This window comes from Sorangium sp. So ce726 (genome assembly GCF_051521405.1).
Taxonomy (GTDB): Bacteria; Myxococcota_A; Polyangia; order Polyangiales; family Polyangiaceae; genus Sorangium.
This window is the reverse complement of record NZ_CP150349.1, coordinates 12175000-12290342: the sequence shown is the minus strand read 5'-3', so window position 1 is coordinate 12290342 and position 115343 is coordinate 12175000. Positions and strand designations below refer to the sequence as shown.

Sequence of the window (115343 nt, the reverse complement as noted above, 5' to 3'; positions counted from 1 at the left end):
CGGGGGTGTGGAAGTTCGTCGAGTCCGTGAAGGCGACGGACGACACGACCGTCGAGTTCGCGTTGAAGCGGCCGTACGTCCCGGGGCTCAGCTACATCGGCCACCAGCCGATCGTGCCGGAGCACAAATGGAAGGACGTCGCCGATCCGGTCACGTACGCGAACGAGACCCCTGTGGCGACAGGGCCGTTCACCGAGATCAAGACCTTCCAGAACCAGGTGTACGAGCTCGGCAAGAACCCGAACTACTGGCAGAAGGGGAAGCCGGCCGTCGATGGCATCCGCTTCCCGGCGTACCCGGGCAACGACCAGGTCAACCTGGCGATCATCAACGGCGAGGTCGACTGGGCAGGCGCGTTCGTCCCCGAGATCGAGAAGGTCTATGTCGCCAAGGACCCGGCGAACCACCATTACTGGTTCCCGCTCGTCGGCGGCATGGCCACGCTCTACCCGAACAGCACGAAGAAGCCGTTCGACGACGTGCGCGTGCGCAAGGCGATCAGCATGGGCATCGATCGGGCGCAGATCGTGAAGATCGCGTCCAACGACTACACCCAGCCGGCGGACGCGACAGGGCTCGACGACTCCTACGAGCGCTGGCGCAACCCGAAGGCCGTGGCGGCGGGCGACTGGGTGAAGCTCGACGTGGCGAGGGCGAAGCAGCTCCTCGACGAGGCCGGGTACGCGCCGGGCCCGGACGGTATCCGGGTGAAGGATGGCAAGCCGATGCGCTTCGAGATCAACGTCGTCACCGGCTGGTCCGACTGGGTCCGCGCGGTCCAGATCATGACGCAGAACCTCAAGCAGCTCGGCATCGACGCCTCGCTCAAGGCGTACGATTTCAGCGCGTTCTTCGAGGCGCTCCAGAAGGGCACATTCGACATGTCGATGGGGTGGACCACCGTCGAGCCGACGCCCTACAACTACTACCGAGATCTCATGTCCGCGGAGCTCGTGAAGCCCGTCGGCGAGGCGAGCGCGCGCAACTGGCACCGCTACGGCGACAAGGAGGCCGACAAGCTGTTCCAGCAGTTCGAGGCAGCGACGGAGTCAGCCGAGCAGAAGCGCATCCTCGACGAGGTGCAGATGCTCTATGCGCAGAACGCGCCGGTGATCCCGCTCTTCAAGAACCCGTCGTGGGGCGAGTACAGCACGAAGCGCTTCACCGGCTTCCCCACCAGGGAGAACCCGTACGCCAAGCTGTCGCCGAACAACCCGCCGGAGTACCTGCTCGTCCTCACGGAGCTCAGGCCGAAGTGACGCGCCGCGGGCCTTCGCGGGGGACACCGCGCCGGCCGCGTCGACCGTGATCCCCTGCAGATGCCCCTCCTGACAAATCACCTTATTTGTTGGCAGTTTTAGCGAGAAAAAGAAATTGAACAGGGAGGCGGGGAGACGGGGAGATTCATGAGATTTTAATCCCCGTCTCCCCGCCTCCCTGTGAATTCCACCTCACGTGCGAGCGCCTCCACCCACTTCTCTTCTGCGCGGGCCGTGCCTCAGGCGGCGGCCCCTAGCCCGAGGGCGAAGTCCTTACGCCGGACCGCCCGGATCACCTCCGGAACAACCGAGGTGGCAATCCCGATCGCGAGCGGCAGCCACTTCTCTTCTCCCTCGGCGCCCCCGACGGGCAGCCGGCTCGCCGCCGGCGGGGCCAGCTCGAAGGAGGCGTCTTTGCCTCGGATCGCGCTGATCATGCCAGGCACCGCGCTGATCGCAGCCGGGACAGCCGCCCGCGCGAGCGCCGCCACCCACTTCTCCTCGGCGTCTGCGGTATCGCCGTTACCGGCGTACACACCGCTGGCGGCCCCGGCTTCGGGCGCGAAGTCCTTGCGCCGGACCGCCCGGATCACCTCCGGGACGACCGAGGTGGCGATCCCGATGGCGAGCGGCAGCCACTTCTCTTCGCCTTCGGCGCCGCCAGCGGGCAGCCGGCTCGCCGCCGGAGCGGCCTGCTCGAAGGAGGCGTCTTTGCCCCGGATCGCGCTGATCATGCCCGGCATCGCGCTGATCGCGGCTGGCACAACCGCCCGCGCGAACGCCGCCACCCACTTCTCCTCCGCGCCTGCGGGATCGCCGTCACCGGTGTTGTACCCGCCGTCCGTGGCGGGCGCTTCGGGCGCGAAGTCCTTGCGCCGGACCGCCCGGATCACCTCGGGGACGAGCGACGCGGTGACGCTGGCAGCGAGGCCTATCCACTTCTCTTCGCTCACTTGCAGGGTATCCGTCGGCGCTCCCGCCTGCGCTCTCATGCCCGTGTTCGCCTGTGGGGCCCCGGCGCCTGTCGCCTGGGACGTCACGCCTTGCTGCCGCTGCTGTCCGCCCGCCGCGGCGGCCGGAGGCATCGCGGGCCGCGGCGCGGCCACGCCAGCGGGCGCAGCCCCGGCCGGGCGCTGCTGCGGCTGCCAGCCTCCGCCCTCGGCGCTGCCATAAGGCAGCCTGCTCGCCGCCGGCGAGGCCTGCTCGAAGGAGGCGTCCTTGCCTCGGATCGCGTTGATCATCCCAGGCACCGCGCTGATCGCGGCTGGCACAGCCACCCGCGCGAGCGCCGCCACCCACTTCTCTTCCGCTGCGATATCGCCGTTGCCGGCGTACACCCCGTTCGCGGCTCCGGCTTCAGGCGCGAAGTCCTTGCGCCGGACCGCCCGGATCACCTCCGGGACGAGCGATGCGGTGACGCTGGCGGCGAGGCCTATCCACTTCTCTTCGCTCATTTGCATGGTATCCATCGAAGCGCCCTCCTGTTCTCTCCTGTCCGTGTTCACCGGTGCTGCGGCCGCGGCGCCTGTCGCCTGGGACGTCGCGCCTTGCTGCCGCTGCGGTCCGCCCGCCGCGGCGGCCGGCGGCGTCGCGGGCCGCGCTGTGGTGCCCGCGGGGGCTGCCTCGGCCGGGCGCTGCTGCTGCGTCGCGGGCCGCGCTGCTGTTGCGCCCGCGGGGGCCGCCTCGGCCTGGGGCTGCCGTGGCTGCCCCTCCGCCGGCGTGGTCGGCGACGTCGCGGCGCCGCCGGCCGCCGGCCTGGCGTTCGGCGGTGAGCTGGGCGCTGCGCTGCCGGCCGTGGCCCTCGTGGGCTGGGCGCTCTTCGCGGCGCCCTTCGCGGGCTGGCCTTGTGCAGCGGCCGGCGTCGCGGGCTGGCCTTGTGCCTCGGCCGGCGTCGCTGGCTGGCCTTGTGCCTCGGCCGGCGCGGCGGCGGCTGGCGCCAGCGTCAGGAAGCTCGACTCAGCGAGGCCGGCCGGCTCCGCCGGCACCTTCAAGAGCGGAGTCTGCCGGAACCCCATCTCCTGGAGCTTGGCGCGGACGCCCTCGTGCACCTCGGCGATCGACGGCTCGTCGCCCGCAGCGCCGAGCACTTGCTGCAGCGAGAACGAGAAGGCCGACAGGCCCTCGGTCGCCGAGGTCGAGGCCGCCGCCGTCTCGTTCTCGGAGCAGGCGGAGAGCAGCAGCCCATTGAAGGTGAGCTGATCGGTCTCGTCCCCACCGCCGTCGCCCGGCGCGGCCGCCTTGCCGGCGGCCGTCGCCTCCCGGCCCAGCACCAGCCGCTTGACGCCCGCGTCGCTCGCGATCTGCACGCTGCCGAAGGGCCGCGGGACGAGCGGCCTGCCGATGAGGCTCTTTTGCTCGTGCTGCGCGTCCGGCGGCGGTGACCACGCCTTGCTGCGCGCGAGCTCGACGCGCCCGCCGATCGCGACCTGCTTCTGCATCCCGCCGGAGAAACAGGAGTCGAGCACCACCGTGAGCACGCCAGGCGGGGCTGTCTGGCTGAGCTCGCTCAGGCGGTTGTCGAACAGGAACTGCATATCGCCGAGGACCAGGCACTCTTCGAGGTTCTCTCCGCGCGGCTGCTGAAAGCCATGGCCAGAGTAGAAGAAGACCAGCCGGTCATCAGGGCCGACATTCTCGAATAGCCAGGCGAGCCCCGCCTCCACGTTGGCGACGGTGGCATCACCATCGTAGAGCTCCTTGAAATCACTGAAGCCGTAGCGCTCGCTCAGCAGCGAGCGGAACTTGGCCGCATCCTCGAGACAGCTCGGGAGGTTGTTCTCCTCATTGCCGTAGTTGTTGATCGCCGTCAATAACGCTCTCTTCGATGCCATGTGCATACCTCCTGTCAATCCAGCGCGAAACCGAGCCCGTCGCCGCGTGGACGTCAGGCGTTCTCGATAGGGTCGCGGGGAACGCTGGTGGACCTCGCTTCGCTCAACCCGTGAGGGCCCCGCCCCTGCCGCCGTACCGAGACCGGGGAGACAAGGGAGCGAGCGAGCGCCCAGACGGCCTGCTTTCGGGCCGCCTGGACACGATGTCATCAGGCATTTCCAGGGTCGCGAACGAGCACGTCGCCACCCTCAAACGGATGTGCTCGAGACGGCCGACACATCAGGACGCGTCTGCCTGGGCGCACCTGAAATGACCGCACACCTCGAGGCGCGCCTCGTTATGTCCAATCGAGATCCGGGTTCACGATTCGCCGATTTTCGCGAGCCCTGCTCATCGTCCGCCGTAGGGATCGACACAGGGAGCGGGACGATCGATGAGCACCCGACATGCCAAGCTTCGACGCTGCACGTGCTCGAGAGAGCCCCTCCGGACGATGACAGAAGCGCTACGCCTCGTTGCATTGCTCGAATGTTTCACGAGCGCTGCCCTCGCCTCCGTTCGTCGTGCGCCTTACGGTGCACGGGGCAAAGAGCCCCAGTGTGGCGTTCCTGAGTGCTGTCTGGTGCGACGCCCTCGCGAGCGGGGGCGTCTCCTGTTCGTCTCAGCAGGGGCGAGCGCACCGAGATAAGAAGAGCTCGTCAAGCGCGAGGGAGCTCATCTGCAGGAAGCGAGCTAGAGTGGCGGCTGGCGAGGGGGGTGCATCACAGGTGGCGGATTCACCACGCCCCGAGCGCCACCACGCCGATCTGGTGCGCCGTCGTCACCGGCAAGACACGGAGGGCGGCCGGCGCCGTTTTCGCTCGCGGGGACGAGGGGCCCGCGAAGAAGGACACCACGGTCGCAACGCCAACGACAACTCCCGTCGCGACAAGGGCGGCCCCGAGGACGCGGGACGTGTCGCGCTGGACGCGCAAGCGGTGGAGCTCGGGGCATGCGGAGGGCTGCGGCACCTGGCGACACGCGTCCGAGGTCCATGCTGGATCGCGGTCGAGGCCGCCGCCGCGCTCGTCGATGTCTCCATCGAGGACGTTCGCCCGGAGCATGAAGACAGTCCCCGAGGAGATGGCGGCCGTCGTGACGGCGATCCCCGCGATCCGCAGTGTTCCCGGCCACGACGCCCAGGGCCCAGGCGCCGGGGCCGCGGCCGGTCCGATCGGTCCGCGCTTCGCCGCGCTTGGCTCGGGGGTGCGCGGGGGCGGCGGGGCCACGGGCGACAGCGTCAGCGTCGCGCCGACCGTCGCCCCGCCGGCGATCTCGACCTGATGCGAGAGCTCCTCGTATCCCGACAGGCGGGCCCGGAGCGTGTGTTTCCCCGGATCGACGAACAGCTCGAGGACCGTGGCTCCCGTGCCGATCGGCTCGTCGTCGAGGAGAACCTCGGCGTCGGGCGGGGCGGCAGCCACGTAGATCCTTCCGACGTGCTCCAGCGCCTTGTTGAACCCGGCCGTGAACCGGCGGACGAGCGGCTCCTTCAGGACGGCGTCGTGTTCGAGGCTCTCCCCCAGGTGCTCGGCGGCCTCCCGGTGCTTGCCCTGCTCCAGCTCGGAGAGCCCGAGATACCCGAGGACCTCGGCCTGCTGCACCTCGGTCATCCCGGCCGCGTCGGGCGCCGCCAGGGCAGCCTCGAAGCTCGCCTCGGCGTCCGCCCACCGCCGCCCGAAGTAGGCGTTCCGGGCCTTCTGGCGCAGCGTCGCGGCCGCCGGCGGCGAGCCCCCGGGCGGCGGCGCCGCGCGCGAGGGCGCCGTGGCGCTGAGCAACGCGCCGAGAAGGCAGCACCGCAACAGGACCGACCGCAAGCGCAAGCGCGTCATAGATAGCCCACCTTATCAACGACGTCGCCAGCCCGGCAACGGTGCACGCCCGCGTGGGATCGCGCTTTTACGCAACAATTTTGACGTCGTCTCTGGAATGCAACCGACCGAGGCCTCGGCGTGTCGTCGTCGCCTGGGAACGCACCCCGGCGCGCCGTTCTTCGTCGCGCCGGTCGATTCGGTCACCTGCGTTCGCGCCTGGATCATCTGGGCGGGCGCCTCGTCGTGCTCGGGATGCAGGCGGAGCGCTCCTTCTTCACGGAGAACCCGAATCTCTGTTTGGTGAGGGTGCGCTTGCATGTCATCTGACAAAAGGTACCGGGAATCGAACCCGGAGCTGAATCGAAGGGTCAACTGAACGAGAGATACAGCGGGCGCCGTGTCCGATGCCTCGGAACGGTGTCGGCGCCCTCGAGGACCTGAGTCCGCTCGTGCACCCGAGAGCCCCACGCGCAGCCCTGCACCCTCACCGTCGGGGCACATGCGGTTCACATGGCGTGATGACCCCGAGGAGCTGCCCGGAATTTCTCAGTGGGAGGCGGCTGCTCGGCCCATGCGGGCCCCACCGCATGAGCCTGGTGCGCCACGCAAATCCAGCATGACTGCAACCACTCGAGAGACTTGCCGATGCCCTCAGTGACCCATGAAGCCCTGGTGGAGCTGTTCAAGAACCGGCCGACGCTCGCCGCCGAGATGCTGCACGACGCGCTCGGTCATCCGGTCCCGACCTTCACGGAGGCGCGCGTCGAGTCCTCCGACCTCACCGAGATCGTGCCCTCCGATCGCCGGGCGGATGTCGTCGTCGTGCTGCTGGTCGGCGAGCAGCAGCAGCAGCCCGCGATGGCCATCGTGGTCGAGGTCCAGCTGGGCGTGGACCCGGACAAGCCCTACGTCTGGCCCGTGTACGTCACCCAGACGCGGGCCCGGCACCGCTGCCCAACCGGGCTGCTGGTCGTGACGATCGACGCGGCGATGGCTCGGTGGAGCGCGCGGCCGATCGATACGGGTCATCCCGGATGGACGCTGACGCCGCTGGTGCTCGGGCCCCAGGGCGTCCCGGTCGTCACCGACGCCGAGCAGGCGAAGGCGGCGCCCGAGGTGGCCGTGCTCTCCGCGATGGCGCACGGACAGAGCGAGGCGGCGGAGGCGATCGGCTTGGCTTTCTTGGCGGCGGCGGACGAGCTCGATGAGGAGCGCCGGGCCGTCTACGGGGATCTGGTGCTATCCTCGCTGAACGCAGCGGCGAGGCGGAAGTTGGAGGCGATGATGAAGGGCGGTTACGAATTTCAGAGCGAGTTCGCACGCAGCTACGTGGCAAAAGGCGTGGAGAAGGGTCGAGAGCAGGGGCGGCTAGAGGGAATCCTCGAAGCCAAGGCGCGCGACGTGCTCGCCATCCTCGAGGCCCGCGGGCTCGAGGTCCCCGCCGAGGTGCGGGAACGCGTCCTCGCGAGCACCGACATCGACGAGCTGGATCGCTGGATCCGTTGCGCCGCCGTGATCAGCGACGCCCGAGAGCTCCTCGCCACGACCGGCTCCTGAACCGACGCCCCGGGCCCCAGGAGCAGCCGATCGCGCTGCCCCTATCACCGGGCGGCGACGCAGGGTGTCCCCTGCACCCCCCTACTTCTCCGCGCTCGCTTCCTTGAGCACCGGCGGCAGCGCCGGCAGCCCCGGACGCGGCCGATACCCCGGCTTGCGGTACGACAGGATCGGGATCGCCTCGTTCTTGTACGGCGCGGTCTCCCCCGGCTTCGGGCACTGATCTCTCACCCAGTACACGTCGCACGCCACGATCTCGTCGTCCGGCCGCCCGGTCCGCTCATGGTACCTGAGCAGGTAGTCCTGGAGGCCCGGCTTGCGAAACGCCTTGTTCCGATCGAGCCGGATCCGGTTGAAATAGTCCTGCTGGATCTGCCCGAGCCCCAGCCCCCGCGCGTCGGAGAGGTTCAGATCCGGCGGGAGCCCCGTGAACGGATCCACATGCCGGCCGTCGACCGTGATCGCGTCGACGCTGATCGACCCGTCCTCCGTGATCGGGTTCGGCGCGAACATCCCCCACCCCTGGAGGATCCGCGGATACACGATCGTCGCCTGCACGAACTTCGGCTGAGTGTGCTTGAGGAACGCCGGCACGCTCTTGTTCTCGTTGATGGCCTGGCTCACCGCGCAGAGCCCGAGGTACGCGACCAGCGCCTCCCGCGCGATCGTCCTTCCGCGGGCGAAGCGCTCCGCGAGCGGCGACGGGCTCTCCGCCACGCACGCTGCCCTCCCGCGCGGTTCCCGGCTCAGCCCGAAATACAGCGCGATCCCGTCGCGCCGCCTCGAGACAACCCCGAGCAGCGCGCCCGGCGCGCCGAGGGCCAGCGCCCAGACGAACGGCCAGGCAAAGCGACCTCCAGGGAGCGCCTGCACGATCTCGCGCAGGGCCGCTGCACCGCGGAACACCTGCCCATCCGCCGGGTCGCTCGCGTCGCGCACCTCGAAGAGCTCCGGCCGGGGCTCCCCTCCCCCGGCCGCCTCCGCGCCGCCCGCCGGGACAGCGCGCGCCTCCTCGAACCGGAGCAACTCCAGCGCATCGAGCCGGACAAGGAAGCGCATGAGCGCGAACGCGAGCGGTGAATCGCCGTCATAGACGACGACCCGGGGCGCCGCGCGGCGGCGATACCAGCGCTCGAGCGCGTCCCAGTGCTGCGCCGTCGGCAGCAGGAACGACCAGGCGATCATGAACCACGAGAACGGGCCGAGGCGCATCATCACCCCGAAACTCCCGTGCAGGGCCCACATCCCCCCCATCGCGAGCGCCCGCGTGAAGCGGCGGCCATAGGGCGAGAGGATCCATGTGATGAGCAGCGCCTCGAGCATCAGCACGCCCCAGGTGAGCCCCTTCATCGCCCAGAAAGGGATGAGCTCCCGCGCGAGGACGGCGATCCCGGTCACCATGCGATCGAGGTGCAAGACGTAGTGCACCGTCTCGCCACGACGCCAGATCAGGCCCGACTTGTTGACGACGTTGAAATAATAGATGGTCGCCAGGTTCAGGATCGCGAGGAGCACGATCCCCGAGACGTACGGCCGCTCGGCCCACTCGAAGCGCCTGCGATCCGCGAGATCGGCGACCGTCCGCTCTCGCCGCTCACGGTACGAGCGAATCAGCGCGTCGACGGAGAAGCGCCTGCCGGTCGGCATGAACATGGCCCAGCAGGTGATGATGTTCACGACGACATAGCCGCCGTTCTCGATCATGACGATCCGGTTGTCCCTGCTCACCACGAGCACGAACGCCAGGATCGAGAACAGCCGCGTGTGCCATCCGACGAAGAAGCAGAGAAAGCAGAAGAGCGAGAGCGCGAACGCGACGTGGACCTCGCCCGTCGACGAGAACGCGTGATACAGGCTGAAGTTGTATCCGCTGCTCGGGTGGAAGAGGTGATAGTGGTTGGTGAGCACCCCGTCGTTGCTGTAGATCCAGCTCGCCTCGGCCCAGTGGCGCACGCAGTCGGCCGAGAGGAGGAAGCCGAGCACCAGCCTGAACAGGCCGAGCGTGCGGACGTCGATGGTGCAGTAATGCTCCTTGATCCATCGCCCCACGCGCCGGAGGCGCCCCTCGGCCGGCCGCTTCGGAGCCCCGACCGCGGGCGCCGGCTGCGCGCCCGCACCGCCCGCCGCGCTCTCCCGCGGTTCGCCTTCGCCGGGCGGAACATCCCCTGTCGACGCGCCTTCGCCGGGCGGCTGCACATCCCCTGTCGATGCGCCTTCGCCGGGCGGCTGCACATCCGCTGTCGACGCGCCCTCGCCGGCCGGCACATCTTCTGTCGACGCGCCCTCACCAGGCGGCGCGCCCACGCCACTTCCGAGCGCCGCGTCGGGTTCCGCGGCGCTCGGGTCCTCGTCAGGCCGACCCATCCGAGCGCCTCAGTTCGGCTTGCCGTGCCGGAGGAGGCTCGGCGCGAGGGGTAGGCTCCGCTCGCCCAGCTTTCCCGTGCCGCCTCGCGAGTGCGAGAACAGCTTGTCCCGCTCGAAGCTGCTCGGCGCGGGCTCGCCCGGCGCGGGGATCGGCGCCGAGACCCAGTACGCGTCGAAGCCCGACAGCGACGCCTCGCGCCCCGTTCCGGGCGTCTGGGGCCCGCCCTTCGCGAGGTAGTCGCGGAAGGCGCGCTGGTAATCGGACCACTCCGGCCGCCGGATGCGATCGAGGTAATCGGACCAGAGCTGGCCGAGCCGCGCCCCGGGGTGCCCCGCAGGCTGGAGCCGCGGCTCCTCCCCGGTCAGCGGATCGATCGGCTGCGACGCGCGCGTCTGGCCGTCGATCACCATCAGCGCGTTGTCCCGCGGCGGCTCGGGCGCCATCACGTTCCACCTCGCCAGCATGCGCGGCCACGACGCCACGCCCGCGAGCACCGCCCCCTGCGGGACGGCCGCCGCGCCGGGCAGCGGGTTCTCCTTCGCCGTCTGCGCCAGCACCGCGGCGAGCACCACGAGCACCGCCACCTCCCGCAGCGACCCCAGCGCGAACCGCGCCGTCCGCACCGCCGGCGCAGGGCCGTCCGGAGCGGGGCCCGCGTCGCCGCCGTCCGCTTCGCCCTCGTCGGGCAGCGGGATCCCGCACGCCTGCTGCCCGAGGAGCTCGCTGATGCGGTGCCTGCGGGCCGCGACCACGTCGTAGAGCGCGTTCAGGAGGTGCGAGATGCCCGGCACTTTGAGCGGCCAGGCGAGCCAGCCGAGCGGCAGCGCCAGGAGCCCCTCGGCCAGCGCGGCGCCCCGCGTGTGCACGCGCCCCTTCCGGTCGATCGCGAGCGCCGTCCGATCGACGAGCTCCGGCGTGACCTCCTTCGGCATCGGCACGCGCTCCGTGGCGCCCGTCTGGTTGCGGACGTAGAGCTCGTCGAGCGTGACATTGCCCTGGAACGTCAGGTGCTCGCGCAGATCGAGCCGCTTGACCAGGCGCGCCAGGAGGAGGCAAACGCCGCAATCGGCGTCGTACACGAGCGTGCGCGCGCGCCCCTCGCTCCAGGACCGCTCGTACACGTCCCAGAGCTCGCCGGGCAGCACGATCGGCGCCGCGGCGGCGAGCGCCCAGCCGAACAGCCCGAGATCGAAGAAGACCCCGAGGATCAGCCCGTGCAGGACCATCAGCGCGGCCGCGGCCCCGCGCGTCCAGCGGAAGAGCGCGGGGACGAAGAGCAGCGCCGGGATCGCGAGCTGCATGGCCCACGTCCCGAAGGTGAGCCCGCGCAGCGTGCCGAGCGGCAGGACGTCACGGAGCCAGATGCCCGCGTCGCTCGCCAGGCGCTCGGCGTGGAGCGCGTAGTAGAACGCCGTCCCGTCGCGCCACGCCGGGCCGCGCTGCTGGAGCGCCGTACAGAGGTAGATCAGGGCGAGCTGCAGCAGCACGGCCAGCGCGGCGAGCGACGTCGGCGACCACCCCGGCAGGCGCTCGGCCGCGATCTCGGCCTCCGAGACCCTCGACCTGTCGTTCAGCTCCGTGTCGCGCTTCTCGTCCTGCAGGGAGAGCGAGGCGCGGAGGCTGTCGAGCGAGAAGCGGCTCCCGCACGGCAGGAACGCCGTGAGCGCGAGGATCGCGATCGCCGCGTAGTTGCCGGCGTTCTCGAGCAGGATGTTCCTCGACGTCAGGCTCACCAGCACGAGCAGGGAGAGCACATGAAAGACGCGCGTCCGATGGCCGATGAGGAACAGCGCGTAGACGATGAGCGCCAGCGAGAAGGCGAAGTGGGCCTCTCCCTCCGTCGAGATGGCGTGGAACAGGCTGAAGACCTGCTGTTTGCCCCGGAGGTTGAAGAGGTGGTTGTGGTTCGGGAGGACGCCCTCGTTCGAGTAGAAGTCCCGCACCCATCGCCACCGCCCGAAGAGGTCGGCGATAAGGACCAGCCCGAAGGTGATACGAAACAACCCGAGCGAACGGGCGTCAAGACGCAAGAAGTGATCGCGAAGTGATTTCACGGAGAGTCCTCGACACGGAATCCGTAATCCGAAGCGTGCTCGAGCTCAGGGACGCTCGGCTTACGCAAGAGCAGGGAGCGCACCGTCCAGAGATCGCCGAAGACGCGGTAGCGCAGCGCGGTCTGGTCGAGGTAATCGACGCCCGCGGAGCCGCCCGTGCCGGTGCGCCGGCCGATCACCCGCTCGACCATCCGCGCGTGGCGCTGCCGCCAGATGAGCATGGCCTGCTCCATCTCCAGGATGCGGTCGAGCACCTCGCGCGGCCACGCGAGCCGGGGCAGCTCGCGGTAGCTCTCGATGAAGACGATCGCCGCGCGGACCGCCCGGCGCTTCTCGCGCGTGGCCTCGTCGGCCGCCGGATCGTCCTCGGCGAGCAGGAACGCCTCGGCGGTCGCGCTCTCCGCCTCGTAGCGCGCGCGGAGCCGCTCGACGTCCGCCGGGGTGAGCGCCTTGTCGATCGCCATCTGGACGCGGCGCTCGTTCTCCTCGCGCATCGAGCGCGTGTAGCTGCGCAGGAAGCTCACGACGCCTTCCGGCTCGCTCGATCCGTCGATCGGCGTCCGCGAGAGCCACTCGTACAGGAAGTGCTTGAGGCTCGGCCCGCTCGCGAGCCTCGCCTCCACGCGACGCGTGGCCGCCGAGGGCGCGCCGTCAGCGGTCTTGAGCGCCTCCTTGTAGCTCCCCTCCCGGCCGAGCGGGATCCGGAGCGCGTCGTCGAGGCCCAGCACCAGCTCGATCTCGCGCAGCTGCGCCGACTGGAAGCCGCTCGCGGGGATGAGGCGATCGCGGAAATCGAGGTAATCGCGGGTCGTGAGCGTCTCCATGACCCGGAAGTGCTCGATCGCCTGCTCGAAGATGGTGACGACCCGCCGGAACGAGCGCGCCGCGGAGGCGAGCTTCTGATCGGGCACGGGGTTCTGGCGGAAGAGCTCGCGCGCCGAGGTGAGCTCCCGGAGGATGAGCTTGAACCAGAGCTCGTAGATCTGATGGACGACGATGAACAGGGCCTCGTCGTTGCCGACCTTCTGCTCGTCGTCGTCGAATCCACCCTGGAGGGCGAGCAGCTCCTCGACGTGGATGTAATCCCAGTAATTCATGTCGTTGGTGATTCGAGAGGCGCCGCCAGCAGCGCTCGCGCGGCGTGTTCGCAGCAAGCGGTGCGCCCGCGCAACGAGCGGCGCCGGGAGTCTACTTCCCGCCCCCCAGGAAACGGAAGGGCCTGGCACGGGTCGCACGGATTGCGCGTCCGCGCAAAAAGCAACGTGATGCGCCGACAGGCGAGCGCGCGCAGCGTGGCGTGGCGCACGCGGGCGGCCTCCACCGCGGAGCGTGCGCGGCGCGCTCAGGGCGCGCTCGCTGCGCCGGGCGGCGGATCGGCCGGGGCGCGCCGCACGCCGTCGGGGCCCATGTCGATGGGCGGCGCGTAGCTCTTGAGCTCGGCCCGCTCGTAGCTCGCGCCGCCCGCGGCCTCGATCACCACCACGCCGACGTCCGGGCAGAACGTCGACACGTAGCGCGCCGGCCTGTCGCCGAGGCGCTCCTCCACGGTCTGCACGCACCCCGTGAACCGCCCTGCGGGCACCTCGATCGCCACGTCGACCGCGGCGATCCGCGCGCGACCGCCGTGCTCGCCGGTCCACGTGGTGCCGGGCGCGATCGGCTCCTTGAGCACGAAGACGCCCGTGTCGCTGCGGATGACGCCCTCGCCGGTGAACTCGAAGCGCTTCACCCCCGAGGGGAACCGGAGCTCGCCGCGGCGCGCGTCCGCGCGGTGCACGCGCGCGACGAGGAGGCCCTGCTCGCCGCCCTCGCTCATGGTCGCGTAGTGGTAGATGTGCCCGTCGACGAGCGGGAAGTAGCGCTCGGCCCGCGTGCCCGAGGTGGCGCCCTGCTGCCCGTCGGGCGCCGCGTTCCACGTCGCGGGCCGACCCGGGCTGGGGGCGCCCCCGCAGGCGATCAGCGCGAGCGCAAGCGCGGCGAGCCACCGCGCAGGGGCGCGGCCTGAGGCACGTCCGGGCTCGGCGTTCACCTCGCTGCCTCCTCGGTCGTCACGGGCGGGGTCGTCACGGAGACGCGTGGCCGTGGGACCAGTACCAGAGCGCGAGGAACGCGAGCAGCGCCATGGCCGCGACGAGCAGGACGACGGCGAGCGGGTCGGGGTCAATCCGGCGCAGCAGCGCCCGCGCTGCGCGGCGGACGTCGTCGTGCTCGGCCTCCTTCGCGAGCCGCCCCGCCTCCGCGCGGACCAGCGCGTAGTCGCCGCGCTCGAACGCCTGCTCGAGGCGCTCGATCTCGGGATGGCGAGGGCGCGCCGGCTCGGCGTTGTCGGGGGGCGACGCCGCCTTCTCGTCGCGCCGCTTCCCGCGCTTCTTCGGCGGGCGCCGCGGCTCGGCGTCGGCCTGCGCGTCCGGCGGCGAGCTCGGATCCGGCTCGGGCCGGGCGTCGGTGTCGGCCTGCTCGGTCTCCGTCACGTACAGCTCTCGGTGGTGATGTAGGCCATGGCCGAACCCCCGAGGCAGATCCCCGGGACGGCGCAGGCTACCCCAAGGCCGGCCGCGCGTGCCCGAAAAAGGCCCGAAAACCCGCTGTCCGCCGGCGCTTGCCACCGGCGGGCCGCCCGGGCGCACCGGAGGAGCGCGCCGGCCGCGCAGCGCGCCGAGGCCCCGGCCTACTCGAACGGCAGCCGGTCCCGCTGCCGGTCGACCTCGCCCGGATCCGGGCGGTCTCTCCACGGGACCATCGCCTCGCCCTCGCCGCTCACCACGCAGCGGAGCGCCTCGCAGGCGGCCCGGTAGTACGCCTTGCGACCGCAGCCGACGGCCTTGAAATGACCGCCGAGCTGCTGCTCGATGCGGACGTCCTTGTCGGCGCAATCGAGGTCGGAGGTGGCGCGCGCCCGGACCATCGGCATCGCGTTCGACGGCACGTTGGCCACGCTGCACGCCAGCGAGAGCGCGCCGGCAAGGAGGACGGCGAGAGGGGCGACGGCGGCGAGACGGGGCGGGCGCACGGCGAGAGCGTAATGCACCGTTCGGCTCGAAATCCCGAGAAATGAACCGCGGCGAGCCGGCGAGCACACCGCGCTCGCCCTCGATCTTGCGCATCCTCCCGCGTCCTGCGTCGCCTGGTCCGCTCGCTCGCCTCGGCTCCCGATCAGGGCTGCCATCAAAATTGGAAGTACACGAACGGCACTGCGGCCGCGCTCGCCGCCTCGTGGAGCCCGATCGCGACAAGGAACAGCAGCGCGCCCTGCACCGGCGCCGGCGCCGCGATGAAGGCGCCGCGGGCGCGCTCGTAGAGGCGCTCCGGCACGTAATGGGACAGGAGCGCGACCCCGAGGAGCGCGACCAGCACGGGCGGGAGGTTCGGGTGGAAGGTCGTCAGCGTGCCGATCTGCCGCAGGATGAGCACGGCCTGCGAGAAGGTGGGCACGCGGAAGAAGATCCACGCGAAGCAGACGTAGTGGAACGTCAGCAGCACGCACAGCGCGCGGACGGGGAAGCGGACGAGGAAGGGAGCGGGGGGCGACCTCGCGGTCGCCCCCCCGCGCTCGCCGTCGCCGGCCGATCGCCGGCGCTGGACGGCGCGCTGGAAGGCGCGCGTCACGGCGAGGCCGAGGCCGTGGAGGAAGCCCCAGAAGACGAAGTTCCACGATGCCCCGTGCCAGAGGCCGCCGAGCAGCATCGTGATCATCAGGTTGCGGTACGTCGCCAGCTCGGAGCCGCGGTTGCCGCCGAGCGGGATGTACAGGTAGTCGCGGAGCCAGGTGGAGAGCGAGATGTGCCAGCGGCGCCAGAAATCGGCGAGGTTGTGCGCCTTGTACGGCGCGTCGAAGTTCTTCGGGAACCGCACGCCGAGCAGGAGCGCCGAGCCGATCGCGATGTCGGTGTAGCCGGAGAAATCGCAGTAGATCTGCGCGGCGTAACCGTAGACGCCCGCGAGGACCTCCAGGGCCGAGTAGTTCTCCGGGCGCTCGAACACGCGGTCGACGAGGTTGAGCGCGAGCTGGTCGGAGAGGACGACCTTCTTCACGAGGCCGATCGCGACGAGGAACAGGCCCTCCCCGCCCTCCTCGAGGGTGAGGCTCGGGGCGCGCTCGAACTGCGGGAGCAGGTCCCGCGGGCGAACGATCGGCCCGGCGACGAGGTGCGGGAAGAAGGCGACGAAGAGCAGGTAGCGGAGGTAGCTCTTGTGGGGCGGGAGCTCGCCCCGGTACACGTCGACGACGTAGCTCATCGACTCGAACGTGAAGAACGAGATGCCGACCGGCGGCAGGAGCACCCGGAACGCGTGGCCCACGCTCGCCGGCTCGCCCGTGAGCAGGGCGCGGAGCGCCGCGGCGTTCTCGAGCGCGAAGTTCCAGTACTTGAAGAACCCCAGGAACCCGAGGTTCAGCGCCACGGTGGCGACGAGCATCGCGCGCCGCGCCCGGGGCCGCTCCTCGCGGGCGATCGCGCGGGCGAGCAGGAAGTCGACCGTGGACGAGGCGAAGATGAGCGGCAGGTAGCGCCAGTCCCAGGCCGCGTAGAACCCGTAGCTCACGAGCAGCAGGAACACGAGGCGCGGCCAGGCGCCGGCGTACCGCACGAGCGCCCACGATCCGACGAAGACGGCGGCGAAGAACTCGGCGTAACGGAGGGTATTGAAGAGCACGGCCGGTCGGAGCCCGGGGTCAGGCTGCGGCGAGGGGCGCGGCGCGCGGCAGGGCCGAGCGCGTTGTCGAGGAGGAGCGGGCTACCCGGGCGGTGGGGGCCGTCTACCACAGGGAGCGCGGCGCGGTCGCGCTCCCCGCGCCGCGCCATGCTGAACGACGCAGCCGTACGGGGAGTGCGGGGAGCGCGGCCACACGCGACCACGCCGCGCCATGTTCAATGGCGCCGCGCCAGTTTCAACGGCGCCATGGCGCCGCGCGATGTTGAACGGCGCCCCGCGTCGTGCCAAGGATGGAGCTGATGCTGGGTCGCCTGATCCTCGGGGTTGTGAAGGGGCTCATCGTGGGGGGCCTGCTGGGCTTCGCTCTGGCGAAGCTCGGCTTCGCCGCGCCCGTGGCGATCGTCGCCTACCTGGCCGCGGCGCTCGCCGGGGTCCTCGTGGGGCTGGTCGCGGGCAAGCCCATCTGGGCGAAGGACGCGAAGATCGAGGCGGGGATGAAGGCCTTCGCCGGGGCGCTGCTCGGCGCTGGCCTGATGTACGCCGCGCGCAGGTGGCTCACGGCGCCGGTGCCGCTGCCGCTCGGCGAGCTCGGAGGCGCGAACCTGTCGCTCGGCGAGGCCGCGGGGGGCACCGGGACGTTCGGCGGCCTGGCGGTCACGTCGCTCGCCGCGATCGCCGCGCTGCTCGGCGGCTTCTACGAGGCCGACAACGACCCCTCGGACGAGGAGAAGCCGGGCGCGAAGCCGGCGGTGAAGGCGGCGGCCGGGGGCAACAACAAGCGCATCGCCGCCTCCGCCGCGGCGGACGAGCTCGACGACGAGTTCGAGGTCGAGCCCGAGAAGAAGCGCGCGAAGAAGTAGCCGGTGCCGTTCGCGCGGGCCCTCCTCTACGCAACGTCGCTCGGCGCGCTCGCGCTGGTCGCGCGCTCGCTGCTCGTCGCGCCGGTGCCCATCGCGGTCGCAGGCGCGGCCATCACCGGCTACGTCGCGCTCGTCCTGTGCGGGGTCTTCTTCCTCGGGCTCGGCATGTTCGTCGACGTCGTGAAGCGCGGCCCGCCCGGCGCGCGGGGCGTGGCGCTGACGTTCGACGACGGGCCGAGCCCCGAGCACACGCCGGCGGTCCTCGCGCTCCTCGACGAGGCGGGCGTGAAGGCGACGTTCTTCGTCATCGGCCGCAAGGCCGAGGCCCACCCGGAGCTCGTCCGCGAGATCGCGGCGCGGGGCCACGCCATCGGCCTGCACAGCCACGCGCACGACCGACTCTTCTCGCTGCGCTCGGCCCGCCGGGTCGAGCGCGACCTCCGTCAGGGGCTCGACGTCATCGAGCGGATCACCGGCGCCCGCCCCACTTTCTTCAGGCCGCCGGTCGGCCACACGAGCCCGCGCATCGCCCGCGTGGTGGACGCGCTCGACCTCGACGTAATTGGCTGGTCGGCGCGGGGGTTCGACGGCCTTGCCGGGGCGGACCCCGGGCGGGTGGCGGCGCGGATCATCCCGGGGCTCCGCGACGGGGCCATCGTGCTGCTCCACGACGCGGCCGAGCGCGACGACCACGCGCCCGCGGGGCCCCTGGCGCTCCCGCGCATCCTGGCGGCGATGGAGAAGCGCAACCTGGTCGGGGTCCGCATCGACGCGTGGCTCGACGACGGCGCCCGGGACAACGGCGCGGCTTAAGGCACCGACCTCGTCAACGCCGCCCCAGCAGCTTCGGGTCCGGGCGCGGCGCCCGAACTTGCGGAGAGAGTTCGCTCGGATCCTGAGGTCCGTCCTCTCGCCATCACGGACGGCGCCGGAGCTTGAGGAAGGAGGCGGGCGTGGTGGTGGATGTGGTGTCGGTCGGCGCGGACCGCGGCGCGTTCACGTGAGGGCGGCGCGACGCGTTCGCGTGAGGAGAGAGCGCGGCTGAGGGCGCCGTCGGTCGGGAGGGCGCCCCATCGCTGGGGAGGGAGCGCCCGCCCGACGACCGCTCACGGCGTTGGCGGACGTCCCCGGTTCTCGGCCTGATGACGGCGGCGCCTCTCGAGGTAAGCGCCGACGATCGAGAGCGGCATCGCGGACATGCACAGCATTGCGGCAATGCGCCGCGCGAAGTCCCCTTGCATCGACGCAGCGCCGATTGCAACGCCCGCGCCAACCGCCGCCAGGAGCCCAAGACCCACCTTCTTCCCTGAGCCGCTCGCTCCGAAAGCAAGCCAGCCCAGAGATGCCACGGCAACGTAGACGCCGAGGGCGCCGATCAGCAGCGCCAGATCGGACGATGGTCCTGACAACGAACGTCCCTCCTCATAGACGGCAATACCCAGGACCAATATCGCCACAACCCTGACGTTGGACCAGATTTGATAGCGGGTCTTCATACCGTAACAGGGGTCCAAATCCTAATCGCAGCACTCAATCTCCGGATTACAAGGCTCTGGACCAGAATCCGGACCAGGATCCGGACCAGGATCCGGATTGGGATCCGGATCAGGACCCGGACCTGGCGGCGGCGGCGGCGGCGGAGCCGGCGGTGGCGGCGGCGGCGGCGGTTCGCACCAATTCTCGAATCCAAAGCCCGCCAGGATCGCCAGGCCGCCACAGATGAGCATCAATCTCGGTTCCTTCAACTGCGCGCAGTAATACCCGAGCCCCAAAACATAAATGTCTTTCATGAGCGAACACGGCGATGCTTTACCCTGCGGATCGACGCGGTTGATCGGGTCGTTCCCTGCGTACGCATAGAGCAGCGCGTCCCCGCCATTGAACCCAATGGGGTCCTTGGTCGTCCACCTTCCCGTCTCGGCGTCATAGTCTCGGGCCCCGAACCTCACCAGCCCGGTATCGCGGTCGTAGAGCCCACCGGCGAACCCGAAGGGCTGGAAGCCGGGGTTCGTGTCGGAGAGCACGCGGCCGAACTCGTCAAAGTCCATCCGCTGGGCCACCGCACCGGTCGCGGTGTTCACCACGAGCCGCGGGCTGCCGAGGTGGTCCGTCAGAATGCGGTACGTGACGCCGCCCTTGATCATCAGATCCGGCACGTTCCGTTCCTGCCCATAGACGAAGCGCGCCACCACGTTCCCCGCCCCGTCGAGCTCCGCCGCGGGCTGGAGCTCGCTCCGGTAGAGGAATCCCTGCACGTTCGCCCCGTTCACCCGCTTCCACACGCGATGCCCCTCGCCGTCGACCAGGTAGTCGATATCCGTGCCGTCGGGAAGCTCCACCTGTCGCAGGTTGCCACGCGCGTCGTAAGCGAGCGTCATCGTATCTCCCGTGGCCGTATCGGTCACGCTCGTCACGTCCCCCGCCGGGCTCACGTCGTACGTCTTGGTCCCGTACGTCAGGATCCGGTCCTGATCATCATAGGTCCCGCTCTCCGTACCTGCCGGCGACGTTCTCGCCAGGCGATTTCCGTTCGGATCATAGTCGTAGTGGGCCGCGAGCACTCCATCGCGGTACACGTCCGTGAGCCGGCCGGCGAGGTCGTACTCATACTCGTAGGTGTGCGTCTGTCCGAGCAGCGTCTCTGTCCGTGTGTCGATACGCCCGCGGGCGTCTGGCGTGTACGTGACGTCGAACAGCGCCGAGCTGCCCGCCTGCGCGACGTACGTCTGCACGCTTCCATAGGAATCGTGCGCGATCGTATCGCTCACGACCCCGATGCTGCTCCCGGTGTACAGGCCGCTCTGAGGATGATTGGACAGGGTGAGCCCACCCACCTGAGTGAGGCGCCCGTCGTCGTCATAATCAAAGCTGAGCGCCGCGCCGCCGTTGACCGTCTCGCTCTGGATGCGGAAGTCGTTGTTGTAGATCCACTGCACGGTGCGCGAGCCGCCGCCGAACCCGGTGCCTGTCCACGTTCGGCTCCTCAGCAGCGCGCCGTCGTAGCCGTAGGCGAGCGAGATCCCCGCAGGGCCGGTGACGCTCGCTACTTTGCCTGTCGTCGGATTGTAGCTGTAGCTCAGCGTGCCCATCCCCAGCGGCAAGGCCACCTGAGTGAGACGGCCCGTCGACGGGTCCCGGGTGAACGTCGTGGCAGGCTCTCCAGGGCGCGCCGAGCTCGTGAGCAGGCCGTCCAGATCATGGGACCAGGAGCTCGCCGTGGGATCGCCTCCGGCGGCCGGAGCCAGATAGCCGTCGAGCCGATCGGTCGAGGTATAGCTGAACGTGTGCGCTGTCCGCCCCGGCGGCGTCACCGTATGAATTTTCCCGCCGGGATGGTAGCTGGTGGCGAGGATCTCGCTGTCAGCCCTTGTCACCTGCGTGACCCGCCCCACCGGGTCGTGAAGGAACGAGGTCGTCTGGAGCAGCGGATCCGTCGCTGTCGTGAGCCAGCCGTTGTCCTCGTACGTATAGGTCCAGGTCCTGGAGCCCTGAGTTCTGGTGTGCAGTCGGCCGTCCGAATAATACGCCATATCGATCGGCAGGACTCCAGGCGTCTCGAGGCGTTGGACCTGCCCATCCGCCGTGAGCGTGATGGTGGACTGGCGGCCTTCCGGGGATGTGCCGACGATCGTCCGCGTGGCCTTGTCGAACACCTCGGAGAACGTGTCTCCGTTGACGCTCAGGAGATTGGTCGCCGAGGTGATGTTCAGGGGGTTCTCCGGCGCTGCGAGGACCACCGAGCGCGATCGGGTGACCTGCTTCGTCCGCCCGAGGGGCGTGACCGTGGTCTCCTTGCCGACGATCGGCGACTGCATCCCGAAGCGCGCGTCGCCGCTCGCCTCCGTAGAAACGACGGTGCCGTCTGGCCTCGTCATGCTCACGGTGCTGTTCGGACCGATCTCCACGACGGTCGACAGGCCGTCGAATCCGGTATGGACGCGCCGCTTCCCCCCGTCCGAGCGCGACTCGAGCAGATGGGATCGAACCCGCCCCATCGCCGTCGTGATCGTGACATTGTGGCCTGACGACGTGGGCGTCGGGCTGAGCTCCTTGAAGCCGCCCGCCGGGTTGGTATCTCTCGTGAGGCGGCCATCTGCGTCGTAGTCGAACTCATGACGGCGCGCGAGCGGGTCGATCAAGGCGCTGAGCAGGCCCGTGCCCGGATGGTACTCCAGCGTCGTTGTCTCACTCGCGGGGTTGGTCACCCTCCAGAGATACCCCTCGGCGTCCAGCTCGAGCGTCGTTGTCTGCCCGGTGGGCGCCACGATGCTGGTCGGCGCGCCGGCCGCGTCGCGATGGATGGTCGTCACCTGGTTGTTGACACCGGTGATCGTCGTCAGTCTCCCGGCGGCGTCATAGCCGAACTGGTAGCGATCAACCCCGAGGAGAGCGTCCTTCGTGGCGAGGTGGCGCCCCCTGTCGTTGAACACGTAAGCCTCCTTGCCATCGTCGCTCGCCACGACGAAGTCTCCGGTGGCCAGGCCCGGGAGCGGCGCCTTCATACGGAGGAGCATACCGTTCGTCGACGTATAGCCGTCGGCGATGATGATGTCCCCGCTCGGCGTCAGGGCCAGGCCGTTCGTCCTGAGGAGCCAGACCTTGGTCGCTGGCCCGTTGAGCCCGCAGTGCGCGGTGAAGCACGCCGATGGACGGAGCGCGGTAGCGCCCGCGAGCGTCGTGATGATGCCGTCCGGCGCGACGCGGCGCAGGCGCGGGTAGTCGCCGTCGCCCAGCTGCTGCGTTGTGAAGTAGATGCTGCCGTCGGGCCCGAGCGCGAACGCTTTCACGGATCCGGGGTCCGCCGACGTCGCCGGCTGCCCATCGCCCGTCGGAGCGCTGTAACCACGGACCCCGCCCGCGACCGTGGTCAGGATTCCGTTGGGACCGACGCGCCGAATACGGTTTCCGTTCGCGCCGACCGCACCGACGGATTCGGCGAGATAGAAGCTCCCGTCAGGCCCCGCGGCGACGGCGGTGATCCAGACGAACTGGGCGTCGGTTGCCGGAGTGCCATCAACGGAGTTTCCGCTCGCTCCCGTTCCTGCCACGGTGGTGATGATCCCATCCGGGGTCACCTTCCGGACACGGTTGTTCAGCGCGAAGTACAGGCTACCGTCCGGACCAACGGCGATGGAGTTCACACCGCCACCGAGGCTGCCGGACGTCGCGGGCGTGCCGTCCAGAGGAGCAGGACTGTTACTGGAATCAATACCATTTCCAGCAATGGTGGAGATGATGCCGTCGGGGGAGATGCGCCGGATCCGACGACCGTTCAGCTCATAGAAGGAGATGCTTCCATCTGGCCCGATCACGAGATTGCGTGGAGTACGCACGGTTGCTCCCGCAGCAGGCCGACTGTCTCCGTTGTACCCCGCCTGGTTGTAGACGCCGGCGACGGTGCTGACGAGCCCATTGGGGGCGATCTTCCGGACGCGCTCTGTCCACGGTTCGGAATAGTAGATGCTCCCATCGGCCCCGACCGCGACGCCCTCCGGGACGCCGATGTACGCCGAAGCGGCGTTGACGCCGTCGGCGGAAGCGGCGCTGCTCGCAGGGATCTCGCCCGCCACCCGGTGCAGGCTGCTCGGCAAGGTCTTACCGGTGCGCCGCCCGCCGTCGCCTCGGTAGAGGATGGCTGTATTGGGATCGTAGGAGTGGTGCTCGCTGAGGCTCAGGTTTCCGAGCGCGTCGGAGCCGTTGATCCCGGCTCTCCCGAGGGTGCTCTCCCAGCGGCGATTCAGCGTGACTTCTTGCCGCGAAAAGCTCCCCGTGATGAACACGTCCGAAGCAACGGCAAACGAGCGCCCGTTCGCCGTCGACGCCGGCACCGCGTAAGCCCCGTCGTACACATACCCGATGTCCACGGTGACAGGCAGTTTTCCGACGACCACGCGCCCGAACGCGTCCTTGCCATCCCACTCGAAGATGTGCTCCTGGTTGGGCGCGCAGGGGCACTCGAAGCTCGTTGGGAATGTTCGCCCCGCGACGGCCACGGAGACCTCGATCCTCTTGAGCGGCGAAGGCACCGTCGCCTCCGTAAGCGGGATCGGGAGACGATAGCCCTCTCTGCGCCCCACGGTTCGATCGCTCTGGTAGCGCAGCTCGAACGGCGTGCCGCTCACGGGGAATCGTTCGCCGAGCACCTGGTTCTCGCACTCGATGATCGAGCCAGACTCCTGGCATGGGCCGTCCGGATTCCCGCCCGGGGCCCCGCCCCCGCCCGGGCCGCCTGGAGGGCCGCCTGCGCCGCCGGGCGGACCAAATGGCCAGTTGGCATCCCACGCGGAGAAGTGCGCGACCTGAACCCGCCAGAGGCTCGTCCCCGCCGTGTACAAGAGGGCCAGCTCTTCCAGCTCGTCTTCGCTGATCCCCAGCTCGCCCAGGGCGCTCGCGCCGTCGGCCACGCCGTCGCCGTCGACATCGACCGAGGCGACCCCGCCGCTCACATCGAGGATCTCGATGATGCGGCCGTCGTCCTCTGGAATCCAGACGCCCTTCTGCGCATTGTAATAGCCGAGGGGCACGGCCATCCCGACAGGGAAGTCGAGGAAGTTCTCGACGTAGAACGGAACAGGCTGGTTGAACTCGACAGTCGTCGCCCCGGCGACCACCGCCTCATCCAGCCCGAGCTCCACCGCATACGTGTACCCGCTGGTCGGCGGCAAGGTCCCCGGCATCGCCTTGGGGCCGTTCGGACCGACCGTGTACTCGGTCGCGCGCACGTGCACCTCGGCTGGGAGCGCCACCGTCGTCGTCGCGCCCGGCGGGCCGTTCGGGTCCGGCACGGTCATCGTCCCCGTGGTGCCCGGAGGGAACAGCAGCGTCGCCTGCCGCACGCCGCTCTCGTCCGACTGCACGCTCCCGCGAGCCGCCTGCACCTCCGTCGTGCTTCCGAGCGCGACGGGCGTCACCACCGGGTCGCTCTCGACCATCACCACGTCGGGCGCATCCGACCAGTGCTGCCACTGCGTCCCCACCTGCCGCTGCACCGGCAGATAGCCGGCCTTCTCGTACTTCACCGTGAGCGGCTTGCCGCCCCGCACGACGAGCTCGAACGCCCCGTCCGCGCGCGTGAGCACCTGCCCATAGCTATCCGCGTCTCCCGCGCCGTGGTGCAGCACGCTCACCTCGACGCCCGAGATGGGCGCGCCCGCGCGCGTCGCCACCTTGCCCTTCACCACCGCCACCGAGGCCGGATCGATCGTCGCTGTCACGCCCGTCTGCGGCGCGTTCGGCCCCTGGTAGATGCAGCCCACGGCGTCGATGAGCCGCGTGGCCACGGTCGGGTCCTGCGCTGGACAGGCCACGTGCGTCACCGCGCCGGTCGCAGGGTTACACGTGTCGATCGTGCTCGGATCGCCGTCGTCGGTCGCGATGTGCGTGTGCATGATGCCGAGCACCGGGTCACATGTATCGGTCGTGCACGCGTCGCCGTCATCGAGCGTGCCGGTGCAGCTCGGCGAGTCCGTATAACAGACCTCCAGGCTCGGACGCTGGGCGATCTGCGGCTCCTCGCTGCTGCGGAACTCGGTCGTGAGGACCGGCGCCTCCTCCAGCAGGATACCGTGGTTCGGGACAGAGCCCGCGAGCCATGCCGCCGTGAGCGCCGTCAAGTCCGCCGACCGCATCCCCGAGCCGGGGAGCGACTGGAACGACGACGCGATGGCCGCGTCGAAGACGCTGCCATTTCCCATGCTCGACCAGGTCGCCGTCGCCTCGGACCACGCCGACGTGATCCGGTGGATATTGATGGTGCTGGAGTTGACATCATCCCGGTAGATCTGGCGCAAGCGCAGGGTCGAGGAGACCACCGTTGCTCCAGCGGGCACCGGCGAGAGATCGAACTTGAAGACGCCGTGGCGAACGCCGAATGTGCCCAGCGTGCCCGTTCGGACGGACACCGTGTTGTCATTCCAGGTCGGGAAGTTCTCCCAGATCGTCAAGTCCTCGACCGCGCCGGCTGTCCCGCGCTGGATCGTGACGCAGGTCGGCTCATCACCCTCCGCGGCGAGCTTCGCCTCGCCGTACGGCGCCTCGTCCGGAGCGTTCGAGCTGCAGGAGACGCCCGTGGCCGTTGCGCTGAGAAGGATGCCGCTCATCAACAGGAAAGATCTTCGCCGGTGCAGGCGTATATAACGCGAGAGCCACCGGGCTTCGCTCGGTGGATGGTCATACGTTCTCATAAGTAACTCCCTTGAACGAAGCTCTTCAGGCGCGCCTGCCACCCGACTCCGACACCGATCGTCGCCTCACGATCGGCGCCAGCGACTGCCCAGGGCTCCCCGTCGTGCGCGGTGCAGGAGCTCCGGCGCCGTCCGTGATGGCGGCAGGTTTGACCTCAGGTTCAGAGCCTTGTCGGGATCCGTCTGCGGCAAATTGCATACCAGAGGAGAGGATTGACCCGCTTGCCTCTCCCACCGCTCGGCTCAGGTCTCTGGGGCGCAGACAGGCGGCAGATCCGGCCGATCTGGGCTCGTTGCTGGATGCGCCAGGACCAGCGCTCCACCCCTGCGTCCGATCGGCGAGCGTGACATGTCACGCTCGGGCCGTGACATGTCACGCTCGGTCCGTGACATGTCACGCTCGGTCCGTGACGTCACAGCCATGCAGCGACTGAAGAGACGTTGGGGCCGCCGTGGGACGGGTCGCCTGCTCCCGGACGGTGGTCGCAGAGGCGGCGCATGGGCGTGTCTACCCGCGGCGGGCTCGACGTTCGGCCCAAGCTTGCTCACCCCTCCGGCGCCACCGACAGCCCGAGCAGGCGACCGACCGCCTCGTGAACGACCCGGGCCCACCTCATCCCCGAGAGTGACGGCGCGGCCCAGGGTGCAGGCGAGCGCCGCGAGACAGTCCCTGGCGGAATTTCTGACACACGGGAACCAGGCGAAGCGGACGCCGAGGTGCGGAGCGGGGCGGAGCCCCGAGGAAACAAAGTCAGGGCCGCCCGCGCGAGGCCGCCGCGAAGCGGCGCAGAAGTCCGGCCTGCCATGGCTGGGACTTCCGGCGGGCGGCGCTAGACCATCTCCGTCGGGTGGCGCTACGCTCGGTCCGATGGCCGCGCCGGTGAGTCTGACGCTCTTTGCGCATATCGCCGGGAGACCGGAGGACGAGCTCGACCTCGCCGAGGCGGCGCTCCTCATCGACGACGCCGCGTACCCGGGCCTAGACATCCCGCACTACCTCGGCGTGCTCGACCGGCTCGGCGGCGAGGCGCGGCGCGCGGTCGATCGCCCCCTGCGCGCCGCGGAGGCGACGCCGGGCAGCGGCCCCATCGAGCAGCTGCTCCGCTGGTTCTACGGCGACCTCGGGTTCCACGGGAACTCCGGCGACTACTACGACCCGAAGAACAGCTACCTGCACGAGGTCCTGGATCGCCGGACGGGCATCCCCATCACGCTGGCCGTCGTGCTCCTCGAGGTGTGCTGGCGCGCGGGCCTCGAGGCCCAGGGCGTCTCGTTCCCGGGCCATTTCCTCGTGAGGACGCCGGTCCGCGGCGGCGTGCTGCTCATCGACCCGTTCGAGGGCCGCCTGCTCGGCCGGGACGACCTGCGCGCGCTGCACACCCGCGCCACGGGCGCCACGCGCGATCCGGAGCCGCGGCTGCTCGTGCCCGCGCAGAAGCGGCAGATCCTCGTGCGCATGCTGAACAACCTGCGGTCGATCTACTCGAGCCGCTCGGACGCGTCGCGGCTGCGCAGCGTGCTCGAGCGGATGCAGGTGCTCGCGCCGACCGACGAGCTTCGGAAGGAGCTCGATCAGCTCGGCGGCGAGCGCCCCTGGCCGTCTACGGGGCGGGACGTGAACTGACGCAGGCCGACGCGAGCCGGCGCGACCGAGCGCGGTCTCACGGCGGCTCGCTCGCCTCGCGCTGCGCTGCGCCCGGCAGCAGCACCACGAACCGCGCCCCGCCGTCCGCGCCTCGCTCGACCCCGATCGTCCCGCCAGCCGCCTCCACGAGCCCCCGGCACACCGCGAGCCCGAGCCCCGTCCCCTCGCCGACCTCCTTGGTCGTGATGAACGGCTCGAACAGCGTCTCTCGGACCGCCTCCGCGATCCCCGGCCCGTTGTCCTCGACCTCGATCCGCGCTCCCCCGCACGCGCCCCGCGACGCGCGCACCGCCACGCGCCCCCCGACGCGCGGCACCGCGTCGGCCGCGTTCAGGAGCAGGTTCAGGAGCACCTGCACCAGCTGCCCGTGCGCGAGCGGCACGGCCGGCACGTCGGGCGCGACGTCCCGCGTGAGCTCGATCGCGCGGAACGCCTTCTGCGGCGCGACGAGCGAGACGACGTCGCCGATCGCCTCCGCGACCGACCCGGAGGGGAGGTGCTCTGCCTCTCCATCGCCGCCGGCCTCCGCCGCGCCCCGCGCCGCGGGCCGGGCGAAGTCGAGCAAATCGCGCAGGATCTTGTGGATCCGCTCCGTCTCCCGCTTCATCCGCTCGACGAAATCGCGCTCCTCGGCAGGCGTGAGGCCCCCGGCGAGCAGCAGATCCTGCAGGCCGAGGATCGCCGCGAGCGGGTTGCCGATCTCGTGCGCGAGCCCCGCCGCCAGGCGCCCCACGGACGCGAGCCGCTCCGAGCGGACCAGCCGCTCCTGGGCGCTCTTCAGGTCCGCCGCGTAGCGCTCGACCTCGGCGATCTTCGCCCGCAGCGACTCCTCGTCGGCGCGGAGGCGGCCCGTCATGAGCGCGAGGCTCGCGCCGAGCTCCGCGAGCTCCCGCGCGCCGGCCCGCGGCACTTCCAGGTCGCGCGCCCCGCCGGCCACGCGGCGCGCGGCCTGCGACACAGCGTCGATCGGCCGCACCACGAGGTGCGTCATGGAGATGTACGCGAACACGAGCAGCGCCAGCGCCACGATGCCCGTGTAGAGCGCCACGGTCCGCACGAGCGGCGCGGCGGGCATCGTCGACGGGTCGATCGGCACCAGCACGGCCACGGAGCCCGTCGACGTCGCGGGCGCGGGGTCCGCGCCGGACGCCGCCTCGCGCGCGGGCTCCGGGACGACCACCAGGAGCGCGCCCCCGCGCGCCGTCCGCACCGTCTTCAGCACCTCCGTGCCGGCTTCCACCGAGGCCGGCAGCGCCGCCGCGACCTCTGGCTCCCCGGCGCGGTCCGAGAGCGCCCCCGCCGCGTCGTAGACGCCGATCGCCGACGCCCCGTCCGGGCCGAGCTGCGCCTCGAGCAGGAGCGAGAGCTCCGGGGCGGAGCGGGTCGTCCGCGCCGCGGCCACGTGCCCGGCAATGGCGCGGCCGATCGCGCGGGCGCTCGACGCGCGCGCGCCGCTCATCGTGGCCCGCGTGAGGCTCGCCACGGCGAAGAAGAGCGGCACGAACGCCAGGAGGAGCAGCGCGCCAAGCGCGAACAAGAGCTGAAGCCGGATCCCGAGCCGCACGGTGTGGTCTGCCCCCTGTCGTACCGTCCTCGCCCAGCTCGGCGCCCGCTCATCCGTGGCAGCGCGCTGGGCTCGGAGGAACGACCTCTCTGATAGCGGCATGCGCGCCCATGGCAAAGCTCGCGAAGCTCGCAGAGCTGCAACCAATGGCTGGGCCTGGTGCCCGCCGCGCTGGCCCGGTGCCCGCCGCGCCGAGCTGGTGCCCGCCGCTGGAGCCAGACGTAACCAACGCGAACGACGCGAACGACGCCAGCGATGTAAACAACGTGAACGAACCCAAACGCGAACGACGTGAACGACGTGAACGACGTGAACGACGTGAACGACGTGAACCGCGCTGGCTGTTACAACGGCGAACCTCCAGGCGCTTGATCGCTCGCCCCGAGGCGTGACATCATGGCTGGTTCAATGGGGATACTCTTATGAGCTTGCTCGAATCGTCCTCCGACGTGATCGACCCACACCATGTTCCTTTCCTCGCCGGCTCCGCCGCCCGCGACGCGCGCCCGTCGACCGGTCGGCGCGATCGCTCGGCCGAGCGCGCTGGGCTGGCTGTGGCGAGCGACGCCGATCACGACCTGCTCCGCCTCGAGATCGAGCTCCTCCGCCGCGGCGGTCGGGACGCCCTGGAGCTGCGCCGGGAGCTCGCGGCGTTCTTCTTCGTCGTCATCGCCCTCTTCGGCGTCGCGCAGCTCGTCCGGGAGCTCATCCGCGCCGATCTGCCGCCGCTGCTCCAGATGGGTTATTCGTGGGGCTTCTTGCTGGTGCTCCTCGTGCCGATCGGGTGGTTCGTCCGGCGGCAGCCGCTGCCGCTCGCGCGGCTCGGCGTGACGCTCTCGGGCGCGCGGCATAGCCTCCGCGAAGCGCTCGTCATCGCCGCCATGGCCTTCGCCGCGTGCCTCGCGCTCCGCGCGGGGCCGGCCCTGCGCGGAGCGCCGTGGCTCGACTGGGGCTCAGTCGCGGGGTACTCGCGCCTCGAGTTCGCGATCTTCCTCGCGAGTTATGGGCCGCACTGCCTGCTCCAGGAGTTCATCGCGCGGGGCGTGATCCAGACGTCGCTCGAGCGGCTCCTGCCCGACGCCGGACGCCTCTCTCCCATCGTGGTCACCTCGGTGCTCTTCGGCGTGTTCCACCTGTATGTCTCGCTGACCTTCGCGGTCATCTCCTTCGCCGCGAGCGTCCTCTTCGGCCTCTTCTACGCGCGCCACCGCACCCTCGTCGGCGTCACCGCCGTCCATCTCACGGTCGGCCTCGCCAGCGTCGCCGCCGGCCTCAACTGACGCTCTCCGCGACAGGCATCCTTCCGCGAGACGGCCCGTCCCTGGTCCCGGGCAGGAGCCAGGAGGCCGCCCGGATGTCGTCGCGCCGAGGCTGACTGTCCTACGATCCGCCCGCGCCGCCCTGGCCGCCAGGGCTGCTTTGATCGCCGGGATCGATGAACCAACCTTGGCCGCCACCGGCACCGCCTTCGCCACCCGCGCCACCGGCACCGCCCGCGCCACCCGTGCCACCGGTACCGCCCGTACCCCCAGCGCCGCCCGCGCCACCACCGCCCTCTCCGGGATCCCAGATCGGGCCCGGGCTGACCACCCCTCCGCCGATCGCGGCGAAGTCAAAGGCGCGGTAGGTATCGAAATAGATACCGGTCGGTCTGAGCGCGCTTCCGGTGGCGATGATGACGCTGATAGGGCCGCCTCCCCAGGCCGAGCCTACGACGCCGACGATATCCCAGGTGAATTTATGAAAGACCGGGTAGGCGGAAACCCGCGCATAGGCGCCCGTGGGGACCAAAAAGGTCGTGGACGCCTCCAGATCGACGCTCTCGCCCACGTCGAATCCGACCGCCTCGGAGATCTCCTTGATCGACGGCGTGCAGCCGCCGAGCACGCCCGATGGATCGGTGTCCCAGGGCGCGTCATCGTCGCCCGCCGTGCCCGAGGACGGCTCGGAGCCCGAGGAACCGTTGCCGTTGCCGCCACCGAACATGGGGTTGGGCCGGTTGCTCCAGGGCGTGCCGCTACCCGGCATGCCCGGGAAGGGTTGCGAGCCCCAAATCGCGTTGCCGCCCGGCGTGCCCGACGAGGGCTGCGGACCCCACGGAATGCCGCCGCCCGGTATCCCCAATGGAGGCAGGAAACCCGTGGGGGCGCGGCTGCCCAGCGTCCTCGATGAGGGCTCGAGATTCGTGCTCGACGGGACCTCGGGAATGTTGGGCGTCACGCTGGTCTCGATGCTCACCGAGGCCTCGACGCTTGTCGCCACGGCGACTTGGAGCGCGCGCGGACCGAATCCCTCCGCGCTCGTGAGCAGGTGGGCATCATCCGCCCAGTAGTACGTCCCCGGTAGAGCCACCACATTCACGATCGCCTGCCCCTGACACAGGGCCGCACGGGCCTCGCCGACCTCGGCCTGCACGCCGCTCCCGTCCGCGCTCTCCCGCATGTCGCGCGCCTCCCGCTGGCCCGCGCAGGAGAGAGGCGAAGCAAGTGACATCGCCATGACGAATGCTACACCTACGTGACGAATCGACATATCCAATCTCCTTGATTGCAGTCAGACTGGCGGCGAGCCCCGGAACCGAGCCGCTCATCCGGTGAGCAGGTCGAGGAACGGATTGTCTCCCTCGACGTCACGGTGTCCCGAAAGCCCTTTTCTTCCGAAGGCGGCGACCAGTGGCCGGAAGCGAGATCAACCGACGTGGTGCGCGCCCTGCGCTCTGGAGGGTGCCCTGCTCGATGAGCAGAGAAGACCTATGACGTAGTCGATGCAAGAAGCGGGGAATGGCCTGGTGAGGTACCATGTGGTGACTGCGCCGAGATCGGGCGCACACCACGGTCTCGATGGCCTTGCGCTTGCTCTCGGCCGGCGCACGTGCTCGGCGTGCTCAGGGTCGCGGACCGGATCGGATCTCCCGTGCCCGCGTCTGCGCCCGCGCCCGAGGCGCAAGCGAGGCGAGTGTGAGGAGGTCTGCGGCTACAGGGGCTGCGCTGTGCGCGATCGGTGCGATCCACCCCATGGCGGCCTGCGCGCCGGGCATCGAGCTGGACCACGACCGCTGGTCCGCTGAGCCGGCGGCGTCGTCCCTGGGACGCGCGACACAGCGGGCGAGCAGGTATGGGTGGAAGGCCGTTCGTATGAATGACTTCAGCCGCGACGAGATGGTGGATGTGCTCTGGGAGCATCCCGAGAAGAGCCTGGCGGCGATCTGGCTGATGGAGGGGACCCAGCTGGTCGCGCCGGGGCCGGTGATCCTGGGGCCGATCGGCCAGGGCTGGGAGGCCGTCAATGCCGGTGACTTCAATTCCGACGGCATGGCGGATGTGCTCTGGCGCAACATCGACCAGAACCTGGTGGCCATATGGCTGATGGAAGGGAGCCAGCTGCTCTCGCCGGGGCCGATCATCCCGGGGCCGCTCGGCCAGGGCTGGAAGGTGATCGCGGTTTCCGATCTGAACCGCGACGGCATGGCGGATGTGATCTGGAACAACAAAGACCAGAACGTGATGACAACATGGACGATGGATGGGCCGCAGCTGCTCGCGCCGGGGCCGATCATCCCGGGGCCGCTCGGCCAGGGCTGGGTGGCGCGCAGCGCGCGCGACTTCAACCGCGACGGCATGGCGGACGTGATCTGGGACAACGAAGAGCAGAGCCTGATAGCCGTCTGGCTGATGGACGGCGCTCAGCTGCTCGCACCAGGGCCGATCCTCCCGGGGCTCGGCCCCGGCTTTCACGTCGTCACCGCGCAGGACTACGACGCCGACGGCATGGCGGACGTGCTCTGGAACGACACAGAGCACAACCTGATGGCCGTCTGGCTGATGGAGGGCGGCACCCTGGTGCTCGCGGCGGGACCGGTGATCCCGGGGCCCCTCGGCCGCGGCTGGGAAGCGCGCCCGGCCGCCGACAGCAATTTCGACGGCATGGCGGACGTGCTCTGGTACGCCAAAGGAACGAACCAGGCGGCGGTCTGGTTGATGGACGGCACTCAGCTGCTCGCGCCGGGGCCGGTGTTTCTGGGGCCCTACGACGGCGGGTGACAGGGCGCCGTCCCACGTCCGCTGCTCTGCCTCCGCGTCGAGGGCGCCGGCGGAGACGCTGGCGCCCTCGACGCGGAGGCAGACAGGAGGCGAAGGAGCGCCGAACACAGCCAAGTTTTCGTAACAATTTCGACCACTTGCGCCCGCGTCCCGGCCGCCCTCCGCGACGATCCCTCCGGGGCGCGCAGAACTGATGAATACAGCGTGGCTGTCCAGGAGAGCACGGGCGTGCAGGAGATTTTTGTCACCTCGGGTCAGCGCCGTGATTTGTCATTGACAGCCGCGGATCGCTTTGCTCTTCATTGTAATGCCGCCTTCCTAAGCCGACCGGGACGTACATGACCGCCGCATGCTCCGCGACCGCCCTTTCGTGCGAATCCATCCGCGTTTCGGGCCAGCGTGGCGTTCGTCGGGACGGAGGCGGCCTTGGCGCGCGGGATTGAGCTGGATCGCTCGCGCTATCCGCTGGTCGTGATGCGGGCCGGCGAGCAGTACACCCAGGACGATTGGGACGTGCTGATGAGGGGCATGATCCAGCTCATCGTCTCGGGGCCGTTCGGCCTGATCAACGACACGCGCGGCAGCAGCATGCCGAACGCCGTGCAGCGGCGAGCCGTCGCGCAGATGTACGTCGACTACGAGCGGCAGTCGCGCGCGCACCTGCTCGCGTCCGGCATCGTGGGCGATTCCAGCCTGGTGAACGGCATCCTGACCGCGCTCAACTGGCTGAAGCCGCCGCCGCATCCCGTCAGGGTCTTCTCGTCCATGACCGACGCGGAGCGCTGGGTGCTCCAGCATTTCAACTTCGAGCTCCGCCAGCAGGCGCTGGCGCCGATCGTCGAGCACAGGGTCGGCTGACCCGCGCACGAGCGCACGCGAGCTACCGGCGCGGCGCGAGCGTGGCGCCCTGGGCGGTGGCGATCGCACGCCGCCTGTTCATCGAGCACCTGCGCTCCGCCCGGCGCGAGCGGCTCGGCGCACCCGACACGCCGGACGACGCCGCGCCCGTCCGCGCCGCGGTCCGCCCGACGAGGAGCTCGCCGCGCGCTGGATGGCGGGCGCGGTCGTGCAGGTGCTCGGGGGGCTCCTGGCCCGCCAGGTCGAGGCGTGCCGGCTGATGCGCGAGGAGGGGTGCAGCCGCGACGAGGTCGCGGCTCGGCTTGGGTGTACCGAGATGGCGGCCCGCCTCTGCGCCCGCCGGGCGCGGGCGAGCATCCGCCGCCACCTCGGCGGGGCGTGGGGGTCGCGGGGTGAATGGAGGGAGACGGGGAGCCGTGAGGACCTGGTGGGGTGGGAGATCAGGAGAGCTGGACCGGCTCGGAGGACGCCGGCGAAAGCCGCAAGTGACCACGGCCATGGCGATGCGTGGGCGGTGCCCCTTCTGACGCTCAGACCGCACGCTCGACGCTACGTGTCCCGACCAAGCGAACGAGGGAAGCGTATACTGTTGCTCCTCCCCTGTGGCAAAGAATCAGCGCGGCCGGCGCTACGGCGGCCATGGGACCTCGGCAGGGCGTGACAAGTTTTCGCCACGTTCCCGCAGGCTTGACGGCTAGCCATTTCTCAATTCATCAGTGTCCACAAGGATCCAGGCACTGGATGACAGAACACCGAGAATCCCGTCAGGGTTGGATCTGGTCGGCATCGAGCGACGAAGCGACGCACAGATCGGTCCGAGCGGCTCAGGACACCGTCGCCCACCACAAATCGTTCAGCGATAGCGACGCATAGTCGACGTTCCGCGAGATCTGCCGCTTGAACACGCCCTCAAGGAGCTCTGGCGCAATCTGATAGCGCGATTCGTACATCGACTTGAATTGAAGCCATTCCACGAAACTCGGCAACTCCGAACTCGGCAGGTCATCCCGAGCGGCGCCTATTGGGATACGCGCGCAAACAAGACCTACAACATTGCCATCGACATCGATGACCCGGCCCCACTCCTCGTCGCCAGGCTCCCAATCCACGCGGGAACCTGGACATCGCACTGCCAGCGCTTGAAGCGCTTGGCTGACTTTCTCGTGCGTCCAAGTCGCAGACGCCGCAAGCCCGCACTGAAAGAAATGACTGAGATCCTGCCTCATAGTGGACTCCCCGGCGCACCGTGAACGAAACCCGACTCGGTGCGGTAGAGGTTCAGAACGTTGGTTCGCTGACCTGTCCCAGCATGCACACCGATGAAGTCATCGAAAACAATCTTTGCCTTGCTGCCGACCCATAGGTTTGCATCATCTGCGTAAGCTGCGGCATCAAGGACAAGCTCTCGTTCGTTCACTCGATGAAGGAACTGGCTCTTGCCTTGGGCAAGGCTACCTGTCGTATGGGGGGCCATGCCCGCGCTGTCGAGAGTGTAGCGGCCATTCGTTAGCTGACCGTGTCTATTCGTGAATACCTTCTGGCCGACGAGGCGCCCACCTTCCCCCCTTGCGGCCCCCGCCATCCTGCCAGCCTTCCCAAGCTGTCCCGCACGCTTCACGCTGGAATAAAGCTTGCTGGCATCGCCGACTCCAGGCGCGGCGGCCCAGAGGCTCATCGTCACGTTCACCGCGTCCCCTTCCCCGGCGTAGAGACAGGCATTGGCGACGTCGCACGCCGGGCCGACCGGCGGCGGCGCGAAGCCACAACCATCGAGGCAGGCGTGCGTGAGCTGGCGAATGTCCCCCGCCGTCATCGGACCGACGCTGAACCCAAATTCTGTTCCTCTGTCCCCGTCCGACGAGGGGCCGCCCTCCCCGCCTTCTCCGCCAGGACCCGCTCCACCGTCGCCGCCGGTGCCCTCGATGGCGCCATCGTCTTCGGGGAGGGGCTCCTCACCGTCCTCGAAGACGTTCACCTCCTTCGTACCCGTGCCGTCGCCATCGATGATGACGCCCGGCGGCGGCGCGATCGTCTCGGGCGTGTTCGGCGTGCAGTTCGTCCCGTCGCACGGCTGGAAGCCCGTCGGATCCCTCAGGTTGAGGGGATCATTCAAGACGTAAGCGTAGGGATTGTACCCTTGCACCATCAGCGGCGACGGGATGACGGGATCGGACGTGAGGAACCGACGAAGGCTCGGATCGTAGACACGCCCCTGCATATCGACCCAGCCGAGCGCGTCATCATGCTCGTGCCCCGTGAAACCGGTCCGCACGTCGCTGATCCCGAGGGGCAGACCGGCGAGCGGCCCCCCGTTCTCGTCGATGCGCCCACCGAACGGCTCGTAGAAGCTCCTCGAGAGCACGCTGCCATCCGGGCGCAGCACCACGCCCACGCTTCCGAGCGCGTCCTTTTGCACGTAGCGGCGCTCTGAACTTCCGTCCGGGTGAACGAATTGCTGCGCCACCTCGTCGCCGTCCGCGAATACATGAAAGACGTGGGTTGTCTGCGCTCCCGCCGTCCGCCGCTCGTACAGCCGACCGAGCGTCAATACCGTCTCCGAAGGGCCCACCTTCATCACACGCTTGCCGCCGGCGTCGTACCGGAACGAGGTCGTCCCGCCCTCGCGTACGACCAGCCTGGGCAAGTCAAACTCCGTGAACGTCACGCCCATCGGGGCGCGTGGCCCACCTCGGCTGAACAGGCGACCGCGAACGTCGTAGGAGAGGGTGTCCGCCACCGCGCCGCCGATCCGAACCTCGCTCGGTCTGTAAGGCGGGCCGAAGACGTATTCCTCCCGAAGCGCGCCGTCGACGGACACCTCCTTGACGTTTCCCAGGGCGTCGTACGAGTAATCCGTCCTCGTCGACGTCGTGTTGGTCTGCAGCTCCCACCACCTGAGCTGCTCGCGCGCGTCATACCCGAACGACTCGTCCCGATTCGACTGTCTGTCGTAGCGTCGCTTGACGCGGCCATCCAGATAATAATCGTAGTCGAGATCGTACGCCCCAGGAGTCTGAACCCGATCCAGCCGCCCTGTCAGCGGCTCGTAGCCGTACGTCGTCTCGACCGTCGAGCCGAGCTGGACGGAGAGCGGCAGATCGTCGCTGTTGCGGCTGTTCATGCGCCAGATCGGAGTAAAGATCGTGAACTCCCGGAGCCCGTGCTGGCGGACGACCTCATGAAGGTAGCCATGAACGTTGTAGCGGTGCTTCACGTAAAACCCGGTCGCTCCCGACACCACGGGGTACTTTAGCAGGTCCACCCGCCCCAGGGAATCGTACGTCTGCTCAACGGCGTACGAGCTGCCGTCGATGGTCCACGTCGTTCGCGTGGGCCGCCCGTGCCCGTCGTATGCAAAGGCTTTCTGAACCCCGTCCGGGCTGGTAGAGCTGGCCAGCCGGCCGACGCCGTGCGCCGCCGTATCCCAGACGAACTCGGTCTCGCCATCTGCGTCCACGATCGTCTCGACACGTCCCAGCGCGTCGCGCTCGAACGTGCGCGTGGACAGTGAATCGGCGAGCGTGACCACCTCACCGAACGCGTTGTATGTGACGGTCGTCGCCGCCGACACAGGCTCCTTGTACCACCTCCGCCGGCCGCGCTGATCATAACGTTGCTCCAGGAGCACCAGATTCCCGCTGGACTCGTTGATCACCTTGCCGAGCAGGCCGAACGGCTCGTAGAAATAGCGCAGCGTCTGGGTCCCCTCCGTCGCGACCCGGGTGCTGGACACCAGGCGCCCGTCCCAATCGATCTTGGTGCGGTGCTCGCGCCCCTCGGCGTCGAAGGAGGTGGTCTCGAGGAGCGAATGCTCGTAGTGCTCGCGGCTCCCATCCGGGCGCCGCTCCTCGAGGAGCCTGTCGAGCGAGTCGTAGCTATAACGAGTGACCTGCACCGTCTCTCCGGACGTGGCCGGCCGCGTCGTCCGAACGACGCGCCCCAGCACGTCATAGCTCTGGCGGCTGCTGGCGAGCGCTCCGTCGAAGCGCTCGTGGGCCATTCTCCAAAGTTCACGCGTCAGGCGGTCCCGAAGAAGGGAACAACATGATCGGGCCCGCGAGGAGGTCAAGCAGGCTGTGTTCTGCAGGCGAACCGTCCTTGCCAGTCGGCCCCATGGGCATGACGGAAGGCAATTTCGGATCGACGAAAGTATGCCCCGGGAATCGATCGCGCGGCCCCCCGTGCTGTGCATGGGCATGCGGCGACTGCTTGGGACCATGCGGGCTCTCGCAGACCGCCTTCCCGTTGCCACCCAGCTCTCTGCTAATGTCGTTTTCTAATTTTCGCGCCGCGCGACTTGATTTCATGACAACGTCATTGCCTATCTTTCGGAGAAACAATGCCTCCCTGCGCGCTATCCGCCGACTGTATTGCAGGATCGACTGGCCGATGCGCCGGGCAACGCGCCACTTGGCTATTCTGGTCGAGTCGATGTAGTTGATCCGATCGCTGCTGGCGTACCGCAATCCGGCTCGACCGGCAAGCGCTCATCGTCCTCGCGAGTTTGTCACCAGACGGCCCAATCAGGTGTGGTGCTGGGACATCACCTATCTGAAGAGCGCGGTGCGCGGAGTGGAGTCTGAAGAGATATCGAGATGGGTGGCGGGCGGGCGAGAGAGCTGGCCTGGCAGCGCGCCTAGTGCCGCCCCGCAGTTTTGACGATCCGTTTCGCTCGGCTCGTGCGTCTGGGTGGGCGTGAGGGAAGAACGAAAGCAGCCGAGGTCCCGGTTCAGGGGGCTCCAGCTCAGCCAGGAGGACCAGCAGGCGCTGCGCCGACGCGAGCGGGAGGGCCCGCTGGGCATGCTCGTCGCACGGCGGATCCAGGCGCTGCGTCTGCTCGACAAGGGCTGGACGATCACGCAGGCAGCGGAGGCGACGGGAACCTACCGCCGCGAAGTGCGGCGTGTCGCCAACCGCTTCCTGGAGGGCGGCGTCGAGCACGCGCTGAGCGAGGAGTCCCGGCGACGCCGCTCCAAGCTCCTCGACAGTGTGCAGACGGCTGCGCTCATCGCGATGGTCTGCGGTCCGCCGCCCGAAGGGCGGGCGCGATGGACCATTGCCCTGGTCACCGACGAAGCCGAGCGCAGAAAGATCGTTCGCTCGGTCAGCCGAGAGACCATACGCAGGACCCTCGCCGACCAGGACATCAAGCCCTGGCGGGAAAAAAATGTGGTGCGTTCCCAAGATCGACGAACCGTTCGTCGAGCGGATGAAGGACGTGCTGGAGCTGTACGCCCGGCCCCACGACCCGAGCGAACCGGTCGTAGCGCTCGATGAGCGCCCCGTCGTCCTGCACGACAACGCAAGGCCCGACAGGCCGATGCGCCCAGGAAAGCCGCGGCGCATCGACTACGAGTACGTGCGCCGGGGAACGGCCAACATCTTCTGCATCGTGGAGCCGAAGACAGGGCGCCATCTCACCCACGCGACGGAGGACCGGACGCGTCCATCCTTCGCGCTCGCCGCCGAGCGTATTGCCCGCGCCTACCCGCGGGCGTGTCGGATTCATCTGGTCCTGGACAACCTCAACACTCACACCCCTGCATCGCTCATCAAGGCCTTCGGGGCCGAGCGGGGCCACGCGCTTGCCTCGCGTTTCGAGTTCCACCACACGCCGAAGCACGCGAGCTGGCTGAACGCCGCGGAGATCGAAGCCAGCCTCGTGTCCAGGGAGTGCCTCGGCCGCAACCGCATCCCAAGGCTCGCGGCGCTCCGGGCTCGGGTACGACAGTGGAACGCAGCTGCGGACCGAGCTCGACGCAAGATCAACTGGAAGTTCACCGTCCGCGACGCCGAGCGAATTTTCGGGTCCGACTGGTTCAACAGAATCGTGTCAGAGCACTAGCGCAGCTCGCCGCACAGAGGGGTCAGCGAGGCGGGCGGTGCGAGCTGGGCGGCGGGCTGTCCGAGATCCCCGCAGCCCCTACGACAACGTTCGCGGCGCCGCGAGATCGCCTGGTCCGGCGTTTGGCGGAGAGCGGCCCATGGATAGGAGCCCTCAAGCCGTCTCGCGCCAGATCCAGCTCTCCAGGTCGACGTCGTCGCGCTCGGCAAATACTGGCAGTATTCGAGAGATGTACCACGAAACGTCGGTCGTGCGCGGCCCCAACTTGACCCGGTCCATCGTCGGGCTGAATACCACCTCGCAGCTGGGGAACACCAGAAACTCACCGCCGACGTCGTCGCCCTCCCAGAAGAGACGGATGCCGAACACCTCGCCGGAGCGCATCTTCGCCTTAACCAGCGCATCGAGCTCTGTCCGCTCAGCCCCTTGCACCAGACGCCACTCAGAGGCGTCTTCGCCTGCCGGGACGCACCACCAGCCATGGTCGCGCGCGCGCCACTTGGAAGCCAGCAGCGCATCGATGATCGATCGCAGTCCCTTTTGTGCAACCAAATTCAGCGTCAAACCGGCATCAACCGACATCGCCTCGCTCCTCTCAGTGTTCGAAGAATTGCACACCCTTGCTCGTCAGCCAATCCTGCACATGCTGTGGAATCGGTGTATTCGAGTGGACCTCCAGGGTCGCATTTTTCTTGGTAGCGATACTCAGCCTCTCGCCAATGTCGGACTTGAATTTCTCGAAGCCAGGCCCTGGCTGGGTCTGGTCGAGCCAGTACCGGCCAGATTTGGCTTCGATCCACCGTGTGCCAACCGCTCCGTCGAATTCCCGTTTACCCACCTTGAAGTTCTTCTTGGTGACGTTCAGCGCGGTGTGAAGCCACTCCTCGAACTTCGTTCCCACAAGCCCGTTCGCCCCGCTCCCCGCAGCCGCGCCTTGAGCCATCCTGCCAGCCTTGCCAAGCTGTCCCGCACGCTTCACGCTGGAATAAAGCTTGCTGGCATCGCCGGCTCCAGGCACGGCGGCCCAGAGGCTCATCGTCGCGTTCACCGCGTCCCCTTCCCCGGCGTAGAGGCAGGCATTGGCGACGTCGCACGCCGGGCCGACCGGCGGCGGCGCGAAGCCACAACCATCGAGGCAGACGTGCGTGAGCTCGCGCATGTCCGCCGCCGTCATCGGACCGACGCTGAACCCGAATTCTGTTCCTCTGTCCCCGTCCGACGAGGGGCCGCCCTTCGCGCCGTCTCCGCCAGGACCCGCTCCACCGCCGCCGCCGGAGCTCTCGATGGCGCCATCGTCTTCGGGAAGGGGCTCCTCACCGTCCTCGAAGACATTCACCTCCTTCGTGCCAGTGCCGTCGCCATCGATGGTGACGCCCGGCGGCGGCGCGATCGTCGCGGGCGTGTTCGGCGTGCAGTTCGTCCCGTCGCACGGCTGGAAGCCCGTCGGATCCCTCAGGTTGAGGGGATCATTCAAGACGTAAGCGTAGGGATTGTACCCTTGCACCATCAGCGGCGACGGGATGACGGGATCGGACGTGAGGAACCGACGAAGGCTCGGATCGTAGACACGCCCCTGCATATCGACCCAGCCGAGCGCGTCATCATGCTCGTGCCCCGTGAAACCGGTCCGCACGTCGCTGATCCCGAGGGGCAGACCGGCGAGCGGCCCCCCGTTCTCGTCGATGCGCCCACCGAACGGCTCGTAGAAGCTCCTCGAGAGCACGCTGCCATCCGGGCGCAGCACCACGCCCACGCTTCCGAGCGCGTCCTTTTGCACGTAGCGGCGCTCTGAAACTCCGTCCGGGTGAACGAATTGCTGCGCCACCTCCTCGCCGTCCGCGAATACATGAAAGACGTGGGTTGTCTGCGCTCCCGCCGTCCGCCGCTCGTACAGCCGACCGAGCGTCAATACCGTCTCCGAAGGGCCCACCTTCATCACACGCTTGCCGTCGGCGTCGTACCGGAACGAGGTCGTTCCGCCCTCGCGTACGACCAGCCTGGGCAAGTCAAACTCCGTGAACGTCACGCCCATCGGGGCGCGTGGCCCACCTCGGCTGAACAGGCGACCGCGAACGTCGTAGGAGAGCGTGTCCGCCACCGCGCCGCCGATCCGAACCTCGCTCGGTCTGTAAGGCGGCCCGAAGACGTATTCCTCCCGAAGCGCGCCGTCGACGGACACCTCCTTGACGTTTCCCAGGGCGTCGTACGAGTAATCCGTCCTCGTCGACGTCGTGTTGGTCTGCAGCTCCCACCACCTGAGCTGCTCGCGCGCGTCATACCCGAACGACTCGTCCCGATTCGACTGTCTGTCGTAGCGTCGCTTGACGCGGCCATCCAGATAATAATCGTAGTCGAGATCGTACGCCCCAGGAGTCTGGACCCGATCCAGCCGCCCTGTAAGCGGCTCGTAGCCGTACGTCGTCTCGACCGTCGAGCCGAGCTGAACGGAGAGCGGCAGATCGTCGCTGTTGCGGCTGTTCATGCGCCAGATCGGAGTAAAGATCGTGAACTCCCGGAGCCCGTGCTGGCGGACGACCTCATGAAGGTAGCCATGAACGTTGTAGCGGTGCTTCACGTAAAACCCGGTCGCTCCCGACACCACGGGGTACTTTAGCAGGTCCACCCGCCCCAGGGAATCGTACGTCTGCTCAACGGCGTACGAGCTGCCGTCGATGGTCCACGTCGTTCGCGTGGGCCGCCCGTGCCCGTCGTATGCAAAGGCTTTCTGAACCCCGTCCGGGCTGGTAGAGCTGGCCAGCCGGCCGACGCCGTGCGCCGCCGTATCCCAGACGAACTCGGTCTCGCCATCTGCGTCCACGATCGTCTCGACACGTCCCAGCGCGTCGCGCTCGAACGTGCGCGTGGACAGTGAATCGGCGAGCGTGACCACCTCACCGAACGCGTTGTATGTGACGGTCGTCGCCGCCGACACGGGCTCCTTGTACCACCTCCGCCGGCCGCGCTGATCATAACGTTGCTCCAGGAGCACCAGATTCCCGCTGGACTCGTTGATCACCTTGCCGAGCAGGCCGAACGGCTCGTAGAAATAGCGCAGCGTCTGGGTCCCCTCCGTCGCGACCCGGGTGCTGGACACCAGGCGCCCGTCCCAATCGATCTTGGTGCGGTGCTCGCGCCCCTCGGCGTCGAAGGAGGTGGTCTCGAGGAGCGAATGCTCGTAGTGCTCGCGGCTCCCATCCGGGCGCCGCTCCTCGAGGAGCCTGTCGAGCGAGTCGTAGCTATAACGAGTGACCTGCACCGTCTCTCCGGACGTGGCCGGCCGCGTCGTCCGAACGACGCGCCCCAGCACGTCATAGCTCTGGCGGCTGCTGGCGAGCGCTCCGTCGAAGCGCTCGTGAGCCATCTCAATCGGGCGCGAGAGCTCATCCAGGGACAGGATGTCCCGACCCGCCGCCACGGCGCCGCCGCGCACGACCGTCGCCCTCGTCCCCGTCACCAGCGAGCCCTCGCGAAGCGCCTCATAGGTCACGTCGGTGGGAGTGCCGCCCTCCGGAGTCTCCGTTCGCAAGCGGTGGAACTCGTCGTATTTCCGCGTCACGGTGACGCCATTGCTGTCCATCTCAGCGACCAGATCTCCCGTCGCCGGATGGTAAACGGTCCACCGCGAATGATCGATACCATTCACGTCCGTCCAGCTCTGCTTGGGGAAGACGCGCTCGTCGCCCCAGTCGATGTACTGCCGCCGGTCCTCACCGCCGACCGACGAGCGCACGATCATCCACGGGAGGCCGTCCGGGTTACGGCTGTACGTGATCGAGATCGGAATCGACGCATCTGCGTTCCCTTTTTCGATATCCACCACGCGCACCAGGCCGCGATCGTCGTACGTCCACTCCACCTTGCGGGGCGCGGGGGGCGTGCTCCCGGTCTTGTACTCCCTCTCGAGCCGCTGCCGCGGGAGTCCGATGAGCCAGTCCGCCGTCAGGTTGTCGTACGTCGTCGAAACGATATGACGCTGCCCACCCGTCGTGATGGTGGCCACCTCGGTGACGTTCGCGAACTCATCAAGGGCCTGCGACCCTACCTGCTGGCGCCGCGTGCTCGGCATGCTCGATCCTGCGTAGCTCACGTGGGTCCACGCGAAGTCGTCGCGGTCGATGGTCGCCGCCTGCTCCCACTCGTTCTCGGTCCATGCGTACGGGTAGGCGAAATACGTGAGGCCGGAATGCAGCAGCCTGACCGCATATTGCTTCACAGTCTCGACGATGCGCGTGGTGGGCGCGCTCGTCTCCGGAGGTACACCTACCACCGATGGCCCGAGGACGGGGGTGATCACCACCGTCTTGGACGGCAGCCCGGCGAGAGCATAGCGGGAGTCGACCCGGGTCGTGTGGTCGTAGGTGATCCGCGTCTCTCGAGGGCGCTCGGGCTCCCACATGCGAATCTCACCGAACCCCAGCGACTTCCGAGACGACCAGTCGTACCGCAGATCACGGTAGCCGTAGATCGTCCGGTGGAACGCGGCGACTTGACTGCCCTGGTTTTCCCAGAGCTGCTGCACGACCGGCACCCCGCGCTTCTGGCATACTTGCGGGTAGGTGCATGTGTCGGGGGAGTCGGGCCGCACACGCGCGTAGAAGAAGCGGACCTCCGGCTGCTCCGCGGACTCGTCTCTCACGGCGACCACGCGATCGGTGTCAACACCGCGGTTCAGCAGCACCTCCCAGTCAGACGTCGTGGAATTGACGTGGACCAGGTCCGTCTGCCCATCCCCGTTGAAGTCGCCGGTGCGCGACGCGCCCCAGGGCATATCTCCGTTGTTGAAGAGCATCCCCGAGTCGAACGGCAACTTGATGATCGGTCGGTAGCCGCCCCTGCTCGTCGACAGCGACACCTCGATCTCTCTGGTCGGGTAGTTGCGGAACACGACGAAATCAGTGCGACCGTCACCGTTAAAGTCGGCCGTCCGCAAGCCCTCGTCGGTGTTCTGTAACGTATCGGGAACCGGTCCATTCGGAACCGTTTCGATGGGCCCAAACCCTCTACCGGTATTCCAGCGCACACCGGTCGCGTCGTCTTCGAATATCGGATAAACCAGATCGTCCAACCCATCCGCGTTCATGTCGACGACCAGGTCGTCCCCGTCGCCGTAGAGGTCGCCGGCGTCCTCGACGACGATGGCGCCAGCGTCGGCGGACGTCAGGAGCTGCTTTGATCCGCAGCCGAACAGAACGTCCCCACGCCCGTCGCCGGTCTTGTCCAGAACCCGCGCCGAGGTGGGGCATGCCTCAACGGGTCCTTGGATGATCTGAGGTGGTAATAAGAATGATGGCGGTCGGTTCCAGTGGACATTAAACTCCCCTGACTCATCCATGGGGTGATAAACGATATCTGCGCGACCATCGCCGTCGATGTCTGCCGCGACTGCGGGCAACGGTTTGTAACCGCTTTCGCTATTCATGAGTCCTGGGAACGTCAGCCCCGCGGAGTCCAGTCGCTTGGTAGACGGGTTGAATCGGAGAAGCGGATAGCTCTTATGGTCTCCCCACCTCTTCGCTGTGAATGCCATCTTCCCGCTAGCATTCACATCGACTTTGATGGAGGCTTCCACGGACAACGTGAGCGTCTCGTCAAACCCAACGCCGGCTAGCAGTCGAATGGGCGCGCCGAGGCCATCGGCGGTACCCAGGCGCAGCCAGAGCGAGTCTTCCGTGGGATCGTCGTAGCTGGGGGTGCCGAAGTCTCTGCTGTAGCCGACGATACGGTAGATGAGGTCATCGCGCCCGTCCCCATCCGCGTCGATCACGAGCGGCTTCGGCTCGGCGTCCAGCCAGTGCGGCTTCGGCGCGTCGTGCGCGGCGACGGGCTTCGCCTCGAACGCGAGGGGCGTATCGTCGTACTCCATCACCTTGGCGCGCAGGCACGACCCCTTGGCTCCGCACCGCTCAACCCGGTGGAGCCGCGAGCGCCCCGTCGTCGGGCTCTCCTCGTACGATAGCCGGTACTCCCACGCCAGGGTTGTGTCAGGCGATCGCCAGCCGAGCGCGTACATCTCCAGCCGCTGCAGCCGCCAGGGCTGGCTCAGGCGCACGCCGCTGACGTATCGAAACTGATCGTCCGGGTTCGACTCGTACACGAAGCGGACCTTCCTGCGCGGAGACTCTCCCTGTCGGGACGTGTACTCGATATTTCGTGGCGCATAGGCAAAATCGAACGGCGCGGAGCTGTTCTGCCGCGTGTCGTACGAGATCGTGATCGCGTTGCCGGCGCGGTCCTCCACCCGCGCCAGGACCCACGCGACGCCGATCTCGTTCTCCTCCACGTAACCGGACGTCACCGTGGTCGGACGGATACGCTTGGCTGCGAGGCGCTCGTAGGTAGAAATTCGCCCATCCTTGCCCCACACCTTGAAGCGCGTTGGATCTCTCCAACCGCCATACAGGAGGACACGCGCCATGGAATCTCGCTCTGTCCGCATCTCGATCGCGTCTGGCAGGGCGGGGTTCGGAACAGAAAGCAACCTCTGTCCGTCCAGACAATACGCGTCCTTGTCATCAAAATTGACGCCGCGCGGCCTTCCGTCGGTCGCTATTGTCCTCGCGCACCGCTTGATGGAGGACAACCCCGTCACGCTCCACCCCACGCCTTCCGGCCCGTTCCCATCGCCGCTTTCGTAGGAGAGCGCGAGGTCTGGCTGCATCCCTGCACGACCTTTCGGAACTTCAATGGGGATCCGATAGGTTGCGCGTCCTTGCTCTACGGCCCAGGCCGCCGGAATCGCACCGACCCGGTCGCTCGTCGGCACGATCGGGTCGTCGGGCATTAGGAGCTTTCCCGGCGGCGCCGGCGGATCCGGGGGCGGAGGGTTGAGGGGATCGAGCGGGTCATCGGCAGGATCGATCTCACTCTCCGGCGGTGTGAGGTCGTCAAGATCTGCCTCAAGCGCCTCTTGCACGTTGGACAAGGGCTCCGGGGCGTCCCCGCGCGCCGCCCCGTCCTGGTGGGTTCCGCACCCGGCGAACAGCCAGGCGACCCCCCACGCTAAATATCGAACCTTGTACATGAATCGCTCCTTGAGATGTCGCGACGAAGGCGCACAGCGGCGTCGAACTCGCAGCCTCGGGCTTTCGAGATCTGCGATCTTTGCCCTCGGCGAGCCCCGCGCGGCGCCCGTCGAGCGGCGGCCCAGCGCGCCCTCGTCGGCCGCCGTAAGGCAGCTTCGGTGCCGTGGGGCGAGGCGGCGCTGACCCCGGTCATTTCAGTTCGTCATTGCCCCGGGTGCGGTCCGCTCAACCGTCCGTGGAGCGTCCACGAACCGTCCGTGAACGCTGGCGGACGGTTTCTGGACGCTTGAGTCGCTCGACCGCCCATGAGCCGGAGGGTCCGCGGAACGTCCAGCTCCGCGCGGTCAGTCCGGCGGCGCTTCGCGCAGGCGCCCGGAGCGACCGAGCTCCCGCAGGCGCAGCGTCAGCCCCCGCTTCGACACCTCGAGACGCGCCGACATGGCGTCGAGATCTCCGCCGCACGCGTGGTGGCAGCGCATCAGCTCGTCCGCCGGGATGTCCGCCGCCTTGCGGACGTGAGGGCTTCGCTCGATGAGACGGTAGAGGGCGGTGCGCGAGACGCCGAGCGCCGCCGCCGCGGGTCCGATCGACCAGTGGCTCTGCCGAAGCGCCCTGAGCAAGGCGTCCTCGTCGACCTCCCGGTCCACGGGGTGGTCCGCTGGATTGGCCGTGGAGGCGTCCGCATCTCGCGTCTCGGCGAGGCGCGGAGCATCCGACGGGGGCCGCGGTGTCTGACGCGCCTGCTCCAGCATCCGCTCCAGGCTCTCATCGATGACGATGGCGTCGGCGCCACGGCTGGAGATCACCAGCTGCCGCGCGACGTTCCGGAGCTCACGCACATTGCCGGGCCAGCTGTGCTGGATCAGCCGCATCATGAGGGATCGAGGAAACCACGGCAGGGCGCCGTCCGCGGGCGACTCCAGCCGGCCCAGATCTCCGAGGCGCGCGAGCTCCTCGCGCAGAAAATGGAGCAGCAGGCGGGGAATGTCCTCGCGGCTCTGGCGGAGCGGAGGAATGGTGATGGTATAGCCCTGTAGCCGATGGAGCAGCGGCGCGCGAAACCTGCCTTGCGCGACGGCGTGCTCCAGGTCGACGTCGGTCGCCGCGATGACCCTGACATCCGCCGCGCGCTGCTCGGTGTCGCCGAGCGGCAGGATCGTGCCGGTCTCGAGCGCCCGAAGCAGCATCGCCTGGACATCCATCGGCATGTCGCCGATCTCGTCGAGGAAGAGCGTCCCACCGTGCGCGCGCTCGAAGAGGCCGGCATGGCGCTGGTGAGCGCCCGTGAAGGCCCCTTTCGCGTGCCCGAACAGCTCCGCGACCGCGGTTGTCGGGGCCAGCGCGGCCATGTTCACCGCAAGCAAGGGGCGACCAGCCCGCGGGCTCGCCTGGTGGATGGCCTGCGCGACGCGCTCCTTGCCAGCGCCGGTCTCCCCGCGAAGAAGGACGGGGACTTGCAGATCGGCGACGCGCGCGATCGACCTGAGGACCACCTCGAGGGCGTCGCTGTCGCCGACGAGCCCGTATCTCGGCGCTGGGGGCGCGGAGGTCACCCTGTGGACGAGGATCACGATCCTCCTGGAGAGCTGCAACAGCAGCCCCGCGCGCAGGGCCTCCGGAGGAAACTGGTGGGTCTCGTCGATGGGCTGTCCATCGACGGACAGGTGTCCCCGCCCCGCGGGCGTGATGGTCAGCGACTCGTCTGCGCCCCACGTCACAAAGTGAGGTTTCCGGCTCACATGCGGGTCGCAGAGCGGCGCGCACTCGTGGCTGCGCGGCTGCGCGAACTCGGGCTCGAGGCGGGAAAGGGGCACCGCGTACCCAGGGACGGCCACCGTGGTTGCCTGCGCGCCGATCCGGCGCAGGTCCGGGTGGTAGAGCAACGTGAAGCGCAGGCCATGGGCCACCCCGGATGCGCGACGCTCCGGCCCCGTGTCGACGCCATTCAGCGTCTCCACGTGGTGCCATGAGTCCCGCAAGGAGCATTCTGCCGAGCTCGGCGGCTCGCCTCGCGCTCCCTCGGTCGTCCTTGTCGGAAGAGCGGACGCCTGAGCGACAGCCTCGAAGCTGTCACCGCCCCTGATCTCGGTGCTGCACTGACGCTGAGACACGATCTCTTACTCTATCGCTGCTCTCCTGGTGTTCGTCCAGCGGTTAGTTAGCTGCCACACAATTGGCACACTCCTGCGCCGTGCCTCCCAGAGGCCGACCAGCCCCAGTCGATCTCGCGCTCCTCTCGTACCAACCGATCGCGGTCCCGTGGGGTAGCTCAGGCACCCCTTCAAGGACGTTCACGGTGCCCGCTGGCGATCGTCGAGCCGCGCACGTATCGACAACGATCGTTGCCCCGCCTCCGCGTACCCGAGCCAGGGCCTCTCAACCGCTCCATCCATTGACGACTCCAGGTCACACCCTCGCCCCCGCTCTCCCCCCTTTCCCCCCACGGTTCGGCCTTCTCTCTGCGCCAGCAGAGAACTGGGCCCCGGCGATCGACCTCTGGTACCGGCATCCGAGCCGATGGCCAACCTGGTGCTCGCCGTGCTCACCGCCCGCCGTATCGCGCGCAACGCGGCGCCGCTCGCCTGCGCGCTGGCCCTCGGGGGGCTCGTGGTCCTCGACGCGGCCTCGCCGCTCCCGCCGCTCGCGGCCGCGGCCGCGCTGCTCGTGCTCGTCGTGGCCCTCGTCCAGCAGGCGCGGCGGCGCGCCGCCGCCATCGAGGCGAGCGCCCTGCTCGACCTCGAGGTCGGCGCCCTGCTCCTCGTCGCCACGTTCGCCGCGGTCCTCCGCCTCGACGGCTCGCTCGACGGCGACGCCCACGCCGCCCTCTACGTCGTCATCGCCCTCGTGAGCGCGTTCGCCCGCCCAGGGGCGTCGCTCCTCGTCGCGATCGCCGCCGCCGCCCTCGAGGTCGCCGTCCGCTCGGCCGCGGCCCGTCGCGGCGCGCCGAGCCTCCTCGATGTCACGCGCGCTGCCGCGCCGCACATCGGCTTCATGGCCGTCTTCTCGCTGCTGAACGCCACCATCCTCCGCGCAGAGCTCGGCCGCGTCAGGAAGGCCTCCCACACCCGGCTCCAGGCCGAGATCGAGCGGCTCCGCGACGACGCGCGCAGCTACCGCCTGCTCTCGGCCCCGGCCCAGGCGCGCGGCGCGGGCGCGTGCCAGAAAGGCGACGACGAGCGGCTCGCCCGCTCCGGCGTCGAGGAGATCCACCAGTCGGTGCTCTTCGCCCTGCGCCTCCTGCGCGAGTCGCTCGACCTCTACACCGCCGTGCTCCTCTGGCAGAACGACGCGGGCACCCACCTGCGCATCAGCGAGCTCGCGAGCGACGCCCCGAACCTCTCCGAGGGCCCGTTCCTCTCCGGCGACGGCGTCTTCGGCGCGGCGATCACCCAGCGCGCGCCGGTCGTCCTCGGGGGCCTCAAGCCGGGCTACAAGCTCCCCTATTACGTCGGCCCCTCCCCGGTGCGCGCCGTGTGCGCGCTGCCGGTGTTCGAGCACGGCCAGCTCCGCGGCGTGCTTGTCGTCGATCGCGTCGAGGACCAGCCGTTCTCGCCGCGCGAGCTCGAGCTCATCGACGAGGCGTGCCGCTACGCCGTGCGGGCCATCCAGAACGAGCGCGTCTTCGTCCAGCTCGAGCGCGCCAAGGTCGAGCAGGGCAAGCTCTACCGCGCCGCCGAGGGGCTCGGCGCCGCCACGACCGAGGCCGGCGTCATCGAGGCCGGCGTCACGAGCGCCCGCGAGATCACGTCCGTCGATTTCGCGGCCGTCACGCTGTACGACGAGGCGCAGAAGGTCCACGAGATCCGCGCCGTCAGCGGCGACGGGGTCGCCGAGCTCACCGGGCAGCGCTTCCGCCACAACGCGGGGCTCGTGTCGATGGTGCTGCAGAACCGGCACCCGCTGCCGTACCGCGGCGAGTACGACGAGAAGCGGCAGATCGTCTTCACCCGCCGCGTCACGCCGCCGTCGATGCCGTCGATCATCGTGCTCCCGCTCGTCGTGCACGACCGGCCGCTCGGCACGCTGGTCCTCGGCTCGCGGCGGCGCGCGGCGTTCACCGACTCGGTGCGCAGCACGCTGGAGGTCCTCGCCAGCCACATGGCCGTGTCGCTCTCGAACGCGCGCATGGTGCGGCGCCTCGAGGAGCTCGCGACGATGGACGGGCTCACCGGGCTGCTCAACAAGCGCGCGATGCTCGAGGTGGCGGACCAGAAGATCACCGCGGCGCGGCGGTTCTCGCGGCGGCTCTCGGTGCTCGTCACGGACATCGACCACTTCAAGAAGGTGAACGACACGTACGGCCACGACGTGGGCGACGTGATCATCAAGGGGCTCGGCGACGTCCTCCGGCACGCGAAGCGGACGACCGACGCGGTCGCGCGCTTCGGCGGGGAGGAGTTCGTCGTGATCTGCGAGGAGACTGACGCGCGCGGCGCGATGCTGCTCGCGGAGCGCGTGCGCGAGGAGCTCGGCCGGACGACGTTCCACGCGGCCGGGAGCAACGGGCCGGTGCAGTGCCAGGTGACCTGCTCGATCGGGATCGCCACCTACCCCGAGGCGGGCAGCACGTGGGAGGAGCTCTTCAAGGCCGCGGACGAGTCGCTCTACGTGTCGAAGCGCTCGGGCCGGAACCGCTCCACAGCGTGGTCGCCGGCGGTGCGCTCGAACAGCGCGCATCCGCCCGCGGCGGAGGCGGGCGCTCCGGCGAAGCACGCGGCGGAGGCGGCCGGCGCGGCGAAGCAGGCGGCAGAGGCGGCCGCCACGGCCACGGCGAGGCACGCGGCAGAGGCGGCCGCCACGGCGAGGCACGCGGCGGCGCCCGCGACGGCGCGGCCCGCGGCGACGGCCGCGGCGGCCAGGGCTGCGGCGGCGAAGCCCGCGGCAGGGGCGCCCGCGCCACAGCGCAGGACGGCGGTGACGGGCGGCGCAGGCGGCGCCGCGGCGGCCCCGGGGCAGGACGGCGCGCCGTCCGCCGGGAAGCGCGCCGCGGCCGCCGCGCAGGCGCCGGCGAAGGCGCCCGGCGAGGCCGAGCCTCGGAGCAAGCCGAGGCGCCCGCCGGACGTCGATCCCACGAGCAAGCCGAAGACGGCCGCCTGAGGCCTGCGCGCCGCTTGCGGCGCAGGCGCTGCGGGAACATAAGCCTCTCCGGCGAAGCCAAAAAGCCAAGGAGGCACGATGAGCTCTGACCCCGATCGAGACGACCCCAAAGAGGATCTCAAGCAGGGGCTGAGCCTGCTCTGGCGCGCGGCGCGCAAGACGGCCGTGGACCTGCGCAAGGACCTCGACAGCACGAACGTCGGCAAGGCGATCGACGACGCCGGGCGCGAGCTCGTCCGGGCCGCCACGAACGTGGTCGGTCGGATCGGCGCCGAGCTGAGCAAGGGGCCGGCGCAGGCGCCCCCACACGACGAGCGCTCCGAGGGCCGCGGGGAGGCGGAGGGGCCCGAGACGCGGCCCGCCGGGCCCACCCCGGAGGACCCGGGGTTCCGCATCGCGGTCGACCCGGAGGACAAGGACACGAAGCCCCGCTAGTCGCCTGTGTCAGAGATCCCAGCGCAGCGGCGCGACGGCCTCTGGCCGCGCGTCTATCGGCCGAGCCGCCGCCAGCGCCTCGTCAGCAATGCGGCCGGCGTGGTGCTGCTCGCGATGGGGCTCGCGCTCGTCGCCGGGGTAACGCTCGCCTGGAGGCCAGACCGGGCACAGGACGATGTCCTGCGCGCGATCCTCGGGCTCAGCGGCGTTGGCTTCGCGCTGGGCGGTGCCTATTGCTTCGCCTGGATCCGGCGCAAGCGCGTTGTCCTGTTCGAGGACGCGATCGAGCTCGTCGACCTGGGGTATGGCCGGCGCCGTTTGCGCCGGGACGAGATCCTGGGACTGCGGATCATCCCCAGACAGCACGGCTTTCAGCTGTTTGTCTTCGAGCTCCGTGAGCCCGGGCGGAAGCCGGTGAAGACCGATTTCTACTGCGAGCGCGACGCCATCCTCGGCGACTGGCTCGCGGCCATCCCCGACCTCGATGTGCTGGACCGGGAGCGCGCCGAGGCCGAGCTGCTCGGGCGGCCGGAGCTCGGGCAGACCGAGGAGGAGCGCCGCCGGGCGCTCGCCAGGGCGCACTCGATCGCGCGCGCCGCGAACGTCCTTACCGCGGGGGCCGCGGCCTGGGCATGGATCTACCCCCGGCCGTACGCGGCCGCGATCGCGGCGCTCGCCGCGATCCCGCTCGCCGCGACGGCGCTGCTCCTCGCGGGGCGCGGCCTCTACTCCATCTCGGACGCTCGGAACGAGATACGGCCCTCGCTCCTGATGCCGCTGTTCGGCCCCGGGATGATCCTTGTGGTACGCACGCTCTTCGATCTCAAGGCGGTCAATTGGCAGCCGCCGCTCCTTTGGACCGCGCCCATCGCCGTCGCGTTCACGGCGCTGGTCCTCGTCGGGGAGCCGACGCTGCGCCGGCGCTGGTTCGCGCCGCTCGGCGTGCTGCTGGTCCTCGCCGGTTACGCCTGGGGCGCGCTCCAGATGGCCAACGCGCTGCTCGATCGCAGCGAGCCCGAGGAGTTTCGCGTCGCGGTGCTCGGCAAGAGCTTCTACTCGGGCAAGGGCCTGAAATATCGGCTGGAGCTCTCGCCCTGGGGACCCGACCCGGGCGGCGCGGTCACGGTCGACCGCGATCTGTACAACGCGGTGGAGGTGGGCGGCTCGGTCTGCGTCAAGCTGCAGCCCGGGGCGCTCGGCGTGCGCTGGTTCCGCGTCGGACCTTGCCAGAACTGACAGGAGGATCGATGGCGTGGCGCGCCGGCTCCAGAGATGGCGCCCATCGGGATCGTAGCGAACGAGGAACGCGTCGCCTCCGCCTGAGTCTTCGATCAAGCCGCCACCGAAGTCAAAAGCGCCCCGTAGTTTCCCGCCGACGATCACGTCATCGAGCCGCCCCCCGATCGCTTGCCCCAACGAAGGCTTGTTCTGCTCGTCGCGGGAAGCCACGGTGTTGGTCGAGCCTCCACGAGACATCCAATCCGCCAGCTCGGCGCCGATCAGAGGTCGCGCCGAGGCGCAGCATCGCAGCACCTTGCGCCTTGGCCTCGCGCACCCATCTGGCCATCGGCGATCGCGCCTCTGGCGCAAGGATGCATGCTACGATCGCCCTCGATGAGCGCCTCCAGTTCGTTCACGGCCCTCGATTGGATCGCCGTCGTCGTCGTTGGCCTGCTGTCGCTCGCGCTGCTCGCGTTCCCGTTCACGATCGCGCCGTCGTTCGCCGGGATGTTCGCCGAGTTCGGCAGCGCGCTCCCCGCGATGACGCGCGTGGCGCTGAGCCCGTGGGCCTCTCCGGCGTCGGGTCTTGTCGTGGCCTCGCTCGCCGTGGTCGCGCTGTCACTCCCTGCTGCCAGCACGCTCGCTCTCCGCCGCGCCATGGTGGTGCTCGCGTTTTTCCTTGGGGTGATCGCGCTCGCCGCGGCGATGTACGCGATGTACGCGCCGATCTTCGAGCTCGCCGGGAATATCAAGCCAGAATAGGCTCGCGGGTCGCGCCGGTGCTCGGTCCTCGCGAGCGCTGACGTCAGTCGCACGCCCCGTCGGCGAAGACGAGCACATCGCGCGCCATCCTGGAGCCGTCCTTGTCGGTGACCTCGACAGAGAACTTCGCGTGCCCGCAGTCATCCGGCGTGAACGTCGCGGTCTTCCCCGAGATCGTCACGGCTCCGTTCTCCGCGCTGGGCGACGTGTAGGTCGGGCCGTTCGTGAAGCCGGCGAAGAGCTTGCCGAGATCGACCGATACACGCTGTCCCGGAGCCGTCAGGAAATGAGGCGAGCCCATGAACGCGAGGTACTCCTCGAGCTCGGTGTGGCCATCTCCCTCGAGATCCGTGTTGGCATCCGTGAAGTCGCCGCTCGGTGAGCTGGGGTCCAGCCCCTCGGAGGCCTCCCACCAGTCGGGGAGCCCGTCGCCGTCGCTGTCCCAGTCCGCCTCACGCTGGGCGTTCGGATAGGATTCGAGGCCGCCGACGTCGCCCTCACGGTCCGGGAGCCCCGCATAACCCGTCTTGCTCCCCTTGTAGGTCGTCGTCCCGTTCAGTGTCTCCTTCACGATGCGCGTGTCATGGTCGTCGAACACCGGCAGGTTCGCGCCGACGTCCGAGAGCACGCTCTTGAAGGCGTCCTTCGCCGAGTGGATGGTGGCGTACGACGGGAAGAGCGGGCCGTCCGTCGGGAAAACAGTCCAGGTCGGCTCGGGGTTGCCGTTGCTCAGCGTGTAGCGGCGCCCGCACGTGTTGTTCGTTCCATCGCAGCGGAACGAGCCGTTCGCGTTCTGGAGGATGTTGCCCGCGTAGTACGCTTGAAGCGTCCCGATGCCGTAGTTCTCGAGGTCCATCGAGAACGTGAAGTCGATCGTGGTGGACGGCCCCTTCTTGTAATAGTTGTTCACGAAGTTCGCCTTGTGAACCTGACCGTCGTTCGCCCGTCCGCGAAAGTTATAAACGACGTTGTTGAAGAGATCGAGGCGGCTAGCGAACACGTTGGCGCCATCGATCGCGCTTCCCATGCTGAAATTCCGACCTGCAGTGTGCGCGAGCAGGTTGTGGTGGAACGAGCCGACGTTCCCGCTGATCGTCCCCGCGTAGCCGTGCTGCGTCCCCGACGGGTAATTCTGGTGATCGGCGTCGTTGAGCGCTTCGGAGATCATGGTGCGCTGGAGCGTGATGTTCTTGGCGTTTCTGCTGCTGAACGCTTCGTCGATCGACCAGCTCACGGAGTTGTGGTCGAAGATGCAGTGGTCGCTGCCCTGCAGGCCGATGCCGTCGTAGGTGACGCCGTACCCGACGCGCACGCGGATGAAGCGCATGATGCCGTCGCTGACTCCGCTGAAGCCAAAGGGCGCCGAGCGAATGACGATGCCTTTGCCGGGGGCCGTCTCGCCTGCGATGGTGACGTACCTGGACGCGAGGGTGAGGCGCCCCTTGAGCTTGATGACACCGCCCACATCGAAGACGATGGTTCGAGGCCCGACGTCCTTCTCGACCGCCTCGCGAAGGCTTCCCGGACCCGAGTCGTTCAGGTTCGTGACGTGCACGACGGCTCCGCCTCGACCGCCGATGGCGAAGCGCCCGTAGCCCTCCGCGCCCGGGAACGCGAGGTGGCGAGGCCTGAAATACCAGACGTTTCCACGCGTCACGCCCCCTCGGGCGTCGACCTCGTCGACGCGCCAGTAGGTGCGATCGATGCTGCTCAGGTCGTTCACGTCGAAGGTGGTGCCGCTCTGGTTGCCCTGGAACTCAGGCGAATCGTGCGTCGCGGTCTGAACGGCGTTCGGATCGGCGCCGACGTACACGTCGTGCGACACGGCCTGCTTCGAGGCTTTCCAGGTGAGCTCGAGGCTGCCCGAGTCGGCGTCGGCGTGCTCGTCGCCGTCGAACGGCGTGGGGCTCGTGGCCTGTTCGGCCATGTTGGGGGTGTCGAGCTCGAACCCGTTGATCACGAGGCTCGCGGTCGAGCTGTACAGGATGACGACGTCCTTGCCGGCCTGCACGGTGAACGTCACGTAAGAGCTCGCAGCGGCGGCGGTCGAGAGGGCACCGGTGCTTTGCTGTAGATTGGACAGCTTCGTGGTTCCGTCGACCTGCACGCTGACCTTGCCGGCGGTCGCGCTGCTGCCGAGCACGTTGTGCCAGGCGAGGAGGCTGTGCTGGCCCGCAGAGAGGCCCTTGATGGTCAGCTTGATCTGGGAGCCGGAGTTGCCGTCGGTGACCGTGATCCCGTCACCCACGAGGCGCGCGTAGTTGGGCGCCTGCACAGCAACCTTGGTCCAGGTCGAGCTCAGCTCGGTGCCGTTCGAGCCCGCCTTCGCGAAGGTGAACGTGACGCCGTCGATCGTCTTCGAGGCGGACGCGCCGGAGGTGATCGGCCACGCGACGTATCCGGGCTCGCTCACTTCGTTCGTCGAACGTCCGGAAATGTCGAGATCCACCTTCAGCGCGGGACCCGCGAGCCCCGGCGCCGGGATGAGCTCGAGCGGCGTCGCTACCGTCGCCACGCGCGGCCCACGCGGCGCCCCGCCGCCGGTTCCGCTGCCGCCCATCCCCGTGCCGGCGCCGCTGCCACCGGTTCCGGCGCCGTTGCCGCCAGTAGCAGCGCCGTTGCCGCCAGTAGCAGCGCCGTTGCCGCCAGTACCGGCGCCGCTCGTGGCTGCAAGGCCACCGGTCCCCGGAGTGTCTCCCTGATCGAGGTTACTCGAGTCCGACGCTCCGTCGGAGCACGCCCAGAGGAAGGCTGCTCCGAGGAGCGACCAGCGGGTGATAGAAGCGCGAGACCCTGGTAAGAAAGTTTGCCGCAACGACATGCGACCAGGTTGCAGAACCTTCCTCGGACCCTTCAGCTTTTTGCGCTTTTTGCCGCTCAGAGCTTTCCCACTCCAGCCGACGCGGGCACCACCGTCTTCACGTCGTTCGTGTCGCTCGTCAACACAGAGGAGTACGAGTAAGGGATGTCCGCCGTGCAATTGGCGGGATAGGCGCGCGACGTGCGGTTCACTTCGACGTTCGAGATGCGCTCCGCCTTACCAGGTGAATCGGACGGCGTGTAGATCGAGTAGTGGAGGGCTTCGTAGTAGTTCCGCTCGACACGAACGCACGTGTTGGCGCGGATCTCCGTCGCGTCCTTCGCGCCGACGATGTAGTTGTTGAAGAAGTGCCCCACGGCCCCGCGGTACATCGGAACGCGGAGCAACACGTTCTTGTAGTGGTTGTGGTGCATCGTCACCTTGCGATCGTCGTGGAGATCGTCGTCCGCGGCGCCGACCAGGCCGCCCTTGTGGTGATCGTGCAGGTACGTCCACGAGATAGTGATGAAGCCCGTCTGACCCTTGATGTCGATCAGGCCGTCGTACTTGTCCTTGTTGGTCTGAACGCTCGGGTCCTCGGAGTACACCTCGCAGTGGTCGATCCAGATGTTCTTGCTGGTCCCCGAGATCGAGATGACGTCGCCCCCGTTCACGTTCGCGGGCGTGCTCGTCCCCACCAGGGTCGCGCGCAGGTTCTGCAGGATGACGTTGTTCTGGCTCGAGACGTCGATGCCCACGCCGTCGAGGAAGGCATCCTTGCCGATGCCGACGATCGACTTGTTCGACTTGACGCGGATCTGACCGCCGCCCGATCCGTTCGTGATGTGGCCCTGGACGAGGATGACGTAGGGTTGGCTGGCCTCCGCGTAGCTCTTCAGCTCGGCGTAGCTGTCGACCGTGACCGTCTCGCCGGCCTGGCCGCCGGTGGTTCCGCCGTTCAGCGTGGCGAAGCCGATCGGCTCCCCCACGACACCGCCGACGCTGCCCGGAGAGCCACCCGTGCCGGAGCCGCCGGTCGCTCCACCGCTGCCGGTCGCTCCGCCGCTGCCGTCAGCACCACCGGTCGCTTCGCCGCCGCCGCTCGACGTGCTGCCCGTGGAGGGCTCGCCACCGCTGGCCGTTCCCCCGGTCGAATCACCGCCGCTCCCAGCGCCTCCGGCGGCGGAGCCGCCCGTCGTGGCGCTCCCCGAGCTGCTCGCGCCGCTGGAGCTGGTCGCACCGCCAGCCCACTCACCGCCCGTCGCGGCGCTGCCGCCTGAGCCCACGTCGTGGCTGCCGTCCCCGCCCTCGCCGCCGGAACAAGCGACCAGAATGCCCAAACCGAGGAAAATCGTGGTCGTTCGAGAGATCCGAGGTGCGCAGCGAGCAAGGCGGGAAGGAGGGGTCATGGACTTTCGGTTGCCCGAGCGCCTGGAAACCCGTCATCAAAATTCATCCCGTCAGCGATCGGTTCTTCTGCATCGCACTGACGCCCTCGCCGCCGCGCTGCCCCGCGGCGCGGACGACCCTTCCGAGGACGCCCGGCAGGCGTGCATCGACGCGCTCGCCGGGCTCTATCCGCTGGACGAGGACGCCTGGCCGTCCGAGTCACTGAATGCGAAGGACCATCGCCTGACTCGCGAGCTCCCCGTTTGACACCGTCACCTGATAGTCGCCGGGCGGATACTCCTGGTTGATCAGGATCCTGCGGATGTTGCAGGCGTCGATGGGCGCGAGCTCGTCGATGCCGTTTCCGGTGATGCGCACGGTGGTCCAGCCTTCGACGAAGTTGTCCCCGATGATGTAGATGGGATACCAGACGGGGCTGTCGAACTGGTCCGACGCAAAGCGCCGGATGGTCGGTGGAAGGTCCGGATCGGGCGTGGGCTCCGGTTCGGCGCAGGTGTCCCACAGCGGACACTCGCCGAGGACCCGGTATGGATCGCGCCCGAGGATCTCCTGAACTCGCCATTCGGTCAGGAGCCGCGTGTACATCCTGCCATCGCGGTTCAGGTCGGGCGGCGGCGGCTCCACGGGCACAGCGTCGAAGCACCCCTCCCCCAGGGCGCGGTCGCGGCACAACGCGACGTCGATGTCGTCGGCGACGCTGAACCGAGAGAGCCACTCCGCGATCGGGAGGGGCCGCGACGGATCGATGGCGACGTCCAGGATCATGAGCTGCCCACCGACCCGGACCACGGGCGCGACGTGGCCGGACCACGTCACGCTTCCGGACGGCTCATTGGCTGTCTGGAAGACCAGCCGCTTGCGCGGCTTTGCCCTGACTCTCGCAAAGTAGGGCGTCGGATAGTCCCATTGGTGGAAGAAGTAGACCGCTGCCTCGGCCCGCTCCTCGCAGCCGTTGTCGGCCGCGAGCCAGGGAATCCGCCGCAGAAATTCGGGTTGCTCCGGCACGGTGAGCAGCCGGCTGTCGCGGATCGCGGCGAACCCGGAGCTCAGCTGCGCCTCGGTCCACGTGGGAACGCAATCGGCTGCCAGGCTCCCGGGCGGGCCCTTGAGCTCATCGAACGAGCGCGGACCGTCGGGCAGCTGGCAGGTCCCGCTCGCGCTGCCTCCGGGGGATTCTTCGTCACCCGGCGAGCCCGCGCCGGACGGCGGGGAGTCGACGGCGTCCTCTAGCAGCGATCCCGTCTCGGAGTGCTCGATGTCAGGAGCCGGATCGGAATAAGCGCCCTCTTCGCCTCCACAGGCCGAGGCGGCCAGGGCCGCGCCCGCGACACACAACACTCTTGCAAGAGTAAAATAGGACTGTCGCATGAATCTGATCTCCCTGCGTAAGATATGAAGCGCCCCGAGAGGAGCCGTCACGCTTGGAGCATGTCGGGGATCGGGGTGCGGCACACCATAGCACCGCTCGCGGTCACCGCACGGCGCACATCGGCGATTTTCGAGGCTCGGCCGAGCCTATGGCTCTCGGGCGTGCGTCGCACCTGGCGACTCCTCGCATAGAAGAATGTTCTGTCAACCCAGGGCAGGTCTCGCAGTTGGGGCTTGGTGTCTCCGAAACGTTTGCGCTTCCTTCTCCTGCACTCGGAGCGCGAGCACCGCAGTTTGTCGACGTTGGGGGAAAGTCGCGGTGAGCTCACCAGTGCACTCTACCGCTCGCGCGTTCGGCGCGCGAGCGCGCGCTCAGACGTGTGACAGCGCCTGCAGCAGGTCTTCGCGCAGGTCCGCTGCGTCTTCGCAGCCGACCGAGAGCCGCACCATGGCGGCGCCGCTCCGCTTCGCGTCGCCTCCGGCGAGCGCGGGCGTGAGCACCGCCGGATACTGCACGAGGCTTTCCATCCCGCCCAGGCTGGTCGCCATCGAGAACAGCTGCACGTTGCGTGTGAAGGTGCGGGCCGCAGCTTCGCCGCCGCGCAGCTCGACGCTGAGCATGCCGCCGAAGCCCCGCATCTGGCGCGCCGCGAGCGCGTGATCCTCGTGCGATTGAAGGCCGGGGTAATTGACGCGCGCGACGGCGGGGTGTTCGGCGAGCAGCTGCGCCACCGCGAGGCCGTTATCGTTGTGGCGCGCGACGCGCAGCGCCAGTGTGCGCAGACCGCGCGTCACCAGCCAGGCGTCGAACGGGTTGAGGACGGGCCCCATCACCCGCAGATGCGTCCAGGCGCGGTCGATGCCCTCCTCGTCCCCAGCAAGCACGCCCGCGATCACGTCCGAGTGGCCCGCGAGGTACTTCGTGGCGCTGTGGAAGACGGAGTGCGCCCCGAGCTCGAGCGGGCGTGTGTTGAGCGGCGTCGCGAACGTGCTGTCGACCGCGAGGCGCGCGCCGCTGGCGCGCGCGATCTCGGCGACGGCGGCGATGTCCACGAGCTCCAGCGTGGGGTTGGCGGGAGTCTCGATCACCACCACCTTCGTCTTGTCGGTGATCGCCTCGCGATAGTCGTCCGTTCGGTTCGAGGGCACGCGCGTGCAGGTGACGCCCAGCCGCGGCAAGAGGGCCGTCAGCTGGTTCGCGGTTTCCCCGTACAGCGTGCGCGCGGCGACGACGTGGTCCCCGGCGGACACGAACGGCAGCACGCTGAGCAGCGCCGCGGCTGCGCCCGATCCGACCGCGAGCGCGCGCGGCGCGCCCTCGAGCCCCGCGACGATCGCTTCCATCTGCTTCTGATTCGGGTGGCCCCAGCGTGCGTAAAACTCCGTGGGCTGCACCTGATCCAGCATCGACCCGCCGAAGGTCTCGTCCTCCCAGCGGTACGTCGACGACTGATAGATGGGCGGTGACACCGCGCGCGTCGGGTTCTCGGCGCGATCGCCGTGGATGACCAGCGTTGACGGACCTCGTTGTTTCACTTCTCGCTCGTCCTGTCTCGAGCGCGGCATGCGCCGCGGTGGTGAGCGATCGCTAGCACGCCGCGCTCTCTCGGCAAACGCCGCACGGCAGCGCGAGCGAATTGCCCCGCGATCGGGGCACGAGCACGTCGTTCGGCCCAACGTCGACCTCCGCGCCTCCCCGGCCCTCGTCCCGCGCCTCCGCCGTGTCGTGCTGCGCCTTCGTCACGCAAGGCATGGTGCAGCCGGAGCGAGAGGCACCGCAATAGACAGGGCGCGCGGAGGAGATACAGCGCAGGAGCTCCTCGGCGCAGGCCAGCGCTGGCCCGGCTCGGCTCGAAGCTGGAGCTCGTCGGGCTCGAAGAGGTGGCGCAACCACAACGATCTATCTACGCATTGCCATCCTCTGCGTCCGGAGCTCTTCGAAGCTTCGACTCCGTGAGCGCGCCGATGTTCTCCGGGCTTGGCACCAAGGGGACCCATTGTTCATGTGAAAACATCACGATCTCAGCGACCCGCTTGGCGAGCAGGCGATCGCGGTCGGCCGCTCTTTCGAAGCCTGCGAACCCGAACGAATGTGCCGCCTGGAGATCTTCGATACGCCGCTGACACGTGCGGTACAGCGCCCAAAGCTGCTGAGGTTTTCTCAGCTGGAGCCATGTCGTCATTCCTGCTGCCAGCAGCGAGAGCAGCGACGGCGTCAGCTTGCTCAGCCAGAATCCCTCGCCGAGCATGACAAAGATCGGCGCCACCAACGTACATGCAACAACGGCGGTGAAGCAGATCAACGCCTCGGCCTTGTTATGATCCGCCTTTCTTTCGAAGTGTAGGCGCCATTTCCCTGCATAGCGTACCGCGTCAGTCTCGTCCGACATGGTGATTCGAATTTGTTGCTGTCTATTAGGTAGCCGGACCGTCGTTCCTGGATCGGCTCGTCGTCAGCTCGGCGCTCCGACGCGAAACGAGAGCCACCCGGTGCCCGGATCGACGCCGAGCACGTCGAGGCGGGCGCGCAGTCGCCAGTCGTGCTTCGCGTACTTACCCTGGTAACTCGGTTGAACGCCGAGCGGCAGCCGGAATGTGCCCTTGAACTTGCGCTCCTCCCCGGGCGTCAAGATCATCCCTGGGGCCACGGTGACCTTCGCTTCGAACGTCGTCTCCCCATGTCGAGCCACCTCCGAGGTCGCTTGAGCTCGCGGCTGGGACCGGGACTTCGCCGCGGCGTCTGCGAGCACGTTGACCCAGCTCGCGTTTCGCGGCAGCTCGATCTCCTCGACCGATTTGACCTCGAGCAGCACCGCACGCACGTCGAGCGCCGCAAGGCCGTTCTTGAGGGTGATGTGGACCGAGATAGTTTGACCGGGGACGACGAACTGCGGATCCATCTCCAACGAGACGTTCGCTGCCGAGCCGGTCACCCGATCCACCGTCGTTCGCACAGAGTCCCAGAAGCCCATGTCCACCTCGTTCAGCCAAGTTTACACCGCGGCGTGACCGGTGAAAAGACTGCGCTCGCGCACGCCGCGCGGCGGCGCCTCGGTGCCCGCCTGCAGCTGCGCTCGTCACGCCTGGCGACCACGGCGTGTGTTCGCCCGACGCCCTGGCATTCAGCGTCGCTCTGGTCGTTGGATCGTGGCCTCTCCGACCACATCTCACCGATCGAGTTGCAGTCGCCGCCGGTGATCCAGACAATCGCCGGGTGCTTCGCGCCATCGTGCGGGTCCGGTGTGACATACGCAGCAAGTTCTCCGACCGGCGACTTGTAGTGAATCAGCTTGAAGACCCCAGGCGGTGGTGCGGGGACGGGCGGTTCCAGATCACCCGTCTGGGTGATCCGGGTCGCGAACCCTCGGCGCGCGTTTACAAGGGTGGGCGCAGCGATCACCCCGACAGCGCGCCCCGACGCCACCTGCGTCGCGCCCGACTCCGATTGCGTCGCCCCCGACTTGCAGCTGCACAGCGCGCAGAAGATCATGAGGCTCGTGAAATAGTTCCTGGTTGTCATCGAGATCCTTTTTTCACGTGCTCCGGACCCAGCAGGTCACCGGGGTAGACTGCGGGGCCCACTGCCTCAGGCGCTCCTTCGACGTGGTGCGCTCGGACCGAGAGCGTGCGATGACAGCGCTTGGCTTCATTCACCTGCTCTTGAACGCCTCGCGCCGGCCATCGCGGCCTCCACAGGCCTCGCGCCGGCCGCCGCAGCCTCCACCGGCCTCGCGCCGAGCGACGCGGCGGTAAACCCGTCGGCCTGCACCACACACGCCTGGATCGGCCGGCCGAGCGACGCGCGCCCCGCCACGGCCCCGCTCTGCGCATCGAGGAACGTGATCCCGCCGCGCGCGTCGCACAGCGCGAAGCCGCCCGCGTAGGCGGCGCCGCCGAGGAAGTCGGCCTCGCCGGCGTGCGCCCAGGCGAGCGCGCCGGAGCGCGCGTCGAGGCCGACCGCGGCCCGGTAGTACGTCGCCACGTAGCGCTCCGCCTCGATGCCCGGCGGGCCGGCCGGCCGGGGGCGGGCGTAGAGCCGCGCCCTGTCCTCGGCCGAGGCGGTCGGCCCGAGCACCTCGGTCCCGGCGGTCATCCAGACCGGCGCCCCGGGCAGCTCGCGCGCCGGCAGCCGCGCGGTCGACGCGCGCCCGGCCGCGCCGAGCCCGATCGAGGCGTCGAACCGCGTCGCCGCCTCGCCGCCGAAGAAGACCGCCCCGCCGAGCAGGAAGGCGCGGCTCACCTCGGTGCGGAGCAGCGCCCGCGCCACCTCGCCGCCGGTCTGCAGGTCGAACACGGTGACGTAGCGCCCCTGCCAGGGCAGGAACGCGTAGCGCCCCACGACCGCGGGCACGCCGATGGCGGCGGAGTCCTCGATCTGGCGCAGCACGAGCCCCTCCCGGCTCACCGCGAGCACGACGCTCCTGGTGCCGGTGGTCGACACCAGGGACACCACCGTGGTCTCTCCGTCGTCGCCCGCGCCGCGGAGCCTGCCGCCGGCGCGCCGCTTCCAGAGCAGCTCCCCGGTGCGCGCGTCGAGGGCGAACAGCTCGCCCCGGCCGAGCCCGACGACGACGCTCCCCGCGACGGCCGGTCGCGCGTCGAGCCGGTGCACGAAGGTCCACGCCGGGCCGCCGTCGAGCGGAACCCCGACGAGCTGGCGCGCCCGCGCGCCCGCGACGACGCCGACCGCCACGTCGGCGCCGAGGGGGATGCGCCTGCCCGCGAACCGCTTCTGGAAGGCCGCGATGTCCGCGCCGCCGTCGTCCTTCCAGCGCGGGTCGAAGGCCTCGCCCTGGGTCTGGCCGCCGCCACAGCCGACGGACAGGGCCGCGAGGGCAGCGCACAGGACGAGCAGCGCGCGGGCGCGAGCGGCGGCGCCAAGCGAACGCGGGGTTCGTCCGCGGGCCGTGGCCGGAACAGCCCTGTTCGAATCAATGATTTCGGGCACTTGCGTCCACGTTCCGGCGCTCCCCCGCATGCGATGTGTCCCTGCGCCGGTCGTAGCGTGGTTTCGGCTCGCCGAGCAAGCGATGGGCCTCCTGCACACGGGTCTCGGCACGGTGCTCGTCGACGACGATGTCGCGGCGCCGCTGCGAATCCTCGGTGATTCGCTGGAGGTCCAGGGCAACGAGAGCTTGCCCAGCTGCAAAGTCAAAGCGTTCGTGGAGCGCCTCGCCTGGCCGCCCTACAACGTATTCCAGGAGAACAACGGCGCCGGCACCTGCTCGCCCAGCGTCCGGACGCGCCAGCTCACCCGTGATAGCCATGCCGGCGTGACCATCCGTTCCGCCGAGCGCTTCTCCGTCCGGGGCTGCGAGGGGCACGCGCCCTTCCCTCTTGGAGCGTGGGTGTTTCCTGCTGAGCTCGCGGTCGTCCAGGAGCTCCACGCCGTGCTGCAGGCGACATTTCGTGAGTGGCGCGTGGTCACGCCGGCCGAGATCGAAGGCCAGGTACCCCGCGCGTTCGCCTTCGACGGCCTGCTCGGGTTCCTCGCGCGGCGGCCGGCGTTCGACCGCGCGCTCGCCGGCATGCGCTCCCCCATCGAGGCGTCACGGATTGCGACGCTCGCAGCCGTCCTCCGGCTCTCGCGCGACGAGGTGACGGCGGCGCTGTGCGCCCGCGCGACAGGCGCCGGCCTCGTCGAGGGGTCGACCGTCGTTTACAACTCGCTCTCGCGCGCAGCGCAGCGCGTGGAGGGGCTGCAGGAGCTCGCCGCCTCCGACGCCATCATCGATTTCGAGCTCGCGCTGGCGCGCCTCGTCGCGCAGCCCTCGTGGACGCCACAGATCGACTGGAGCGAGCTCGTGCCCGACGCGGTCGAGGCGGCCTCCTGCGTGGATCCTGCGTCCGGGGCCGCCGAGGTCGACGTCGACATCGCGCGCCTGGTGCTGCTCGCGGCCCAGTGCTGCGTCGGCCCGACAGCCCATGCGCTGAGCGACGACCTCGACGGGCTCGAGTGGATGTCGCTCGCCACGTTCGACGGCGATGCACCGGCCCCGGAGCCCGCGCCGGGCTCGATCCTGGTGCGACCCTCGGTGGTCGCCGAGCAGGTCGAGCGCCTCGCGTTCGCCGCTGTCCCTGCGGCGCTGCGGGCGATCACTCCCGGGGGCGCCCTGCTCGCCGTCACGCTGGTGGAGGACGAGGCGTAGCGTCCGGGGCCGGGGCAGCTCAGCGGATGAGGGTAAACTCCCGGCGATGGCAGCGTTGGCAGCTCACGCCAAGAAAGCGCCGTCGATCGTCAGGCTCACGCCGTTGATGTAGGTCGACTCGGGCCGGGCCAGGTAAGTCACGAACCGCGCGATCTCGTCGGGGTCGGCGATGCGCTTCTCGGGGCTCATGTTGCGCACCCAGTCGACGTGCGGGCCGTCGGCCGGCATCATGTCGGTCGTCGTCGGGCCAGGTTGGATGTTGATGACCGAGATGCCGCGCGGGGCGAAATCCAGCGCCAACCCGCGCACCAGCCGCGCGACCGCAGCCTTCGTCATCCCGTACACGGTCAAGCCGGGGAGCATCGCGCGCTCGGCCGTGTTGCTGCCGATGACGAAGATCTTCCCCCCGCGCGAGAGGTGATTTGCTGCGGCCTTGGCGGCGACGAACACGCCGCGCACGTTGACGGCCAGCATCCTGTCGAAATCCTCGAGACGGTATTCGTCCACATTGCCGAAGATCAGGATGCCAGCGTTGTTCACCAGGACGTCGAGCCCGCCGAGCACCCTCGCGCCCTCGGCGATCGCGCCCTCGAGCGCGCTCGCATCGGCGCTGTCGGCCTGAAGGGCGATGGCGCGCCCGCCCTCGGATTCGACGGCCGCGACGAGCTCTCGCGCTCGGTCCGGGCTGCTCACGTAGGTGAAGGCGACCGCCGCGCCTTCACGCGCGAGGCGCTTCACGAGGGCCGCGCCGATGCCCCGCGATCCGCCGATGACCATCGCCTTCTTCCCTGCGAGCGGCCCGATGTTGTTGTTCATGTTGAGCTCCTTTGCTTCGTTGGCTGTTGTGCGTTGGTTAACTTGAACGATCAGTCAAAAATAGCGCGCGGCGAGAGGGTGCGGCCCGGAGCGGCCGCCGCGCGATCAGCGTGGGCGCAGGCTCTGGACCGCGAAGGCCGCGACGTCGCGGAGGGCATCGGTCGATGCGCCAGCCTTGGCCTGCACCTTCATCCCGCTGAGCGTCGTCGCGAGGAAGCGAGCGGCCGCGCGGCTGTCGATCGCGCGGCCGATGTCGCCCTTCGCCTTGCCGTCGTCGATGATGTCCTTCAGCACGGTCTCCAGGAGCGCGGCGCTGGTCGCGGTGAGCGCGCGCACCTCGTCGTCCTCGCGGGCGAGCTCGCAGACGGCGTTCACGCCCATACAGCCGAGGGAGCGCGCCGTGCCGTGCTCCTCGGCGAGGTCGACGAGGACACGCTCGAGCGCCGCGAGCGCGCTCGGTCCGGCCCGGAGCTCCTTGATCACCGAGGCGATCCTGTCGGCGTTGTAGGCGCGGAGCGCCTCGAGGAACAGGCGTCGCTTGTCGCCGAACGTGTCGTAGAGGCTCTGTCGGCCGATCCCCATGGCACGGACGAGATCCTCGGTCGAGGTGCCAGCGAAGCCCTTCTCCCAGAAGACCGGGATGGCGCGCCGGAGCACCTCGTCGCGATCGAACTCCTTGGGACGGGCCACGGAGAGAGCATGAACGTTCTGGACTGTTGAGTCCAGAAAAAAAGAGCAGGGCGCCGGGCCTGCTTTCCCTCGCCGGGCCCGCGCCGCTCAGCCCGCTTCCGCGAGAAAGGCTGCGAGCTTCTCCGGGTTGCGGTGGGCATAGATCCCTCGAATCACGCCCTCGTCGACGCTCACGCTCACGGCGGCGATCAGGCGATCTTCGTCGTGGACCAGGAGCCCAGGGGAACCGTTGAACCACCGCAACACGAAGCGGTAGCGGCCATCGGGATGCGCCGTGGCGCTCCAGACGCGGACGAAGAAGGTGCTCACCGCGTCCGCGCCGCGGAGCACATGGGTCACCGTCTCGGCCTTGCCGCCCCCGTCCGCGTGGAGCTCCACGCCCTCCGCGAGCAGGCCGCGGAGCTCGTCGATCTGGCCAGCGCGGGCGGCATTCAGGAACGCGGTCAGGAGGCGCTGGTGCTCGGTGGACGACGCCGCGAACTTCGGCCGCGCGTCGCGCACCCGCGCGCGGGCACGGGAGGCGAGCTTCCGGCACGCTGCGCTCTCTTTGCCGAGCAGGGTGGAGATCTCGTCGAAGCTGTAGCCGAACACGTCGTGCAGCAGGAACGCGGCGCGCTCGTTCGGCGTCAACCTCTCGAGGGCGTGCATCAACGCCACCGAGACGGTCTCGTCGATCTCCGGCTCCTCGTCAGGGCTCCGCGTATCCTCCATCAACGGCTCCGGCAGCCATGTGCCCACGTACATCTCTCTCCGGGAACGCGCCGATTGCAGCGTGTTCAACGCGATGCGGCTGCACACCGTGACGAGCCACGCGCGCGCGTCGCGGATCTGGTCGATGTCTGTCTGGCTCCACTTCAAGAACGTCTCCTGCACGATGTCGAGAGCGTCGGCGCGCGTGCCGAGCATCCGGTAAGCGAGCCCCTCGAGGAGGGGGCGATGGCTCTCGAAAAGATGCGTTCGGTGATCCATGACGGTTACTCGATGGCGTTGGACATCAGCACGGCGAAGCGCCAGCCCTGCGCCGTCCGCCGGAAAACATGTGTGTACTTCTGCCGTGCGGCGAAGACGCTCGCGGCCCCACCGCGCCGCATGGCCACCTCCTGCCGGCCCACCTCGACGGCCAGGTCGCCGCTCCGCTCGATCCGCTCCGGCGTCTTCCTGAACGACGCAAAGCTCGCGCTCCGGAAGAGCTCCGCTTCGCACGCGAGGAACTGCTCGTGGCCGGAGACGACATCGTGCCCCGGGATCAGGAGCTGAATGTCGCCGGTGCAAAGCGCCGCGTAGGCCTCCGCGTCGCCCCGCTGGATGGCAGCAGCCTGCGCAGCCCGCAGCCCGCCGATCTCCCGGCGATCTTCCTCGGTGAACGGCCCGAGCCACACCGGCTCTCCAGGAGAGGGGAAGAGATGGTCGATCTCGGCCCGCGCGCACGCGATGCGACGCGACCGAGAGGCCTCGTCTCCGCTCATCCCCTCCAGCGAGATCACGTCGACCTTCGTGACGCCGATGAAGGCCAGTATCGCCCGCAGCGTGCGGGTCTGAAGCTCGTCCTCGGCGGCGGGCGAGGCGACGCCGCCGCGCGTCGTCACGACGGACGCCGACTTGCTGGTGAGAAGGCCCACATAGCGCCCTTCTACCTGTGCAAACGTACGGTCACTGCGGATGACGTGATCGAAGTAGGCCTTGAGGGTCGATGGCAGCGTGAGGTTGTACAGCGGGCTGCTGATCAGCAAGTGATCGGCCGAGCTCAGCTCATCGATCAAGGCGTCGGACAGCACGAGGCCCTCGGGCGGCGGCCCCCCGGAAGGCGGCGGGGGCGCGAGAAACGCGGCGATGGTCGCGGCGTCGAGGTGCGGCACCGGATACCGGGCGAGGTCGCGAACGATGACGCGGCCGCCCGGATTCGATTCTGTCCAGCGTATCTGGAAATAGTCCGCCACGCTCCGCGAGATCGACCCTTGCGTACGGGCGCTTGCATCGATTCTGAGCAGTCTCTTCATGTCCTCTCCGGGTGGGGTCCGCTCCCAGGACAAGGCAGCCCCCCGGAATGTGACCGCCGGCGCAGCACGGACGCAGGCGCTCACGCCCGGCACGTCAGGTCCGCCCGCGCCGCCAGGCACCCCTTGCGCCAGCGCAGCGGCGCTGCGTGCCGAGCGCACCGCGATCCCCGCCCACGCTCGGGTTCGCGCCTGGCCGGATGGGCCTGCATCGACGGACCGATTCACCTGCTGAAACCCCATGCCCCTCTCGGCTTGACGCTGGCGGATAAGAAACCGTAGAACCTTCGCCCGTATCAGGCCCCGCGGGGACAGCGCCGGGCGCGCCCTCGTTCGCCCATCCGAACACCAGCTTGCCCCGTCGCACCGCCTTTGGGTCCGTGTTCGTCGAAAGCACGCGCATCTTCCATTCGCATCGCGGGCATCGCAAAGCATCGAACACGAAGGTGCGTTTCATGAGCACGGTCCACTCGACGTAGCGCGACGTTGCGAACAACTCCCCGTCGAACAGCCGCCCCCAGGGCAAGACCGAGATCAGGGTCGGCTCAACTCGCACCGCCGAGGAGTCTTCAGCAAGTACGCTATGCGCCCATCGGGCAGGAGCTCGATTCGATCGAGTGCGAAGGTCGGGCGGGTGCAGTACCACACGCGCCTTTCGCGCCCCCGATCGTCATCCGCGGCGTGCGCTCTGCGCAATGCACGTCGAGCCCGTCGCACGCCGCGGCGAAGCGTCGCTCCCGGCGCTCGAGAGCCGCGTCGGGGTTGTCCTTGTGGCGATGAGCCGACCTTCGCGCCCGCGACGGAGGCCCGGTCACTGGCGCGATGGCGGCCGGACAGCCCGAGCGACAGAGCATCAACCAGCTTGACTCTCAATACGAGGTGACAACGGCATCCATGCGGGGAGGTCGCCGCGCCTTGCCGTATGCAAGCTCACCCATTCCTCAGTGACGTGCCGGCAGGCGACGGATGCGGTGTGCGCGGAGCCCAGCAGGCCTTGTTTGGACCGCGGAAGGTGGCCTATCCTCACGCCGTGAGGATCTCCAAGCGATGACCAGAGCCGAGGTTGACACCGAGGTCGCCGAGCTGCAACGCCGGGTGGCGGAGCTCGAGCACCAGCTCGCGCAAGTCCGGCAGGAGCGGGACGAGTACGAGCAGATCGTGCAGCGCGCGCCAGCGCTCATCTCGCGGCTCACACCCGACGGGCGGGTTGTGTACACGAACACGACCTGCGAGCGGATCATCGGCTACAAGCTCGAAGAGGTCATCGGCCAGGAGCTGCTCCCGATACTCTATCCGGGCGAGCTGATGGAGCCCGTGAAGGAGTACCTGCGCATCGCTGCGGAAGGAGGGGACGTCCAGGATTACGAGCTGGCGCTGCGCACCCGTGACGGCGAGCTGCGGACGCTGACGTGGAACTCCTTCCACCGATTCGGGCCGGACGGCGAGCTGCTCGAGGTCGTATCCCTTGGGGTCGACGTCACGGCCCGCAAGGCGTCCGAGGCCGCGCACCAGCGCCTGCAGGAGCAGATCATCGCCATGCAGGCCGCGGCGCTCGTGGCGCTGTCCACCCCGCTGATCCCGATCAGCAAGGGTGTCGTGGTGATGCCGATCATCGGGTCGATCGACGAGGAGCGTGCGCGCCAGATCATGGAGACCTTGCTGTCGGGCATCTCGCGGTCCCAGGCGAGCACGGCGATCCTCGACATCACCGGCGTAGCGACAGTGGACCAGGGTGTCGCGCATGCGCTACTGCAAGCAGCCCGAGCGGCGCGCATGCTCGGGGCACAGGTCGTCCTCACGGGCATCCGCCCCGACGTGGCGCAGACCCTGGTGAGCCTCGGAACCCACCTGGAGGGCATCGTCACCCGTGGGACCCTGGAAAGCGGCATCGCCTTCGCACTCGCGCGCGAACGGGCCGGCACCAAGGAGTGAGACTCCGCCCGGGGGCTTCCATGCCGGCGTCCGCGCCGGTGTCCTCCACCTATCCCCACGACAAATGACGGCGACCGCCTGGGAGCGGCCTCCGGCCTCGCAAGGCCCGCTCCCTGGCAATCACACCCCCTCACCGACCTCTCACTCGATCAACGTCGCGTCGAGGGTGATCTCGGCCTTGAACAGCTTGGACACCGGACACCCGGCCTTGGCCATGCCGGTGAGCTTCTCGAACGTCGCCTGATCCGCGCCCGGGATCTTGGCCTTCAACGTCAGATGAACGGCGGTGATGGCGAAGCCCCCTTCCACCTGCTCCAGCGTGACCTGCGCCGAGGTGTTCATCTGTTCGGCGGTGAGCTTGGCTTCGCCCAGGATCAGGGACAGAGCCATCGTGAAGCAGCTGGCGTGGGCGGCGCCGATCAGCTCTTCGGGGTTGCTGCCACGCTGCCCTTCGAAGCGGCTGGCGAACCCGTAGGGATAGTCCTTGAGCGCGCCGCTCTCGGTGGAGATGGAGCCCTTGCCATCCTTGATTCCACCTTGCCAGGCCGCCGAACCGTTCCTCTTGATCTTCATCTCTAGCTCTCCTCGGTCGAAGCGCGAGCTTTGCGGTACGCGCGCGGGTGAAACAGCCAGCACCGAGTAGCGCGGCCGGGGCACCTACGCAAGTGACATGGGTGCAGACGCCACGTTGCTACAGCGTTTCGCATGGCTTCATGACCGGCAACGCATGATTCGGGCCGCCGTCTTCGTTTGCTCCTTCGCGTCGTGCGTGATCGCTGGCACCGGCTTCGGCACGATGTCTCGACGCAATCACGACTCTTCGAGCCGCGAGCGGACGACCTCGCCGTCGAGCGTCCTTCCGTCAGCCTCGATATAGAGGTGATCGCCCACGATCGTGACCGCCCATTGACGCCGCAAACCCGTGTTCTCTGCGAGCGCGGCGACGAGGCGGTGGTCGACGGTAGAGAGCGAGATCGCGCCGGTGACCTTGCTCGCGCGCGAGGCGGCCTCGCGCGCGCCAGACACGAGCTCGTCGCGCCGGCGTGCGTCCGAAAAGAGCGCGTGAACGGCCACGCCCGCGTTGTGCTGCACGATCCTCTTGAGCTTCTCGAACGGCGCCGCGCCGCACTCGATCCAGGTGAGGACGCGGCCCGCAGGATCGCGCGTCCAGAGGTCTGCCCCCTCCGCGTCGGCGAGCCCTGGGCCGAAGGCGAGGCCCTCTTCGTGAAAGAGGCAATACGCGAGCACCCGCAGCATGACGTGCTCGGCGCTCTCCGAGGGGTGGCGGGCGACGATCACCCGCTCGCTCGCCTCGCGGCCGCGATCGACGTGCGAGAGGTCGATGCGGAAGTCCATTCGCGTCGAGGGGAGTGCCATGGATGCTCCCGTTAGCCTCGATGCGCCGCGCCGCTGTCGCCGGACGCGGCCTCGGGCAACCCCGCGGCCTCTTCTTGTTGCTCTCGCCGCAGACGGGCGTCGAGCACGAACGGGCCAAAGGGAATCAGCGACGCGACGAGCGCACGGAGCCCCTGCCCGATTGACCAGCGCCCGGCGGCGATCGCCTCGATCACGCCGAACACGTACAGCACGAACAAGATGCCGTGCACCATACCGACGACGCGGACGGCTGCCGGAAAGTCTGCGAAGTACTTGAGCGGCATCGCGACTCCGAGGAGGAGGAGAAACGACGCTCCCTCGCCCAGGGCGACGAGACGGAACCTTCCAACCGCTGTGTTCAACATCGATGATCTCCGGAGCGCGCCGCGGTTCGCATCGCGCACAACTCGTGCTCCAGCCGAGTCCCACGCGAGCGTGGGACGCTGGCTTCTACCTGATTCATTTCCGCGGATAGGAAACCGTAGCACTTTCGCCCGCGTGAATCCCCGGGGACGGCGCCTGGCGAGCCGTTTTTGGCCCCTCAGACCCCGCTTGCCCCGTCGCAGGGCTGGGGCGGCGTGCTCCGGGGGCGCCCCCGCGCACGGTTGACAGGAGCGAGCTCGACGGTAGAATTGGTCAGACCAACAGACAGTAGGACCAATGGCCAACCCTGTCCGATTCCAGGCCGTACCCAGGTCGGCGATCTACGAGCGTGTCGCGGACCAGATCCGCGAGGCGATCCTCGATCGCTCGCTGTCGTCGGGCGAGCGCCTGCCGCCGGAGCGCGAGCTGGCGCAGCAGTTCGGGGTCAGCCGGGCGACGATCCGCGAGGCGCTCCGCCACCTCCAGGCGCAGGGGCTGCTCGCGCCGCGCGGCCGGACCTCGCCGATGCAGGCCGCGAGCCCCGACGCGGCGGTGAGCCGCTTCTCCGAGGCGCTGACCCACGTGGTGCAGCTGCAGAGCGTGTCGCTGCCGGACCTGATCGAGCTGCGCGTCGCGATCGAGACCGCCGCGATGGTCCGGTCGGCGGCCGCGCCGGTCGCGGCTCACCTCGACGAGGCGCGCGCCGCGCTCGCGGAGATGGAGCGGCCGCAGGTCTCACAGGCCGAGTTCCACCGCGCCGACGTCGCGTTCCACGTGGCGCTGGTGGCGGCGTCGGGCAACCAGGCGCTCGCCCTCGTGATGGTCGCGGTCAAGGACAGCATCGCGCTCCACCTCGACGAGGCGCTGCGGGCGCGGTCGTTCGCGGCGATCCGCCCGCGGGTCATCGAGGAGCACCGGGCGCTCCTGCGCGCGATCGAGCGCGGCAACGCGAAAACGGCCGCGACGCTCCTCAGGGCACATCTCTCGGAGTTCTACGGCACATGAACGCGATGACCGAGCTCGCCGTCGCGCTGGGCGACGGCCTGATCACCGATCGGGACGTGATGGAGGGGTATCGCCATGATCAGGCGATCTGGGCGGCCGGCGGGGGCGGCGGAGACGGCGGCTCCGGCGGGGGTGGCGGCATCGGCGGCTGGCCGCTCGCGGTGGCGCGGCCCTCGTCGACCGCACAGGTGCAGGCGCTAGCGCGATGGGCGACCCGCCACCGCATCGCGCTGGTGCCGCGCGGCGCCGGGACCGGGGTGGCGGGCGGGGCGACCGCCACCGAGGGATGTGTGGTGGTGAGCTTCGAGCGGATGAACCGGATCCTCGCGATCGACGAGGCGGCCATGCTCGCCGTCGTCCAGCCGGGGGTGCTCAACGGCGAGCTCAAGGCCGCCGCGCGCGAGCGGGCGCTCTGGTATCCGCCCGACCCGTCGAGCTACGCCATCTCGACCCTCGGCGGCAATGTGGCCACCAACGCCGGCGGCCTGTGCTGCGTGAAATACGGTGTCACGTCCGACTATGTGCTCGGCCTCGAGGCGGTCCTCGCCGATGGGGAGCTGCTCCGCACCGGCGGCCGCAGCCGCAAGGACGTCGCCGGCTACGATCTGACGCGGCTCCTGGTCGGCTCCGAGGGCACCCTCGCGATGGTCACCGAGATCACGCTGCGCCTGCGGCGGCTGCCCCCGCCGGCGACCACGCTGGTCGCGACGTTCGGGTCGCTGGAGGCCTCGGGGCGCGCGGTCGCGGCGATCGTGCGGGCGGTCGACGCGTCGATGCTCGAGATCATGGACCGCACGGCCATCCGCGCGGTGGAGCGCTACCGCCCGCTCGACCTCGACACCGAGGCCGCCGCGATGCTGATCGCGCAGAGCGACGCTCCCGGGTCCGCCGAGCTCTCCCTCATGCAGGCGGCCTGCGAGGCCGCCGGCGGGACGGTGGTCGCCACCACCGACGACGAGGGCGAGGGGCAGATGCTGCTCACCGCGCGCCGCCTCGCGCTCACGGCGCTCGAGCAGCTCGGGACGGTGCTCGTCGACGACGTCGCGGTGCCGCTGCCGCTGCTCCCGGAGATGCTCCGGCGCATCGAGGCGGTCGCCGCCGAGGCGCAGACCACCATCGCGACGGTGGCGCACGCGGGCGACGGCAACCTTCACCCCCTCGTGGTCTTCGATCGCCACGACGCCGCGGCCGAGGCGCGCGCGGTCGCGGCCTTCAACGAGGTGATGGCGCAGGCGCTCGATCTGGGCGGCACGATCACCGGCGAGCACGGCGTCGGCACGCTCAAGCGCGGTTTTCTCACCCGGCAGCTCGGCGAGGCGTCGCTGGCGCTGCACCGCCGCATCAAGGCCGCCTTCGATCCGGACGGCATCCTCAACCCCGGGAAGGTGATAGCCCCGCTCGAATGAGCGGAACCTCGCGGCGCTCCCGTCATGGCTCACCGCCATGGTATCTCACAAGCGGGATCTGCGCCCCATCCGCAGCGGGCGCGCCACCGTGCTCGTCCAGGGAGATTGCCCACGCGACGCGGGCCACATTCATCCAGCGTGTTGATTCACGGGCTGGGCAAGCTGGCCGCCACGCAGGCCGCCATTCGGTTCTTGCACGCGTCGGCCGTCGGCTCGCTCACCGTCTCGGTCAGCGTGAAGTCCTCGATGAAGTCACCGACCACCTCGCAGGTGCAGTCGCTTTGGCCATCCGCCGCAGGGACACACGTGAGGTGGTACCAGGTGCTGTTCAAGCACTTCCAATCCTCGACGCAGCTGTCCGAGGTGCCGGAGGAAATTTGCCCGCACAGCATCGGTGAAAGCTGGGCGCCGCTGGTTCCCGCTACGCACTCTTGAAACGCGGTGACCTGGTTGAAGCACTGCTCCTGAGCTGCACGAAAGAACGACAGCGTACAATCTGACTCCCAACCGCGTGCGCCCTGAAGGCACGTCGACATGGTCAAGCCGAGCTCGACGCACTCGCCGTTTCGGGCAGTGAGGGTGCCTGCGCAGTCCGCCTCGCAGCTTGGCCCCAAGCCACCCGTCGTACCACAGCCCTCGAGCGCGTCGCAGAGCGTGGCGCACGCAGCAACCACCGCTGCACGTGGGTTGCCGTCGGCGCCGCCTTCCCCGCTGACACCCGAGGAGCCGCCTGCTGCGGATGCGCCACCCTGGCCGCCCCCCGCTCCCGCTCCCGCATCCGGCAGATTCGACGCGGCACCATTGCCATCGAAATTCGATGCGTCGCCACCGCCGCTGCCATCGTCAGGACCGGGCTCGCTCGCGCGGCCGCCACAGCTTGAAAATAGCGCTAATGCCAAAAGCCCAAACGTGCGCGTCGCCCCTGAATGCACCATACGCCGGCACGCTAGCGCACGACACCCGGGAGCGCCTCCACAATGCACCGCGCTCGGCGGTGAGCTCGGCGCCAGCGTGGCGTAGACAAGGTTACACAGCCGAGTGAACTCGTTGGATCTGTTGGTTTTTATGGGCGGCGGCGGTTCACCGGCGCTTTCGCGATCGTCGACCGGTGATGATATAAGGCCTCATCCATGATCTCCCGCCGCGCCGTGATCGCCGCAGCCGGCCTGTTCTCCGCCAGCGCGCTCGCCCCGGGCCTGGCCCGCGCGGCGGGGCGCGTGCTTGCGCCCCTCCCGGCGTTTCCCCTCTCGATCGCGGTGACGGAGGAGGAGGCGGGGAAGCCGGTGCGCGACGACGCCTGGATCGACGCGCAGATCGCCGAGGCGGTCCGGCTGTTCGAGCCCGCCGGTGTGGCGCTGCGCAAGGTCGGCTCGCGCGCGCTCGCCCCGCGGTTTTTGCGGATCGAGACGCGCGAGGACCGGGACGCGCTCGCCTCGGCGATCGAGGCGCGCCGGATCAACGTGATGGTGGTCGCGTCGCTGCGGGACGTCGACGATCCGCGGCGCTTCCGGATGGGCGTGCACTGGCGGCACCGGGCGGCGCCGGAGCGGCGCTTCGTCATCATCGCGGCGAACGCGCGGCCCACCGTGCTCGCGCACGAGCTCGGGCACTTCTTCGGGCTCGGGCACAGCGGCGTCGACGACAACGTGATGAGCTACGCGCGCACCGGAGCGCCCGTCTCCTTCGACGCGGCGCAGATCGCGAAGATCCGGTCCGCCGCGCGCGGGTACGCGTCGAGCAAGGCGTTCGAGCCCGCCTAGGACGGGACGTCCGCTCGAGCGCGCCGGGGCGCGGCCCTGCTGCTGCCACGCTTGTTCGCCTGCTACGCTGCCGGGGGAAAAAAGAAGGGGAGTTCACAATGAAACCCATGATGACCCACGTCGCGCTCCACGTAGGCAACCTCGATGCGACGATCGCCTTTTATCGCGAGTTCTGCGGGCTCAAGGTGGTTCACGAGCGCAGCGACGCCGGGACGCGGGTCGCCTGGCTCGCCGAGGACGGGAAGGAGCGGACGTTCGTCCTGGTGATGATCGAGGGCGGCCAGCGCGCGCCGCAGGCGCCCGAGGACATGAGTCATTTCGGGTTTGCGCTCGAGAGCCGCGCCGCGGTCGACGAGATCGCGCGCCGCGGCGAAGCGCACCTCGTCTGGCCGCCCAAGGAGCTGCCCTATCCAGTGGCCTATTTCTGCGCGCTCAAGGACCCGGACGGCAACTACGTCGAGTTCTCCTATGGCCAGCCGCTCGGGCCCGGCGCCGAGGCGCACGACGCGGCGTTGCTGGAGGCTTCGGGCTGAACCAACCAGGGTCGACCCCACGTCGCCCCCTCCGGGACTACTCATCGCGAACCATCCGACACGCGCAGAAAAGGCCTGGATTTCGGCTCGATTCGAAGAGGACGCGAGACCCATCACGCGCTCGTTCGAATTCACGAGCGACCCGAGTAAGCTGTGCGGGAATGTTCGACGTGTCGAAGCTCGCAGCGCTGGGGATCGCGGGGGTGTTCGTGTTGGCCTCGCTCGGGGGCTGCTCGAGCGAGCCGAGCGATGGCGCGAAAGCGCCTGCCCCGAAGTCGTTGGCCGTCGTGTTCACGCCGAAGGGAGGCACCTTCCAGGCGTCCGAGCCCGTGGAGCTCACGGTCGAGGACGAGCGCGCGGTTGTGCACTTCACGACCGACGGCTCGCTGCCCACCGCGAGCTCGCCGGTCTACGTCGAGCCGCTCGTGCTCACCGCGTCCACGCGGGTGCGCGCCCTCGCCGTCGTCCCGGACGCCGCGCCTTCCGGGCAGGGGGGCAACGGGGGAGAGGGCAGCGACGGGGCCGACCTCCTCGGGCCGATCGCGACCGAGGCGTATTTCAAGGTCGCCGCCGATAGCGCGGAGTTCAGCTCGGAGCTGCCGATCGTCGTGATCCACACCTTCGAGTCGAAGGAGCTCGACCCGCTCGGTACCGAGTTCGTCCCGGCGACGTTCATGCTGCTCGAGCCCAACGCTGGGCAAACCAAGCTCCTGGGCCGCGCGAGCTTCGATGGCCGCATCGGCATCCACGTCCGCGGCGCGACGTCTCGCGAGTTTCCGAAGAAGCAATACGCCGTCGAATTTCGTGACGACGCTCTGGACACGGATTTCGACCGCGCGCTCCTGGGGATGCCGGCGGACTCCGACTGGGTGCTCAGCGATCCGGTGAGCTTCGACCGCTCGCTGATCCGCAACGCGCTCGCCTTCGAGATGAGCAACCGCATCGGCCGGTATGCGCCGCGTACGAGCTTCGTCGAGGTGTTCCTTGTCGACTCGGGGGCTGACGTGGCGAAGAAGAGCTTCCTCGGGTTCTACACGGCGATCGAGAAGATCAAGCGCGGTCAGGATCGTGTCCCGGTGGCCAAGCTCTCGGCCGGCGATCTCACGGAGCCGGACGTGACCGGTGGCTTCATCTTGCGCATCGACAAGGGCGAGGATCAATTCAAGGCCGCCGGCCAGGACCTCCAGTTCGTGTACCCCGACCCGGAGGACATGCTGGAGCCCGCGCGAGAGCCGCAGCTCGACTACATTCGCCGTTACATCGACGACTTCGGTGAGGCCGTCAACGCGGATGACTTCCAGCAGCCCAGCAGCGGCAAACACTATTCGAGCTTCATCGATCAAGACGCCTTCATCGACCACAACATCATCAACGCCCTGACGAAGAACGTCGATGCCCTGCGGATCAGCACGTACTTCTTCAAGGATCGACAGGGCCTCCTCTCGGCCGGTCCCGTGTGGGACTTCGACCGAAGCCTCGGAACGCCCCACGATGAACGCGCGTTCGAGCCGGAAGAGTGGAAGCTCGAGGGCTCCGACGGGACCGACTACTTCACGGAGGGCTGGTGGGGGCTGCTGTTTCGCGATCCAGCGTTCAAGGCGCGGTACAAGGCACGATTTTTGGCGCTGCTCCAGGGCGAGCTCGCGCCCGACAAGCTCGACGCCATGGTGGACGGCCTGGTGCGCAAGGCGGGAGCTCCGGCCGTGGAGCGAAACTTCGCGCGCTGGCCGGATTCCCCGCCTCGCGATGGGTCCTACGACGCCGAGATCAGCCTGCTCAAGGACTTTCTCCGCAGGCGGGCCAGCTGGATTCGCGACCAGCTCATGACGTGGTGACGTTGCGTTTCATGAGCACGGCCCGCTCGACGTAGCGCGACGTTGCCGTGTGGGCGCCTGCGCTCACGGGCGTTTCTCCGAGGTTCGCCGAGGTTTCATCGCGTACACGGCCGGCATGAGGTAGGGTCATGCTTGCGTTCGATGAGCAACGACCTCGAGAAATGGATGCGCCTCGCGATCGAGGAGGCCGAGCGGGCGCGCGGTGGAACGGGCGACAACCCCTGGGTCGGCTGCGCGATCGTGAGCGCCGCCGGGGAGCTCCTCGGCAGCGGGCACACCCTGGGGCCGGGTGAAGATCACGCGGAGATCGCCGCGGCGCGCGCGGCGCACGCGCGCGGGTTCAGCGTGGTCGGGGCGACGCTGCTTTCGACCCTCGAGCCGTGCTCGTTCCACGGCCGCACGCCGGCGTGCTCGCGTTCGATCATCGAGCGCGGCGTGGCCCGCGTCGTGATCGGGATGAACGACCCGAACCCGCGCGTCGACGGCGAAGGCGTTCGCATCCTGCGCGCAGGCGGCGTCGAGGTCGTGGAGGGCGTATGCGAAGCGGAAATCCGCCGGCAGCTCGGGGGTTGGGTGCTCGATCACCATCCTCACGAGCCGCTGCGGCGCGCGCTGACCTTTCCGGCATCGGACCGCGTCCCGCGGCTCGCGGAGATCTACGGCGTCGATCCGTCCCGGATCGAGGCGCTGCTCGCGAAGTGACGGCGCCTGGCGAGGTGTTTTTGGGGCCCATCAGACCCCCGGTGCCCCCTCGGGCGGCGCGCTCGCGGATCGAGTAGAGCAGGGCCGTGACGCTCCGCGCTTCCTCGAAGGCGCTTCTGTCGATGGCGGGGCTCGCGCTCCTCGGCGCCGCCGCGCTCGCGTCGCGGCGCCCCGCGCCGAGCGCGCCCGCTCTCCCGGGGGCGAGCGTGCTCGCTCCAGCTGCGCCGAGCGCGCCCGCTCCTCCGGAGCCCCCGCCGCCCGCTCCCGCGGCGCTTTCCCCCCCGGAGGGCCCGGCGGCCGGCGCCCACGTCCAGCCCGAGGTGATGACCGTCGAGGGAGAGGACTACCGGGTCCATGTCTTCGCGTTCCGCCTCGCGAACGCCCATTTCGAGGTCGTCGATGTCGAGATGTCGCGCGACGTCGCGGGGGTGCTCGAACGCACCCGCGCGTCGTTCGTCATCAACGGTGGCTTCTTCGATCGACAGAGGAGACCCGAGGGGCTCGTCGTGGTCGATGGCCGGGAGCTCGCGCCGCTCGCGCCCTCGCTCGGGGGCGGCGTGCTGGTGGTCTCCGGCGGCCGCGCCGCCCTGCACGACGCCGCCGGGTTCGTCCTTTCGCCCGGCGCTCACCTCGCGGTGCAGGGGCTGCCGCGGCTGGTGCTCTCCGGCAGCCGGAACGTGCGCAGCGACGGCGGCCCGCGGGCGGAGCGGACGGCGCTGTGCGTCCTCGACAGGGGGCGGCGCATGGAGGCCATCGTCGCGCGCGGGGACGGGGCGCAGAGCGGTCCCACGCTGGGGCTGCTCGCCGACATGCTGGTGGCGCGCGGATGCGAGCAGGCCCTCAACCTGGACGGCGGCCCCTCGACCGGCGTGGCGTGGCGCGAGGACGGCGGCGCGCGCGAGATGGCGCCGCGGGGGCCGATCCGGCACGCGATCGCGGTGCGGCTGGATCCCTGACAGGAGAATCACCGAACCCGATCACCTGGCTCTACAGCGGTTTCTGCCCACCTCTGGTACACGCAGAGCAGAGCGGCGGTCTCCCGCACAGGAGACGGGCCCAGATCGGCGTTTTCGGCGCGCAAGCGCACTCCGGTGCGCTGAGCACCGAAAACGTCGAGGTGGGCCCGTATCCGAAGCGGGTGACCGTCGCTCTAGGTGTCCGCCAGCAGCAAGCGCTCGGCGGCGTCAGCGTGCATCGCGCGGATGGCGTCCAGCCGAGCGCGCCATGCGGGGCTGTCTCGGAGTTGCTTCTCGACCTGCAGCGACAGCTCGGCAGCCGACAGCGCGGCCGCCAGTCCGCCATGCTGGATGAGCCAGTCGATGAGGGAGGCGGCGAGCCCGGAGTCCTTCAGCTTGCCGGTGGAGGGGCTCCGACGCGCAGGCTGTTCGTCCACCAGGGCCAGATACTCCGACCAGAGCTCCTTGGCGAACCTGACCTCGACAAGATCGACGTCGAGGATCTCCTTCAGTGAGGCGGCGGCCGTGAGGCGCAGGCCTGCAGCCTTCTGAGCCAGGCCGAGCGCAACCCGGAACGCCCGTGGCCTGGGCGCGAGCCGTGCCAGTCGGGCCGAGGCCCAGGTCCGACTGCCGCTCGCTGCTTCGACGAGCCGGGCCAGCGCCGCCTGCCAGTGGGGTAATCCGGCATCATCAGGAAGGCGGCTCAATGCTTCGACCGTCTGGACCAGGACGCGGCCGGAGCTGCGCGCCTCGGCGAGGAGCCTGGTCGCCAGACCAAGCCCTTCCGAGCACAAATCATGCTGGGCAATGCAGACACCTGCTGCGGTCGAAGCGATACGCTCGTCGCCGCATTCGACAAGCGCCTCGGCCAGGGCCACGAAGCCGCGAGCCACAGCGGGTCGCGTCTGCGACTCGTTTGGGAACAGGAGCCTCGACCCGGGGTTGAGCAGCGGCCACGTGTCCGGCACCGTCGTGATGCCGTCGATGAGCACCTGTCGGACGTCGGCCTGGTCAACGAAGCGCAGCAACCCCGCCAGGATGTCCGGCCGGATGCTGGGGTGCAGGTCCTCGGACCGCCACGCCTCCATCAGGAGGTTGCGCGCCTCCACGGTCGCAGCGGCTGAAACCCTGACGGCGGCGTTCTTGCGGTTGACCACCGCGCAGTCCTTCGACAGCAGCAGCTCACGGTACGGCGCCAGATCGAACGGACCGGGCATGCGCTCGGACAACACGTTGAGGGCGCTCATCGCCGCGCGCCCCACCACGCCGGATCTTCGCGCGCGCTCCAGGAACAGCCGCCGGAGCTCGGCGGTCGGCGGAGCGATCCGGGCGCACCGCGCCAGGATTGCGGCGGCGACCGGCCCGGCCGCTCCCGGCAGCAGCTCGAGCAGCAGCTGCGCGTCGTCGACGCGGGCGATGGCCTTGACGCGCCTCGAGAGATCGAGGCTGGCGTCCCGCGCCACCCGCAGGAGATGCTGTGTGAAGCGACTGCGCTGGGAGGGCGTCCACCGCCCGGGGGCCGATCGTGAGATCGCCGCCACCAGATCGGCCTTGTGGGGATCGGTGGTGTCGTCCCGATCCAGCAGCTCGTCGACCAGGGCAGTCTCCTTCAAGCTGATCTCCGGGACGTACCCCATCACCTCGTCCAGCGGCCCACCGCATGTGACGGGCTTGCGCGGAGGCCGCGGCGCCTTCGGTGTTCTTCCGAGGAGCAGGTCCAGGATGAGCCGCTCCGCCTCGGGCTCGTAGCGACCGACCGCCACCGGTCCCAGCATGGGTGTGGTGCCGTCGAGGCGCACGCCCTCGTAGGCCGCATGGAGCTGGGCGGCGAGACCTTCGGCGGTGCGCAGCGGGCTGGGCAGATACTCCATGGGCGGCTTCTGGCCGGGCGCCGGCGCCTTGTCGGCGCGCCAGCGCACCCGGGGATCCAGGCGAATCTGAACCAGGAGCCCGAGCAACTGCGCCGCGCGCGTGATGCTGTCCCGGAGGATCGCGGAGCCGATGGCCTTGTGCACGGCCCGCTCGGCCTGGGCCAGGGTGGTTGCGTTCGACTCGCGCGACTGCACGGTGGTGAGCAGGGCGTCCCTATAGGTCTGCACGGGGATCTCCGAGACCTGATGATCGGACAGCTGGGCCAGCTCGGTCATGACCAGATGGCGGCTGGAGCCATGCCATGCCGGCTCCACCTCGGCGAGAACAGACGCGCAGGTCGCCGGGTCGGCGCCGCGGCGGAGCGAACGCACCAGTGCAACCATCCGCGCCGAGCGTTCGCTCCGGTCCCTGGCCGCGCCCAGCGCCTCGTGCTCGGATCGCAGCTGGGCAAGGTCGAGGTGCTTCTCGATGGCCTGAAGCCGCTTGCGCCGGGTGTCCGGATCGACGGGACGAATCAGGGCCGCTGCGGTGAGCCGCGTGACGCTCGCCGGTGGCATCGTGGCCAGCCGCGCGTCCATGCCAGGACGGGGCGACCATGCCGCCGTCTCGACCTGTTCCAGCTCGGCGGCAAGGAGGCGTTCGCGCTCGGTCAGGGGCAGGAAGCGGAAGAGCGGATCGGCGGAGGCGTCGAGGGGCTTGCACCGGTTCCGGAGCTCCAGCACATCCTCGGCCGGCAGCGTTGAGATCGGCAGCAATCCGGATGGAAGTGGATTGTTGGCGAGAGAGACAGTCCAGTCGTTCCGGCGCAAGGCCTCGAGCAGCTCGGCCGGGCAAGCCATCGCCAGGGCGTGGATCGCCCTCCCATGCAAGGCATCCTGCCGCACAAGCAGCGCCAGAGCCTCCCTGGGATATCGGGTGCAGAACAGCGTGGCCTCGTCCGCCGTGATCTTGCGCCTCGTGGCCAGTGCCACGCGAAGGGCCCGCTCCGGCGCACGCGTCACCAGCTCGCGCCACGCGGCCTCGTGCTCGGCCGCGTGGTGTTCCAGCGTGTCGAGATCGCATGTCGCGAAGAGGCGTGTCGCAAGCCCAACACCATGCCTGGCGATGACCAGCGGAATGACCGCGGTCGCCTGGGCGACGAGATGGTGCCTTTGCATGATCAGAACCACCCCGCGGACCTCCCGGCGATTCCCCTCGCGCAGCACCTGGAGCAACGCTTCGTCGGACACCGGCACTCGGCGCGCCGAGGAGAGCGCAGCCCGACGCATCATGGGGTCGCGCAGCGCCTCCTCGATGCGCGCCACGTCCCGGCGATAGGTCGCCAGGTCGAGCGCCAGCCGCCGCTCGTCGCCGTCGCCCCCATCCAGCGCAGCCAGGACCCGATCGGCCGTGGCCTGATCCCAGCCGCGGGCGAGCAGGGCAAGCGCCCGCCCCCGCTTCGCGAAGCTCAGGCTTCCGAGTCGACGGACCTCCGACAGCGGTTCCACCATGCTCCGAGTCTAGACGAACGCGACGCCGACGACGACCACGTGTGGGGCGTCGCGGCTCCCGCTGATGCCAGTGCAGGCGACGCGGGCAACGCAGGCGCAGGCGCGGGCGACGCGGGTGCGCCGGGCCGAGGCACGTGGCCCGGGCACGGTTCAGGCTTCGCGGCGCGGGCCGGGGGTTTGGGCGTCACGGGAGAGCGCAACGACGAGCGAGGCGCGAACACTCCCTGGTACCTCACAAGGGGGATCTTCGGCAGAGGAATCAAAGCCGCGAGCCGGGCCATGAACTCCATTGCACACATGACGCGGTGAGTGCGTCCCCGCCGAGGTGTCTTCAGCAAGTACACTATGCGTCCATCGGGCAGGAGCTCGATTCGAGCGAGTGCGAAGGCCGGGCGGGTGCAGTACCGCGCGAGCCTCTCGCGACCCTGATCGTTATCCGCTGCGATGCGCTCTTCGTAATGCGATCGCACGGGGGTGGTCTGTCCCGGGGTCGATCTGGCGGCGTCCTGGGGTCCTCTGGTAACGTGGCCGCACTTACGGCGGCGCGCCATCGACGGCGCCGCAGATCATGAGGAGCGGCGATGGCGACGCGGGCGCGACGTTGGCAGCGTAGGATGGTGGCGGTTTGCTGCGCGAGCACGCTCGGGCTCGGGATTGGGGTCACGTCCGGCGGGTGCGGGAACCCGACCACGTACCTGTGTCCGTGGGATGAGAATCAGGGGCCCAAGGGAACGCCGTGTGAGGTGCTCGAAGACCCCGACGCCGGCGGAGCTGGCGGGTGCGGCGGCGATGGCGGCGATGACTGCGCGGCCGAGGACGACACGGACGTCGCCATCGCGCACGATTTCGGCGACCTGATCCCGGCGGCAGAGGTCTGCGCAGGGCAGTGCGTACCGAAGGAGCCGCTCGGGTGGTCCGAGCCCACGCTGCTCTGGATCGGCGCCCCAGACAGTGTCCCGAGCTGCCCTGCGAACGCGCCGATCGTCGGCTACGAGGGCTACGCCGATTTCGCGGCGCCGGCCCCACACACGTGCCCCGCCTGCGCGTGCGACCCGCCGGAGGCCACCTGCGAGGTGCCGGCGGAATGGAACGCCTACGCCAGCTTCCCTTGCGGCGGCCCCGAGGCTCCCGCGACCTCGTTCGCTGCCCCGAATGGGTGGGACGGGATCTGCACCTCGGCGAATGCCGTCGAGGCCAGACGGACCTGCGATGGCGCCCCGTGCGTGCAGTCGCTCGCGATCCAGGCGCCTCGCGTCGTGTCCGCAGGTTGCGCACCGAGGGTCGCGGAGGCGCCGGAGAACCCCGACGAGCCCGCGACGGCGGGGAGCTTCGTGCTCGTCGCCCGGGCGTGCACCGGCAACGCGTCCCCCCCGTGCCCTGATCCGGGCATGACCTGCACGCCGGCACCGCCGAGCGGCGACGCCGCGCCGCCGGAGGGGTTTCTCACGTGTATCCACCATGAAGGAGAGCAGGACTGCCCGGCCACGTACCCGGAGCGGCACGTCTTCTACGCCGGTGTGGAGGACACGCGCGGCTGCGCGCCTTGCGGCTGCACCGAGCCGGCCGGAGCGACCTGCAGCGTCCTGGCCTCCGCGTTCAGCGACCCAGGGTGCTCGCAGCTCGTCGCGGGCCAGGTGATCACCTCCGACGCCCCCTACTGCGGGACTGTCGCTTCCGGGACAGCGCTCGGGAGCAAGTCGGTGAGCGTCGTCAGCCTCGATCCCGGACAGTGCGAAGCGTTCGGCGGCGAGCCGGTCGGTAGCATCGCACCGACCGCGGCGGCGACGTTCTGCTGTTATCGCACCAGCGCTGTACCGGCCTGAGTCGACGGCTCGTTCCGCATGGGACGCGGCAGCGGCCTCTCCAGGAGGTGGCAGGCCGCGAAGGACGCGCCTGCGACCCCAGCGCGCCGCATGCGCTCGTAGCCGCCTCACGGGAATCGCTCCCGCGGGCGCGTCCGACGCTTCGTGAAACCGTATGGAGGTTCAGAAGAAAGCGACCAAACGGAGAGCCACCGTCTCCGAGATGGGGGCCGCGGACCACGCTTCTCCATGGAGCGGTCGAACATGCGGCCGAAGTGTGTTGAGCAAGAGCTCGCCGGTGAGCTGCCCGGCGAGGCGGCCCGACAGCGGCACCTCCAGCCCCGCACGAAGCCCGAGCGCTGCGTAGGGTAGCGCATCCTCGATGCCGGTGCTGTCCCTGACGTGCCACACCCCGCCTGCCGTGGCGACGGCGCAGCCGAAGAACCAATCCGCGTGAGCGCAGGGAACGAGCGAGCCGCTAAGCCCCGACACACTGATGGTCCAGCCGCGGTAGGGCTCTGCGTCGATCGGAAGATCCCCGCGGGCCTCCAGCGAGAGCGAGAACCTCTCCCAGCGGGCGCCGGCGAACCCCGAGAAGCCGACCGCCACCGACGGCGCCACGCCGGCGCCGAGCAGCACCCCGGCGCCCAGCTGGAGGCGCGGGCGATCCGGCGGCGGCTTCGGACGCGGAACGGATCGAGCTGGCACCGCGACCGGGTTGGGCGGCTTCGAGCCCGGCGCCTCCGGCGACGCGCCCGGCGGGACGGGTGAAGCGGCGCCCCTCGGCGCCGGCGGGAGCGGCGGCCCTGGCGGCGAGGTGGGAGCGCTCCCCGGTGCGGGCCGTGGTGGTAGCAACGGGCGCATGACGGCGCTGAGGGAGAGGCTGATGTCCTCCACGAGCGCGCCACAGATCGCGCTTGAGTGCTCCTGGCGGCCGAGATCCCGGCCATCGCGGTCGTGAAGCGCGATCTCTCCCTGGAACGCCGTCCCCTTGCGCCGGATGACCACCTCGATGTGCCACGCGCCGTCGCGCATGAACGGGTCGACCCCGCCGAGTTGGCTCGCGACGATCTCCCGGAGGCTCGGCTCCTCGGGGCATCCCTCGGTGCCAGGGCCGCGCGCGTAGGACAGGCGCGCGCCGTGCGGCGCGACCTGCGCGAGCGCCACGGGCGCCGCCAGGAAGAGCGATGCAGCGAGCGGCGGCGCGGCGCGGTTCATCCTCCGGATTTGGCTGCGAGCGAGGAGCGGGCCGGACATGAGCGGAGCGCCGTCATCTGTGACCCGTCGTCATCCCTACTATTTCCGGGAAGGTCCCCCGGGTTGTTGCGAAATCGTGCGCCGGAGTCGAAAAAGGGTGCACGAGGTGTACCGGCAACATCTCCCCCCAACCTGAGAGAGATGTCACCTGGGATCGGGACCGGAGCCTAGACCAGGAGCGTGCCGTAGGCCTCGTGCCATGCCTCGACCGCCTTGACGGCCGGATCCGCGGCCTTCGCCTCGGTGACGCCGAGCTTCTTGCCATACAGCCCCGTCCAGCGCTGCAAACGCCCTGCGTCGGCCGAGAGGCCGAGACGCTCGATTCCCGCCTTCACGTCCTTGCCGTCGAGCGCCTTGATCATCGCGCTCATGCGCACCCACTGCTGGGAGTAGACGAGGCGGATGAAGTCGGTGCCCGACGACAGCACCTCCGAGCGCACCAGCAGCGCGTCCCCCACGCCCCGCCGCACGCCGGCGGAGTAGAACCTCGCCGGCGCCCTCGGCGGCCCGGTCGAGACGGCGTGCGACTACGTGGTCGCGCAGGCGCGCACGCTCGGCGACTTCCCGGGCGACGGCGAGTGCCCGAGCCGCGAGGTGCTCGCCGTGATCGCGTGACGGCGGCGTGCCGCGCCGATCGCGATCGCCTACGCAGCCGCCGTGGCCTTCATGGTGGCGACCTACCCGCGCGGCGCAGACCTCCAGCGTCTCTATCTGGCCGTCGAGCTCGCGGCGATGTGCGCGTCGCTCGGATGTCTCCTGGTCTCGTTTCGGTCGCGTGAGCCGCTGTCGCTCAAGGCGGTTGCAACCGGCATCATCGTCTCTGTCGAGCTCGCGATGGTCACGGGTGGGCCCTACCGCGGCAACATCTTCCTGACCTGGCAGAGAGCCCAGCAGATCCTCATCGTGATGTTCATGGCCCTTGTCGCGGTCCACGTGGCGAGCAGTTGGCGGCCTCGAGATTCGACGTAGCGTTGTGCCATCTCGTCCTCTTCGCGCTCGCAGCCATCTACCGCGCGGGGCGGGACTTCGCGGCAAGGCGCCTTGCGTCTGCCGAACTCGCCGCGCAGGTGGGCCTCGTCCGCGCCCTCGTCGCGCGTTACCTTCGAGGTACCAGGGCGACACGCGAGGACGTCAAAGACCTCGCGCAAGACGTCCTCCTCGCATCGTGGGAGGCTTCGGAGCGTGAGGCGATACACCACGGTGAAGCGGCCCGGGCGCGCCCGAGCTTCGAGCATGACCCGGAACGCCTCGGCCCTCGTGCTATTCTCGAGCGCGTGGGGCAGCCTACCCGCGTCGCACCCGCTCTGATCCTGGTCGGGGTCTCCGCGTTTCTCGTCCTCACCGCGCTCGCCGCGGCCGCGTATCCGGGCGGCACCTTCTGCGACGCGAACGCGCCCGGCTACGAGTTCTGGGGCAACTTCTTCTGCGACCTCACGCAGCCCGTGACCCAGCGCGGGGTGGACAACACGCGCGCGCGCTCGCTCGCGCAGGCCTCGTTCGTCTGCTTTTCCCTCGCGCTCGTCCCGTTCTGGTGGGTTCACGGCGCCCTGCTCGGCGGCCGGCTCGGCGGCACGGTTCGCGTGTTCGGACTGCTCTCCGCCGCCGGCACGATCCTGATCGCGTGGCTGCCGTCCGTGGTCTCGCCGCTGCTCCACGAAGTGTCGGTGTTCGTCGCGACGATCCCCGGGCTGCTGGCGACGCTCCTGGGCGTGACCGGCGCGTTTGCACGGGGCAATGCGGGCGAAAGCCGCTCGTCACCGTTGCGCTTTTCGGCGTGGCTCGGCGCGCTTTCGCTCGCGCTCGGCAGCGCGGACGCCGCCCACTACGCGTATGCGATTGCGGTGCCAGGCTGCTACGTATTTTTGCCAGCGCTTCAGAAGCTCGCGGCGCTTTCGGTGATCGGGTGGATGGGCACGATTGCGTGCGTCGGTGCCGCGCGTGGGGCGCGCTAGCGCGCCCCCTGGAAAGGCAGCGACTGCCGCCGGTGTTAGACGGGTCTACCCTAGGGCGCGGGACAGCATTTGAGCCTTGCGGATCAGAGCCGATCCGTGAGACTTTGCGTGGGGCGAAGGTTACAAAAGGCGACGATCTAGACGGACCTGATCCGGCGGTTTCGGTTGACCAATCGACGGATGGTTGGGCGGCACCATGGAAACCACGTCACTGCCCATGACACCTCGAATAGCATCCTGCAGCTGCGGCCAACTCCAAGCGAGAACTGCTCGCGAGCCTGTTCGCGTTTCGGTGTGCCACTGTCTAGCGTGCCAGCGCCGTACCGGCAGCGTCTTCGGTGCTCAGGCTCGCTTCTCAAGCGAAGCGGTCACCATCGTCGGCGAGAGCGTCGAGTACGTCCGCGTCGGCGACGAAGGCACAAGAAGCACGTTCAGATTCTGTCCTCGCTGCGGTGCCACCGTCTACTACACCCTCGAAGGTCATCCAGAGTTCGTGGCAATACCGGTTGGCGCATTCGCCGATCCTGAGTTTCCAGCCCCGACGTTCTCGGTCTACGAGGAGCGCATGCACTCTTGGGTCAACATGCCCGCCGACATCGAGCACATGACATGATCCATGGAGCAGCTGGCTTCTGAAAGAACGAAGTTCTCCTGATCGCGGAGCAGCTGGCCGCTCCAGAGCGACCTCGGCGGCGCTCGTCGGGGTGTTGTGGTCGCTGGCGTTGCTCGCGCATGCTGCCGCCGCGATCGCAGCTTGGGTGCTGCTTCCCGGCGGTTTTCCCCTCCTTCACGCGCGTTTCTTCGCGAACCGCGTTCTGCCGGCGGTCGCGGTCGGGAGCGTGATCGCCGTCGGTGTTCTGGCCGCGCGACGGTCGACGGGTGCGCGTGTGCTGCTGTTGCTCTTTCCGGCGGCGTGGCTCGGGGTTGCTCTCGCTGCGGGGACCCTGTTTTCGGAGAGCGGCAGGACAGTCGCGTTCGGTGCGGGTTGTCTGGCCGTGGTCTTGTCGCTGGGCCTCGCGATGGCGTGGTGGCGGTTCGGGGTCCCGCCGCGGCTGACCTGGCTCGCTGCGCTGCCCGGTGTCGTCTTTGGTGCGGGGTTCGTGGCCGCGCAGCGGGCGCCGGAGCCTTCGACAGCTCCGTTTGCTGCGCCCGAGGTCGAGCTCGGCGGCGATCGTTGGACGCGATCACTCGATGGGCCCACGTCGTTCGACGTGGCTCCGTGGCTTCGCGTGGTCCCGAGCTCGGGTGAGGTTTCGGTGCAGGCGGGTGCGCTGGGCATCGTCATCGAGCCGCGGCTCGAGTTCATTTCGCGCTCGCCGGATCGTTTCTGGACGGTGTTCGCGCCCCTGCAATGGCGCGGCAACTCGCCCGTTCGTCGTCTCGAGCGCGCCGATCGCGAACTCGCGGTGGAAACCTCGGACGAGGCGAGCCTGCGCGTGAGGGCCACTTCGGATCAATCTGCCGCCATCGACGCGCGAACCGCGGTTCAGGAGCCCGTGTTCTCGCACCTGAACTCCTTCACGCGCGTCTCGATCACGGGCCATCGCCGGCTCGGCTTGCGGTTCTCGCCTTGCCCCGAGGTCGTGGTCGAGGTGATCCACTTCGACTATCCGTTCGGCGCGCCCGCGCGCTTCGCGTACCTCGACGCCGGCGGCACGTTTCTCGTCGTTCAGGCGAGCGATGCCGAGAAGGGGCCGTTCACGACGCTCGGCGAAGGCCGGCTCGCCCGCGGCGAACCCCTGAGTGTCGTGCTCGTCGAGAAGGGAGAATCACCACCCCGCGAGCTCGCGACGATCGTCTTCCGCGACTGGTCACGACAGCTCTCGACGGAGCTCTCGCCCACCGCCGGCTGGGGCCTGCCGCAGAATGCGTTCGAGTTCGGGCTCGCCTCGAACGCCCCTTCGTCCGCGGCCTACCTCGCGCTCACGCTGGCCGGGACGAGCGTGGGGCGCGGCTGGGACAGCGTGGGTCACGCCGCAGGCAGCTACACGAATCGGATCGAGATCCGGCTGCCGCCATCCAGGTGAAAGAAGCCGCGGGCTGGGTCCTCTGGGATGTGCTCAGCCACCCGCAATGAGAGCTGCACGCGACGGGGTTGCGCGGTCGGCGCTTCGGGTCGAACATGGCGGCCATGAAGGTCATCGTTACCGGAACGACCGGCATGGTCGGCGAAGGCGTGATGCTGGCTTGTCTCGCGGATCCCACGGTCGAGCGGGTCCTGTCGGTGGCACGCCGGCCGTCGGGGCACGCGCACCCGAAGCTCGAGGAGTGCTTGATCCCCGACTTTCGCGAGCTCGGCGCCTTCGAAGCGCGGCTCTCGGGTTACGACGCGTGCTTCTACTGCGCCGGCGTGAGCTCGGTTGGCATGAGCGAAGCGGACTACACGGCGATCACGTACGATACGGTGGTCGCCTTCGCGACGGCGCTCGCGCGCCTCAATCCCGGCATGGTGCTCACGCACATCTCGGGTGCGCACACCGACTCGAGCGAGCAGGGCCGGGTGATGTGGGCGCGCGTGAAGGGCAAGGCCGAGAACGCGCTGATGCGCCTGCCCTTTCGCGGCGTTTACAACTTCCGGCCGGGCTTGATGACGCCGGTGCCGGGACAAAAGAACCTGAAGCGCGCCTACCGCTTCCTGCTTCCGCTCGTCCCGATCATGAAGCTCGTGTTCCCGGCCCTGAAGCTCGAAGAAGTGGAGCGCGCGATGGTGCGTTCTGTGACGAGCGGGGCGCCGAAGCTGGTGCTCGAGGTCGCCGACATCAAGGCGCTCGCTTCGGCGTAGCTCGCGCGCCCCACACCGGGTTCAGCCGAGCATCCGTTCCCCGTCGCGCCGCGCCGCCGCCCACGTCTCGTCCCAGGCGGCGTCAGCCTCGGCGCGCGGGAGCTGGCCAAAGGCCTGCAGCTCCTTCCGCTCGCCGTCGACCTCGGCGTCGTCTTCCGATGGCGCCGGCGCCGGCCCGGTCATCGCGTCGCCGACCGCCTCGCGCACCTCACGCCCCCCCTCGGCCAGGCAGTAGGCGAGCACGCGCCACCCGAGCTCGGCGTGCAGCGCCTCGTCGCGCGCGATCTCGCCGAGCGCCGCGCGCACGCCCTCGTCCTTCGCCCCCGCGAGCGACCGGCGCGCCCGGGTCGCCGCCGCGCCCTCACCGAGACAGCCGTCGTGCCACGCCTCGAGCGCCATCCGCACGAGCGCTGCCTGCCGGTCGGCGTCGCGCGCCGCCGGAGGCGGGAGCAGCGCCGGCCTGAGGCGCCACCCCGCGAGCGCGCTCGCGATCTCGCTGCATCGCTCCGTGTGGCGGACCTCATCGCCGAGCGCGGCGAGCGCCCGCGCCACGAGCGACGCGGGCGCGCCGACCGCCGCGAGGTCCCGCGCGAGGGCGAGGAACGCCGGGATCGAGCCGCACTCGGCCCGCGCGCTGTCCAGCCACGCCCCCGCGAGCGCTGCCCGGGTCGCGCCATCGAGCCGCGCCGGGGCCGACACCGCGGGGCCCAGCCCGAGCGCCGGCGGGAGCACGACCCCATCGGCCGTGCGCAGCGGCCGGCCGACCATGGGCGTGAACCGCACTCCAAAGGGCGGCGGGAAGCGGAGGCCGGTGCCGAACGTCCCCTCGGGGACGAACGGCTCGCCCGACAGCGGGATGGCCGCGCGCGCCGAGAACTCGAGGCCCAACGGGTTGAACAGGGTGGTCATCGCGCCGACGTGGAGGCCGTGTTGCTCAGGGAACTCGTCGCTATAGCGGGTGCGGTACGTCCATCCGAGCTCGCCGTCGATGGTGAGAGCGGGATCGTCGAAGTCATCCGAGATATCGCTGCCGCCGTGCAGACCGGCCGCGAAGCGGCCCGCGGAGAAGTTGAGCCATGTCGCCTGCGCGAACGGACCGAATCCCATGCTCCCCGAGCTGCTCTCTCCGGTCAGACTGCTCTCCAGGAGGCGCGCCGCGCGGAAGTCGGCACCCAGGCCGAAGGCGAGCTTCTGGCCGAACGAGAACGACAGGGAGATCCCGCCCGAGAAGGCGTAATTCTCGTTGGCGCGCGCCTGACCGGGCAGCGAGACGAGGGCGGCGACCCCGAGGGCGGCGAGCGCGGGCGGGAGCGAGCGGGAACGAGAGGACATGGAACCTCCGAAGGCAAAAGGCGGGCAAAGGATCGATCTCGGCTCCCAAGTTACCAGAGGGCGCGAACTAACACGACCGCGGTGGATGACGGAAAACGGCTCTGGACGGCGGGCTGAGGAATCCCTCGAATTTTCGGGGAAATTCACAAGGAGGCGAGGAGACGAGGAGACGAGGAGACGAGGAGACGAGGACTGAAATCCCACCCATCTCCCCGTCTCCCTGTCCAATTTCCCGCTAAAAATGCCAACGAATGGCGGAGATGCATCGCTCCCGGCGCTCGAGAGCCGCGACGTGAACGTTCAAGCTCGAGCCGAGTCTCTGAGGGAACCCGACCGAGCCCGTACGTGCGCCGGCGATGCCCGCGAGCCGCATGGTCACGCGGGCGATCTCCTCCGCGAAGACGTCGGACCTTTTGGCCGCAAGCGCACGTCAGACGGCGCGCTGCAAGTCCGGCCTCCGGGCGCGGTAGCGGGCGAGCGCGGCGTGCGGGGCGGCAGCGCGAACGCGTGGAAGCATGATACGGTCCACGTTGCGCAGCCGCGGTCGCGGCTCGCATGCGTGACGAGGCGGTCGATGAGGAACGGCGGGGCGGCAGCAACTGGTGTGACGCAGCACGGTAGGCACCCTCAGCGTGGCCGGAGGATGTCCGCATGACACCATCCGAGGAGAGCGATCGCGCCCTGCGCGCCGAGATCGAGCGATTGCGCGGCAGGGTCGCCGAACTGACCAAAGCGGAGGCAGAGCTCGCGTTGCTGCGCGAGGAGCAGGCCGCCCTCCGCGCTTCCGAGGCGGAGCTCGTGGCGATGTTCCATGCCATGAACGATGTGGTCCTCGTGATGAGCGACGCCGGGAAGTACCTCAAGATCGCCCCGACCGCGCCGTCCCTGCTGTTCAGGCCGAGCGAGGAGCTCCTTGGGAAGACCGTTCACGACATCATGCCCGCGGAGTTTGCCGACTTCATCGTCTCCAAGATCCGTGAAGCCCTCGCCTCGGGACACGTGGTCTCGTGCGAGTACAGCTTGCCCATCCGGGACGCGGAGCTGCTCTTCAGCGCCAGGATCTCGCCGATGCCCGACGGGCGCGTGGTCTTCATCGCGCGCGACGAGACCGAGCGCAAGACGGCGCAGAAGAGGCTCGAAGAGACCCAGCACAAGATCATCCAGGCCCAGGAGGCCGCGCTCGCGGAGCTCTCGATGCCGCTCATCCCGATCAGCGACCAGATTGTGGTCATGCCGCTGATTGGCAAGCTGGACGCGCGGCGGATGGATCTCGCGCTGCAATGCCTGCTCACCGGCATTCAATCGGGCCACGTGCAGGTCGCGATCGTCGACGTGACAGGCGTCTCCGTGATTGACAGGCAGGTCGCGGACGCTCTCGTCAGGCTCGCGCGCGCCGCCCAGCTGCTCGGAGCGCAGGTCGTGCTCACCGGCATTCAGCCCGGCGTGGCGAGGACGCTCTGCGAGATCGGCGCGGAGCTGACGGGCATCATCACCCTCGGCACGCTCCAGAGCGGGATCGCTTACGCCTGGGGCTGACCGGCGAAATCGGTTCCCACGCTGGCCATGGCAGGCTGGAGCCGATGGTGACCTGCGGCGACGCGCCGGCAGAGCGATTGTACGAGAAGCCCGGATTTGTGGAGCTTTCGGCGCGGAGCTGGCGGCGAACGGTCGAGCTGGCGCTTTGGGCCACGCGCTCCGGCGCCCGGTGATAGAACGACCGCCGTGAATCCGCACACCGACGCTGGCCCGGCGAGCAGCGACTACCTGGATCGCCTGATGCGTCGAGGGTCTTTCGAAGCCCTGTGGCCGCTCTTCGCCAAGGCCACGCGCCCCGCCAAAGAGATGACCGAGAGCTATTCGGCGCTCGAGCACCTGCGGCCCTACATGTCCGGCGCGCCGTGCCGGGTCATCCACGTCGGCGACGGCGCCCACGCCCGCACCGGGGCGTTGTTCGCGCTGAAAACAGAGGCTGAAAACGTCAGCGTCGATCCGGTGCTCAACGAGCCGCTGGTCGAGGCCTGGCGCACCAGATTCGGTATCCGCCGCTTCGCCTGGCAACGCGCCGACGTCTTCGCGGCCATCGAACGGCTCAACGCGTTGCCCGACATGCCCGTGCTCGTCACGTTCGTGCACGCCCACGTCCCCATCGACGATGTCCTCGCCCGGCTGCGCTGGAACGTCGCGTACACGCTCGCCTGCTGCCAGCCAGGTCATCAGCTGAGCCAGCAGCACGACGTGCTCGCCGCCGGCGAAGACCCGTACGTGTTGTCCAGCGGACGGCGCTTTCAGGTGCTCGCCCCGCGCGCGTGAGCGCTGGACGCCGCGGCGACGCGCGCGCTGGCCGTCAGCTCACCGGCGCCGGGGCGACGCCGCTCGACAGCGCTTCCCCGCCCGATAGAAATGCGATGAGGCCGTGCGGGGCGGTTTCGCCGAAGCAGAGATCGAAGGTCGCCGCGGCTTCGGGAGCGGCCTTCGCGCCACGAACGAACATCTCTTCTTCGTATCCGGCGAGCGCGGCTTCGAGGTCATCCGGGTGCGCGGCGATGGCCTTGCCGAGCTCCGCGCCGTCGACCATCGCGAGGTTTGCGCCTTCCCCGTCGGGCGGGCTCAGGTGCGCGGCGTCGCCGAGGAGCGTCACGCCGGGCACGCGATCCCAGCGATGCCCGGCGGGGAGCGTGTGGATCATGCGCGGGACCGGATCGGTCTCGCCGTCGGTGATGAGCGCTGTCAGGGCCGGGGCCCAGCCTTCGAACTCCGCGGCGACGCGCGCCCGCGCCGCCTTCGGGTCGGTGAAGTCGATGCTCTCGATCCACGCCTTTGGCTTCGTGAGCGCGACATAGGTGTGGAGGACACCGTTCGTCTCGCGGTGCGTGATGATGCCTTTGCCGGGCGTGAGCGCGTAGAACGCGCCCCCGCCGACGAGCTCGGCGCTGGCGGAATGCCGCGCGTCGGCGTCGAGCAGGTACGTCTCGATGTACGCGGTGCCGACGTAGTCGGGCTTCACGTCGGAGAGGAGCGGCCGGATCTTCGACCACGCGCCGTCGGCGCCGACGACGAGGCCGGTGGTCACGGTCGACCCGTCCGCGAAGGTGAGCTCGTGCTTTCCGTCGCCGAGCGCGCGCACGCCCGTGAGCTTGCGGCCCCATTGCACGGTGCCAGACGGGAGTGAGTCGAGGAGGATGCGCCGGAGGTCGCCGCGGAGCACCTCGGGGCGAACGCCGGTGCCGTCGTCCGGCTGGTCGAGGAGGACCGTGCCCTGCGGATCGACCATGCGCATCGCCTCACCGCCTTCGTGGACGATGCAGCGGAACTCGTCGAAGAGGCCGGCGGCCTTGAGCGCGAGCTGGCCGTTGTAGTCGTGGATGTCGAGCATCCCACCCTGGGTGCGCGCCTCGGCGGAGGCGTCCGCCTCGTACACGGTCGCCCGGATTCCGTGGACGTGGAGGACGCGCGCGAGGGTGAGCCCGCCCGGTCCGGCGCCGATGATGGAGATAGAAGTCATCGTGATCCCTCTCGGTGTTCAGCCTGGAACATCGTTCCACTCATCTACTTGGAACGCCGCTCCAGAACTGTCAAGATGGAGCCTTGGCGAAGAAGGCGACGCGAGGGTCGGGACGCGAGAAGCACCGGGAGGATGCGCTCTCGCGCGAGCGGATCGTCGAAGCGGCGATCGCGCTGCTGGACGCGGACGGTGAGGATGGGCTGACGTTCCGCGCGCTCGCGACGCGCCTGGCGACGGGCCCGGGCGCGATCTACTGGCACGTCACGAACAAGAGCGAGCTCCTCGTAGCCGCGACCGACGCCGTGGTCGCGCGCACGATGGGCGAAGTGCGCGGCTCGACCAGGCCGCGCGAAGCGATCCATCGCATCGCGCTCGGCGTGTTCGACGCGATCGAGGCGCATCCGTGGGTGGGCGCGCAGCTCTCACGCGCTCCGTGGGAGACGGCGATGCTGCGGATCTACGAGCGCCTCGGCCGCCAGGTCGAGGCGCTGGGCGTCCGGGGGAGCGCCCAGTTCACCGCGGCGTCGACGCTGCTCAGCTACGTCATCGGCGTGAGCATCCAGAACGCCACGGCGAGCCAGTTCGCGCGCCGCGAGCTCCCGCCGTCGACGAACCGCGTCGACTTCCTCGAGGCGGCGGCGGCGCGCTGGCGCGAGCTCGACGCCCGTGAGTACCCGTTCACGCGAAGTGTCGCCGCCCACCTCCCCGGCCACGACGATCGCAACGAGTTCCTCGCCGGGATCGACCTGATCCTCGCCGGAATCGCGGGATCGCAGTGAGCCGCGGACGTCGCGATGCGAGCGCCGATCCCTTGACGGACGAGCGCACCCGCGCATTCTGGCAGCCATGTCGCCACGCCGCGCGCCCGTCGCTCCGCTCGCCCTGCTCACCTCCCTCCTCCTCGCCGCCCCCGCCGCGGCGGCCGTCGTGCCGGTCGGCACCACCGGCGAGCTCGTCGCCGCGATCGGCGCGGCCAAGGCCGGCGACGAGATCGTCCTCGCCTCGGGCACCTACGCCTTCGACGGCGTGTCCTGCGCGGCCGCAGGCACCGAGGCCGCGCCGATCGTCGTGCGCGCCGCCGAGCCGCTCGGCGCGATCGTCGAGCTGTCGGGCGTCGAAGGCTTCAAGGTCAGCGGCCCGAACTGGCACTTCGAAGACCTGGATATCCGCGGCGTCTGCGCCGACGACTCGGACTGCGAGCATGCCTTTCACGTGTTCGGCGCTGCGAGCCGCTTCGCCCTCCGCCGCTCGAAGGTGCGAGACTTCAACGCCCAGCTCAAGATCAACGCCGCGCAGGTGGACGGCATCTGGACGGCCCCCGACGACGGGCTGATCGAGCGATCGGAGCTGTTCGACACCCACCCGCGCAGGACCGGCGATCCCGTCACCAAGATCAACATCGACGGCGGCAAGCGCTGGACCGTGCGCGACAGCTACCTGCACGACTTCCAGAAAGACGGCGGCGACACCGTCAGCTACGGCGCGTTCATGAAGAGCGGCGGCTCGGACGGGCTCTTCGAGCGCAACCTCGTCGTCTGCACCACCGCCGGCTCGCCGGACGGGGCGCGCATCGGGCTGTCGTTCGGCGGCGGCGGCACGGGGGCGCAGTACTGCGCTCCGGCCTACGACCCCGACGTGCCCTGCGAGGTCGAGCACACCGGCGGAACGATGCGGAACAACATCATCGCGAGCTGCTCGGACGTCGGGGTCTATCTGAACCGCGCGACGGACACGCGGCTTCATTTCAATACGCTGATCGCGACGAGCGGGATCGACTTCCGCTTCGCGACGACCAGCGGCGTCGCGCGCGGCAACCTGCTCACGGGCAAGATCCGCGACCGCGACGGGGCCACGCATCAGGAGAGTGACAACCTGGCCGAGGTGGGACTCGCGACGTTCCAGACGTGGTACGAAGATCCGAGTCTCGGCGACCTGCACCTCAAAGGGGATGTGGCGTCGCTCGTCGGCGAAGCGCCCGCCGACGCCGCGGTGACCGACGACTACTGCGCGCGCGGGCGGCCGGGCAGCGGGAGCTTCACGCTCGGCGCGCTCGAACATTCGCTCGGCGACTGCGCGACGGTGCCGCCTCCGGGGCCCTCCGGCGAAGGGGGCGCGGGCGGCGGCACCGCCGGCTCGGGCGGGATGGGCGGCGGCACCGGATCTGCGGGTGGGATGGGCAGCGGCACCACCGGGTCGGGCGGGGGTGAGGCAGGCGGCACAGGCGGCGCGGGCGCAGGCGCAGGCAGCGGCACCGGCGCTGCCGGCGGGGGTGGTGACGCGTCCAGTGACGGCGAGGGCTGCAGTTGCCGCGCCGCGGGCGTCGGCGGGAATCACACCCTTGGCCTCCTGACGGCGGTCCTCGCCGCGCTCGCCCTCCGGCGACGACAGGCCTCCTCACCGGTGAGCGACGCCAGCTAGAGCGACAAATGGGTTGAAACCCCAGAAAAGAGCAGGAATTTGAACCGCCAAGCGCGCCAAGGACGCCAAGATTGTGTTTTGTTCTTGGCGTCCTTGGCGCCTTGGCGGCTCATTTCTCGCTCGATCAACGTGATCGGTGTCCTAGGTGGAGAGGGGCGACTACGTCAACCCGGGCCCGCGGTGGACCGCCGCCGCCCGCGCCCGGCGTGGGAATTCGCCTTGCGGCGCGGGTCGGCCATACTGCGCAGCATGACGAAGGGAAGCTGCCCATGAGGACCACGCGCTCCATCCGCGGCAGCGACCATGCGCTGGTGCAGCGGATCTCGCACGTCGCCTATGGCGACGACCCGCAGGACCAGTCCCTGCCCGACGGCTGCTGGGACCTCGTGTTCATGAAGCGCCGCGGCCGGCTGCAGGTGCTGCATACCGGTCTGATCACGCACCCGGTGTCGCTGGGCTACGAGACCGGCGACGAGTACCTGAGCATCGCCTTCCGGCCAGGCGTGTTCATGCCGGGGGTGCCGGCGACAGACATGCTGGACCAGGGCGTACTGCGCCCGCTGGCGAACACGCGCTCGTTCCTGCTGGGGCCGCAAGCCTTCGAGGTGCCCGACTTCGAGAACGCCGACGATCTGGTGACACGCCTCATCGGGGCCGGCCTGCTGGTGGCGGATCCGGTGGTGTTCCGCGTGCTGCAAGGCGATTCCGCCGGCACCAGCCTGCGCTCGGTGCAGCGCCGGTTCCTGAGCGCCACCGGTCTCACGGCGAAGCAGCTGTCACAGATCCACCGTGCGCAGGCGGCGCTGCAGCAGCTGATGCATGGCGATGCGCCGGCCGACGTGGCTGCCGCCTGCGGCTACGCCGACCAGGCGCACCTGGGCAATTCGCTGAAGCGGATCATGGGCAGGACGCCCGGCGAAGTGGCGCGGGCTGCGGCCCGGCCCAGGCCTGGGCGCTGAGGGCCCAGACGGTCTGGCGAGGCCTGAGCCTGTCGTTTTCTTCCAAGACGGGGCCCACCCCCGGTGAATACGTTGGGACCGCCGGCTCGCACTGGCGATATCGACCAACCCGAGGGCTCCCATGCACCGCGACTCCGAGATCCACCCCTTCCGCATCGACATTCCGCAAGCCGACATCGATGACCTGCGCGAACGCCTGGCGCGCACGCGCTGGCCGGCGCAGCTGCCGGGCGGCGACTGGGTGAGGGGCGTGCCGGTGGCCTACCTGCAGCGGCTGGCCGCGCACTGGCAGCACCAATACGACTGGCGACGCTGCGAGGCCCACCTGAACAGCCGCCCGCAATTCATCACCCGGATCGATGGCCAGACGATCCACTTCGTGCACCTGCGCTCGCCCGAGCCGGACGCGCAGCCGCTGCTATTGCTGCACGGCTGGCCCGGCAGCTTTGCCGAGTTCGACCGCGTGGTGGACGCGCTGTCCGACCCGCGCCGCCACGGCGGCGACCCCTCGCAGGCTTTCCACCTGGTGATCCCGTCGATCCCGGGTCATGGGTTCTCGATGCCGCTGGCCGACGCCGGCTGGAACCACGGCCGCTGTGCCCGTGCGCTGGCGGCGCTGATGCAGCGCCTGGGCTACACACGTTACGGCGTGCAAGGCGGCGACGTGGGCGCGTTCATCGCGGCGGAGCTGGGCCGCATCGACAGCGAGCATGTCAGAGGCGTGCACTGCAATGCGCTGGTGACGTTTCCCTCCGGCGACCCCGCCGAGCTGGAAGGCCTGACGGCCTCGGAGCAGCAGCGTCTGGAGCGGCTGCAGAACTTCCGCGACCGGATGATGGGCTTCGCGCACATCCAGGGCACGCGGCCGCAGACGCTCAGCTACGGGCTGCATGATTCGCCGGTGGGCCAGCTGGCCTGGATCGTCGAGAAGTTCAAGGAATGGACCGATCCCGCGGCCGCGCTGCCGGAGGATGCGGTGGGCCTGGACGCGCTGCTGGACAACGTGAGTCTGTACTGGTTCACCGGCACCAGCGGCCCCTCGGCCAACCTGTACTATGAAGCCTTCAACGACCCGTCCGGCTGGGCGCCCAAGCCGCGCGGCACGGTGCCCATGGCCGTGGCCGTGTCGCTGACGCAGGACGTGGCGGTACGCCGGCTGGCCGAACGCGACCACCATATCGTGCGCTGGACCGAGCTGGCGCGCGGTGGGCATTTCCTGGCGACGGAGACGCCCATGGCGCTGGCCGTCGATCTGCGGGAGTTCTTTGGTTCGCTGTCCTAGGGCACCAATCACGTTGGAGTCCCGAGGGAATCAACAGAAGGGAAGAGAAACCGCAAGGGCGCGAGGGGCGCAAGGGGGCAGGCAAGAGAAGTTCTCGTCTCTGGTCCCTTGCGCCCCTTGCGCCCTTGCGGTTTCTCTCTTCCCCGCATTCCTTGCCCTTGGAGCTTGCTTCTCGGCAGATCGGTCGGGCTCGCGATCCATTGAGTTCAGGCAACTTTCAACCTCTATCCGGACTGCGCCGGGAGCGTGTCAGGAACGCGGGTGGCGCCGATGGGGTTCCGGACATCACCCAGCTCCGCGGCTCACGCCCTGCGCGCTCAGCCGTGAATGGCGTGCTCGCGCTCGGCTCACACGGCGGCGACGCGCAGCACGTCGGACCGGAGGTGAAGAAACGACGCGTGCACATAGCGGATGAACGGCGCCTTCAGGCCGAAGAAGGACGCCAGATCGACCTCGGCCGCTGCGCGGAACATCCCCTGATCCAGCACGGGAGCCTCGGTGCGGAGCGCGCCGCTCGCGAGGCTCCGGCAGGCGGGGGACCCCGATGCAGGGTGGATGGCGACCACGAGCGTGGCGGCCCACGGGGCGGCGGCGAAGCGCTCGCCAATGGATCTCGGATACCGGTAGCGGAGCGCGAGCACGGCGCCTCGCAGCGCGGCCTCGAGAACAGGCGCCGCGCCCGCCACGGCCGGTACCGGAGGAGCGGCATTCGCCCCCGCAGGCGCGCCCTTCACCCCCGCGATCGCGCCCGCCGCCCCGGGCGCGCCGCCGCACCCGCCGAGCGCCACGAGGCCAGCCCCCGCGGTGACCTGCGCGATGAACGCGCGCCGCCCCTCAATCGCCATGCGACGGCCCCTGGAGCCTGCGCCTGCGCGCCTGCCCCACCAGCATCCGCGCCGGCGTGATGCGGCCCAGCGCCGCGGCGCTCTCCTCCGCCGTCGGCCGCACGGGGTGACCCGGCGGGAGCTCGGCGACCATGCTCTGCCACAGCGCGAGCGCCCGGTGCTGGTAGATCTGCGCCAGGCTCGATCGCGGCGAGAGGAAACGCTGGCCGAGCACCATGGCCCTCTCCAGAAAGGCGATCGCCTCGTCGTCGCGGCCGTCGTTCAGGAGGTGGAGCCCCTCGTTGTACCAGGGCATCGGATCCGCCGGATCCTCCTCGCGCATGCGCTGGTTCGCCTCGAGGTAGCGCGACAGCTTCTCTTCCATGACGCCGTCGTCCTTCAGGAAGCCGTAGTGCTGGATCTCCACGCCAGCCGGGCGGACGACGAGCTCCGGGTGCCGGTCGAGGCTCGGCTGCACCGTCTCGTGCACGGCGCGCCCGTACCGGATCCGCGCGTCGTTGCGGAACAGCCGCACGGCGATCGTCATGACGGGCGGGCCGTCCTTCTGATGATTGGCGATCTCGAAGGAATAGGCGTGGACGTCGAGGTCGTCCATGAGCCGAACGACGCGCGGCAGATCCCAGTGTGCGAGCTCCTCGTCCGGGTCGAGGCTCAAGATCCAGGGCCGCGTGGCCATCTCCAGGCCCACGTTGCGCACCTCGGCCAGGTCCAGCCGGTCCGTCCGGTGGACGCGCACCCGGTCGGTGAACCTCCGCGCGATCTCGACCGTCGCGTCGTCGCTGCCGTTGTCGACAATGCAGATCTCGTCGACGAACGGCTCGAGGAACGCGAGGAACCGCTCCAGCCGCTCCGCCTCGTTCCTCGCGATGATGCACAGGGACACCCCGGACGCGGGCGCATACCTGCGCAGCGTCACCGTGTTGCTCGCGAGCTCGGCCAGCTCGGGGGGCGCGCCCGCCCGCGCCGCGCCCGGCCGCCCGTGGAGCGCGAGCCGCGCCTGCCGCGACGCCTCGCTGTCGTAGCCGAGCCGCCGCACGCGGACGTCGGTGAAGCGCCCGCACCCGTCCGGCATCTCGGGGATGCCGCCGCCGGGCAGGCCGCCCTCGGCCCCCCGGGCGGCGCGCAGGCCCGGCTCGTTCCGGTACATGCGGTACCCCGACATGGCCCCGAGCGCGCCGTCCGCCCGGAAGTACGTGCGCGTCGGCTCCCAGAACGTGTACCAGTGGAAGCCGAGCGCCTTGATGTGCGGATCGGCGAGCTGCATGAGGCGCTCGGCGCGCGCGCGGTCCATCTCGAACACCTCGTCGGCGTCGACCGCGATGATCCAGTCCGGGGAGAGCTCCGCCGCCATCTGCAGGGCGCGGTCGCGATCGCGCCGATCGTCCACGGCCGACGGCAGCTCCGTTCGCTCGTACCTGGCCACGGCGGGGTGCGACCGCGCGATCGCCCCTGTCCCGTCCGTCGATCCGTCGTCGAGCACGACGATCGCGTCGGCGAACCGCGCCGTCGCGTCGAGGCTCTCGCGCAGCGTCGCCTCAGCGTCCCTGACGCGGTACGCAGCGACGAGCCGCGTCTTCCCGGCGCGGCGGCCGCGCCACTTCTCGAAGAAGAGCTCCGCGCCCCCGAGGCCGCCCTGCGCGCCGGGGAACGCCTTGCTCAGCGTGGCGCTCCCCTCGTGGTGCACGTACACGTCGCTCGCGATCATGCACTCGAAGCCGCGCTCCTGCGCCCGCAAGGCGAGGTCGGCGCCCTCGTGGCTTACCGGGAAGAAGCGCTCGTCGAGCCCGCCGATCTCGGCGTACACCTCGCGGCGCATCATCAGGCAGAAGGTCGAGAGGGCGAACGACGGCGCCCACCGCCGGCGGAACGCCTCGCGGTGCTCGGCCGCGAGCTCGTTCAGCGCCTCGGGCTGGAACGGCGGCGGGTTCTGCACCTTCTGCGGGCCGCGCGCGCTGTTCGTCACGGGCCCGACGAGCCCGACGCGCCGCACGCCAGCCACGGCCCGCGGCGCCTCCTCCATGCACTCTCGCAGCCCTTCCAGCCACCTCGGGGTCACCACGACATCGTTGTCGAGGAACACAAGGTAATCCCCGGCCGCGACCTCGAGTCCCCGGTTCGCGCCGCCGGCCAGGCCGAGGTTCTCGTCCAGGAAGACCGTCTTGGCGGCGTCACCGAGCCGGCGCGCGACGTCGGTGAGGTACGCGGGGGTGCCGTCCTCCGAGCCGTTGTCGACGAAGATCACCTCCGCGTCCGAGGGGAGCGTGCGGAGGAGGGCGTCCACACATCGCGCCGTGTAGTGGAGGTTGTTCCACGTGACGACGATAACGGAATAAACAGGCGTCATCGGGCACCGGGCGGGGCCATGAGGCGAACCACGTTGGAGACGTACTGGCGATACGCCGCGTGCAGATAGAACGCCCCGACCCGGGGTGCCAGGACGATCTCGCACCGGAAGCTGCCCACGAGGTCCGCGCCCACGTCGTCGATGTCGTCGGGGAAGACCAGCCTCGGCCCGAGCAAAGGCACGGTGACGCCGCCCTGCGCGGGGGCATAGATCAGCGTGAGAAAGACGCCGCGGAGCACCTCGGCGCGCTCGACCTCGATATCGACGGCGGGCACACGCGAGCTGCCGTGGACGACGTGGACGAGGGCGCCGCCCTCGACGGTGGGCGGGCCAGGATGGGCGAGGACGACGCCCGCGCCGGAGGTCGCGGGCGTCTCCGCGGTCAGGCCGAAAGAGACGGATCGGACGAGCATGGGTTCACCGCCGGTCAGAATTCGATGGCCTTCTTGTCGACGAGATCGATGCCTATCACGTTCGACACGTAGTTCTCGAGGACGAGGTACACATAGACGCTCGGCCGGTAGCGGGGCACCGCCACGGCGCAGGGGAAAGCGACGGTGACGTTGAGCCAGGCGCCCTGATACCCCTCGGACGCCAGGCTGCCGCGGCCCGGCATCGGCAGCGCGGGCTCGGCGAGCTGGTTCGGGCCGTCGCGCTCGCCCGCCGGGAACTCGATGAACGTGTTGCGCGCGAGCAGGGCGCCGCCGTCCGCCTGCTCGATGTCGTGGACGACGAGGACCATCGACTCCTCGACGTCACGGTAGCGGCTCGCGACGGCGTCCGGGAACAGGAACGAGGCCGAGACGTCGAGCTCCACCGTGCCCGCCTCGAAGGACACCCGCGAGATCGCGAGTCGGATGGCCTCCTTGCCGGCCGCTATCTCGGGCGAGCCCCCGTGGGGGGCGAAGCCAAAGGGTGTCCGGGGTTCGATCTCCATGGGGTCCTCTCGACGTGGGTGCGGCGCGGGGCGCGGGGTCGAGAGAGCAGCGCGCCCCCGCCCCGCCCGCGAGGTTCAGCCAAAGTGGTTCCAGCTGCGGGAGGTCTGCGCCGGCGTATCGAGACGCACGCGGCGGATGCGCGGGGCGCACACGGGGCAGAAGACGCCGTCGTCGCGGTTGTTGTGGCCGGCGTGGTAGATGGTGCAGAGCCGCCCACCGAGCGCGGGCCACCAGTCGTACCGCTGGCCCGACGTGGTGGACGGGTCCGGCGTGAGGCCTGCGTTCGTGTTGCAATGCGGGCCCTGCCCGCCGAACTGGTCGGTGTACCAGGTGGGGTTGGCGAGCTGCGTAGCGAGCGCCACGCCGGTCGCGCTGTACTGCGGCTCCTGCCGGACGGTCTGCCCGATGCCGTGCCCCATCTCGTGGACGAAGGTGCCGAGGACCGCCGTCTCGCTCCGGCCAGGGCCCGTGCACCCGACGACGCAGAAATTGCCCCAGCTATAGCCGTTGATCGAGCTCTTCCAGATGAACGAGAAGGTGAGGTTGTACGTGTTGCCCGGCGTGGCGAGGTGGGCCGTGAGGCCCGGCAGCGCGGTGAGGTTCCAGTTGACGCGGTTCGGTGACCCGGGCGTGACGGTGAAGTACGACCGCACGTCGGTGGCGCCGGCCGCCGGCCACGACGCCTGCGCCGTCCACATGAAGCTGTTGCCGTTCAAGGGGTCGCGCCACACGTTGCGGAACGTGGTCACGCTCCCGACCGCGTTGTTCGCCGTGGGGAACGCGTGCCGCTGGAGCTGCGTGTAATAGCAGTTCGGCACCAGCAGGAAGGCCATGTGCAGCGGCTTGTCGGACAGCGTGCCTCCCGCGGGGGGCGCGCCGCCGACGCGCAGGTTGAGCAGCGCGTTCGGGCCGCCGTTCATGAACGGCCAGTCGAAGGTCGGCGAGCTGACCGCCTGCTGCGACAGGCTCTGGAACTCGACGCGGGCCGAGTCCACGACCGCGAGCGCCGGCTGGACCGCCTTGCGCTCCAGCTCGATGAAATGGCGCGCGAACTCGCCCACGAACCGCGGATCGATGTTGTTGTACGTGGCGAGCGTCTGCGCGCCGGAGTACCAGACCGTATAATAGAGCTTTCGCCACGTCTGGAACTCGTCGGTGGCGAGGAACTGCGCCCGCTGCCCGTCGCGCGACGCCTTGATCTTGTACTTGTCGCCGCCGATGTGCGTGAACGTGATCGTGTTGTCGAAGTGGTGCCCCGCGCCGACCGTCACCCCGGGGGCCGCGCCGTGCGCGAGCCGCGTGCGCTCGGTCAGCGACTGGAATGCGAGGTTCTCGTTGCCCGGGTCGGGCTCGATCCACCAGTCCACGCGATCGCCGGGCGCGACGTTGGGCACCTGATTGGGCGTGACCTGCAGCTGCCGCGTGGGGCCGTTCACGCCGGTCACGGCGACGGGGAGGTTCACGTATTGCTTGATCGTCGGCATGCGAGAGCTCCAGGACGAATCAGCGGGGAGTCCGGTCCATCAGCGCGGCGCGGGTCGAGGCTCGCTCCGCGGCCTCTCCCTCAGAGCACCTCGATCTTGTCGACGCCCCAGTCCTTGGGGTTCTCGGGCGCGGGCGGCGGCTCCTCCATGACGATCACGATGAGCGGCGGCTGGATGACCGGCGTGGGCGGGGTGTTCTTGCTGTTGTGGAGCATGAGATCGAGCGCGCGGGCGCAGCCCTTTCCCTCGACCTTGACGTCGAACGAGTAGCTGATGAACTCGGCCTTGTTCATGTTCACGCCGGAGGCGACGCCCCCGTTCGTGCCCGCCTCGTCGCCGCTGCTGCGCGAGAAGTTGCTGTCCTGATGGCAGAGCGGGTTGCCGTCGGCCTTGACGTTCTTCGCGGTGCCCGCGGCGTCGGACGACATGGCGATGTTGGGATAGGGGACGGGGACCGGCGGGGCGGGCGGCGCGGGGGTGAGGCACACGTCCGGGAAGGCGATGGTCATTCCATTGCTCGCGGCGTGGACGACCGTGCGCGAGTTGACTCCTACGGTGACAGGCATATCGCTCCTCCTTCACGCCCTCTTCGCTGCAGCCGAGACGAGGCACACGGCGGCGCGCGTCCCGTCGCCGGAACCCGCGAAGAGCGCCGCGCGCGCCTCGGGGGACGCGCGCGCCGCGCCGCGCTCGAACGATCGCACGCACACGGCCGCGAGGCACCCGCCGGTCGCGGCGCCGACGTCGCCGTAGCCGTCGGCGGGGTGCCACAGCGCCCGGACGCCCCCGAGGAGCGCGGGCGCGCGGACGCGCGCGAGCCCCCACTCCTTGGCCCGGTAGCTCTCGCCGTTGAGATCGCAGAGGACCCACGGGGGCGGGCCGCCCGCGGCGCACGCGGCGGCGAGCGCCGCGGCGAGGGCCTCGCCCGAGGGGGGATCGCCGCTCTCGATGGGATGGGGCTCCTCGCCGGCGCCCGTGCCCTCGATCTCGGCCAGGATGGGGGCGCCGCGCGCCTCGGCGCGGCGGCGGTGCTCGACGAGCAGCGCGGCCGCGGCCTCGCCCGGGATGAACCCGTCGAGGTTGCGGCGGCTCTTGAGCCGGCGCGCGTGGTCGAGCGCCTCGAGCAGCGCCACGTCGACCTGGGAGTCGGCGCCGGCCACGATCCAGGGCGTGCCGGGGTCGGCCTCGACGGCGCGCGCCGCGTGGGCCAGGCCGAGGAGCATGGCCGCGTGCCCGTCGGGGGCGAGGAGGCCGCGGGTCACGGCGTCGACCCCGGCGGCGTCCGCGAGCCTCTCCCGGAAGGCGTCGCGCAGCTCGTGGTGGTGCGCGGCGGGGCCGGGCGAGGGGCGCGCGAGGAAGAACGAGGCGTCCTCCAGGTCGGCGCGCGCGAGGTCGGCGGAGGTCACGAGGTCCTGGAGCGCCAGCGCGAGCAAGCGGACCGGGAGGTCGAGCGCGCGGGGGAGATCGGTGTACGCCGCGACCACGGAGAAGGGCTCCTCCGGGCGGGGCGGGTCGGCGGGGAGGCAGGGGTAGCTCGGCCACTCGCGGAAGCGCGTGAGGCGGGCGCGGACCGCGGCGGTGGTGGACGCGGCGGTGTCGCCGAGGGCGGTGACCATGCCGGCGGCGGTGATGACGGCTCCGGTGCTCATGCGGGCGCGGGCTCCACCTCGATGCGGCGCACGCGGAAGAGATCGCGACCGACGGGCATGGCGCCCCGGTACACGAGCACGGCGCGGAGGTCGTCGGGCTCGAGGACCACGGTGTCGAGGACCAGCGGGAGCGGGCGGCGCTCGGAGTCGATCAGGACGACGGCGCGCGGCGCCGCGCGGGGCAGCGAGAAGCGCTGCGGGCCGAGGGGGCTCAGATGCACGAGCTCGACCGGCTCGCCGCCGCGGAGGTGCGGCGTGGCCACGAGGCGCGGGTGCGCGCCCTGGTGGTAGCGAGGGTCGAAGGCGGCAGGCAGGAACGGCGACGGCGCAGGGGGCGGCGACCCGGCGGGGGGCGGCGGCGCCGCGGGGTCGGGCGCCGTGGCGGCGTAGCGCAGGCGCGGCTGCCAGCTGCGCCCGATGAAGCCGAGGCCGACGGGCTCGGGGCGATCGTCCGGGGAGCGGAGCGGCTTCCTGGGATCTTCGAGGTTCGGCATGGCGAGCTGCGCGAGGTCGACGAGCGAGCGGCGGGCCCGGAACCCGCGGCCCACGGGGTTGCGGTGCTCGACCTCGTGGTCGGCGGCGGACTCGGCGGACTCGTCCCGCCCGCCGAACGCGCGCTCGTACACGAGCGGCATCCGCTCGAAGGGCGCGGGAGAGGTGGGGCGCGCCCAGGTGCGGTCGCCGAAGACGGCGAGGGTCGTGCGGATCGGGCCGACGCGCACGGAGACCTGGACCTCGGCGTCGCGGCGGCCGGGCGGGTACGCGTGGCCGAGGACGACGACGTCCGTGCCGACCTTGTGCGGCGCGAGATCGCTCTCGTAGCGGACGCTCGAGAGGCCCGACTCGCCGTGGAAGGCGTCGGCGTGCTGGAGCGGCACCTGCTCGGCTGCGGGCGCGAGGCGGCCGCCGGCGTGGATGGCGAGCGTCGCCTTGACGAGGACGACGAGCACCTCGGCGCCGGCGGCATCGACATGGACGATGCGCTCGGCGACGAAGGGGGTTCGGTTGCGGAGGTCCATGTTCAGGTGGGCGTGGGCGCGGCGTCGGGCACCGAGCGGAGGAACGAGGCGCCGAGGCCGTCGGCCGCGACCTTCGCGGGGCGGCGCTTGCGCGGGGGGATGAGCGGCTCCGACGAGGGGCGCGCGTCCGGGGCGAGGCGCTGCCGGTGCGGGCGCGCGGGACGCCGGGCGGGGGCGGCGGCGGCCGCCGTGGCGGGCCAGGGCGGGGCGGCGGGCGACGATCCCAGGGCGTACGACGGCGCGATGCGCGGCTGGGAGAGGGCGTACGACGGCGCGACGGGCGGCGGCGAGGCGACGGGCGCCGAGGCCGCGGCTGTGCCCGACACCCACGGCGAGTGCGGCTCCGAGGCGGCGTGGGGGGCCGCGCCCGACACCCAGGGCGAGGAGCGCTCCGGCGCGGACGGCGCGGCAGGCGCGGACGGCGCGGCAGGCGCGGACGGCGCCTGGGGAGCAGCGGGAACGGGCGCGGACGGCGCCGGCGCGAACGGCAGCACGCCGGACGCCGCCGCCGGCGCTCGGACCGGCGCCGCAGGCGTTGCCGCGGCCGGGGCGGCGAACGGGAGCGCCCACGCCGCTGCGCCATCGCGGGCGCCCGGGGAAGACGGGGCAGCGGGCGCGAACGGCAGCGCCCTTGAAGCTGCGCCCGCCGCCGCCGGCGCCACGAAGGGCAGGCCGCCGCGCCGCGGCTCCGCAGGCGGTGTCCCCGCTGCGGCGGGCAGCTCCGCCGTGCGAGACCTCTCGAGGCGCGGTCCTTCCGCGGAGGCCGCAGGCGATCGGAACGGCAAGGCGGGGTTCGGCTGCCCTTCCTCCGGATCGACCTGCGCCGTCCCGGCCAGCGGAGGGCGCGGTCTTCCCACGGAGGCCGCGGGCGATCGGAACGGCAAGGCGGGGTTCGGCTGCCCTTCGTCCGGATCGATCGGCGCCGTCCTGGCCAGCGGAGGGCGCGGTCTTCCCACGGAGGCCACGGGCGACCGGAACGGCAAGGCGGGGTTCGGCTGCCCTTCGTCCGGATCGACCTGCGCCGTCCCGGCCAGCGGATGGTCCGCCGCCCCGCGCGCCGCCCGCTGCGGGCTCGCCGCAGCCGACGCTTCCTCCGGATCGAGCGCCACCGTCCCCGCCAGCGGATGCCCCGCCGCGCGCCTTCCCCGCTGCGGGCTCGCCGCAGCCGACGCCTCCTCCGGATCGAGCGCCACCGTCCCCGCCAGCGGATGCTCCGCCGCCCCGCGCGCCGCCCGCTGCGGGCTCGCCGCAGCCGGCGCCTGCGCCGCTCGCGCCTGCTGCAGCGCCGCCTGCGCACTCTCCGCGCGGACCGGCGGCGCTGCCGCGGGGTCCCACGGCACGTCCTCGCCCGGGAGCGCGACCCTGGCCGCGACCCGGACGCTGGCGAGGGCCTCCTCGCCCGGCAGCACCGCGCTGGCGCGCCACACGAGCGAGCAAAGCCAGCGATCGGCGTCGATCACGAGCATGTCGGCGACCAGCGGCAACATCTGCGGCTGCGCCGCACCCCCGAACGCGACCCGCGCCTCGGCGACAGGGCCCGGCAACCAGGCCTCGATGCGGTCGAGATCCGGGTGCATCCCCTCGATCAGGATCCACTCGTTCCCCCGGAGGTACGGTGTCTGCTGATCGGCCGGCGCCGCCTGGAAATACGCCCAGTCGAAGCCGTCCGGGACCACGGGCCACGGGGCCTGCACGCCGCGCGGATCGGCGTTGCCCAGCCGGCGCTGCCGCGCGGGCCAGTGCGCCGCGATCGGCCCGAAGCCGGCGGCGCGCGCCGGCTGCCGGGGATCGATGATGTTGGGCGCGCGGCCGGCGCGCGGATCGACGCCGGCCGGGTTGTCGGGGTCGGCCGCCCCGCCGGGGGCGCGCTCGTAGCCGAGCGGCATGGCGAGGAACGGCTGCGGGGCGCCGCGGCCGTTGCCGCCGCGGTCGCCGTAGACGTGCAGGGCCTTGTCGAGCAGGACGGCCGCGTCGAGGCCGACGCGCAGGCGGACGGGGACGAGCGGCGCCGGGTTCCGTCCGCGGGCCCAGGCGTGCCCGCCGAGGAGGATGTCCGCGCGCGGAAGGAACGGGGCCATCTCTCCGGCCGCCGAGATGGCGGCGCGCGGGTCGGCCGCGGCGCGGGCCGCGCGCACGTCCGCCGCGACGATCGGCGCGGGCGGGAGCGGCGACATGGCGCGCTTGTGCTCGAGCTGGAAGGTCGCCTTGACGACCACCGCGAGCATCACCCGCCCCCGGGAGCGGAAGGGGCGCACCGCGGCCGCGGCGTGCCCGAGGGCGCGCGGCGCGGGCGGCGCCCTCACGGCGAGGCCCCGAGCGCGGCCCTCTGCCGCTCGACCCGCGCGGCCACGTCGAACAGCGGGCGGCCGGGCGCGCGCGCCGCCCGCTCGAACGCAGCGCCCGCGCGGCGCCGCTGGCTGCCGAGCCGGAGCACGCGATCGAGCGCCCCCTCGTCCAGCGGGCGGCCGTCCACGTGGCGCACCCCCGACGCGAAGCGCCCGCGGTGCGCCGCCCAGAGCGCCCGCACGTTCGCCCCGTGCGGCCACGGGAGCTGCGTGTCCGGATCCATCTTCACGCTGGCGTCGCGCGGATCGTCGCTCGGACCAGCATCGAAGCCGGGCGCCGCGGCCCCGCGCAGCGCCCCCTCGATCGGCGCGCCGGTGATACGCGAGAACACCTCGCCGGCGAGCCGCGCGAGCGGCGCGACGTCCAGCCGATCGAGCACCCACGGCAGCAGCGCCGGATCACCCAGCGCCCCCGCCGCGACAAGGCAGACCCGCCCGAGCCCGGGCGACCGCATCAGCGCCTCGATCCGGCGGCGGGCCTCGCCCGGCGGGCTCACGCGGGCGGCGCAGTCGGCCGCCTCCTCCGCGAACGCACCGCTCCGCCCGGCGACGCTCCACAGCGCCTCGTCCGCGCCGCGCGCCCCGAGCAGCGCGCCGGCCCACGCCGACCAGAAGCGCTCGGCCTCGTCGTCCGAGCCCCACGCGCCGCGGAGCTCGCCCGCAAGATCGGCGCGGCCCAGCGCGCCGGCCGCGCGGAAGGCCAGCGCGCGGATCGCCGCGTCGCCGTCGCAGAGCGCATAACCAAGGAACTGCCCGGGATCGCGGCGGTGCGCGACGCACGCGGCCAGCGCGAGGCGGCGCAGCGCCGGCGGCTGCGCCCCCGACAGCATCGGCGCCACGATCGCGAACGCGTCGGCCGGCGACGCCCACGCGAGGGCGCCCGCGATGCCGGCGGCGGGCTCGTCCGCCTCCTCCGTCGCGTCCAGCACGGCCGCGAAGCCCGGGAAGTCGCGCGCCTCGACCGCGGCGATGGCCGCCGCGAAGAACGCGCCTGGATCCTTCGTCGAGAGGGCGGCCAGCGTGAGCTCCCAGCCGGGCTCCCCCGCGATCCGGAGCCCATCGAGGTGGGCCTCCACGCGCTCCTCGAGCTCCGCGAGATCGGCCAGCGTGTAGTGGTGCGACCTCACGGCCATCTCGCGGAGCTCCCAGAGGAACGACGCCATCTCCGCGTGATCAGCCACCACCTCGTGAACCATCCGCCTCGGCTCCGATCCTGCGCGACGCCGCTCAGTTGATGTCGACCCCGCTCCCCGAGAGCTTGATGTTCGAGCCCGCCTTGACGCTCACGTCACCGTCGCTCTTCACCTCGACCTTGGCGCCCTCCACCTTGACGGTGCCCGAGCCCTTCACGGTGATGTCCGACCCCTCGACCGTGATCTTGCCGGAGCTGTCGACGATGATCTTGCCGCTCCCGCACTCCAGCGTGAACTTCTCGCCGACCTTGACGGTCTTCTTCGCGCCGACGGACTCGGTCGCGTCCACATCGATGTTCCGGGTCTCGGTGCCGCCGACCGACAGCGTGTCGTCGCTGCCGACGGTGGTGTTGCGCTTCGAGCCGACCTCGAGCGTCGCGCGATCACTCACCTTGACGGTCTCCTCGCCGCCCACCGTGAGCTCGCGCTTGCCGCCCACCGACTCGATGTCGTCCTTCCCGACATCGGTCTTCCGGCTCTTCCCGATCTTCAGGCTCGCGTCCTCGCCGATGTCCACGCTCTCGCTCTCGACAACGCCGAGCGTGCGGTTCGCGCCGATCTTCTCGTTGTGATCCTCGCCAACCTCGGTGGTCTTGAAGGCGCCGATCGACTCCCACTGGCTGTTGTCGATGCGCTTCTTCCGGTCGTGGCCGACGGTCAGGCGCTCGTCGTGGCCGACGGACTGGGTCTTGTCGTTCTCGACCTCGATGTTCCAGTCCTTCTGCGCGTGCAGGTAGACCTCCTCCGCGCCTCTCCTGTCCTCGAACCTGAGCTCGTTCGAGCCGCCGCCGCCCGGCGAGGTGTCCGACTTGATGGTGCTCTTCGTCTTCTCGGCCGGCAGCGCGTAGGGCGGCACGTTCGCGCCGTGGTAGACGCGCCCGACGATCAGCGGGCGATCCGGGTCGCCCTCGAGGAAGTCGATGACGACCTCGTGGCCGATGCGCGGGATGTACATCGAGCCCCACGCCGCGCCCGCCCAGATCTGGCTCACGCGCATCCAGCACGAGCTGTGCTCGTTGCGGCGCCCCAGCCGGTCCCAGTGGAACTGCACCTTCACCCGGCCATAGATGTCCGTGTGGATCTCCTCGCCCGCCGGGCCCACGACGATCGCCGTCTGGACGCCGCGGGGCGTCGGCTTGGGCGTCTGCACCGGCGTGCGGTAGGGCACGTCGTCCGGGATGCACTGGAATCGATTGGAGTACCCCACGACGTTCTCCTGCGACTCCCCCCCGACGGCCCGCGAGCCGAAATGGTCGACGCGGGTGATCAGGTATGCGCGGTTGAAGCTCTCGCGGCCGTGGTCCTCGAGCGTGAAGGTCGCCCCGGGCATGAACCGGAGCACGCTCCCCTGCCCCTCCGCGGTGCGGCGCACGAGCTGGAGCTGCTCGAGCCGGAGCTTCGCGAGCTGGGTGCCCTCCTCGGGCAGATCGTGCTCGGTGGCATACACGTACACCTCGAGGTCGGTGTCGCGGTCGGCCTCCGCCTCCCCCTCGAGGCTCAGGCTGGGCTTCTGGAAGTTGTAGTCGCGGACGGTGACCTTGCCGGGCCGGACCTCCTCGGCCATGGAGAAGCGAGAGAGGGCCTCCTTCGCCGTGAGCGCCCCGCCGGCGGCCCGATACGGCACGACGCTCGGCCCGTCGATGGGCTCGTGGACGAACGGCCCGTCGCCGAAGACGA

The 115343-nt window shown here is 69.8% G+C and carries 88 protein-coding genes (2 of these 88 only partly in view); 36 read left to right on the top strand and 52 right to left on the bottom strand.

Annotated elements, in window-relative coordinates; translation table 11 throughout:
* Positions 1–1259, top strand: partial view of an ABC transporter substrate-binding protein gene (locus tag WME79_RS45845; protein ID WP_437528503.1) — the 3' portion only. 466 nt of this gene lie to the left of the window's left edge; 1259 of the gene's 1725 nt are visible here — the last part of the coding sequence; its start codon lies off the left edge, out of view; it ends in the stop codon at positions 1257–1259.
* A 239-nt stretch (positions 1260–1498) separates the two neighbouring features.
* Here WME79_RS45845 and WME79_RS45840 read toward each other — a convergent pair whose 3' ends face one another.
* Both WME79_RS45840 and WME79_RS45835 read right to left on the bottom strand, forming a co-directional pair.
* The gene (locus tag WME79_RS45840) at positions 1499–4090 is read right to left on the bottom strand and encodes a caspase family protein (protein WP_437528502.1); all 2592 of its coding nucleotides are present in this window, start codon (positions 4088–4090) and stop codon (positions 1499–1501) included.
* A 777-nt stretch (positions 4091–4867) separates the two neighbouring features.
* On the bottom strand, positions 4868–5962 hold the full coding sequence (locus WME79_RS45835) for a PEGA domain-containing protein (protein ID WP_437528501.1): 1095 nt from the start codon (positions 5960–5962) through the stop codon (positions 4868–4870).
* A 627-nt stretch (positions 5963–6589) separates the two neighbouring features.
* Here WME79_RS45835 and WME79_RS45830 point away from each other — a divergent pair.
* Positions 6590–7501, top strand: a complete 912-nt coding sequence (locus WME79_RS45830) for a hypothetical protein (RefSeq protein ID WP_437528500.1) — start codon at positions 6590–6592, stop codon at positions 7499–7501.
* An 81-nt stretch (positions 7502–7582) separates the two neighbouring features.
* On the opposite strand, the gene WME79_RS45825 is transcribed toward WME79_RS45830, so the two are convergent.
* The 7 genes from WME79_RS45825 to WME79_RS45795 form a co-directional block, all read right to left on the bottom strand.
* Complete coding sequence (locus tag WME79_RS45825; protein WP_437528499.1) at positions 7583–9865, bottom strand: hypothetical protein; 2283 nt, start codon at positions 9863–9865, stop codon at positions 7583–7585.
* 9 nt (positions 9866–9874) lie between these two features.
* Positions 9875–11920, bottom strand: a complete 2046-nt coding sequence (locus WME79_RS45820; protein ID WP_437528498.1) for a DCC1-like thiol-disulfide oxidoreductase family protein — start codon at positions 11918–11920, stop codon at positions 9875–9877.
* Positions 11917–13071, bottom strand: coding sequence for a tryptophan 2,3-dioxygenase family protein (locus WME79_RS45815; RefSeq protein WP_437540072.1), 1155 nt, complete (start codon positions 13069–13071; stop codon positions 11917–11919). Before WME79_RS45815 ends, WME79_RS45820 begins: the two co-directional genes overlap by 4 nt.
* A 191-nt stretch (positions 13072–13262) precedes the next feature.
* Positions 13263–13949, bottom strand: coding sequence for a hypothetical protein (locus WME79_RS45810; RefSeq protein WP_437528497.1), 687 nt, complete (start codon positions 13947–13949; stop codon positions 13263–13265).
* A 34-nt stretch (positions 13950–13983) separates the two neighbouring features.
* Positions 13984–14391, bottom strand: a complete 408-nt coding sequence (locus WME79_RS45805) for a hypothetical protein (RefSeq protein ID WP_437528496.1) — start codon at positions 14389–14391, stop codon at positions 13984–13986.
* Positions 14392–14588: 197 nt separating this feature from the next.
* Complete coding sequence (locus WME79_RS45800; RefSeq protein WP_437528495.1) at positions 14589–14930, bottom strand: hypothetical protein; 342 nt, start codon at positions 14928–14930, stop codon at positions 14589–14591.
* A 155-nt stretch (positions 14931–15085) separates the two neighbouring features.
* Positions 15086–16573, bottom strand: coding sequence for an MBOAT family O-acyltransferase (locus WME79_RS45795; protein WP_437528494.1), 1488 nt, complete (start codon positions 16571–16573; stop codon positions 15086–15088).
* Positions 16574–16872: 299 nt separating this feature from the next.
* Between WME79_RS45795 and WME79_RS45790 the strand changes: the two genes are divergently transcribed.
* Together WME79_RS45790 and WME79_RS45785 are read left to right on the top strand one after the other, a co-directional pair.
* Positions 16873–17433, top strand: a complete 561-nt coding sequence (locus WME79_RS45790; protein ID WP_437528493.1) for a hypothetical protein — start codon at positions 16873–16875, stop codon at positions 17431–17433.
* A 3-nt stretch (positions 17434–17436) separates the two neighbouring features.
* Positions 17437–18246, top strand: a complete 810-nt coding sequence (locus tag WME79_RS45785; RefSeq protein ID WP_437528492.1) for a polysaccharide deacetylase family protein — start codon at positions 17437–17439, stop codon at positions 18244–18246.
* A 293-nt stretch (positions 18247–18539) separates the two neighbouring features.
* Here WME79_RS45785 and WME79_RS45780 read toward each other — a convergent pair whose 3' ends face one another.
* Both WME79_RS45780 and WME79_RS45775 read right to left on the bottom strand, forming a co-directional pair.
* A complete protein-coding gene (locus tag WME79_RS45780) occupies positions 18540–18929 on the bottom strand; it encodes a hypothetical protein (protein ID WP_437528491.1) in 390 nt (129 codons plus the stop codon).
* A gap of 21 nt (positions 18930–18950) precedes the next feature.
* Complete coding sequence (locus WME79_RS45775) at positions 18951–25532, bottom strand: DNRLRE domain-containing protein (protein ID WP_437528490.1); 6582 nt, start codon at positions 25530–25532, stop codon at positions 18951–18953.
* Positions 25533–26484: 952 nt separating this feature from the next.
* Between WME79_RS45775 and WME79_RS45770 the strand changes: the two genes are divergently transcribed.
* Positions 26485–27240: a SirB1 family protein gene (locus WME79_RS45770; RefSeq protein WP_437528489.1), complete on the top strand. Its 756-nt coding sequence runs from the start codon at positions 26485–26487 to the stop codon at positions 27238–27240.
* A gap of 37 nt (positions 27241–27277) precedes the next feature.
* On the opposite strand, the gene WME79_RS45765 is transcribed toward WME79_RS45770, so the two are convergent.
* Positions 27278–28825 (bottom strand): ATP-binding protein, encoded by a 1548-nt coding sequence (locus tag WME79_RS45765; RefSeq protein WP_437528488.1) that lies wholly within the window; start codon positions 28823–28825, stop codon positions 27278–27280.
* 422 nt (positions 28826–29247) lie between these two features.
* On the opposite strand from WME79_RS45765, the gene WME79_RS45760 reads away from it, so the two are divergent.
* Positions 29248–30105, top strand: a complete 858-nt coding sequence (locus WME79_RS45760; protein ID WP_437528487.1) for a CPBP family intramembrane glutamic endopeptidase — start codon at positions 29248–29250, stop codon at positions 30103–30105.
* A 100-nt stretch (positions 30106–30205) separates the two neighbouring features.
* Here WME79_RS45760 and WME79_RS45755 read toward each other — a convergent pair whose 3' ends face one another.
* Positions 30206–31267: a hypothetical protein gene (locus WME79_RS45755; RefSeq protein WP_437528486.1), complete on the bottom strand. Its 1062-nt coding sequence runs from the start codon at positions 31265–31267 to the stop codon at positions 30206–30208.
* Positions 31268–31959: 692 nt separating this feature from the next.
* Between WME79_RS45755 and WME79_RS45750 the strand changes: the two genes are divergently transcribed.
* Both WME79_RS45750 and WME79_RS45745 read left to right on the top strand, forming a co-directional pair.
* Positions 31960–32865, top strand: a complete 906-nt coding sequence (locus tag WME79_RS45750) for an FG-GAP repeat domain-containing protein (protein WP_437528485.1) — start codon at positions 31960–31962, stop codon at positions 32863–32865.
* A gap of 426 nt (positions 32866–33291) precedes the next feature.
* Positions 33292–33723 (top strand): hypothetical protein, encoded by a 432-nt coding sequence (locus WME79_RS45745; protein ID WP_437528484.1) that lies wholly within the window; start codon positions 33292–33294, stop codon positions 33721–33723.
* Between the two features lie 824 nt (positions 33724–34547).
* Here WME79_RS45745 and WME79_RS45740 read toward each other — a convergent pair.
* The 3 genes from WME79_RS45740 to WME79_RS45730 all read right to left on the bottom strand — a co-directional run bounded on the left by WME79_RS45740 (position 34548) and on the right by WME79_RS45730 (position 38189).
* Complete coding sequence (locus tag WME79_RS45740) at positions 34548–34832, bottom strand: hypothetical protein (protein ID WP_437528483.1); 285 nt, start codon at positions 34830–34832, stop codon at positions 34548–34550.
* A gap of 113 nt (positions 34833–34945) precedes the next feature.
* Positions 34946–37723 carry an RHS repeat-associated core domain-containing protein gene (locus WME79_RS45735; RefSeq protein ID WP_437528482.1) on the bottom strand — a complete coding sequence of 926 codons (2778 nt, stop codon included), beginning with the start codon at positions 37721–37723 and terminating at the stop codon, positions 34946–34948.
* A gap of 10 nt (positions 37724–37733) precedes the next feature.
* Positions 37734–38189 carry a hypothetical protein gene (locus WME79_RS45730; RefSeq protein ID WP_437528481.1) on the bottom strand — a complete coding sequence of 152 codons (456 nt, stop codon included), beginning with the start codon at positions 38187–38189 and terminating at the stop codon, positions 37734–37736.
* 334 nt (positions 38190–38523) lie between these two features.
* Between WME79_RS45730 and WME79_RS45725 the strand changes: the two genes are divergently transcribed.
* A complete protein-coding gene (locus WME79_RS45725) occupies positions 38524–39000 on the top strand; it encodes a helix-turn-helix domain-containing protein (RefSeq protein WP_437526469.1) in 477 nt (158 codons plus the stop codon).
* Complete coding sequence (locus WME79_RS45720; RefSeq protein ID WP_437526466.1) at positions 38933–39568, top strand: IS630 family transposase; 636 nt, start codon at positions 38933–38935, stop codon at positions 39566–39568. Before WME79_RS45725 ends, WME79_RS45720 begins: the two co-directional genes overlap by 68 nt.
* A gap of 153 nt (positions 39569–39721) precedes the next feature.
* Here WME79_RS45720 and WME79_RS45715 read toward each other — a convergent pair whose 3' ends face one another.
* The 3 genes from WME79_RS45715 to WME79_RS45705 form a co-directional block, all read right to left on the bottom strand.
* Positions 39722–40150, bottom strand: coding sequence for a hypothetical protein (locus WME79_RS45715; RefSeq protein WP_437528480.1), 429 nt, complete (start codon positions 40148–40150; stop codon positions 39722–39724).
* Positions 40151–40163: 13 nt separating this feature from the next.
* Positions 40164–46589, bottom strand: coding sequence for an RHS repeat-associated core domain-containing protein (locus tag WME79_RS45710; protein ID WP_437528479.1), 6426 nt, complete (start codon positions 46587–46589; stop codon positions 40164–40166).
* 345 nt (positions 46590–46934) lie between these two features.
* Positions 46935–48548, bottom strand: a complete 1614-nt coding sequence (locus WME79_RS45705) for a sigma 54-interacting transcriptional regulator (RefSeq protein ID WP_437528478.1) — start codon at positions 48546–48548, stop codon at positions 46935–46937.
* Positions 48549–49107: 559 nt separating this feature from the next.
* Between WME79_RS45705 and WME79_RS45700 the strand changes: the two genes are divergently transcribed.
* The 4 genes from WME79_RS45700 to WME79_RS45685 all read left to right on the top strand — a co-directional run bounded on the left by WME79_RS45700 (position 49108) and on the right by WME79_RS45685 (position 54105).
* The gene (locus WME79_RS45700; RefSeq protein WP_437528477.1) at positions 49108–51687 is read left to right on the top strand and encodes a sensor domain-containing diguanylate cyclase; all 2580 of its coding nucleotides are present in this window, start codon (positions 49108–49110) and stop codon (positions 51685–51687) included.
* A gap of 78 nt (positions 51688–51765) precedes the next feature.
* Positions 51766–52122: a hypothetical protein gene (locus WME79_RS45695; protein WP_437528476.1), complete on the top strand. Its 357-nt coding sequence runs from the start codon at positions 51766–51768 to the stop codon at positions 52120–52122.
* A 6-nt stretch (positions 52123–52128) separates the two neighbouring features.
* Positions 52129–53358, top strand: a complete 1230-nt coding sequence (locus WME79_RS45690) for a hypothetical protein (RefSeq protein ID WP_437528475.1) — start codon at positions 52129–52131, stop codon at positions 53356–53358.
* A 378-nt stretch (positions 53359–53736) separates the two neighbouring features.
* On the top strand, positions 53737–54105 hold the full coding sequence (locus tag WME79_RS45685; RefSeq protein ID WP_437528474.1) for a hypothetical protein: 369 nt from the start codon (positions 53737–53739) through the stop codon (positions 54103–54105).
* A 43-nt stretch (positions 54106–54148) separates the two neighbouring features.
* Here WME79_RS45685 and WME79_RS45680 read toward each other — a convergent pair whose 3' ends face one another.
* Both WME79_RS45680 and WME79_RS45675 read right to left on the bottom strand, forming a co-directional pair.
* Positions 54149–56620 (bottom strand): pectate lyase family protein, encoded by a 2472-nt coding sequence (locus WME79_RS45680; RefSeq protein ID WP_437528473.1) that lies wholly within the window; start codon positions 56618–56620, stop codon positions 54149–54151.
* A gap of 362 nt (positions 56621–56982) precedes the next feature.
* Positions 56983–58245: a pectate lyase family protein gene (locus WME79_RS45675; protein ID WP_437528472.1), complete on the bottom strand. Its 1263-nt coding sequence runs from the start codon at positions 58243–58245 to the stop codon at positions 56983–56985.
* Positions 58246–58312: 67 nt separating this feature from the next.
* On the opposite strand from WME79_RS45675, the gene WME79_RS45670 reads away from it, so the two are divergent.
* Complete coding sequence (locus WME79_RS45670; protein ID WP_437528471.1) at positions 58313–58561, top strand: hypothetical protein; 249 nt, start codon at positions 58313–58315, stop codon at positions 58559–58561.
* Here the strand turns inward: WME79_RS45670 and WME79_RS45665 are convergent.
* From WME79_RS45665 to WME79_RS45640, 6 genes are all read right to left on the bottom strand, one after another.
* Complete coding sequence (locus WME79_RS45665) at positions 58514–59683, bottom strand: protein-glutamine glutaminase family protein (protein WP_437528470.1); 1170 nt, start codon at positions 59681–59683, stop codon at positions 58514–58516. The two genes, WME79_RS45670 and WME79_RS45665, sit on opposite strands and share 48 nt — an antisense overlap.
* Positions 59684–60055: 372 nt before the next feature.
* A complete protein-coding gene (locus WME79_RS45660; RefSeq protein WP_437528469.1) occupies positions 60056–61219 on the bottom strand; it encodes a trans-sulfuration enzyme family protein in 1164 nt (387 codons plus the stop codon).
* A gap of 368 nt (positions 61220–61587) precedes the next feature.
* Entirely contained in the window at positions 61588–62073 is a 486-nt protein-coding gene (locus WME79_RS45655; RefSeq protein ID WP_437528468.1) for an SLATT domain-containing protein, read from the bottom strand.
* 63 nt (positions 62074–62136) lie between these two features.
* Positions 62137–62655 carry a hypothetical protein gene (locus WME79_RS45650; protein ID WP_437528467.1) on the bottom strand — a complete coding sequence of 173 codons (519 nt, stop codon included), beginning with the start codon at positions 62653–62655 and terminating at the stop codon, positions 62137–62139.
* Between the two features lie 11 nt (positions 62656–62666).
* A complete protein-coding gene (locus WME79_RS45645; protein ID WP_437528466.1) occupies positions 62667–63203 on the bottom strand; it encodes a hypothetical protein in 537 nt (178 codons plus the stop codon).
* A gap of 126 nt (positions 63204–63329) precedes the next feature.
* On the bottom strand, positions 63330–64631 hold the full coding sequence (locus tag WME79_RS45640) for an outer membrane protein assembly factor BamB family protein (RefSeq protein WP_437528465.1): 1302 nt from the start codon (positions 64629–64631) through the stop codon (positions 63330–63332).
* A gap of 82 nt (positions 64632–64713) precedes the next feature.
* Here WME79_RS45640 and WME79_RS45635 point away from each other — a divergent pair, with 82 nt between their 5' ends.
* On the top strand, positions 64714–65832 hold the full coding sequence (locus WME79_RS45635; RefSeq protein WP_437528464.1) for a hypothetical protein: 1119 nt from the start codon (positions 64714–64716) through the stop codon (positions 65830–65832).
* A gap of 63 nt (positions 65833–65895) precedes the next feature.
* Here the strand turns inward: WME79_RS45635 and WME79_RS45630 are convergent, their stop codons facing one another.
* The 4 genes from WME79_RS45630 to WME79_RS45615 all read right to left on the bottom strand — a co-directional run bounded on the left by WME79_RS45630 (position 65896) and on the right by WME79_RS45615 (position 69335).
* Positions 65896–66648, bottom strand: coding sequence for an SDR family oxidoreductase (locus tag WME79_RS45630; RefSeq protein WP_437528463.1), 753 nt, complete (start codon positions 66646–66648; stop codon positions 65896–65898).
* Between the two features lie 105 nt (positions 66649–66753).
* Positions 66754–67338: a TetR/AcrR family transcriptional regulator gene (locus WME79_RS45625; RefSeq protein ID WP_437528462.1), complete on the bottom strand. Its 585-nt coding sequence runs from the start codon at positions 67336–67338 to the stop codon at positions 66754–66756.
* Positions 67339–67425: 87 nt separating this feature from the next.
* Positions 67426–68307 carry an RNA polymerase sigma factor SigJ gene (gene sigJ / locus WME79_RS45620; protein ID WP_437528461.1) on the bottom strand — a complete coding sequence of 294 codons (882 nt, stop codon included), beginning with the start codon at positions 68305–68307 and terminating at the stop codon, positions 67426–67428.
* Positions 68308–68312: 5 nt separating this feature from the next.
* Positions 68313–69335: an NAD(P)H-dependent oxidoreductase gene (locus WME79_RS45615; RefSeq protein WP_437528460.1), complete on the bottom strand. Its 1023-nt coding sequence runs from the start codon at positions 69333–69335 to the stop codon at positions 68313–68315.
* A 1092-nt stretch (positions 69336–70427) separates the two neighbouring features.
* On the opposite strand from WME79_RS45615, the gene WME79_RS45610 reads away from it, so the two are divergent.
* A complete protein-coding gene (locus tag WME79_RS45610) occupies positions 70428–71264 on the top strand; it encodes a PAS domain S-box protein (RefSeq protein WP_437528459.1) in 837 nt (278 codons plus the stop codon).
* Positions 71265–71405: 141 nt separating this feature from the next.
* On the opposite strand, the gene WME79_RS45605 is transcribed toward WME79_RS45610, so the two are convergent.
* The 3 genes from WME79_RS45605 to WME79_RS45595 form a co-directional block, all read right to left on the bottom strand.
* On the bottom strand, positions 71406–71837 hold the full coding sequence (locus WME79_RS45605; protein WP_437528458.1) for an OsmC family protein: 432 nt from the start codon (positions 71835–71837) through the stop codon (positions 71406–71408).
* Between the two features lie 237 nt (positions 71838–72074).
* Positions 72075–72641, bottom strand: a complete 567-nt coding sequence (locus WME79_RS45600; protein WP_437528457.1) for a YaeQ family protein — start codon at positions 72639–72641, stop codon at positions 72075–72077.
* An 11-nt stretch (positions 72642–72652) separates the two neighbouring features.
* A complete protein-coding gene (locus WME79_RS45595; protein WP_437528456.1) occupies positions 72653–73006 on the bottom strand; it encodes a DUF3817 domain-containing protein in 354 nt (117 codons plus the stop codon).
* Between the two features lie 295 nt (positions 73007–73301).
* On the opposite strand from WME79_RS45595, the gene WME79_RS45590 reads away from it, so the two are divergent.
* Positions 73302–74009 carry a FadR/GntR family transcriptional regulator gene (locus WME79_RS45590; RefSeq protein WP_437528455.1) on the top strand — a complete coding sequence of 236 codons (708 nt, stop codon included), beginning with the start codon at positions 73302–73304 and terminating at the stop codon, positions 74007–74009.
* Entirely contained in the window at positions 74006–75415 is a 1410-nt protein-coding gene (locus WME79_RS45585) for an FAD-binding oxidoreductase (protein WP_437528454.1), read from the top strand. The genes WME79_RS45590 and WME79_RS45585 overlap by 4 nt, the downstream gene beginning before the upstream one ends.
* Positions 75416–75561: 146 nt before the next feature.
* On the opposite strand, the gene WME79_RS45580 is transcribed toward WME79_RS45585, so the two are convergent.
* On the bottom strand, positions 75562–75747 hold the full coding sequence (locus WME79_RS45580; RefSeq protein WP_437528453.1) for a hypothetical protein: 186 nt from the start codon (positions 75745–75747) through the stop codon (positions 75562–75564).
* A 798-nt stretch (positions 75748–76545) separates the two neighbouring features.
* Between WME79_RS45580 and WME79_RS45575 the strand changes: the two genes are divergently transcribed.
* The 5 genes from WME79_RS45575 to WME79_RS45555 all read left to right on the top strand — a co-directional run bounded on the left by WME79_RS45575 (position 76546) and on the right by WME79_RS45555 (position 81201).
* On the top strand, positions 76546–77175 hold the full coding sequence (locus WME79_RS45575) for a hypothetical protein (protein ID WP_437528452.1): 630 nt from the start codon (positions 76546–76548) through the stop codon (positions 77173–77175).
* A 98-nt stretch (positions 77176–77273) separates the two neighbouring features.
* A complete protein-coding gene (locus tag WME79_RS45570; RefSeq protein ID WP_437528451.1) occupies positions 77274–77708 on the top strand; it encodes a VOC family protein in 435 nt (144 codons plus the stop codon).
* A gap of 161 nt (positions 77709–77869) precedes the next feature.
* Positions 77870–79543, top strand: a complete 1674-nt coding sequence (locus WME79_RS45565; RefSeq protein WP_437528450.1) for a CotH kinase family protein — start codon at positions 77870–77872, stop codon at positions 79541–79543.
* A 141-nt stretch (positions 79544–79684) separates the two neighbouring features.
* Positions 79685–80245, top strand: coding sequence for a bifunctional diaminohydroxyphosphoribosylaminopyrimidine deaminase/5-amino-6-(5-phosphoribosylamino)uracil reductase RibD (locus tag WME79_RS45560; protein WP_437528449.1), 561 nt, complete (start codon positions 79685–79687; stop codon positions 80243–80245).
* Between the two features lie 86 nt (positions 80246–80331).
* A complete protein-coding gene (locus tag WME79_RS45555; RefSeq protein WP_437528448.1) occupies positions 80332–81201 on the top strand; it encodes a phosphodiester glycosidase family protein in 870 nt (289 codons plus the stop codon).
* Positions 81202–81395: 194 nt separating this feature from the next.
* Here WME79_RS45555 and WME79_RS45550 read toward each other — a convergent pair whose 3' ends face one another.
* Both WME79_RS45550 and WME79_RS45545 read right to left on the bottom strand, forming a co-directional pair.
* Positions 81396–84563, bottom strand: a complete 3168-nt coding sequence (locus tag WME79_RS45550) for a hypothetical protein (RefSeq protein WP_437528447.1) — start codon at positions 84561–84563, stop codon at positions 81396–81398.
* Positions 84521–85114, bottom strand: coding sequence for a transposase (locus WME79_RS45545; RefSeq protein ID WP_437528446.1), 594 nt, complete (start codon positions 85112–85114; stop codon positions 84521–84523). The genes WME79_RS45550 and WME79_RS45545 overlap by 43 nt, the downstream gene beginning before the upstream one ends.
* Before the next feature lie 63 nt (positions 85115–85177).
* On the opposite strand from WME79_RS45545, the gene WME79_RS45540 reads away from it, so the two are divergent.
* On the top strand, positions 85178–86386 hold the full coding sequence (locus WME79_RS45540; protein WP_437528445.1) for a hypothetical protein: 1209 nt from the start codon (positions 85178–85180) through the stop codon (positions 86384–86386).
* Between the two features lie 162 nt (positions 86387–86548).
* On the opposite strand, the gene WME79_RS45535 is transcribed toward WME79_RS45540, so the two are convergent.
* Together WME79_RS45535 and WME79_RS45530 are read right to left on the bottom strand one after the other, a co-directional pair.
* The gene (locus tag WME79_RS45535) at positions 86549–87583 is read right to left on the bottom strand and encodes a hypothetical protein (protein WP_437528444.1); all 1035 of its coding nucleotides are present in this window, start codon (positions 87581–87583) and stop codon (positions 86549–86551) included.
* Positions 87584–87789: 206 nt separating this feature from the next.
* Positions 87790–88092, bottom strand: a complete 303-nt coding sequence (locus WME79_RS45530) for a hypothetical protein (protein ID WP_437528443.1) — start codon at positions 88090–88092, stop codon at positions 87790–87792.
* Between the two features lie 187 nt (positions 88093–88279).
* On the opposite strand from WME79_RS45530, the gene WME79_RS45525 reads away from it, so the two are divergent.
* The 5 genes from WME79_RS45525 (at position 88280) to WME79_RS45505 (ending at position 92356) form a co-directional block, all read left to right on the top strand.
* Entirely contained in the window at positions 88280–88591 is a 312-nt protein-coding gene (locus WME79_RS45525; RefSeq protein ID WP_437528442.1) for a hypothetical protein, read from the top strand.
* Between the two features lie 2 nt (positions 88592–88593).
* Positions 88594–89574, top strand: coding sequence for a hypothetical protein (locus tag WME79_RS45520; protein WP_437528441.1), 981 nt, complete (start codon positions 88594–88596; stop codon positions 89572–89574).
* A 217-nt stretch (positions 89575–89791) separates the two neighbouring features.
* On the top strand, positions 89792–90187 hold the full coding sequence (locus tag WME79_RS45515; RefSeq protein ID WP_437540070.1) for a GFA family protein: 396 nt from the start codon (positions 89792–89794) through the stop codon (positions 90185–90187).
* A 382-nt stretch (positions 90188–90569) separates the two neighbouring features.
* The gene (locus tag WME79_RS45510; protein WP_437528440.1) at positions 90570–91601 is read left to right on the top strand and encodes a hypothetical protein; all 1032 of its coding nucleotides are present in this window, start codon (positions 90570–90572) and stop codon (positions 91599–91601) included.
* A gap of 104 nt (positions 91602–91705) precedes the next feature.
* Positions 91706–92356, top strand: a complete 651-nt coding sequence (locus tag WME79_RS45505; RefSeq protein WP_437528439.1) for an NAD-dependent epimerase/dehydratase family protein — start codon at positions 91706–91708, stop codon at positions 92354–92356.
* A gap of 21 nt (positions 92357–92377) precedes the next feature.
* On the opposite strand, the gene WME79_RS45500 is transcribed toward WME79_RS45505, so the two are convergent.
* Positions 92378–93688: a hypothetical protein gene (locus WME79_RS45500; RefSeq protein ID WP_437528438.1), complete on the bottom strand. Its 1311-nt coding sequence runs from the start codon at positions 93686–93688 to the stop codon at positions 92378–92380.
* A 651-nt stretch (positions 93689–94339) separates the two neighbouring features.
* Here WME79_RS45500 and WME79_RS45495 point away from each other — a divergent pair.
* A complete protein-coding gene (locus WME79_RS45495) occupies positions 94340–95224 on the top strand; it encodes an STAS domain-containing protein (protein WP_437528437.1) in 885 nt (294 codons plus the stop codon).
* 186 nt (positions 95225–95410) lie between these two features.
* Positions 95411–95998, top strand: coding sequence for a hypothetical protein (locus tag WME79_RS45490; RefSeq protein ID WP_437528436.1), 588 nt, complete (start codon positions 95411–95413; stop codon positions 95996–95998).
* Between the two features lie 34 nt (positions 95999–96032).
* Here the strand turns inward: WME79_RS45490 and WME79_RS45485 are convergent, their stop codons facing one another.
* Positions 96033–97190: an FAD-dependent oxidoreductase gene (locus WME79_RS45485; protein ID WP_437528435.1), complete on the bottom strand. Its 1158-nt coding sequence runs from the start codon at positions 97188–97190 to the stop codon at positions 96033–96035.
* A gap of 83 nt (positions 97191–97273) precedes the next feature.
* On the opposite strand from WME79_RS45485, the gene WME79_RS45480 reads away from it, so the two are divergent.
* The 4 genes from WME79_RS45480 (at position 97274) to WME79_RS45465 (ending at position 101849) form a co-directional block, all read left to right on the top strand.
* Positions 97274–97969 carry a TetR/AcrR family transcriptional regulator gene (locus WME79_RS45480; protein WP_437528434.1) on the top strand — a complete coding sequence of 232 codons (696 nt, stop codon included), beginning with the start codon at positions 97274–97276 and terminating at the stop codon, positions 97967–97969.
* A 67-nt stretch (positions 97970–98036) separates the two neighbouring features.
* Positions 98037–99608 (top strand): MYXO-CTERM sorting domain-containing protein, encoded by a 1572-nt coding sequence (locus WME79_RS45475; RefSeq protein ID WP_437528433.1) that lies wholly within the window; start codon positions 98037–98039, stop codon positions 99606–99608.
* A gap of 269 nt (positions 99609–99877) precedes the next feature.
* Complete coding sequence (locus WME79_RS45470; RefSeq protein ID WP_437528432.1) at positions 99878–100567, top strand: helix-turn-helix domain-containing protein; 690 nt, start codon at positions 99878–99880, stop codon at positions 100565–100567.
* A gap of 121 nt (positions 100568–100688) precedes the next feature.
* A complete protein-coding gene (locus WME79_RS45465) occupies positions 100689–101849 on the top strand; it encodes an epoxide hydrolase family protein (protein ID WP_437528431.1) in 1161 nt (386 codons plus the stop codon).
* A gap of 347 nt (positions 101850–102196) precedes the next feature.
* On the opposite strand, the gene WME79_RS45460 is transcribed toward WME79_RS45465, so the two are convergent.
* The 11 genes from WME79_RS45460 to WME79_RS45410 form a co-directional block, all read right to left on the bottom strand.
* Positions 102197–102694, bottom strand: a complete 498-nt coding sequence (locus WME79_RS45460; protein ID WP_437528430.1) for a hypothetical protein — start codon at positions 102692–102694, stop codon at positions 102197–102199.
* The gene (locus tag WME79_RS45455) at positions 102684–105038 is read right to left on the bottom strand and encodes a glycosyltransferase (protein ID WP_437528429.1); all 2355 of its coding nucleotides are present in this window, start codon (positions 105036–105038) and stop codon (positions 102684–102686) included. Before WME79_RS45455 ends, WME79_RS45460 begins: the two co-directional genes overlap by 11 nt.
* Positions 105035–105451 (bottom strand): hypothetical protein, encoded by a 417-nt coding sequence (locus WME79_RS45450; RefSeq protein ID WP_437528428.1) that lies wholly within the window; start codon positions 105449–105451, stop codon positions 105035–105037. The genes WME79_RS45455 and WME79_RS45450 overlap by 4 nt, the downstream gene beginning before the upstream one ends.
* Before the next feature lie 14 nt (positions 105452–105465).
* Complete coding sequence (locus WME79_RS45445; RefSeq protein ID WP_437528427.1) at positions 105466–105975, bottom strand: hypothetical protein; 510 nt, start codon at positions 105973–105975, stop codon at positions 105466–105468.
* Between the two features lie 75 nt (positions 105976–106050).
* Positions 106051–107460: a hypothetical protein gene (locus WME79_RS45440; RefSeq protein ID WP_437528426.1), complete on the bottom strand. Its 1410-nt coding sequence runs from the start codon at positions 107458–107460 to the stop codon at positions 106051–106053.
* Positions 107461–107540: 80 nt separating this feature from the next.
* Positions 107541–108026, bottom strand: coding sequence for a DUF4150 domain-containing protein (locus WME79_RS45435; RefSeq protein ID WP_437528425.1), 486 nt, complete (start codon positions 108024–108026; stop codon positions 107541–107543).
* A gap of 12 nt (positions 108027–108038) precedes the next feature.
* Complete coding sequence (locus tag WME79_RS45430) at positions 108039–109109, bottom strand: hypothetical protein (RefSeq protein WP_437528424.1); 1071 nt, start codon at positions 109107–109109, stop codon at positions 108039–108041.
* Positions 109106–110128, bottom strand: coding sequence for a DUF2169 family type VI secretion system accessory protein (locus WME79_RS45425; protein WP_437528423.1), 1023 nt, complete (start codon positions 110126–110128; stop codon positions 109106–109108). The genes WME79_RS45430 and WME79_RS45425 overlap by 4 nt, the downstream gene beginning before the upstream one ends.
* 2 nt (positions 110129–110130) lie before the next feature.
* Entirely contained in the window at positions 110131–112431 is a 2301-nt protein-coding gene (locus tag WME79_RS45420) for a DUF2169 family type VI secretion system accessory protein (RefSeq protein WP_437528422.1), read from the bottom strand.
* Positions 112428–113657, bottom strand: a complete 1230-nt coding sequence (locus WME79_RS45415) for a TIGR02270 family protein (protein WP_437528421.1) — start codon at positions 113655–113657, stop codon at positions 112428–112430. Before WME79_RS45415 ends, WME79_RS45420 begins: the two co-directional genes overlap by 4 nt.
* Positions 113658–113700: 43 nt before the next feature.
* A protein-coding gene (locus WME79_RS45410) for a type VI secretion system Vgr family protein (protein ID WP_437528420.1) crosses the window boundary here: on the bottom strand, positions 113701–115343 show its 3' portion. It continues 535 nt past the right edge of the window; only the last 1643 of its 2178 coding nucleotides appear in the window; its start codon lies off the right edge, out of view; its stop codon occupies positions 113701–113703.

Bases quoted from the DNA above. Each gene is read 5' to 3' on its own strand.
- WME79_RS45840 (WP_437528502.1), bottom strand. From the start codon at position 4,090: ATGGCATCGAAGAGAGCGTTATTGACGGCGATCAACAACTACGGCAAT.
- WME79_RS45835 (WP_437528501.1), bottom strand. From the start codon at position 5,962: ATGACGCGCTTGCGCTTGCGGTCGGTCCTGTTGCGGTGCTGCCTTCTC.
- WME79_RS45830 (WP_437528500.1), top strand. From the start codon at position 6,590: ATGCCCTCAGTGACCCATGAAGCCCTGGTGGAGCTGTTCAAGAACCGG.
- WME79_RS45825 (WP_437528499.1), bottom strand. From the start codon at position 9,865: ATGGGTCGGCCTGACGAGGACCCGAGCGCCGCGGAACCCGACGCGGCG.
- WME79_RS45790 (WP_437528493.1), top strand. From the start codon at position 16,873: ATGCTGGGTCGCCTGATCCTCGGGGTTGTGAAGGGGCTCATCGTGGGG.
- WME79_RS45780 (WP_437528491.1), bottom strand. From the start codon at position 18,929: ATGAAGACCCGCTATCAAATCTGGTCCAACGTCAGGGTTGTGGCGATA.
- WME79_RS45775 (WP_437528490.1), bottom strand. From the start codon at position 25,532: ATGAGCGGCATCCTTCTCAGCGCAACGGCCACGGGCGTCTCCTGCAGC.
- WME79_RS45770 (WP_437528489.1), top strand. From the start codon at position 26,485: ATGGCCGCGCCGGTGAGTCTGACGCTCTTTGCGCATATCGCCGGGAGA.
- WME79_RS45760 (WP_437528487.1), top strand. From the start codon at position 29,248: ATGAGCTTGCTCGAATCGTCCTCCGACGTGATCGACCCACACCATGTT.
- WME79_RS45755 (WP_437528486.1), bottom strand. From the start codon at position 31,267: ATGCGGGAGAGCGCGGACGGGAGCGGCGTGCAGGCCGAGGTCGGCGAG.
- WME79_RS45750 (WP_437528485.1), top strand. From the start codon at position 31,960: ATGAATGACTTCAGCCGCGACGAGATGGTGGATGTGCTCTGGGAGCAT.
- WME79_RS45735 (WP_437528482.1), bottom strand. From the start codon at position 37,723: ATGGCCCACGAGCGCTTCGACGGAGCGCTCGCCAGCAGCCGCCAGAGC.
- WME79_RS45725 (WP_437526469.1), top strand. From the start codon at position 38,524: ATGCTCGTCGCACGGCGGATCCAGGCGCTGCGTCTGCTCGACAAGGGC.
- WME79_RS45720 (WP_437526466.1), top strand. From the start codon at position 38,933: ATGAAGGACGTGCTGGAGCTGTACGCCCGGCCCCACGACCCGAGCGAA.
- WME79_RS45715 (WP_437528480.1), bottom strand. From the start codon at position 40,150: ATGTCGGTTGATGCCGGTTTGACGCTGAATTTGGTTGCACAAAAGGGA.
- WME79_RS45710 (WP_437528479.1), bottom strand. From the start codon at position 46,589: ATGTACAAGGTTCGATATTTAGCGTGGGGGGTCGCCTGGCTGTTCGCC.
- WME79_RS45700 (WP_437528477.1), top strand. From the start codon at position 49,108: ATGGCCAACCTGGTGCTCGCCGTGCTCACCGCCCGCCGTATCGCGCGC.
- WME79_RS45695 (WP_437528476.1), top strand. From the start codon at position 51,766: ATGAGCTCTGACCCCGATCGAGACGACCCCAAAGAGGATCTCAAGCAG.
- WME79_RS45685 (WP_437528474.1), top strand. From the start codon at position 53,737: ATGAGCGCCTCCAGTTCGTTCACGGCCCTCGATTGGATCGCCGTCGTC.
- WME79_RS45670 (WP_437528471.1), top strand. From the start codon at position 58,313: ATGGACTTTCGGTTGCCCGAGCGCCTGGAAACCCGTCATCAAAATTCA.
- WME79_RS45665 (WP_437528470.1), bottom strand. From the start codon at position 59,683: ATGCGACAGTCCTATTTTACTCTTGCAAGAGTGTTGTGTGTCGCGGGC.
- WME79_RS45655 (WP_437528468.1), bottom strand. From the start codon at position 62,073: ATGTCGGACGAGACTGACGCGGTACGCTATGCAGGGAAATGGCGCCTA.
- WME79_RS45650 (WP_437528467.1), bottom strand. From the start codon at position 62,655: ATGGGCTTCTGGGACTCTGTGCGAACGACGGTGGATCGGGTGACCGGC.
- WME79_RS45645 (WP_437528466.1), bottom strand. From the start codon at position 63,203: ATGACAACCAGGAACTATTTCACGAGCCTCATGATCTTCTGCGCGCTG.
- WME79_RS45635 (WP_437528464.1), top strand. From the start codon at position 64,714: ATGGGCCTCCTGCACACGGGTCTCGGCACGGTGCTCGTCGACGACGAT.
- WME79_RS45630 (WP_437528463.1), bottom strand. From the start codon at position 66,648: ATGAACAACAACATCGGGCCGCTCGCAGGGAAGAAGGCGATGGTCATC.
- sigJ (WP_437528461.1), bottom strand. From the start codon at position 68,307: ATGGATCACCGAACGCATCTTTTCGAGAGCCATCGCCCCCTCCTCGAG.
- WME79_RS45615 (WP_437528460.1), bottom strand. From the start codon at position 69,335: ATGAAGAGACTGCTCAGAATCGATGCAAGCGCCCGTACGCAAGGGTCG.
- WME79_RS45605 (WP_437528458.1), bottom strand. From the start codon at position 71,837: ATGAAGATCAAGAGGAACGGTTCGGCGGCCTGGCAAGGTGGAATCAAG.
- WME79_RS45600 (WP_437528457.1), bottom strand. From the start codon at position 72,641: ATGGCACTCCCCTCGACGCGAATGGACTTCCGCATCGACCTCTCGCAC.
- WME79_RS45595 (WP_437528456.1), bottom strand. From the start codon at position 73,006: ATGTTGAACACAGCGGTTGGAAGGTTCCGTCTCGTCGCCCTGGGCGAG.
- WME79_RS45590 (WP_437528455.1), top strand. From the start codon at position 73,302: ATGGCCAACCCTGTCCGATTCCAGGCCGTACCCAGGTCGGCGATCTAC.
- WME79_RS45585 (WP_437528454.1), top strand. From the start codon at position 74,006: ATGAACGCGATGACCGAGCTCGCCGTCGCGCTGGGCGACGGCCTGATC.
- WME79_RS45575 (WP_437528452.1), top strand. From the start codon at position 76,546: ATGATCTCCCGCCGCGCCGTGATCGCCGCAGCCGGCCTGTTCTCCGCC.
- WME79_RS45570 (WP_437528451.1), top strand. From the start codon at position 77,274: ATGAAACCCATGATGACCCACGTCGCGCTCCACGTAGGCAACCTCGAT.
- WME79_RS45565 (WP_437528450.1), top strand. From the start codon at position 77,870: ATGTTCGACGTGTCGAAGCTCGCAGCGCTGGGGATCGCGGGGGTGTTC.
- WME79_RS45560 (WP_437528449.1), top strand. From the start codon at position 79,685: ATGAGCAACGACCTCGAGAAATGGATGCGCCTCGCGATCGAGGAGGCC.
- WME79_RS45550 (WP_437528447.1), bottom strand. From the start codon at position 84,563: ATGGTGGAACCGCTGTCGGAGGTCCGTCGACTCGGAAGCCTGAGCTTC.
- WME79_RS45545 (WP_437528446.1), bottom strand. From the start codon at position 85,114: ATGGCGCGCCGCCGTAAGTGCGGCCACGTTACCAGAGGACCCCAGGAC.
- WME79_RS45540 (WP_437528445.1), top strand. From the start codon at position 85,178: ATGGTGGCGGTTTGCTGCGCGAGCACGCTCGGGCTCGGGATTGGGGTC.
- WME79_RS45535 (WP_437528444.1), bottom strand. From the start codon at position 87,583: ATGAACCGCGCCGCGCCGCCGCTCGCTGCATCGCTCTTCCTGGCGGCG.
- WME79_RS45515 (WP_437540070.1), top strand. From the start codon at position 89,792: ATGACACCTCGAATAGCATCCTGCAGCTGCGGCCAACTCCAAGCGAGA.
- WME79_RS45505 (WP_437528439.1), top strand. From the start codon at position 91,706: ATGAAGGTCATCGTTACCGGAACGACCGGCATGGTCGGCGAAGGCGTG.
- WME79_RS45500 (WP_437528438.1), bottom strand. From the start codon at position 93,688: ATGTCCTCTCGTTCCCGCTCGCTCCCGCCCGCGCTCGCCGCCCTCGGG.
- WME79_RS45495 (WP_437528437.1), top strand. From the start codon at position 94,340: ATGACACCATCCGAGGAGAGCGATCGCGCCCTGCGCGCCGAGATCGAG.
- WME79_RS45485 (WP_437528435.1), bottom strand. From the start codon at position 97,190: ATGACTTCTATCTCCATCATCGGCGCCGGACCGGGCGGGCTCACCCTC.
- WME79_RS45475 (WP_437528433.1), top strand. From the start codon at position 98,037: ATGTCGCCACGCCGCGCGCCCGTCGCTCCGCTCGCCCTGCTCACCTCC.
- WME79_RS45470 (WP_437528432.1), top strand. From the start codon at position 99,878: ATGAGGACCACGCGCTCCATCCGCGGCAGCGACCATGCGCTGGTGCAG.
- WME79_RS45465 (WP_437528431.1), top strand. From the start codon at position 100,689: ATGCACCGCGACTCCGAGATCCACCCCTTCCGCATCGACATTCCGCAA.
- WME79_RS45460 (WP_437528430.1), bottom strand. From the start codon at position 102,694: ATGGCGATTGAGGGGCGGCGCGCGTTCATCGCGCAGGTCACCGCGGGG.
- WME79_RS45455 (WP_437528429.1), bottom strand. From the start codon at position 105,038: ATGACGCCTGTTTATTCCGTTATCGTCGTCACGTGGAACAACCTCCAC.
- WME79_RS45450 (WP_437528428.1), bottom strand. From the start codon at position 105,451: ATGCTCGTCCGATCCGTCTCTTTCGGCCTGACCGCGGAGACGCCCGCG.
- WME79_RS45445 (WP_437528427.1), bottom strand. From the start codon at position 105,975: ATGGAGATCGAACCCCGGACACCCTTTGGCTTCGCCCCCCACGGGGGC.
- WME79_RS45440 (WP_437528426.1), bottom strand. From the start codon at position 107,460: ATGCCGACGATCAAGCAATACGTGAACCTCCCCGTCGCCGTGACCGGC.
- WME79_RS45435 (WP_437528425.1), bottom strand. From the start codon at position 108,026: ATGCCTGTCACCGTAGGAGTCAACTCGCGCACGGTCGTCCACGCCGCG.
- WME79_RS45430 (WP_437528424.1), bottom strand. From the start codon at position 109,109: ATGAGCACCGGAGCCGTCATCACCGCCGCCGGCATGGTCACCGCCCTC.
- WME79_RS45425 (WP_437528423.1), bottom strand. From the start codon at position 110,128: ATGGACCTCCGCAACCGAACCCCCTTCGTCGCCGAGCGCATCGTCCAT.